Origin of the sequence: Mesorhizobium sp. M0815, assembly GCF_040319995.1 — a bacterium.
Lineage (GTDB): Bacteria > Pseudomonadota > Alphaproteobacteria > Rhizobiales > Rhizobiaceae > Mesorhizobium.
In genome coordinates, this window is the sequence record NZ_JAMYOU010000017.1 from 1 (window position 1) to 114,368 (window position 114,368).

General features: G+C 60.3%; 106 protein-coding genes and 3 pseudogenes (1 of these 109 running past the window's edge). 81 read left to right on the top strand and 28 right to left on the bottom strand.

Going from position 1 to position 114,368, the window contains the following annotated elements:
* The first annotated feature begins 298 nt into the window (after positions 1-298).
* The 3 genes from NKI01_RS19150 to NKI01_RS19165 all read left to right on the top strand — a co-directional run bounded on the left by NKI01_RS19150 (position 299) and on the right by NKI01_RS19165 (position 3,236).
* The gene (locus NKI01_RS19150) at positions 299-718 is read left to right on the top strand and encodes an aquaporin (RefSeq protein WP_352515656.1); all 420 of its coding nucleotides are present in this window, start codon (positions 299-301) and stop codon (positions 716-718) included.
* An 812-nt stretch (positions 719-1,530) separates the two neighbouring features.
* Positions 1,531-2,037, top strand: a complete 507-nt coding sequence (locus tag NKI01_RS19160; protein WP_352494532.1) for a recombinase family protein — start codon at positions 1,531-1,533, stop codon at positions 2,035-2,037.
* Positions 2,038-2,045: 8 nt separating this feature from the next.
* Entirely contained in the window at positions 2,046-3,236 is a 1,191-nt protein-coding gene (locus tag NKI01_RS19165; RefSeq protein ID WP_352964337.1) for a recombinase family protein, read from the top strand.
* A 604-nt stretch (positions 3,237-3,840) separates the two neighbouring features.
* On the opposite strand, the gene NKI01_RS19170 is transcribed toward NKI01_RS19165, so the two are convergent.
* The 6 genes from NKI01_RS19170 to ltnD all read right to left on the bottom strand — a co-directional run bounded on the left by NKI01_RS19170 (position 3,841) and on the right by ltnD (position 8,116).
* Positions 3,841-4,047 carry an SDR family oxidoreductase gene (locus NKI01_RS19170; protein ID WP_084642602.1) on the bottom strand — a complete coding sequence of 69 codons (207 nt, stop codon included), beginning with the start codon at positions 4,045-4,047 and terminating at the stop codon, positions 3,841-3,843.
* On the bottom strand, positions 3,972-4,220 hold the full coding sequence (locus tag NKI01_RS19175) for an SDR family oxidoreductase (RefSeq protein WP_023718657.1): 249 nt from the start codon (positions 4,218-4,220) through the stop codon (positions 3,972-3,974). Before NKI01_RS19175 ends, NKI01_RS19170 begins: the two co-directional genes overlap by 76 nt.
* Positions 4,210-4,965, bottom strand: a complete 756-nt coding sequence (locus tag NKI01_RS19180) for an SDR family NAD(P)-dependent oxidoreductase (protein WP_352494531.1) — start codon at positions 4,963-4,965, stop codon at positions 4,210-4,212. The genes NKI01_RS19175 and NKI01_RS19180 overlap by 11 nt, the downstream gene beginning before the upstream one ends.
* Positions 4,966-5,125: 160 nt before the next feature.
* On the bottom strand, positions 5,126-6,394 hold the full coding sequence (otnK, locus tag NKI01_RS19185) for a 3-oxo-tetronate kinase (protein WP_352964246.1): 1,269 nt from the start codon (positions 6,392-6,394) through the stop codon (positions 5,126-5,128).
* Entirely contained in the window at positions 6,391-7,173 is a 783-nt protein-coding gene (otnI, locus tag NKI01_RS19190; RefSeq protein WP_023718654.1) for a 2-oxo-tetronate isomerase, read from the bottom strand. The genes otnK and otnI overlap by 4 nt, the downstream gene beginning before the upstream one ends.
* 13 nt (positions 7,174-7,186) lie before the next feature.
* On the bottom strand, positions 7,187-8,116 hold the full coding sequence (gene ltnD, locus NKI01_RS19195; RefSeq protein ID WP_023718653.1) for an L-threonate dehydrogenase: 930 nt from the start codon (positions 8,114-8,116) through the stop codon (positions 7,187-7,189).
* Between the two features lie 154 nt (positions 8,117-8,270).
* On the opposite strand from ltnD, the gene otnC reads away from it, so the two are divergent.
* The 14 genes from otnC (at position 8,271) to NKI01_RS19265 (ending at position 20,368) form a co-directional block, all read left to right on the top strand.
* A complete protein-coding gene (gene otnC / locus NKI01_RS19200) occupies positions 8,271-8,936 on the top strand; it encodes a 3-oxo-tetronate 4-phosphate decarboxylase (protein WP_023718652.1) in 666 nt (221 codons plus the stop codon).
* 95 nt (positions 8,937-9,031) lie between these two features.
* Positions 9,032-9,541 carry a flavin reductase family protein gene (locus NKI01_RS19205; RefSeq protein WP_023718651.1) on the top strand — a complete coding sequence of 170 codons (510 nt, stop codon included), beginning with the start codon at positions 9,032-9,034 and terminating at the stop codon, positions 9,539-9,541.
* Positions 9,542-9,593: 52 nt separating this feature from the next.
* Positions 9,594-10,685, top strand: coding sequence for an LLM class flavin-dependent oxidoreductase (locus tag NKI01_RS19210; protein WP_023718650.1), 1,092 nt, complete (start codon positions 9,594-9,596; stop codon positions 10,683-10,685).
* Positions 10,686-10,745: 60 nt separating this feature from the next.
* Entirely contained in the window at positions 10,746-11,570 is an 825-nt protein-coding gene (locus NKI01_RS19215; RefSeq protein WP_352790422.1) for an ABC transporter substrate-binding protein, read from the top strand.
* A 56-nt stretch (positions 11,571-11,626) separates the two neighbouring features.
* Entirely contained in the window at positions 11,627-12,289 is a 663-nt protein-coding gene (locus NKI01_RS19220) for an amino acid ABC transporter permease (RefSeq protein ID WP_352494528.1), read from the top strand.
* A gap of 2 nt (positions 12,290-12,291) precedes the next feature.
* Positions 12,292-12,948: an amino acid ABC transporter permease gene (locus tag NKI01_RS19225; RefSeq protein ID WP_023718647.1), complete on the top strand. Its 657-nt coding sequence runs from the start codon at positions 12,292-12,294 to the stop codon at positions 12,946-12,948.
* Positions 12,945-13,703 (top strand): amino acid ABC transporter ATP-binding protein, encoded by a 759-nt coding sequence (locus NKI01_RS19230; protein ID WP_023718646.1) that lies wholly within the window; start codon positions 12,945-12,947, stop codon positions 13,701-13,703. Before NKI01_RS19225 ends, NKI01_RS19230 begins: the two co-directional genes overlap by 4 nt.
* A 36-nt stretch (positions 13,704-13,739) precedes the next feature.
* Positions 13,740-14,501, top strand: a complete 762-nt coding sequence (locus NKI01_RS19235) for an SDR family NAD(P)-dependent oxidoreductase (protein WP_023718645.1) — start codon at positions 13,740-13,742, stop codon at positions 14,499-14,501.
* 104 nt (positions 14,502-14,605) lie between these two features.
* Complete coding sequence (locus NKI01_RS19240) at positions 14,606-14,992, top strand: Rid family hydrolase (RefSeq protein ID WP_023718644.1); 387 nt, start codon at positions 14,606-14,608, stop codon at positions 14,990-14,992.
* 95 nt (positions 14,993-15,087) lie between these two features.
* Positions 15,088-15,837 (top strand): GntR family transcriptional regulator, encoded by a 750-nt coding sequence (locus tag NKI01_RS19245; RefSeq protein ID WP_051409654.1) that lies wholly within the window; start codon positions 15,088-15,090, stop codon positions 15,835-15,837.
* Between the two features lie 117 nt (positions 15,838-15,954).
* A complete protein-coding gene (locus NKI01_RS19250) occupies positions 15,955-16,905 on the top strand; it encodes a MurR/RpiR family transcriptional regulator (protein ID WP_352964250.1) in 951 nt (316 codons plus the stop codon).
* 306 nt (positions 16,906-17,211) lie between these two features.
* On the top strand, positions 17,212-18,249 hold the full coding sequence (locus NKI01_RS19255) for an ABC transporter substrate-binding protein (protein ID WP_352964253.1): 1,038 nt from the start codon (positions 17,212-17,214) through the stop codon (positions 18,247-18,249).
* A gap of 61 nt (positions 18,250-18,310) precedes the next feature.
* The gene (locus tag NKI01_RS19260; protein ID WP_023718640.1) at positions 18,311-19,126 is read left to right on the top strand and encodes an ATP-binding cassette domain-containing protein; all 816 of its coding nucleotides are present in this window, start codon (positions 18,311-18,313) and stop codon (positions 19,124-19,126) included.
* A 39-nt stretch (positions 19,127-19,165) separates the two neighbouring features.
* Positions 19,166-20,368 (top strand): sugar ABC transporter permease, encoded by a 1,203-nt coding sequence (locus NKI01_RS19265; RefSeq protein WP_023718639.1) that lies wholly within the window; start codon positions 19,166-19,168, stop codon positions 20,366-20,368.
* 218 nt (positions 20,369-20,586) lie between these two features.
* Here NKI01_RS19265 and NKI01_RS19270 read toward each other — a convergent pair whose 3' ends face one another.
* On the bottom strand, positions 20,587-21,621 hold the full coding sequence (locus tag NKI01_RS19270) for a LacI family DNA-binding transcriptional regulator (RefSeq protein ID WP_352494546.1): 1,035 nt from the start codon (positions 21,619-21,621) through the stop codon (positions 20,587-20,589).
* 171 nt (positions 21,622-21,792) lie between these two features.
* On the opposite strand from NKI01_RS19270, the gene NKI01_RS19275 reads away from it, so the two are divergent.
* From NKI01_RS19275 to NKI01_RS19340, 14 genes and pseudogenes are all read left to right on the top strand, one after another.
* Positions 21,793-22,839 carry a sterol desaturase family protein gene (locus NKI01_RS19275; protein ID WP_023718637.1) on the top strand — a complete coding sequence of 349 codons (1,047 nt, stop codon included), beginning with the start codon at positions 21,793-21,795 and terminating at the stop codon, positions 22,837-22,839.
* Between the two features lie 97 nt (positions 22,840-22,936).
* Entirely contained in the window at positions 22,937-23,902 is a 966-nt protein-coding gene (locus NKI01_RS19280; protein WP_352494524.1) for a sugar ABC transporter substrate-binding protein, read from the top strand.
* Between the two features lie 101 nt (positions 23,903-24,003).
* Positions 24,004-25,056, top strand: a complete 1,053-nt coding sequence (locus NKI01_RS19285) for an ABC transporter permease (RefSeq protein ID WP_352964255.1) — start codon at positions 24,004-24,006, stop codon at positions 25,054-25,056.
* Positions 25,056-26,074, top strand: a pseudogene (locus NKI01_RS19290) (ABC transporter permease). The gene NKI01_RS19285 and the pseudogene NKI01_RS19290 overlap by 1 nt, the downstream one beginning before the upstream one ends.
* Positions 26,075-26,201: 127 nt before the next feature.
* Complete coding sequence (locus NKI01_RS19295; protein ID WP_352589364.1) at positions 26,202-27,047, top strand: ATP-binding cassette domain-containing protein; 846 nt, start codon at positions 26,202-26,204, stop codon at positions 27,045-27,047.
* A gap of 86 nt (positions 27,048-27,133) precedes the next feature.
* Positions 27,134-28,138: a Gfo/Idh/MocA family oxidoreductase gene (locus NKI01_RS19300; protein WP_023718632.1), complete on the top strand. Its 1,005-nt coding sequence runs from the start codon at positions 27,134-27,136 to the stop codon at positions 28,136-28,138.
* Entirely contained in the window at positions 28,135-29,094 is a 960-nt protein-coding gene (locus NKI01_RS19305) for a sugar phosphate isomerase/epimerase family protein (RefSeq protein WP_352964259.1), read from the top strand. The genes NKI01_RS19300 and NKI01_RS19305 overlap by 4 nt, the downstream gene beginning before the upstream one ends.
* Positions 29,095-29,105: 11 nt before the next feature.
* Positions 29,106-29,414 (top strand): MocE family 2Fe-2S type ferredoxin, encoded by a 309-nt coding sequence (locus NKI01_RS19310; RefSeq protein WP_023718630.1) that lies wholly within the window; start codon positions 29,106-29,108, stop codon positions 29,412-29,414.
* Position 29,415: 1 nt separating this feature from the next.
* Entirely contained in the window at positions 29,416-30,198 is a 783-nt protein-coding gene (locus NKI01_RS19315) for a TIM barrel protein (protein ID WP_352547748.1), read from the top strand.
* Positions 30,199-30,207: 9 nt separating this feature from the next.
* Complete coding sequence (locus NKI01_RS19320; RefSeq protein WP_023718628.1) at positions 30,208-31,032, top strand: 3-methyl-2-oxobutanoate hydroxymethyltransferase; 825 nt, start codon at positions 30,208-30,210, stop codon at positions 31,030-31,032.
* Between the two features lie 127 nt (positions 31,033-31,159).
* Positions 31,160-32,161 carry an inositol 2-dehydrogenase gene (iolG, locus tag NKI01_RS19325; protein ID WP_352589369.1) on the top strand — a complete coding sequence of 334 codons (1,002 nt, stop codon included), beginning with the start codon at positions 31,160-31,162 and terminating at the stop codon, positions 32,159-32,161.
* Between the two features lie 65 nt (positions 32,162-32,226).
* Positions 32,227-33,145: pseudogene (gene folD, locus NKI01_RS19330) on the top strand (bifunctional methylenetetrahydrofolate dehydrogenase/methenyltetrahydrofolate cyclohydrolase FolD).
* A 21-nt stretch (positions 33,146-33,166) separates the two neighbouring features.
* Complete coding sequence (purU, locus tag NKI01_RS19335) at positions 33,167-34,051, top strand: formyltetrahydrofolate deformylase (protein ID WP_352589372.1); 885 nt, start codon at positions 33,167-33,169, stop codon at positions 34,049-34,051.
* Positions 34,052-34,135: 84 nt separating this feature from the next.
* The gene (locus tag NKI01_RS19340; protein ID WP_084642600.1) at positions 34,136-34,444 is read left to right on the top strand and encodes a MurR/RpiR family transcriptional regulator; all 309 of its coding nucleotides are present in this window, start codon (positions 34,136-34,138) and stop codon (positions 34,442-34,444) included.
* 414 nt (positions 34,445-34,858) lie between these two features.
* On the opposite strand, the gene NKI01_RS19345 is transcribed toward NKI01_RS19340, so the two are convergent.
* From NKI01_RS19345 to iolD, 5 genes are all read right to left on the bottom strand, one after another.
* Entirely contained in the window at positions 34,859-35,992 is a 1,134-nt protein-coding gene (locus NKI01_RS19345; protein ID WP_352964338.1) for a Gfo/Idh/MocA family protein, read from the bottom strand.
* Between the two features lie 32 nt (positions 35,993-36,024).
* Complete coding sequence (locus NKI01_RS19350; protein ID WP_352964262.1) at positions 36,025-37,095, bottom strand: sugar phosphate isomerase/epimerase family protein; 1,071 nt, start codon at positions 37,093-37,095, stop codon at positions 36,025-36,027.
* Positions 37,096-37,224: 129 nt separating this feature from the next.
* Entirely contained in the window at positions 37,225-38,040 is an 816-nt protein-coding gene (locus tag NKI01_RS19355; RefSeq protein ID WP_352964264.1) for an SDR family oxidoreductase, read from the bottom strand.
* Positions 38,037-38,942, bottom strand: a complete 906-nt coding sequence (gene iolE, locus NKI01_RS19360) for a myo-inosose-2 dehydratase (protein ID WP_352964266.1) — start codon at positions 38,940-38,942, stop codon at positions 38,037-38,039. The genes NKI01_RS19355 and iolE overlap by 4 nt, the downstream gene beginning before the upstream one ends.
* Positions 38,943-39,069: 127 nt before the next feature.
* A complete protein-coding gene (gene iolD / locus NKI01_RS19365; RefSeq protein WP_352964268.1) occupies positions 39,070-40,914 on the bottom strand; it encodes a 3D-(3,5/4)-trihydroxycyclohexane-1,2-dione acylhydrolase (decyclizing) in 1,845 nt (614 codons plus the stop codon).
* Between the two features lie 108 nt (positions 40,915-41,022).
* Here iolD and iolG (NKI01_RS19370) point away from each other — a divergent pair, with 108 nt between their 5' ends.
* From iolG (NKI01_RS19370) to NKI01_RS19395, 6 genes are all read left to right on the top strand, one after another.
* Positions 41,023-42,042 carry an inositol 2-dehydrogenase gene (gene iolG, locus NKI01_RS19370; RefSeq protein WP_352964270.1) on the top strand — a complete coding sequence of 340 codons (1,020 nt, stop codon included), beginning with the start codon at positions 41,023-41,025 and terminating at the stop codon, positions 42,040-42,042.
* Positions 42,035-43,471 (top strand): NAD-dependent succinate-semialdehyde dehydrogenase, encoded by a 1,437-nt coding sequence (locus NKI01_RS19375; protein ID WP_352964272.1) that lies wholly within the window; start codon positions 42,035-42,037, stop codon positions 43,469-43,471. Before iolG (NKI01_RS19370) ends, NKI01_RS19375 begins: the two co-directional genes overlap by 8 nt.
* Before the next feature lie 10 nt (positions 43,472-43,481).
* Complete coding sequence (locus NKI01_RS19380) at positions 43,482-44,294, top strand: HpcH/HpaI aldolase family protein (protein ID WP_352964274.1); 813 nt, start codon at positions 43,482-43,484, stop codon at positions 44,292-44,294.
* The gene (locus NKI01_RS19385; RefSeq protein ID WP_352964277.1) at positions 44,294-45,259 is read left to right on the top strand and encodes a hydroxyacid dehydrogenase; all 966 of its coding nucleotides are present in this window, start codon (positions 44,294-44,296) and stop codon (positions 45,257-45,259) included. The genes NKI01_RS19380 and NKI01_RS19385 overlap by 1 nt, the downstream gene beginning before the upstream one ends.
* A 297-nt stretch (positions 45,260-45,556) precedes the next feature.
* Entirely contained in the window at positions 45,557-46,306 is a 750-nt protein-coding gene (locus NKI01_RS19390) for an ATP-binding cassette domain-containing protein (protein WP_352964279.1), read from the top strand.
* A 55-nt stretch (positions 46,307-46,361) separates the two neighbouring features.
* Positions 46,362-47,387 carry an ABC transporter permease gene (locus NKI01_RS19395; RefSeq protein WP_502895039.1) on the top strand — a complete coding sequence of 342 codons (1,026 nt, stop codon included), beginning with the start codon at positions 46,362-46,364 and terminating at the stop codon, positions 47,385-47,387.
* 383 nt (positions 47,388-47,770) lie between these two features.
* Here NKI01_RS19395 and NKI01_RS19400 read toward each other — a convergent pair whose 3' ends face one another.
* On the bottom strand, positions 47,771-48,583 hold the full coding sequence (locus NKI01_RS19400) for a class I SAM-dependent methyltransferase (RefSeq protein WP_023718611.1): 813 nt from the start codon (positions 48,581-48,583) through the stop codon (positions 47,771-47,773).
* 143 nt (positions 48,584-48,726) lie between these two features.
* Here NKI01_RS19400 and NKI01_RS19405 point away from each other — a divergent pair, with 143 nt between their 5' ends.
* The 3 genes from NKI01_RS19405 to NKI01_RS19415 are packed head-to-tail and all read left to right on the top strand — an operon-like array spanning position 48,727 to position 51,738.
* Positions 48,727-49,836, top strand: a complete 1,110-nt coding sequence (locus NKI01_RS19405; RefSeq protein WP_352964339.1) for an ABC transporter substrate-binding protein — start codon at positions 48,727-48,729, stop codon at positions 49,834-49,836.
* Entirely contained in the window at positions 49,826-50,905 is a 1,080-nt protein-coding gene (locus tag NKI01_RS19410; protein WP_352589389.1) for a FecCD family ABC transporter permease, read from the top strand. Before NKI01_RS19405 ends, NKI01_RS19410 begins: the two co-directional genes overlap by 11 nt.
* Positions 50,899-51,738: an ABC transporter ATP-binding protein gene (locus NKI01_RS19415; protein ID WP_352964283.1), complete on the top strand. Its 840-nt coding sequence runs from the start codon at positions 50,899-50,901 to the stop codon at positions 51,736-51,738. The genes NKI01_RS19410 and NKI01_RS19415 overlap by 7 nt, the downstream gene beginning before the upstream one ends.
* Before the next feature lie 88 nt (positions 51,739-51,826).
* On the opposite strand, the gene NKI01_RS19420 is transcribed toward NKI01_RS19415, so the two are convergent.
* Positions 51,827-52,705 carry a GNAT family N-acetyltransferase gene (locus NKI01_RS19420; protein WP_023718606.1) on the bottom strand — a complete coding sequence of 293 codons (879 nt, stop codon included), beginning with the start codon at positions 52,703-52,705 and terminating at the stop codon, positions 51,827-51,829.
* A gap of 238 nt (positions 52,706-52,943) precedes the next feature.
* Here NKI01_RS19420 and argE point away from each other — a divergent pair, with 238 nt between their 5' ends.
* From argE to NKI01_RS19445, 5 genes are all read left to right on the top strand, one after another.
* A complete protein-coding gene (gene argE / locus NKI01_RS19425) occupies positions 52,944-54,068 on the top strand; it encodes an acetylornithine deacetylase (protein WP_352483201.1) in 1,125 nt (374 codons plus the stop codon).
* Between the two features lie 17 nt (positions 54,069-54,085).
* Positions 54,086-55,009 (top strand): 2-hydroxyacid dehydrogenase, encoded by a 924-nt coding sequence (locus NKI01_RS19430; RefSeq protein WP_352964286.1) that lies wholly within the window; start codon positions 54,086-54,088, stop codon positions 55,007-55,009.
* Between the two features lie 14 nt (positions 55,010-55,023).
* Positions 55,024-55,380, top strand: a complete 357-nt coding sequence (locus NKI01_RS19435) for a cupin domain-containing protein (protein ID WP_023718603.1) — start codon at positions 55,024-55,026, stop codon at positions 55,378-55,380.
* A 173-nt stretch (positions 55,381-55,553) separates the two neighbouring features.
* Entirely contained in the window at positions 55,554-56,597 is a 1,044-nt protein-coding gene (locus NKI01_RS19440; protein WP_023718602.1) for a tartrate dehydrogenase, read from the top strand.
* Positions 56,598-56,615: 18 nt separating this feature from the next.
* A complete protein-coding gene (locus NKI01_RS19445; RefSeq protein WP_352483203.1) occupies positions 56,616-58,091 on the top strand; it encodes an NAD-dependent succinate-semialdehyde dehydrogenase in 1,476 nt (491 codons plus the stop codon).
* A gap of 156 nt (positions 58,092-58,247) precedes the next feature.
* Here NKI01_RS19445 and NKI01_RS19450 read toward each other — a convergent pair whose 3' ends face one another.
* Entirely contained in the window at positions 58,248-58,937 is a 690-nt protein-coding gene (locus tag NKI01_RS19450; protein WP_352483204.1) for a haloacid dehalogenase type II, read from the bottom strand.
* Between the two features lie 322 nt (positions 58,938-59,259).
* Between NKI01_RS19450 and NKI01_RS19455 the strand changes: the two genes are divergently transcribed.
* Both NKI01_RS19455 and NKI01_RS19460 read left to right on the top strand, forming a co-directional pair.
* Positions 59,260-59,496, top strand: a complete 237-nt coding sequence (locus tag NKI01_RS19455; protein ID WP_023718599.1) for a hypothetical protein — start codon at positions 59,260-59,262, stop codon at positions 59,494-59,496.
* 96 nt (positions 59,497-59,592) lie between these two features.
* Positions 59,593-60,969, top strand: a complete 1,377-nt coding sequence (locus NKI01_RS19460) for an aspartate aminotransferase family protein (protein WP_031193879.1) — start codon at positions 59,593-59,595, stop codon at positions 60,967-60,969.
* 326 nt (positions 60,970-61,295) lie between these two features.
* Here NKI01_RS19460 and NKI01_RS19465 read toward each other — a convergent pair whose 3' ends face one another.
* The gene (locus tag NKI01_RS19465) at positions 61,296-61,772 is read right to left on the bottom strand and encodes an Lrp/AsnC family transcriptional regulator (RefSeq protein ID WP_023718597.1); all 477 of its coding nucleotides are present in this window, start codon (positions 61,770-61,772) and stop codon (positions 61,296-61,298) included.
* A gap of 10 nt (positions 61,773-61,782) precedes the next feature.
* Positions 61,783-62,856 carry a tartrate dehydrogenase gene (locus tag NKI01_RS19470; protein ID WP_023718596.1) on the bottom strand — a complete coding sequence of 358 codons (1,074 nt, stop codon included), beginning with the start codon at positions 62,854-62,856 and terminating at the stop codon, positions 61,783-61,785.
* Between the two features lie 846 nt (positions 62,857-63,702).
* Between NKI01_RS19470 and NKI01_RS19475 the strand changes: the two genes are divergently transcribed.
* From NKI01_RS19475 to NKI01_RS19495, 5 genes are all read left to right on the top strand, one after another.
* Positions 63,703-65,367, top strand: coding sequence for an ABC transporter ATP-binding protein (locus NKI01_RS19475; protein ID WP_023718595.1), 1,665 nt, complete (start codon positions 63,703-63,705; stop codon positions 65,365-65,367).
* A 23-nt stretch (positions 65,368-65,390) separates the two neighbouring features.
* Positions 65,391-67,061 (top strand): peptide ABC transporter substrate-binding protein, encoded by a 1,671-nt coding sequence (locus NKI01_RS19480; protein ID WP_031193878.1) that lies wholly within the window; start codon positions 65,391-65,393, stop codon positions 67,059-67,061.
* A gap of 78 nt (positions 67,062-67,139) precedes the next feature.
* A complete protein-coding gene (locus NKI01_RS19485) occupies positions 67,140-68,090 on the top strand; it encodes an ABC transporter permease (RefSeq protein WP_023718593.1) in 951 nt (316 codons plus the stop codon).
* Between the two features lie 32 nt (positions 68,091-68,122).
* A complete protein-coding gene (locus NKI01_RS19490; protein WP_031193877.1) occupies positions 68,123-69,001 on the top strand; it encodes an ABC transporter permease in 879 nt (292 codons plus the stop codon).
* A gap of 112 nt (positions 69,002-69,113) precedes the next feature.
* Positions 69,114-70,364, top strand: a complete 1,251-nt coding sequence (locus tag NKI01_RS19495; protein WP_502899443.1) for an NAD(P)/FAD-dependent oxidoreductase — start codon at positions 69,114-69,116, stop codon at positions 70,362-70,364.
* 140 nt (positions 70,365-70,504) lie between these two features.
* On the opposite strand, the gene NKI01_RS19500 is transcribed toward NKI01_RS19495, so the two are convergent.
* Positions 70,505-71,020, bottom strand: a complete 516-nt coding sequence (locus tag NKI01_RS19500) for an ornithine cyclodeaminase family protein (RefSeq protein WP_352589398.1) — start codon at positions 71,018-71,020, stop codon at positions 70,505-70,507.
* A 64-nt stretch (positions 71,021-71,084) separates the two neighbouring features.
* Positions 71,085-71,399: pseudogene (locus NKI01_RS19505) on the bottom strand (ornithine cyclodeaminase family protein); the annotation flags it as partial.
* Between the two features lie 121 nt (positions 71,400-71,520).
* On the opposite strand from NKI01_RS19505, the gene NKI01_RS19510 reads away from it, so the two are divergent.
* The 13 genes from NKI01_RS19510 (at position 71,521) to NKI01_RS19570 (ending at position 84,364) form a co-directional block, all read left to right on the top strand.
* Complete coding sequence (locus tag NKI01_RS19510; protein ID WP_352483210.1) at positions 71,521-72,558, top strand: GNAT family N-acetyltransferase; 1,038 nt, start codon at positions 71,521-71,523, stop codon at positions 72,556-72,558.
* A gap of 11 nt (positions 72,559-72,569) precedes the next feature.
* Positions 72,570-73,748 (top strand): alanine racemase, encoded by a 1,179-nt coding sequence (locus tag NKI01_RS19515; RefSeq protein ID WP_023718587.1) that lies wholly within the window; start codon positions 72,570-72,572, stop codon positions 73,746-73,748.
* A 56-nt stretch (positions 73,749-73,804) separates the two neighbouring features.
* A complete protein-coding gene (locus tag NKI01_RS19520; protein ID WP_352589401.1) occupies positions 73,805-75,079 on the top strand; it encodes an NAD(P)/FAD-dependent oxidoreductase in 1,275 nt (424 codons plus the stop codon).
* Positions 75,076-76,530 (top strand): aldehyde dehydrogenase family protein, encoded by a 1,455-nt coding sequence (locus NKI01_RS19525; RefSeq protein ID WP_352589404.1) that lies wholly within the window; start codon positions 75,076-75,078, stop codon positions 76,528-76,530. The genes NKI01_RS19520 and NKI01_RS19525 overlap by 4 nt, the downstream gene beginning before the upstream one ends.
* Positions 76,531-77,024: 494 nt before the next feature.
* Positions 77,025-78,347, top strand: coding sequence for an NAD(P)/FAD-dependent oxidoreductase (locus NKI01_RS19530; protein WP_352589633.1), 1,323 nt, complete (start codon positions 77,025-77,027; stop codon positions 78,345-78,347).
* Positions 78,334-78,540, top strand: a complete 207-nt coding sequence (locus NKI01_RS19535) for a hypothetical protein (protein ID WP_352589407.1) — start codon at positions 78,334-78,336, stop codon at positions 78,538-78,540. The genes NKI01_RS19530 and NKI01_RS19535 overlap by 14 nt, the downstream gene beginning before the upstream one ends.
* 297 nt (positions 78,541-78,837) lie before the next feature.
* On the top strand, positions 78,838-79,479 hold the full coding sequence (locus NKI01_RS19540; protein WP_352589410.1) for an NADPH-dependent F420 reductase: 642 nt from the start codon (positions 78,838-78,840) through the stop codon (positions 79,477-79,479).
* The gene (locus NKI01_RS19545) at positions 79,476-80,975 is read left to right on the top strand and encodes an aldehyde dehydrogenase family protein (RefSeq protein ID WP_352964293.1); all 1,500 of its coding nucleotides are present in this window, start codon (positions 79,476-79,478) and stop codon (positions 80,973-80,975) included. Before NKI01_RS19540 ends, NKI01_RS19545 begins: the two co-directional genes overlap by 4 nt.
* On the top strand, positions 80,972-81,742 hold the full coding sequence (locus NKI01_RS19550; protein WP_031193870.1) for a type 1 glutamine amidotransferase domain-containing protein: 771 nt from the start codon (positions 80,972-80,974) through the stop codon (positions 81,740-81,742). Before NKI01_RS19545 ends, NKI01_RS19550 begins: the two co-directional genes overlap by 4 nt.
* Positions 81,743-81,886: 144 nt before the next feature.
* Positions 81,887-82,231, top strand: coding sequence for a hypothetical protein (locus NKI01_RS19555; protein WP_023718579.1), 345 nt, complete (start codon positions 81,887-81,889; stop codon positions 82,229-82,231).
* 75 nt (positions 82,232-82,306) lie between these two features.
* Entirely contained in the window at positions 82,307-83,101 is a 795-nt protein-coding gene (locus NKI01_RS19560) for a helix-turn-helix domain-containing protein (protein ID WP_023718578.1), read from the top strand.
* Between the two features lie 46 nt (positions 83,102-83,147).
* The gene (locus NKI01_RS19565; protein ID WP_036244599.1) at positions 83,148-83,363 is read left to right on the top strand and encodes a YdeI/OmpD-associated family protein; all 216 of its coding nucleotides are present in this window, start codon (positions 83,148-83,150) and stop codon (positions 83,361-83,363) included.
* A 185-nt stretch (positions 83,364-83,548) separates the two neighbouring features.
* Entirely contained in the window at positions 83,549-84,364 is an 816-nt protein-coding gene (locus tag NKI01_RS19570; protein ID WP_352589416.1) for an MBL fold metallo-hydrolase, read from the top strand.
* A gap of 82 nt (positions 84,365-84,446) precedes the next feature.
* Here NKI01_RS19570 and NKI01_RS30860 read toward each other — a convergent pair whose 3' ends face one another.
* Positions 84,447-84,548, bottom strand: coding sequence for a DUF2274 domain-containing protein (locus NKI01_RS30860; protein ID WP_156948055.1), 102 nt, complete (start codon positions 84,546-84,548; stop codon positions 84,447-84,449).
* A gap of 98 nt (positions 84,549-84,646) precedes the next feature.
* Positions 84,647-85,639: a LysR family transcriptional regulator gene (locus NKI01_RS19575; RefSeq protein ID WP_352964298.1), complete on the bottom strand. Its 993-nt coding sequence runs from the start codon at positions 85,637-85,639 to the stop codon at positions 84,647-84,649.
* Positions 85,640-85,729: 90 nt separating this feature from the next.
* Between NKI01_RS19575 and NKI01_RS19580 the strand changes: the two genes are divergently transcribed.
* The gene (locus NKI01_RS19580) at positions 85,730-85,885 is read left to right on the top strand and encodes a YjiS-like domain-containing protein (protein ID WP_352589422.1); all 156 of its coding nucleotides are present in this window, start codon (positions 85,730-85,732) and stop codon (positions 85,883-85,885) included.
* Positions 85,886-85,895: 10 nt separating this feature from the next.
* Entirely contained in the window at positions 85,896-86,879 is a 984-nt protein-coding gene (locus NKI01_RS19585; protein ID WP_352589425.1) for an aldo/keto reductase, read from the top strand.
* A 168-nt stretch (positions 86,880-87,047) separates the two neighbouring features.
* On the opposite strand, the gene NKI01_RS19590 is transcribed toward NKI01_RS19585, so the two are convergent.
* From NKI01_RS19590 to NKI01_RS19600, 3 genes are all read right to left on the bottom strand, one after another.
* Complete coding sequence (locus NKI01_RS19590) at positions 87,048-89,207, bottom strand: calcium-binding protein (protein WP_352494506.1); 2,160 nt, start codon at positions 89,205-89,207, stop codon at positions 87,048-87,050.
* A gap of 381 nt (positions 89,208-89,588) precedes the next feature.
* The gene (locus NKI01_RS19595; RefSeq protein WP_352484581.1) at positions 89,589-90,698 is read right to left on the bottom strand and encodes an acyltransferase family protein; all 1,110 of its coding nucleotides are present in this window, start codon (positions 90,696-90,698) and stop codon (positions 89,589-89,591) included.
* A gap of 64 nt (positions 90,699-90,762) precedes the next feature.
* Positions 90,763-91,611, bottom strand: coding sequence for a class I SAM-dependent methyltransferase (locus NKI01_RS19600; RefSeq protein WP_352964303.1), 849 nt, complete (start codon positions 91,609-91,611; stop codon positions 90,763-90,765).
* A 428-nt stretch (positions 91,612-92,039) separates the two neighbouring features.
* On the opposite strand from NKI01_RS19600, the gene NKI01_RS19605 reads away from it, so the two are divergent.
* The 8 genes from NKI01_RS19605 (at position 92,040) to NKI01_RS19640 (ending at position 103,210) form a co-directional block, all read left to right on the top strand.
* Entirely contained in the window at positions 92,040-92,750 is a 711-nt protein-coding gene (locus NKI01_RS19605) for an AAA family ATPase (RefSeq protein ID WP_023718570.1), read from the top strand.
* 89 nt (positions 92,751-92,839) lie between these two features.
* The gene (locus NKI01_RS19610) at positions 92,840-94,120 is read left to right on the top strand and encodes a hypothetical protein (protein WP_352964306.1); all 1,281 of its coding nucleotides are present in this window, start codon (positions 92,840-92,842) and stop codon (positions 94,118-94,120) included.
* Between the two features lie 278 nt (positions 94,121-94,398).
* On the top strand, positions 94,399-94,632 hold the full coding sequence (locus tag NKI01_RS19615) for a Trm112 family protein (RefSeq protein WP_084642590.1): 234 nt from the start codon (positions 94,399-94,401) through the stop codon (positions 94,630-94,632).
* A 337-nt stretch (positions 94,633-94,969) separates the two neighbouring features.
* Positions 94,970-96,193, top strand: coding sequence for a glycosyltransferase family 4 protein (locus tag NKI01_RS19620; protein WP_352484586.1), 1,224 nt, complete (start codon positions 94,970-94,972; stop codon positions 96,191-96,193).
* On the top strand, positions 96,190-97,446 hold the full coding sequence (locus tag NKI01_RS19625; protein ID WP_352964309.1) for an O-antigen ligase family protein: 1,257 nt from the start codon (positions 96,190-96,192) through the stop codon (positions 97,444-97,446). Before NKI01_RS19620 ends, NKI01_RS19625 begins: the two co-directional genes overlap by 4 nt.
* Before the next feature lie 4 nt (positions 97,447-97,450).
* The gene (gene asnB / locus NKI01_RS19630; RefSeq protein WP_352964312.1) at positions 97,451-99,448 is read left to right on the top strand and encodes an asparagine synthase (glutamine-hydrolyzing); all 1,998 of its coding nucleotides are present in this window, start codon (positions 97,451-97,453) and stop codon (positions 99,446-99,448) included.
* A 1-nt stretch (position 99,449) separates the two neighbouring features.
* Entirely contained in the window at positions 99,450-101,672 is a 2,223-nt protein-coding gene (locus NKI01_RS19635; RefSeq protein ID WP_352494503.1) for a GumC family protein, read from the top strand.
* Positions 101,669-103,210, top strand: coding sequence for a lipopolysaccharide biosynthesis protein (locus NKI01_RS19640; RefSeq protein ID WP_352639368.1), 1,542 nt, complete (start codon positions 101,669-101,671; stop codon positions 103,208-103,210). Before NKI01_RS19635 ends, NKI01_RS19640 begins: the two co-directional genes overlap by 4 nt.
* Positions 103,211-103,392: 182 nt before the next feature.
* On the opposite strand, the gene NKI01_RS19645 is transcribed toward NKI01_RS19640, so the two are convergent.
* Positions 103,393-104,475, bottom strand: a complete 1,083-nt coding sequence (locus NKI01_RS19645; protein WP_352589636.1) for an NAD-dependent epimerase — start codon at positions 104,473-104,475, stop codon at positions 103,393-103,395.
* A gap of 305 nt (positions 104,476-104,780) precedes the next feature.
* A complete protein-coding gene (locus NKI01_RS19650) occupies positions 104,781-105,491 on the bottom strand; it encodes a helix-turn-helix transcriptional regulator (RefSeq protein ID WP_031193850.1) in 711 nt (236 codons plus the stop codon).
* A 289-nt stretch (positions 105,492-105,780) separates the two neighbouring features.
* Between NKI01_RS19650 and NKI01_RS19655 the strand changes: the two genes are divergently transcribed.
* Positions 105,781-107,520, top strand: a complete 1,740-nt coding sequence (locus NKI01_RS19655; protein ID WP_352964315.1) for a sensor histidine kinase — start codon at positions 105,781-105,783, stop codon at positions 107,518-107,520.
* A 182-nt stretch (positions 107,521-107,702) separates the two neighbouring features.
* Here NKI01_RS19655 and NKI01_RS19660 read toward each other — a convergent pair whose 3' ends face one another.
* On the bottom strand, positions 107,703-108,377 hold the full coding sequence (locus tag NKI01_RS19660) for a LuxR C-terminal-related transcriptional regulator (RefSeq protein ID WP_352484593.1): 675 nt from the start codon (positions 108,375-108,377) through the stop codon (positions 107,703-107,705).
* A 511-nt stretch (positions 108,378-108,888) separates the two neighbouring features.
* Here NKI01_RS19660 and NKI01_RS19665 point away from each other — a divergent pair.
* From NKI01_RS19665 to NKI01_RS19685, 5 genes are all read left to right on the top strand, one after another.
* The gene (locus NKI01_RS19665; protein WP_031193847.1) at positions 108,889-109,611 is read left to right on the top strand and encodes a nucleotidyltransferase family protein; all 723 of its coding nucleotides are present in this window, start codon (positions 108,889-108,891) and stop codon (positions 109,609-109,611) included.
* 47 nt (positions 109,612-109,658) lie between these two features.
* Entirely contained in the window at positions 109,659-110,795 is a 1,137-nt protein-coding gene (locus NKI01_RS19670; RefSeq protein ID WP_023718557.1) for a DegT/DnrJ/EryC1/StrS family aminotransferase, read from the top strand.
* Positions 110,792-111,466 (top strand): sugar transferase, encoded by a 675-nt coding sequence (locus NKI01_RS19675; protein ID WP_031193846.1) that lies wholly within the window; start codon positions 110,792-110,794, stop codon positions 111,464-111,466. The genes NKI01_RS19670 and NKI01_RS19675 overlap by 4 nt, the downstream gene beginning before the upstream one ends.
* Positions 111,467-111,540: 74 nt before the next feature.
* Positions 111,541-112,545, top strand: a complete 1,005-nt coding sequence (locus NKI01_RS19680; protein WP_023718555.1) for an SDR family NAD(P)-dependent oxidoreductase — start codon at positions 111,541-111,543, stop codon at positions 112,543-112,545.
* A gap of 66 nt (positions 112,546-112,611) precedes the next feature.
* The gene (locus NKI01_RS19685; RefSeq protein WP_352964319.1) at positions 112,612-113,874 is read left to right on the top strand and encodes a polysaccharide biosynthesis/export family protein; all 1,263 of its coding nucleotides are present in this window, start codon (positions 112,612-112,614) and stop codon (positions 113,872-113,874) included.
* 46 nt (positions 113,875-113,920) lie between these two features.
* On the opposite strand, the gene NKI01_RS19690 is transcribed toward NKI01_RS19685, so the two are convergent.
* Positions 113,921-114,368: the 3' portion of an HlyD family type I secretion periplasmic adaptor subunit gene (locus NKI01_RS19690; RefSeq protein WP_352589441.1), read on the bottom strand. Its footprint extends 851 nt past the window's final position; only the last 448 of its 1,299 coding nucleotides appear in the window; its start codon lies off the right edge, out of view — the gene reads right to left on this strand; it ends in the stop codon at positions 113,921-113,923.

Sequence of the window (114,368 nt, forward strand, 5' to 3'; positions counted from 1 at the left end):
GCTAAACACGGGGGCTGCGCGGCGGACACGCCGACGTCACAGCTACTGCCACGCCATTTTTGCAGAACTTGACGCACACAACTCATCTTCCGCTTACTGTCGTGGCGGACGGTTGTCCGCGCGCGCAGTGGCTACCCGCTGCGCTGCGGCAAACAAATCCGGTCCATGGCCGCAGCGGCGCACTGCATTCGGCTCCAAGTCGTGAAGAGTGAGGCCTCACAATTCCAAGGGGATATGCTCATGAAAGCGTCGCCGCCGAGCTTTTCGGCACCTTCTTGTCTTCGGCTGCGCGTCAGTGGTGACAGGCGGTTTTGGCGGGCTGCTGCCGGCTCGGTCGCTTGGCATCGGCCTCAGCTTCGGCATCGCTGTAACCGCCCTGGCTTACGCGATTGGGCCACTCTCGGGCGCGCACCTCAATCCGGCCGTCACGCCGTGGACGCCTCCCACAAGGGCCACTTTGTATCCTGTTTCCCACATCGCCGCAGTCCTCAACGAAGGTCTACAGATGGCGCATTTGGTCCTTATCGGCTGCCGCAGAGCCAATCGCTCTCGAGTGCAGGCACTCCAGTGGAGTCCAGACGTTGGATTGGACCTCGACCTCTACAAAAGCACACTGAGCTTCCGGTCGGGCTACGACGGCATTCCGAAGCGATCGCTTCGGCGAGAAGTCGTCGTTCTCAATCGGGCGACCGGGGATACATCGGCGAAGACGGCATAAGGGAGGATGGGCCAGACCGAGCCGACGGAAAGGTCGTAGCCAAGGCCTTGGGGCGCATAGCGCCTGGCCGGGAGGCCGCCGCCAGTCAGACTGACGCGACGCGTCGTTGAGCGAGGTGGAGACCCGAGCGGGCTCGACGAGGGTCCACGGCGGTCACAATGTTGTGGTGATGATCGCAGTAGACGCGATCCGGCGAAGTTGGCCCAGCACAAAAACGATAACCGCCGGGTACTGACGGGTCTTCGCTCACCGGGAAGCGGCACTGATAGAGGCCTAGCTGAATGAGGGGGACGTCTCTCGAAGTTAGTCTGATATTTTCAGGCATGATGGTTTCCTAGTTCATAGCAATTGCCGGCTGACGGCCGCAGTGCGACCCGTCGGGGCGAGCTAGGACAACGGTCGAAGCCAGTCCGTGATTTGAACCTATGGCTTCGGATCGACAATCAGCGGGTTGGCCGCATCCAGGTGGCAAGTGTCCAACAAACTCAGCAGATGATCTTGCTGGCGGCTGTCCTTTTCACACGTCGTCGCATCCGATCTGTACGACCATGCGCCTGGCCCTCTTCCTTAGCACCGCACGGCCTCACATCCTTCACTCCGATGAAACAGTCGGAGAACAAACGGAATGCTGCGGGGCCAAGTGCTTGCATGCGCCAGGCGTTGGAGCATGCGCTCGATCCCACGTTAGTTCAGTTCGTGGAAGCTCTTGCGATTGCCGACGCTAGGCGCGATCATCTCGCTGTGAGGCTATCTGCTTCGACACCTAACTTGGATGTCGTCGAAGCAATTGGCTGCAACGGCGAGGTTCGTGAATGATACGCGCAGCCATTTACGCCCGGTTCTCGACCGAGCTGCAGAACGAGAAATCCACCGATGACCAGATCGTCCTTTGTCGCGCGTATGCAGCACGGCATCAGCTTGATGTGGTTGCGGCTTACGAGGACAAAGCTCGCTCGGGAGCTTCGATGTTTGGCCGTGCCGGCCTCATGAGATTGATGGATGCGGCGCGCGAACGAAAGTTTGATGTCGTCATTGTTGAGGCACTCGATCGCCTTTCGCGCGACATGGAGGATCTCGCTGGACTGCACAAACGACTGTCATTCCTAGGGATCGAGATCCAAGCTGTTCACGACGGCACAGCTGACGCAATCTTGATCGGAATACGAGGTTTGGTGGGCGAGGATGGCGCAAAAAAGGTACGTCGAGGAATGGCCGGAGTGGTTCGCGACGGGCGCCACGCCGGCGGTCGCGCATTCGGGTATCGGGCAGTTCTTGGGCGTCCCGGTGACTGGAGATCGTTGAAGAGGAGGCTGAGGTAGTTCGCCGGATCTTTGCGGCCTACACCTCTGGCCGGCCACCACGCGAAATCGCACAAGATCTCAATCGCGAGGGGGTTTGTCCGCCTCGCGGCACTCGTTGGAACGCCTCTACCATCAACGGAAACGCACAACGCGGCGCGGGGCTGATTTTGAACGAGCTCTATTTTGGGCGCATCGTCTGGAACAAGGTTCGGATGGTTAAGGACCCAGATACCGGCAGGCGTCTGTCCCGTCCGAATAGCCGCGACCAGTGGCAGACGATTGATGTCCCACACCTGCGTATCGTTGACGAAGAGATATGGCGACGCGCGCAGGACTTGAAGACAGAAAGATCTCGTCTGAAATTGAACGTGAAACGTCGGCCACCGCATCTCCTCTCGGGCCTGTTGCGATGTGGCTGCTGCGGTTCGGGCATGTCGGTGCACGATCGCGACAAGACTGGCAAAACACGAATCCGCTGCTCGACAGTTCGTGAGAGCGGCAGCTGTCCCAATCGTCGCATAGTTTACCTGCGGAGCGTGGAGAATGCTGTATTGGATGGAATGCGTGACGAGCTGAAGGACCCGCGTCTCATTGAGATCTACGTCCGGAATTATAATGAAGAGCGTCAACGGCTAGCAGCCCGTGCGTCCAACGTTCGGGTCACCCTTGAGACAAAGATCGCACGGATTGAAGCCGAGCGACAACGCAGCATTGACCTGGTGCTCAAGGGAATTATTGGTGATGACGACGCCCGAGAGCGTATCGCCGAGTTGAAAGATCGACGCATCGAGGCGGAGGCAGAACTTGCCAGTCTTGACGAGGCGCCATCGACCCTTACTCTGCATCCGGCAGCGATAGAGAAGTATGTCAAAACGGTCGATGAGCTCGCTTCGGTCTTAGCTCATCACGCCGAGGCGGATGACGATCGGGGCGTGCTGGTCAAGAGCTTCCGCGCGCTCGTTCATTGTGTGACGGTTCATCCCAAAGGGCCGCGACAGGATATTGAGATCGAGGTCAAAGGCAAGCTTGCCGCCCTCATCGGCGGCAACACATTCCCCCAAGCGCGGTATGCTGGAGAACGCGCGGTGGCCGAGGAGCGCCACAGGCAAGATCCCACTATTACGTACGATAGTGGGTTTAGGGTGGTAGCGGGAGAGCGCTACCGCCTTTCCCCCCACTCATCGAACCACCAGTTCCGGCTTCGTTGCTGCGGCTGAGCGAGATAAGTCGAGCGGCGACAATGCCTTTGGTCGCCGAAGGCAGACCGTCGTCGCCGATCAGCCGCCGGACTTGTCGAGAACTGGAACTGTGCGCGATTTCGCCCGGTCGGCTTCCATCGTGACGCAAAAAATGCGGACCGCCGCGGACGGGTACAGTCGGTCCCGCGTCTCGGTCTGCGGCCGGCGCTATGCTGACGCTCCTACGGCTGTCCCGTTCACCGCCCGCGGCGGGGGCGAATTTCCTCCGTCCCGCGCGCGACAACTGTCCACTGTTGCGGACGCGCGCAGGACTGCGGGTTATACGCCATCTTTCTTAGAGCGCCGACGACCGCCGGCGCGAAGATCAACGCGGTGCGTCGTTTGGAAAGACGAATGAGGACGGCGTCATCGCTACTATTCGCTCCCGTCGATTCTCTCCTCGATGGGACGCACCGGGAGATAGGCGTTCGTCTCCAGCCATTCGCGCAATAGAGAGCCCATCCAACTACAAATTTGGGAGGCAGGGCTTGCTCTCCGAATTCTTGCATCCAAGGTCAGCGATGGGAGTGTCGTGCGCACCCGATGGTGAGGTTCACTATCGGCCGTTCCCGCTCGCATCGGGTCAACTCCCCAGGCCACCATCCACCACGTGCACCTGGCCGGTAACGTAGCTGCTCATTGAGGATGCCAGATAGAGGGCGACGCTGGCCACCTCGTCAGGGTCGGAGTGGCGCTGCAACGGAACGGCCTTGTTCACCGCCTCCGTGACATTGACGCCGCTGATCGCGCTGATGCGGTTCTCGATTTCGTGCTGGAACGTGTTGTGGATCGGACCTGGATTGAGGCATTGACGCGGATGCCGCGCGGCGCGAGCGCCCGGGCCGCCGCGCAGACCACGCCGACCTGCGCATGCTTGGCGACGGTGTAGCTGATGTTCTGCCCCGCACCTTCGCCACCACGCAGGCCGGCGAGGCTTGAGATGACAATGATGCTACCGGGCACTGTAGCCGCCGTCGGCCATCAAGATATGCCCTGTCACGAATGACGCGTTCGGACCAGCAAGATAGACAAGGGCATCGGCGATTTCACTAGGTTCGGCCCAGCGGCCAATGGGATGGGCGCTCTTGATGGCCGCCTCGCCTGCGGCTGGGTCGTCCAGGCCTTCGAGGTAGCGAGTCAGGAACGGCGTATTGATTGATCCTGCTCCAACAGCGTTCACACGGATGCCTCGGGAAGCATAATCTACGGCCATCTGTCGTACCAGTTGAAGCAGGGCGCCTTTGGCCGCGCAATAGGCTGCCTGTTCCGGCAAGCCGACGACGCTTGAAATGGATCCCGTCGCGACGATCGAACCGTGGCCACGCGCGAGCATCGAAGGCAGCGCGCGCCTCGACATCAGGAAGAAGGATTTGGCGTTCGCATTCATGACAGCGTCCCACTCATCCTCGCTGGTTTCGTGAGCGGACTTCGAAATGATGAAGCCGGCGTTGCTGACGAGCACGTCGACCGGACCGAACCGCTGTTCTGCCGTCGTGAATATTTTCTCGACGTCAGCGACCTTGGTGACATCAGCGGCAACCGCGACGACATGATCGGGCGAGTCTCGTTCCAGTTCGTCGACGGCCGGGTTGAGATCTGTTGCGCATACCTTGGCACCGTTTTCGATGAAAAGTGAAACTGCAGCCCGGCCGACACCTCCCGCCGCTCCTGACACGACGACGGTTTTGCCCTCAAAGCTACTGGTCATGATGGTTCTCCGATCGTTGATGTTGGTACTAAATTGTAAGCGGCTGGCTCGGGGGTCGCTCACAGAGAGAAAGCAACCCTGTCTATCAGGCGGCCAGAGCCGAAACCGACGGATCAGCCCGACCCACGTTCCTTTCGGCCGTCGTATCCTCTCTTCGTTTTCAATCGAGCCTCGCAAGCGCTTCCGCAAAGAAGTTTACGTCGCCGAAATTGCCGGATTTGAGTGCCATCATCAGTTCGCCTCCCGGGTATCCGATGGTGCGCAGCATCGGGACGCCGGGGGCAAGTTCATCGCCGACCTCGAACGAGCCGATCGCCAGCTTGTCCACCACGGCGCCCGAGGTCTCGCCTCCCGCCACCACGAGCCGCCGAACGCCGGCGTCGACGAGCCCGATGGCGATTTCCGCCAAGGCGTTCTCGATCGTCTGCCCGGCCTCGTGCTTGCCGTGCTGCCGCTGGAGGGCTGCAACCGCATCGGGGCTGCCGGAGGACGCGATGAGCACTGGCCCAGCCGCGAGCTGCCGTCGAGCGAATTCAAGGGCCTCTTCGACGGCGCCGCCGCCGCCGGAGACAATGCGCTGCGGATCAAGGCGTAGCACCGGCATATGTCTTTCGGCGGCATCGATCTGCTCCAGTGTCCGGGCGGAACAGCTGCCGGCAATGACCGCCGATCGGCCACCGACAGCAGCAAGGTTAGCCATTGATCCCCGGGCTGGGCGTGCGGCCAGAGCGGCCCTTGCGAGTCCGTAGCCAAGTCCGGACGCACCCGTCGAAACGGCGCCGCCGGACGCCAATTGGCCGAGGACATCGAGATCGCTGTCCCGGATGGCGTCGGCGATGATCGATTTCCGCCGGCCAGGCATTGCGGCGATCTTCGCTCTGCAGCTTTCCAGGCCAAGTGCGACCGTCTGGCAGTCGAGACTGTGAACAGCGTGCTTGGATTGCCTCGCAAGAACACGCGTAAGATTGGCGTCATGCATCGGGTTCAAAGGATGGTGCCGCAAGGCGCTTTCGTTGAGTGGGACATCGTTGACGAACAGGTGCCCCTTGTAGACGGTGCGTCCGGTTTCCGGAAACGCCGGCGTAACCACGGTCCAGTCCTGTCCAGCCCGCTCCATGAACGCATCGGTAACCGGACCGATATTGCCCGCATCGGTCGAATCGAAGGTCGAGCAAATCTTGTACATGACGTGGCGGGCGCCGATCCGCCGGAGCAATTCCTCGGCGGCGAGCGCACTTGCGACCGCATCGACAGCCGGCACGGCACGGATCTTCAGCGAGACCACAAGCGCATCAATCGTTTCGAACAGACGGCTATCGACCGGGACTCCTATGGTCTGGACGGTTCGAAGGCCGCATTTGCGCCAGGTGTTCGCAAGATCTGAGGCCCCGGTGTAGTCGTCGGCTATGGCTGCGAGAATGACCGTCACTGCCTGCGCCCCCTATACGGCGCAAACCAGCCAAGGCCAGCTTTCGTCTCGCCAGCGGGCTGATACTCGCAGCCGACGAAACCGGAATAATTGCTCGTCTCAAGCTGTTCGAAGAAGTGCCGATAGTTGACCTCGCCGGTATCCGGCTCGTGCCGTGCAGGCACCCCAGCTATCTGGACGTGCCCGATGAGCGGCTGCAGATGCCGGAAGCTCTCGGTGATGTCACCATGCATGATCTGTCGATGGAACACGTCGAACTGAAGCCTGACGTTCGGGTGATCGAGTTCCTCAATAAATGCTGCGGCACGCGCAAAGTCGTTCAGGAAATAACCGGGCATGCTGCGGCCGTTGATCGGTTCCAACAGAAGGTTCAGGCCTTGGGCGGCCAGCTTCGATCCGGCGAAGTCCACGGCACGCCTGTAGCTTCTCAACGCTTCTGCGTCTGACGGGTCCGCAAGGCCGGCCATCATGTGGAGGGAGCGCACGCCAGTCGCCGGGGCGTAGTCCAGCGCCTTGTCGACGCCTGACTGGAACTCTTCGAAGCGATGCGGCAGGGCAGCGATGCCGCGTTCGCCCGCAGCCCAGTCTCCGGGAGGAAGATTAAACAACGCCAGTTCGAGTTCGCATGCCCTCAGTCGGCTGCCTACGGTTTCGGGTGCGAATTCATAGGGGAACAGGAATTCCACGGCTCCGAAGCCGGCTTCCGCGGCAGCCTCGAAGCGGTCAAGGAACGACCATTCCGTGAACATCATGGTGAGGTTGGCGGCGAAGCGTATCATGCGGCGAGATCGATCATGATGCCGCCTTGGCTGTTGGCAGCGATGCGCCGGACAACTTGGCATAGGTGCGTGCAACCGACGCGTCGTCGTCATGTCCCATGCCTGCGCCCGAGGTCGCGAGATACATCTGGAGGGCCGCCGCTGCGAGCGGCACGGGATATCGTTCGGCCCGAGCCATGTCCTGGAGAATGCCCAGATCCTTGACGAATATTTCAACCGAACTCAGCGGCCTGTAGTCGCCATCGAGGATATGCGGGACACGGTTCTCGAACATCCAGGAGTTTCCCGCGGACGCGGTTATGACCTCGTAGACAGTGGAGAGGTCCAAGCCGAGCTTGGATGCGAGCACCATGGCCTCGCATGCGGCCGCGATATGGATTCCTGCCAGATGCTGGTTGATCATTTTCACCGAAGCGCCGATGCCGGGTTCGTCGCCCAGGCGATAGACCTTCGCCGCGACCGCATCCAGGACATGCCGCGCCCGTGCGAAGGCATTCGGGCTGCCCGACGCCATGATCGTCAGGGCGCCGTTCGCGGCTTTCGCTGCGCCGCCCGAGATCGGGGCGTCGAGATAGAGGATTTCGCGCTCCGCGAGGCGCGAGGACAGGCGTTTTGCCTCCGACGGCGCCATGGTCGCTGACGAAATGAATACCGAGCCCGGTGGCATCACCGGGAACACGCCGCCGTCGCCGAAAAGCACCGCGTCGGTCTGCGCGCTGTTCACGACGACGCAGAGGACGACGCTCGCATTGGCAACAGCTTCGCTCGGTGATTCCGCTATCCGCGCGCCGCTTGCAACCAGCCTTTCCGCAGCGGTCGCGGAGGGATCGTAGCCGACGACCGCGTGTCCGCGTCGCACAAGCGAACTCGCCATGCCAAACCCCATCGAGCCCAACCCGATGACGGCGACGTTTGATTTTTCCGCGCTTTTGCCAGCAGACATGCGTATCCAACCTCTTGCTTTCAATCCAATCATAATGCAGATTATCTACAATCTGCAACGGGCTGTCGCCGCACTTTTGAGATTTTCAGGTTGGCGTCCGTGGGTAAGCTCAGTGCGTTTGGCTTCGTGCCATGCGCCTAGAATCTCGGGTGATATGGATCAGACGAAACTCTGTGAACAGATTGTCCGCTTCGGCAGGTCGCTGTTCGATCGCGGACTCACCCCCGGTTCCTCGGGAAACATCTCTGTTCAGCTCGACGAAGGCGGCTGGCTTGTGACCCCGACAAACGCGTCGCTCGGATTTCTGGATCCAGCGTCCATTTCCCGCCTTGACGCAAAGGGCAATCTTGTCTCGGGCGACAAGCCGACGAAGGAGATCCCCCTGCATTCCGCGCTCTACGACACAGTCAAAGGATCTCGGGCTGTGGTGCATCTGCATTCGACGCATTCGGTCGCCGTCACGATGCTTCCCGAGATCGATCCGAAGTCGGTGCTGCCGCCGATGACGCCGTACTATCTCATGCGCGCTGGCCGAACGGCGCTGGTGCCGTATTTCAGGCCGGGCGATCCGGCGGTCGCCGGGGCCATCAAGGGATTGGCCGGCAAATATACGTCGGTCCTGCTGGCCAACCATGGGCCGGTCGTGACCGGCAAGGACCTTGAGGGCGCCGTCTTTGCGATCGAGGAACTCGAGGAAACAGCAAAGCTGTACCTTCTGCTGCGCGGTCTCAACCCGCGATATCTATCTGCGGAGCAAGTCGAGGATCTGGCCAGGCAATTCCCGCTCCCGGGCCCTGACGGAGCGCACGACCACCATTAAACAAGGCAGTTTCGTCTGGAGCGGGGTGGTCCAAAAACACATTGACAGATTGTAGACAATCTGCAATTTTGAAGATGGGAACAAGGAAGCAAATAATGCTCTCGCAGGACCTGAGTACCGAGCATTTCCGGCAATCGATGCGGCGCGTGGCGTCGACGGTCTGCGTGATCTCGTGCAGGCACGACGGGCGCCGATATGGCATTACCGTCACGTCGGTCACGCCGCTCAGCTTCGCTCCCATTTCGATCCTTGCGTGCGTCAACCGCAACTCGTCGATCAATGTGCCGCTCAAGGAAGAGGGGCAATACTGCATCAACGTGCTTCGGGCCTCGCAGGCTGACATATCCAACTCTTTCAGTGGCGGACGGCCGTCCGAGAGGCGTTTCGACATTGGCGAGTGGACCGAAAAGGACGGCATCCCCTACCTGGCAAGCGCGCAGGCGAACCTGTTCTGCGAGATGGATCAGGCGATCTCCTATGCCACGCACGACATCATCATCGGGCGGGTCGCAGGGGTGGCATTTGCCTCCGATGTCGACCCGCTGATCTACCATAACGGCGCCTACGCGCTGACTTCACCCATGGTCCTGCAGAAGGCTGGATAGGACTGTTTACCAACGTCGACAGCCGTCGCCGAGGGATCTTAGGAGCAAATGAATGCAGCTTGGCCTTTTTAACCTGATGACGCTTCGCGATCATCCCGACGGTGCCCAGGGCGTGATGCGCGATACCCGCAAAATGGTGGAGACCGCCGATGAGCTCGGCTTCGATGTCGCGTGGTTCGCCGAACACCATTTCGCCAACTATTCGAGTTCGCCGTCGCCGCTGATGATGTGTTCCTACGCGGCCGGATGGACCAAGCGGATCAAGCTAGGCCCGGGCGTTATCGTGCTGCCGCTCTACAATCCGCTTCGTGTCGCCCAGGAGATCGCGGTCGCCGACACACAGACCGAGGGCCGCCTCGTCATCGGCCTGGGTACCGGCTATCAGCGCTATGAGTTTGATCGCTACAACATCGTGCTGGACGACAGGGTCGACGTTTTCCTTGAGTATTGGGACGTCATCGAAAGAGCGCTCGTCGATGGCGAGGTCGAGTACAAGGGAAAGTACATTTCCCTCCCCAAGACCAGCTTCGCGATCAGCACCCAGCAGAAGCCTCTTCCCCCGATTTTTGTGACCTCCTCCCACCCGAAGCTTCTCGATCGCTTCAAGAAGTGGAAGGCGGTCCCGTTCCTTGCAGCCAGCACGCTCGGATCGCCCGTGCTCTACAAGATGGTCGACGGGCTCAACGACGCCTGGACATCCATCGGCGAGCAGCCTTCGACCAAGCCCTTGGCGATCATGCAGTACCTGGCCATAACCGACAGCCGCAGCGAGGCATTGGTCGTGGCGGAGCGGGCCCGGTACGTGGGGCGTATGGCGCATTATCTGCGCCAAGCCTCGCCGCCGCTGGACGACAACAGCTACATCAGCAACCAGACGTTCGAAGGCGAGTACACGCTCGACCAATATGCGGACAACATGGTGGTAGGCGATCCGCACGCCGTTGCCGAGAAGATGGTCGCGGACATCAAACGTCTCAATCCAAGCAACTACACCTGCAACTTCTCCTTCGGCTGCATGCCAATCGAGTTGGCGCATCGCTCGCTCGTTCGATTCAAGAACGAAGTCGTGCCCCTGATCGAGAAGGAAGTGGGACCTATCGAAGCTCTCGGCGTGACACCCAGGCTGGCGAGAAAGGCGAGTTGAGCGGTCTCAATTGCTCAGCCAACAAACTACTTGGTCTGCAACAAAGAAAAGGGGAATGAAATGAAAATGGTTATGAGGGCTCTGCTGGCTACGGCGGTCGCCACATTCACGCTGGCTGGTCAGGCGCATGCCGACTCCGCGCTCGACACGATCATCAAGAACAAAAAGCTGCGTTGTGGCATCATGCTGGACAGTCCGCCTGCCGGCTTCCGCGACTCGAACAACGAGCCCGACGGGTATGACGTGACGTACTGCAAGGACATGGCAAAGGCGCTTGGCGCAGAGCCGGAAATCATCGAGACGCCTTCGCCGGATCGTATCCCGGCGCTGGTTTCGAACCGCATCGACGTCCTTATCGCCTCGACTACGCCGACCCCGGCACGTGCGCTGACCGTGGCGTTCACCCAGCCATACACCAACAACGTCATGGCAGTCGTGACCCGCAAGGACACCGGCATCGCCAAATACTCTGACCTGGCATCCAAGAAGCTTGGTGGTGTCGTTGGCACCACGCCTGAGCAACTCTTCAAGGATGAGCTGGGCAAGGGCTGGGAGGGTACGGGTGCGACCTACACCGGCTTTGCGAGCGATGCGGAAACCTTCCTGGCTCTGCAGCAGGGCAAGATCGACGCCATCGTGATCAATGTCGCCGTCTTCAACTCGCTATCGCAAAGTGGTCAGTTCCCAGAGTTCGTGATGGCCGGACTTGCCCCTCTCGCCGACTTCGGATCGATTGCCCTCAAACGTGACGACCAACAATTCCTGAACTGGGCGCGGGTTTTCGTGTTCACTCAGGTTTCGAACGGGCGTTGGGCCGAGGTGTACCACAAGTACTACGGCAATGGTCCGCTGCCGCCGCTGACAGCTGAAGGCATTAACTTCTAAGCATAGAGCTTATGCCGGCAGGAAAACCCTGCCGGCATGAGCATGGGATGATTGGCATGAACGGCTATCAGTTCTACTGGTCCATAGTCTGGGATTCACTGCCCCTGCTGCTGGCCGGAGCCTGGGTGACGATCCAGATCACCATTCTCGCCTTCATTATCGGCACGCTCATTGCGATGCCCATGGCTGTCGCGCGCCAGCAGGGCGAGGGATGGGCCTACCGGTTTTCGACCTGGTGGGTGGAGCTGTCGCGCAACACGCCTGCTGTCTTTCAGCTCTATCTATTTTATTTCGGGCTGGGCGCCTTCCACATCAACATCCCCAGCTACGCCGCCGTCCTCATCTCCGTTTCCTTCAACAACGCCGGATACATGACAGAAATCTTCAGGGGTGGTCTCAACGCCATCCCGCGACAGCAGCTGTCGGCTTCGCGCTCACTCGGCATGACCAGCCCGCAGAGCTTCATCCATGTGATCTTTCCACAGATGTTCAAGGTGATCTTCCTCGCCTATGTCACTCAAGGCATCTGGGGAATGCTGAACACCTCGCTTGGCATGCTGGTCGGACTGCAGGAGCTCTCGGGCGCCACGCAGTACGCGCAGTCCGCATCCTTCCGGACATTCGAGTTCTTTCTGGTCACGGCGCTGATCTATTACCTCATCGCCAAAGGGCTGCAGTTCTCGTCCCACCTGGCCTTCCGCCTCATATACAGGAGCTAGGCGTGCAGTTTCAGTTCGCAAACCAAGGCCTCGCCTGGTCGGATGCTTATTTCCTGGCTCAGGGGCTGCTCAACACCGTCAGGCTGGCCGCCGCAGCAACCCTTGTCGGCACCCTTGCCGGGATCGTCCTTGGCTGGTTGCGCACCGTGTCAATGACCGTGAGGATCGCCACGGCCCCCTTCATCGACATCCTGCGCAGCGTGCCGATGATCATCCAGCTGATACTCGCCAACAGCCTTCTATCGATCCTGGGCTTCGGCACTTCACCCTTTTGGTTCGGTACCGTCGCACTTGGTGCCTGGATGTCGGCAGTAACTGCCGAGGTGGTCCGGGCGAGCCTGCTCTCAGTCCCGGTTCAATACCGCAAGAGCGCTCGCTCGCTCGGCATGAACGGCTACCAGGAGCTCTTGTACATATCCATGCCCCTGGCATTCAGGACGGGTCTGGCTCCGTGGATCGGGCTCGTCCTCAGCCTGATCAAGGACAGCGCTCTCGCAGGCGTGGTCGGCTACATCGAATATATGCGTTCCACCCAGATACTCATCACCAGGACACATGAGACCTGGCTGCTGCTGATGGGTGCGGGGCTTTTCTATTTCCTTATCTGCTATCCTGTTTCCCGGTACAGCCGGCACCTCGAAAGAAAGGTCCGCGTATGATCCGCATCAGCAACGTCCAGAAGGCCTTCGGATCGGTGATCGTGCTCAAGGGCATCGATCTCACGGTCGAAAAGGGCGAACTCGTCTGCCTCATTGGCGCGAGCGGGTCGGGAAAATCTACGCTCCTGCAATGCATCAACGGGCTCGAACCGATCCAGGGTGGCGAGATCCTCGTAGACGGCATCAGCGTCCACGATCCGAAGACGGATATCAACAAGCTGCGCAGCAAGCTGGGCATCGTCTTCCAGCAGTACAACGCCTTCCCGCACCTCACGGCGCTGGAAAATGTCGCGCTGGCACCCCGGGTGGTCTCAAAGCGAAGCCGCGCTGTGGCGCGCGCACTTGCGCAGAAGCACCTCGAGCATGTGGGGCTGGGCGACAAGGGCGACAGCTTGCCGTCTCAGCTCTCAGGCGGCCAGCAGCAGCGTCTCGCCATCGCCCGAGCGCTTGCAATGGAGCCGAGCTACATGCTCTTCGACGAGGTCACCTCCGCCCTGGATCCCGAACTTGTCGGCGAAGTGCTTGAGACCATGCGCCTCCTGAAGAGCGAAGGCATGACGATGGTGGTTGTCACGCACGACATCAATTTCGCTCGGGAATCGGCGGACCGCGTGGCCTTTCTCTGCCAGGGCGAAGTCTGCGAAATCGGCACGGCCGAAGAGGTGATCGACAATCCCCGCAAAGAACAGACACAGAAGTTCCTGCGGCGCGAGAATCGCAAGCCCCTTGAAATCGTCAGAAGCTCAGTCGCCTAGCGAATTCCATCCAAACGCAGCATCGAAGGGTAACTCATGATCTCGTTCAATCTCACGGGAAAGGCGGCGCTTGTCACCGGGGGCGCGTCGGGCATCGGCCTCGAAACCGCGCGCATGATGGCCAAGGCAGGCGCCAAGGTCGCAATCAACTATCTACCGGCCGACCAGAGGGGCGAGGCTGCTCTCGCTGGGCTCCAAAGAGAGGGGCTCGACGTTATCGGTGCTCCAGGCGATGTCGGCGACGCCGGGCAGGCCAAGGCAATGGTGCTCGAGGCGGTGGCGAAGCTCGGCCGTCTCGATCTGCTTGTCAACAACGCGGGAATACCGGGCGTGAAGGTCCCGGTGCCGATCAACGACCTGGACAGCATAACGGAGGAGCTTTGGGCAAATCTGCTGAACGTCAACCTGATGAGCGTTTTCAGGTGCTCGAAGGCCGCGGCGCCTGCTCTCAAGGTGGCCAAAGGTTCGATCGTGAACACCGCTTCCATCGCCGGCTTCGGCGCCGTGGCCAGCACCATCGCCTATAGCGGCTCCAAGGCCGCGGTCATCAACCTGACGAAGAACCTGGCGCGTGCGCTCGCGCCCGATGTGCGGGTCAACGCGGTGGCGCCCGGCGTCGTCGAAAGTTCGTGGGCGATTGAATGGTCGGTGGAGCGTCGCCAGAGCACCCTCGCCAGCACACCTCTGAAGAAAGTCTGCACCACGGCGGATGTCGCGGAGCTTATCGTCTTCCTGGGTTTCGCCGGCGCGCTGATCACCGGTCAGACGGTGGCGATCGATGGCGGCATCTCGATCTGATCAGCACTGGAGAACGGCATGGAACTCGTGAAGCTAAAGTCCGGCAGCATCCTGGAAGAGAAGGAAGGCTATTCGCGGATCGTCGCCCTCGACACTGGATCTTCATGTCCCTGACCGCAGGACGCGACTACAAGACCCGTGTGATGCCTGAGACGGCCGTCGAGCAGGCAAGGCAAGCGATGAAGAACGTCGAAGGCGCGCTTGAGGCGGTCGGCAGCAGCCTTGCGGATGTTGTGCGGCGACGCATCTTCATTCCGCGCCAGGAAGACGTCCCGGAAGTCATGGCCTATATGGGCGAGAAGTTCCGGGACATCTCTCCGGCAAGCTGCGTCAGCTGTGGTCCGTTGGGCGGACCTGAGTATCTCTTCGAAATAGAGCTCACTGCGTATCGTGGTGCTGGCTCCCTTCCGGCGAAGAACCTGGTGGTCTCGCTCAAACGGCAAGTCAGGCGGGACAGAACGTTTTCCACTTATTCCGTAAGGATAGCTTAGTGGCAGGCTTCTCATTAGATTATCGCATTCGTATATAGTCTACATTCCGAATGCCTGTGCAGCCGATCTCCTGCGGTCGCCTTATGAGGATCCTGATGCGACACGCAAATGAAACAGGCGCCATTCTGGCTCCCATGACGCAGATGGAAAGCACGCAGTTCGCTGCGGAGCAAATCCGGAACGCGATCATTGCCGGGCACTTCAAGCCCGGCGACCGGCTCGTCGAGCAACAGCTTACCGACATGTTGAACGTCTCCCGGCATCCGGTCCGGGAAGCATTGCGCCTGCTTGCTCGCGAGGGGTTCGTCGAGATCAAGCGGAACAAGGGAGCATCTGTCAGGGCGGTGGACGCAGACAGCGTCATCGAAGTCTACAATATCCGGATGGCTCTAGGAAAAATTGCCCTGGACCATCTGCTCGCGGAACCAGGTCGCCTAGCTTCGGTTGACCTCAAGCGTCTCGAAAAATTGGCTGAGAATGCCGTCAAGTTTGCTAACCTCGATAGCCAGGTCGAGACCGTTCGCAACGATCTTGAGTTCCAGCAAGCGATCATTGACGCGACGGGATTGCAGCGGACCATCCGCTACTTTTCCGAGCTGACCGCAGATGTGAGGCGCTTCAACCATCAGTTGGGCGTTGTCTATACAGACCGAAAGGGCGACGCCGAGAAGTATGTCGTCAAGCTACTCGAAAGCTTGCGCGACGGAGATCTCCGCACTGCGCATGAGATCTGGCAAGCCAAGTTCTCGAAGGCTCTCGAGCGCTACCTTTCGCTGATTGCCGACAGTGAATCAGATGGGGCGAGCCGCAACAGCGTGAAGACCGGTCGACCCTCACGTCGGTAGCAAGGGACGGCCTCGCACGAAGCATCTTCGCGCGTTGATTGTCCTCCCGATTTCGGCATCTAGGTCATGATGCGGCTCGGGCTTGATCGCCAACATGCACGCGCTTTTGCTTAAACAATGTTGCACCTGATTTCACTAGCAGAATCGACGCAGACGCGTCATTGTGCAATGAATATTGCGAAAGAGTGCAACATGAAACCGACCGCTGAAGCGCCGCGTGACTATGAAGAGCTCATCCGGCTCATCCACGACCGCTACGACGAAATGAGCAAATCCTACCAGAAGATCGCGGTCTATCTCACCCAGAATCCTAACGACGTTGCTGTCAGGTCGGTGAATGCAATTGGGGATAGCAGCGGAGTGCATGCCTCAAGCTTCGTGCGCTTTGCGCAGGCGCTCGGTTATGAAGGCTTCAAGGACCTCCAGTCTCTCTTTCAGAAGCGCCTGTCGACCGCCGCGCCCGGCTTCGAGGCTCGTATCAAGGCGCTGGAAGGCGAATTGGGAGCGCGAACAGATCGTAGCGAAGTCGGATTCATGCGCGACCTCGTGGTTCGCGACATTGCCTCGCTTCAGGACATGCTGACACAGATACCACCCGAGGATCTGGCCAAGGCAGTGACCCTTCTCGAAAAGGCCGACGCGATCTACCTGATCGGGCAGTTGCGATCGACGCCTGTGGTCGAACTTCTCCGCTATATCTTGACGATGCTGGGCAAACGTTGCGTGCTGCTTGATCCCGGCGGCGGACTTGCTACGCATATGGCGCGCATGATCCGCAAGACCGATGTCTTGTTTGCCGTGTCCTTTCGCTTCTACGCCAATGAAGTGGTCAATGTCGTGGAAGAGGCCGCTCGCAGCGAAGTTCCGATAATTGCTATTTCCGACAGCACGCTGTCTCCGCTAGCCAAGAACGCCAGTGTTCTCTTCGCCGTACCGGAGCATGAATATACCTTTTCCCGTTCGCTTGCCGCCCCAATGTGCCTCGCCCAGGCGCTGACGGTTGCACTCGCGGCGCGACTGCAGAACAACGCTGTCAGTCCGCGCATACCCACCGTCACCGGGCAGTAGCGGTTCCCCGACAACAACCCGGGCGTTCCGCGTCCTTGGCATTCCGGTTGCGAACCAAGCGCGCCAGGTGCACTCGAGCCTGGATGTCGCAATAGAAATTGCGCGTTTCGCACGATGCAAAGATTTCATTGTCGCATCGTTGACACATCGTTCATTGCGGAATATTTATATCTTGCAATTTTCGTTGCAGCCTATCCTTAAACCGGTTCGGGGTGCCCCGTGCCGTCGTGAAGGGGGGGCGAACTGAGTATTCCATGGGAGGAAACTATGAAGCGACTTCTGACCGCATTTCTGACGGCAACCGCTATGGCAAGCGCCTTGGCGGCGGCACATGCTCAAGATGCCAAGAAAGTGTTCTTTTTACTGCCGAATACCACGACAATTCGCTTCACAAGCCGGGACGCGCCGTTCTTTGTCGCGGCAATGAAGGAGAAGGCGCCGAACGCTCAGGTGACCGTGCAGAATGGCGAGGGGGATCCGGCGCGGCAGCAGCGGCTGGTCGAAGACGCCATCACCCAAGGCGCCAGCGTGATCGTGCTCGCGGCGACGGACGCAAACCTCGCCGCTGGCAGTCTTAAGGCGGCAGCTGATGCGAAGGTGCCGGTGGTCCTTTATGATCACGACGCGGTCGGCGGCAAGGCCGAAGCGCACGTCGTCTTCGACTCATTGTCAGTTGGCCAAGCCCAAGGCAAGCGCGCCGCCGAGCTGATCAGCGCAATGAAGAAGTCGCCGGTCAAGGTTGCGCGCGTGAAGGGTAATGAGGGCGAATACGGTACAGGCCAGTATGAAAAGGGCCAGAACGAATTCCTTCAGCCGTTGATCGATTCCGGCAAGGTGAAGGTCGTCTGCGAGCAGTACACGCAGAACTGGGATCCGGCGCTGGCTCAATCTTTCGCCGAAGACTGCCTGACCCGCAATGGCGGTGATGTCGATGTCTTCCTCGGCATGAATGACGGTACCACCGGAGGCTCGGTTGCCGCTCTGATCAGCCAGGGGGCCAAGCCTGGCGACAGGCTGGTGACCGGCGGACAGGACGCGACCGTTGAAGCGTTGCGGTACGTCGCACAGGGATGGCAGGACAACTCCGTGCTCAAGGATCTCAAGGTTGAAGCGACCTATGCGGCGGACGTCGTGGCTTCGATCCTGGATGGCAAAGGAGTGCCAAAGGATCTGATCAACGGCAAAGTGAACAACAAGTTCATGGATGTGCCGGCTGTCTTCCTGCCGGTGAAGAACATCACCTTGGATAATCTCTCGGACGTCGTCACCGCCGGCGTCTGGACCTGGCCAGAAATCTGCAAGGGCATCGAAGACACCGAAGTCTGCAAGAAGAACAACAAATAGCGAGATCGACCGAAGGACAGCGGCGCTCGCTGTCCTTCGGTCACCTGATGGGAGGAGCCTGATGGTCAAAGCGGCAGCAACCCGCGGCGGCGCCGATGTTCGTGCGGCGCATAAATCCACGCCGCTAATTTCGATGCGCAATATCCGTAAGTCGTTCGGGTCGGTCCATGCTCTTCAGGGGGCTTCGGTGGACGTCCACGCCGGCGAGGTGGTCGCCCTGGTCGGCGACAACGGCGCCGGCAAGTCCACGCTCGTCAAGATCATGGCGGGCGTCTTCGGCTTCGACTCTGGAGAGTACACCATCGAAGGCCAACCGGCGAAAATCGGCAATCCTGCCGACGCCACTGCCCTTGGGATCCAGACCGTCTATCAGGATCTAGCGCTCTGCAACAATCTGGACGCCGTGCAGAACCTGTTTCTCGGGCGCGAGCTGACCGGTCCGACATGGTTCGGCCGACGGATCCGGCGTGCCGAGTGCGAAGTTCGTGCCCGCGAGGTGCTGACGCGCATGCGACTCGGCCAGCTGTCACTGACGCGTCCTGTCGGAGCAATGTCTGGCGGCCAGCGACAGAACATAGCCATCGCACGTTCCATTCTGTGGACGCCGAAGGTCGTCATATTCGACGAGCCGACAGCCGCACTCAGCCACTCCGCAGCCGAACAGGTCTCGGCCCTGGTCCGCACGTTGGCCGACGAAGGGCTCGGCATAGTCGTGGTTAGCCACGACATCCACAATTTCGTCGTCAACGCCACCGACCGCATAGAGGTCATGCGCCTGGGCGCGAACGTCGCGAGTTTTAAATCGAGTGAAGTGACAGGCGAGCAAGTGGTCAACGCGATGGTCGGTGGCAACGAGGCAGTCAACCTCGCTGGCTGAGCCCCGCGGGGCGAAAAGTATCAGAAGGATACGTCAAGAATGGCAAACTCGGCCGCCGCTTCCGGTGACGTCAAACGCCGCACCATCGGCGAAGTGCTCAACAGCGACATGCGTGCGCTGCCCGTCATAATCGGGCTGGTGGCGCTGTGGGTGTTCTTCGCGCTCCAGAGCAATGTCTTCCTGACACCGCAGAACCTGTCGAACCTGCTCGTCCAGAGCACGGTTGTGGGCATCATGGCGATCGGTCTGATGTTCGTGCTGCTGGTCAAGGAAATAGACTTGTCGGTCGCAGCGATCAACGGCGTGACATCGGTCCTGATGGCCAAGCTGGTTGTCGACTACGGCGTTTCGCCCTGGCTGGCGGTGACGGTCGCAATCGTAATGGGTGCTGCTATCGGCAGCTTTTCGGCGCGCTGGGTCACGTTTGTCGGCGTACCGTCCTTCGTGGTGACGCTGGGGCTCGGACTGGCTCTCAATGGCTTGCAACTCGTGCTTTTGCCTCCGACCGCCCGCTACGGTTTGATGGGAACCGGTATCGACAAGATTGCAGAGACTAAGATTTCGGGGATCACGTCATGGAGCGCGCTGGCGATTGGGCTCGTCGCGTTTGCCGCTCTGGTCCTGTCGGGCATTGCCCGCAGAAAGCGCGCCGGTCTGGAAGCTTCCCTGTTCAGCCGATTTGTGCTGCCGCTCGGCGCGGCCGCGATTTTTGGCGCCATCGTCGTGATGATCCTCAACGCACATCAGGGCATACCAGTTGTGGTTTTGATCTTTGCAATCCTGCTCGGGATAGGCGGGTATATCCTCAAGGAAACCCGGTTCGGCCTCTATCTTTATGCGGTCGGCAACAATGACGAGGCTGCGCGACGGGCCGGCGTCAAGGTTGCGCGCATCAAGATGGCGGCCTTCGCTATTGCCGGCGCTATCGCTGCGCTGGCTGGCGTACTGGGCGCGTCGCGGGCACTAGGCGTTGGCGTCTTCTCCGGTGGCGGAGTAGGGGGCGGCACGCTGCTGCTGGAATCAATTGCCGCCACCGTCATCGGCGGCGTCAGCCTGTTCGGCGGCCGCGGCTCCATTCACGCGGCCCTGTTGGGCGCGCTTGTTATCGGAACAGTCCAGAACGGGCTCAACCTGATGGGCGTCGAGAACTACGTTCGCCTCATCGTGACGGGACTGCTTCTCGTGCTGGCGGTATCGATCGACAAGCTGATCGAAAAGGCCATGGGTCAGCAGAATTTCTGATTTGCTTCAAACCCACTCTGAACGACCGAATTCGATACCTTGGCGGTCGTTCAGTTTCGAAGGTTCGATGACGCGATCTGACCCGAAGCAGACTCGCAGGTGAAGCAGGGCATAGCCGCTCCGCGCCCAAATATAGCCGTTGAGGTCCGTTTGTGCGTCACCTGAAAGCGACATCCTATCGGGTCGCAGGACGCCCGCGCCAGTAGCTGACATCTGCGTCAGATATTCTCCGGCGTGACGATTTCAAAAGGTATGGATCGCTGAAGGGTGGCAAATGGTGCTTGCGGTCCAATGACATCGATCATCGTTTGGACAAGAAGGGCCGAGGTCGATTCGAGCGGGTGGCAAAGAGCTGCAGTGATCAGGCCCTCAGACAGTCCCTTTCGAGTTTCGGGTCCAATGTCACGGCATACTACTTTGATACCCGACCGCCGCTCAGGAGACACCTCCCTCAAGGCACGAAGTACACCAGTTATTCCGCCGCCGACGATCAGAATTCCGACAAGATCGTCAGTCGATTTCAGAAGCTCAGTCACCATTCGATAGGCCTCACTGGCTTCCTCGTGGGTCGGACGGCTTTCCTCTACCGCTAGCCGTGGAGCGTGCTCGCGCAAATAGGAACGGAAACTGGCGTCTGACACATCCTGGCATTGATACCGGTGGTTGCCTATGAAAACCGCTATACGACCCGGTCCGTGAGTGGTTTGGGTAATCAGGAAGGCTGCAGTGCGCCCCAGCTTCCAGTTGTCGGTGCCTACATATGCGGCCCTTTCCGGCGCGGACTGATCCGTGATGTAGGAGACAACCGGTTTGCCCATCTCGTTCAGCGAACGGATGGCCTGGCCAATGATGGGATGATCTGCCGCGACCACCGCAACGGCGTCGCATGAATCGCCCAGCGCAATCAGACCGCTCGCGATTGTCTCCGGCGTCAGCAGATCCACGAAGTCGACTATTGGATCGATGACCTCGTCGCGACGCTCGCGACAGGCGGCAATAATCTTCTTCCCGAACAATTGGTAGAGATCACGGGTCGACTGCTGAAGCAGGAAGCCCAATCGGTAGTGTGGAGATATTTTACGAGCCCGATCATCAATGGCTCCGATTCCGTAAAACCCAATTTCCTCCGCTGCGCTTTGTACTCGTTGGACGGTCTTCGGGCGTACTGAAACGGTGCCACTTAGAATTCGATTCACGGTCGCCACCGAAACGCCTGCCGCAGTAGCGAGATCGTGGATTGTCGGTCGCCTCATGAGCTCCATCCCATCTATATCATCATGACTGATATTAAATGATACAAATGTCGCTTTGATACTATTTTCGCCTTCTAGAAATATCAAGCCTCCGATATGAATGCCACCCATTGAGGGCCGATGTTTGGACGAGCCCAGTTGGGAATAGCTCCGCAGGGAGGCGCTGTTACGATGGATGACCTTCAGTATGGAACGCGCGATAAACGCGGTAACTGGGCTCCGCATCGCCGGGCCGAGCCGGCGCCAATCTGGCATCATCCGTTCAATGCAAAGAAGGTGGTGGCGTGGATTCCTGAATTTCTCTGGCCGTGGAACGCCTTTCATATTGCCACGTCGATTATTTGGGTGAACTTCCTTATCCCAAGCTGGCAGAGCCTCGCGACCTTCTCAGTTCTCAACTACTTCTGGCTATACGGCCTAAACGCCGCCGGCATATTCCTTTTCTATGGCTTCTTCGAGCTGCGCTATTACTTCCAGCGGAAGCAACAGAACCGCTTCAAATATAATCCAAAATTCCCTTCGGACGCGCCGTCTGACGTGTTTTGGTTTCAAAGCCAGAACATCGACAATTTCACCCGCTCGTTTTTCGTCACGATACCACTATGGACAGTGGTCGAGATCGTGATGCTGTGGGTCTATGCAAACAGCTGGGCGGTCTGGCTGCCATGGACGACGAATTGGCTTTACCTCTCGTTCCTGGTGCTTATCGCGCCGGCCGTGCATGAGGTCTATTTCTTCTTCCTTCACCGGGCGATCCATTGGCCGCCGCTCTACAAATGGGTGCATTCGGTCCACCATAACTCGATCAATCCAAGTCCCTGGTCGTCGCTGTCGATGCACCCAGGCGAAGGCTTCCTCTATCATGCTGAAGCCTGGCTGCACCTGTTGATCCTTTCTAATCCGGTCTGCGCCTACTTCACGCTGCACGGAGCGGGATTTGGAGCGGTGAACGGCCACCTCGGCTTCGAGACATTCGAAATCACCGACAAGGTTAAACTCGATAGCCATTCGTACGTGCACTACCTACACCACAAGTATTTCGAGGTGAACTACGGCGGTGATGGGCTGGTACCCCTCGATAAGCTGTTCGGCACTTGGCACGACGGCAGCAAAGAAGCCGATGAGGTCATGAAGGCCCGCTTCCGCAAGAAGAAGGAAAAAATGCGTGGCCAGCAGGAAGGCCGCAGCGATCCCACGTCTGGAATGCCGGCGGAATAACGATCCAAACGCTGTTTCGACTGCGCCTGAGAGGAGTGGGCCCGGGACAGCAAGACTTTTTTGTTGAGACCCCACGGGGTAAATTGGGAGGAAGATTATGAAGCTTTTCAAGACACTCGTGTCGACAGCGGTGCTGATTGGATTCAGCGCCGGCGCGACGCTCGCTGCCAATATCTTCGTGGTTGGCGGCAAGCCGGACGATCCGTTTTGGTCGATCGTAAAGCGCGGTGCTGAAGACGCTGGCAAGGTCGTCGAGGCCCAAGGTGGCAAGGTCACCTGGCTCGGGCCGCAGAACTATGACAATCTGGGCGTGGACGCCGCCGAATTGATCCGTCAGGCCATCGATCAGAAGGCCGACGCCATCGTCGGCCCGGACTGGGTGCCGGAAGCGATGGACCCGGCGTTCAAGGCAGTGAGGGATGCTGGCATTCCCCTGATCATCTACAACGCCGGCGGGCTGAAAGCGGCCGATCGTCTTGGCGCCATGAACTATGTCGGCTCAGACGACTACAAAGGCGGTGTCGCGGCTGGCGAGTACCTCACCAAGGCCGGCAACAAGAAGGGCGTCTGCATCAACACGCTGCCCGGCGCCGCCAATATTGAGGCCTTCTGCGGCGGCTTCAAGGAGGGGATGAAGAACGGCGGTGGCGAAGCCGACGTCCTGCCATTGCCCGCTACATCCTTCGGCTCGGCAACGGCCGTCGCCCAGGCGGTCAAAGCCTATCTGCTGCAGCACCAGGACGTGAATGCCGTCTTTACCATCGGCAACGTTGACGCCAACTCGGCCATGAACGGCCTTACCCAGGCCGGCAAGGTTGGGAAAGTGCAACTCTGCGGCATGAACTTTGACGAAACCATCCTGAACAACATCAAGGATGGCAAGCAAGCCTGCGCGATCGACCAGCAAGGCTACCTGCAGGGATACCTAGCTGTAGCGATCCTGAACGGCCACGTCAATTACGGCTTGGCGGTGCCCACCCGCGAAATCCTTACGGGACCAGGCATCATCGACAAGACAAACGTCGACGCCACCATCGCCGGTGTGAAAGCAGGGGCGCGATAATCCTCCCGCCTGGGCCGCCCTCGCTTTACAGCGGGCGGCCCTTTTTCCCTCTCTCTGCGGCGGCCACATCGCGGCCGGCCGCGTGATCGCGGATTACCCTAATGGCACATCCCGTGACGTCCACATTAACCCCGGCGCCTCACCGCACGCGGTCCGGACTAGCCCTCGGCCGGCTGGCGCGTCGACCAGAGGCGGGCTCGTTCCTCGGGCTGGTCGCAGTTCTGCTTTTCTTTGGCCTGTTCGGCGGAAGTGCCTTCACGTCGGCAGCCGGCACGGCCAGCTGGTTGAACATCGCGTCTGAGATCGGGATCATCGCGCTGCCGATAGGGTTGCTGATGATCGCCGGGGAACTCGACATCTCGGTCGGTGCCGTGATCCCCGCGGCGTCTCTCACCGCTGCCATCGTCTCGGGTCACTATGGGTTGCCCGACTGGCTTGGCATAACGGCCGCGCTTGGTCTCGGCCTCGCTGTCGGCTTTCTCAACGGGCTGTTCGTGACGAGAACCACCATCCCGTCGCTCACAATAACCATTGGCACCATGTTCCTCACGATGGGTCTGACGCTAGGTCTCACCGTCAAGATCGCCGGCAGCACCGGCGTCTCGCTCGTGCCGGACCCGCTCACCAAGGTAATCTTCGGCGACTATCTCGGCGGCATGTTTCAAGTCACGATCCTATGGTGGGTGGTGTTCGTGATTGGCTTGTTCTGGCTATTGCACATCTCCCCGATAGGCAACTGGATCTATGCACTCGGCGGTGACAAGGAGAGCGCGCGTAATGTCGGCATTCCGACCAAACGGCTGACCATTGGTCTGTTCATGCTGTCCGGCTTCAGCGCCGCTTTCGTTGGGGTCAGCGAGGTGATGGTTTACCAGAGTGCGCAGGTTCTGGCCGGTCAGTCCTTCATCTTCAATTCCATCATGTGTGTGGTCATTGGGGGCGTTCTGCTCACGGGCGGCTTCGGCTCGATCGTTGGCATCGTGTTTGGCACGATTACCTTCTCGATCGTGAACCAGGGCATCTACTTCACGAGCATGGATCCCAACATCGGTAGCGTCATAATTGGCGCGCTTCTTTTGATCGCGGTGCTGACCAACGACACCTTCCGGCAGCTGGCGCTCAGCTATTCGTCGAAGAAGGGGCCGCAGTCATGATGGACGCAATCAAATCGGTGCTGCGCCGTCCCGAAGCCGGCTCGATCCTCAGTCTTATCGGCGTCGTGCTGTTCTTCGTTCTGTTCGGCGGCGCCAGTTTGGGCACGCTCGTTGGTGCAGCGAGTTGGGTCAATTTCGCGGCCAATCTGGGCATTGTCGCCATTCCAGTCGGGCTGCTGATGATCTCAGGCGAACTCGACATCTCCATCGGCGCTTTGATCCCCGCGGGTTCCATGACAACCGCCATACTCACCGGCTATTACGGACTGCCCATTGGGGTGGGAATTGCTGGGGCGCTGACAGTCGGCGTGGCGGTCGGCCTGGTCAACGGCCTGCTGACGATCCGCACCTCCGTGCCCTCGCTAATCATTACTCTGGCCACGCTGGTCGCCATGCAGGGGGTGGTGCTCAGTGCTTCGGTGCTTCTGACCGGGACTGCCAGCGTTGCCCTGACCGCGCCGGGCTGGGCCAAATTCCTGTTCGGCCAGTTGATCGGTGGCAGTCACCAGGTCATCATCATCTGGTGGATCGCATTCGCCGTGATCATCGGCTTCGTTCTGCACAAGACCCGTTACGGCAACTGGCTGTTTGCAATGGGCGGCGATCGTGTCAGCGCCCGCAACGCCGGAATTCCGACAGACCGCATGACCATTGCGCTGTTGTGTTGTCCGCAGTCAGCGCCACCTTTGTTGGCATCTGCCAGGCGATCCTGTTCAATTCCGCCCAAGTCTCCGGCGGCATGAACTTCATCTTCAACGCCATCGTGTCCGTGGTGGTGGGCGGCGTATTGCTGACCGGCGGTTTCGGGTCGGTTGTTGGTATCTTCGTCGGCACCATCACCTTCGCCATAGTCAGCCAGGGCATCTACTTCACCCAGATCGACCGAAACTGGTCGAACCTGATCATCGGTGTGATGCTCTTGGTGGCCGTGCTGATGAACCAGTCGTTCCGCGATTTGGCTTTGTACTTCAGACCGCGGGGTAAGCGAAGCCTGCCGCGGGAGCCAGCAAACCCATGAGAAACGAGTTGTTACAGCAGCCGGGCCCTGAACTCGTTTCCGTCAACGGGCATCGAGCTTCGATGAATACCCTGGCCGATCAACCGCATCAGCCAAGCCGGTTCGCAGATGAAGAGGTGCGCACGCCATGAACGACAAACCTGCCATTCTCGAGCTGAAAAGCCTCAACAAATCCTTCGGGCCGATCGATGTCCTGCACGATATTTCGCTGAGGGTGCGCGCCGGCGAAGTGCTTTGCCTTCTCGGCGACAATGGCGCCGGCAAGTCCACCCTCATCAAAACCCTGGCCGGGGTCCACAAACCAACCAGCGGCCAGATACTGATGGATGGTCAGCCGGTGACCTTTACTGGGCCGAGTGATGCGCAGGGACGGGGCATCGCCACGGTGCACCAGTTCGGCGGCACGTTTCCGCTGATGAGCATCGGGCGGTCCTTTTTCGTCGGCGTCGAGCCGACCAAAGGTTGGGGACCGTTCAAGATCTACGACCGCAAGCGCGCCAACGAGATCGCGGTGAAAGCGGTCCGGGATTTCGGAATTACCCGCATTGATGACGGTGACCGCCTAGTCGGCGGCCTGTCGGGCGGAGAGCGCCAGTCGCTTGCCATTGCCCGCGCTGTGTATTTTGGAGCGCGCGTGCTGATCCTGGATGAGCCGACCGCGGCGCTCGGCGTCAAGCAGGCCTCCCACGTGCTGCGTATCGTCAATGAGTCCAAGAAGCGTGGCTTGGCGGTGGTCTTCATCACCCATCAGGTCATGCACGCCATGACTGTCGGCGACCATTTCGCGGTGCTGATCCGCGGCGCCATCGCCGATGATTTCCGCAAGGGCCAAAGGTCCCGCGAGGAGATCACGGATCTGATGGCTGGCGGCGAGACCATGGCCGGCCTGGAAGCCCAGGTCGAAGGTTACATGGCCGAGCATGAAGGCCATCCGCCGTCCTTCCAGGTGCTGGAGGGATCAGCCGCTCCGTAGACCCTTCCCTGGAGCCCCGGCAAGTCGGCTGCGCATCACGGCGCGCCGCTGCCCGGTAAATTAGAAACGCAAAGAATAGGACTAAGATGACAATCCGCATTGCGGTGATCGGCGCCGGCCTGATGGGCGCAGATCATGCCAAGATAGTCGCCGAGGAGCTTCCAGGCGCAAAGCTCCAATTGATCTGCGACATGGATCAGCAGCGCGCTCGCCTGGTCGCCGATGCATGTGGTGCCGTCGACATTGCCACCGACCCCAACGGCGCCATCGCGCGGCACGACGTGGACGCCGTGATCATTGCGAGCCCCGATTTCACGCATGCACCTCTCTCGATGGCCTGTATTGCCATGGGCAAGCGCGTTCTGTGCGAAAAGCCCCTTTCACAATCGTCCGCTGACTGCATCGCCGTGATGGAAACCGAACAGAAGGCAGGGGCGAAATTCGTCCAGCTCGGCTTCATGCGGCGTTACGACCGCTCCTATCAGGAAATGAAGCAAGCGCTCGATAATGGTCATCTCGGCCGGGCGCTGATGATGCACAATTTTCACCGCAATGTTGAGACACCTGCGGCCGATTTTACCGGCGCTATGGCCATCACGAATTCGGCACCGCACGAATTCGACGTCGTGCGTTACGTGCTCGGGACAGAATATGCCTCTATTTCCGCGTTCCAGCCGCGCCGCTCGGACGCGCGTGTCGCACCTGTCGTCATGGTGCTGGAGACGGTGGACGGGCAGCTCGTCAATATCGAGATCAACAACAACGCCGCCTACGGCTATGACGTCCGCGCCGAACTGATCGGCGAGCGCGGAGCGGTGGCGACGAACAACATTGCCTACACCCACAGGGAGTCGGCGCTTGCCCAAAGCACAAGCTACGACGCCGACTGGCGGACCAGGTACTATGATGCCTATCGCCGCCAGAACCGCGACTTCCTTCGCTTTGTCATGACCGGTGAGTTCCCCACGACCGCCTCGGATTGCTGGGACGGCTATTGCGCCGCAATCGTTGCCGAGGCTGGCGTGAGTGCGTTGAAGGAAGCCCGTCGTACGCCTGTGCAGATGATTGCAAAGCCGGAGTTCTACGCGTGAAGCTGGGTTTCGTTTCAGACAGTCTCGGCAATCTGCCGTTCGACGCGGTGCTTAATCATGCCCAGCGCATGGGGGTATCCGGCATCGAAGTAAACGCCTGCGGCTGGTCGACCGCCCCGCATTTCCGGCTTTCGTCCATGCTGGGTAACAGGGAAGCGCAGAAGCGGTTTGCTGCAGCCTTCGAGGAACGCGGCCTGGAGATCATCAGCCTCAACGCAAACGGCAATCCGCTGCACCCGACCGATCCGGCCCAAGGCCAAGGATTGAAAGACACGATCCGCGTCGCCGGAGAGATGGGCATTCGCACCGTCTGCACCATGAGCGGTCTGCCGGCTGGCAGCGCTGGCGACAGCATGCCGAACTGGGTCGTCTCGTCTTGGCCGCCGGAAACGCAGACCATCCTTAGATATCAATGGGAAGATAAGCTGATACCCTTCTGGACCGAGATCGCGGCGCTGGCGAAGGAAAACGGTGTCGATCGCATCGCGCTCGAACTCCACGGCAATCAGTGCGTATACAACGTGCCCTCGCTCCTGAAACTGCGGGAAGCGGTCGGACCTGTCCTAGGCGCCAATCTCGACCCCTCGCACCTGTTCTGGATGGGCGCTGATCCTCTCGCTGCCGCCGACGCGCTAGGCGAGGCCGTCTATCACGTTCACGCCAAGGATACGATGCTCAACCGGCCGATTCAGGCAACGACCTCGCTGCTTGAGAATGGGAGCCTGATGAACATTCCGGCACGGTCCTGGAGCTACATTACACTTGGGTTCGGGCACGGCGAGGAGTGGTGGCGGCAGTTCTGCTACCGACTCAAGATGGCTGGCTATGACGGCTGGCTTTCCATCGAGCACGAAGACGTCCTTCTGAATTCGCTGGAGGGACTCGAGAAGTCCGTCGCGCTGCTCCAGGGCGTGATGCCGTCCGCTCCCGCAGACTTCAAACCGCAAGATATCTGAGGAGAGAATCAATGCCCTGGGTTGACGCTTGTGCCGCTGATGAAATCGAAGCCGAGGAAGCTAAACGCTTCGAGAATGGCGACCGTACCTTCGCAATCTTCCGCAACGACGCGGACGAATTCTATTGTACAGACGGGCTTTGCACGCATGAGAAGATCCACCTTGCCGACGGTCTTGTCATGGGGAATACGGTGGAGTGCCCCAAGCATGCTTCCGTTTTCGACTTCACGACCGGCGAAGTAGAGACGCCACCGGCGTGCGAGAACCTCAAGACTTACAAGACAAAGGTCGAGGACGGCCGCGTGTATATCGAGGTCTGACATGTCCGATACCTTTACGCTTGCGGCATGCGCCGAGATGCTCTGGCGCGACCGGCCGATGGAATGGCGCGTCAAGCGCCTCACCGAAATAGGCTTCCAGGTCGGCCTCTGGAACTGGCCCGATCACGACCTCGCAATGCTGGAGAAATCCGGCGCGATCTTCTCGATCATGAACGGCTATCTGCGCGGCAGGCTTGCCGACGACGAGGGTGCCGCCGAACTGTTGAAGACAGCAAAGGAGACGGCGGCGGTTGGCAAGCGCCTCGGCGTCGCGCGGCTCAATTTGCACGGCACCGGGCTCGGCGATGGCGGCATGCCGGTCACGCCTTGCGAAACGATAACCGGCGCGATGTGGCTGAAGGCGCGCGAGACGCTGAACCGTATCGCGGATCTAGCCGAGGCCGAGGGAGTGACCTTCACGCTGGAGAATCTGAACCTTCCGGTCGACCATCCCGGCGTGCCGTTTGGGCGCGCCGAAGACACACTTGCGCTGGTGTCGAGCGTCAACCGACCGGGCCTGCGCCTCAATCTCGATCTCTACCATGCGCAGATCGGCAAAGGGAATCTGATCGCGCTCTGTCGCGCCTGTCTGCCTTGGATCGGCGAGGTCCAGGTGGCCGACGTTCCCGGACGCATGGAGCCCGGCACCGGCGAGATCAATTACCGGGGCATCGCCCGCGCGCTTAAAGACATGGGCTACCGCGGGCCGGTTGGGATGGAGGCGTTTGCCTCCGGTGATCCCGAGGCGGCGCTACTAGCCTTCCGCGAAGCTTTCACCGTCTGAGGAACAAGAATGGTCACCAAGAACACCCGGCCCACCGTCGCAGACATTCGCGCCATGAAGGCGCGCGGCGAGAAGATCTCGATGCTTTATGTCACCACGGAAGAAGAGGCCGCGGCCGCGAACGCGGCGGGGATCCAGATGCTGTCGATCGAGGGGCGCTTTTTCAGTCCTCAAATGCGTGAGGCGGCTGGGCGCTGCTTCGTCCAGGTCGGTCTGCCGTATGGTGGCTGGGGAACCTTTGAGGGCCGACCTCTCGCAACTGCCGAGGACTATCTGCGAGCAGCTTTCCACTTCGCAGCGATGGGAGGTGACTGCTTCTATTGCGCTGCCTCCTATGACATCCAGAAGACATTATGCGATAATCACGTGCCAATCGTCGCACATGTCGGCCTCATTCCTTCCTACATCACCTGGACAGGCTTTCGGGCGGTGGGCAAGACCGGGCAGGAAGCCCTGAAAGTCTGGCAGCAGGTGAAGCAGCTTGAGGCCATCGGCTGCTTCGGCGCCGAGCTTGAAGTTGTCCCTGACAAAGTCGGTGCATTCATCTCGAAGAACACTTCGATGATCATGCTCGGCATGGGGGCCGGGCCGGGAGCCGATGCGCAATATCTGTTCGCCGAGGACGTGCTTGGCCATACCGATGGCCATAAGCCGCGCCATGCCAAGACCTATCGCAATTTCGCGGCCGAGTATGCGCGGCTCCAACAGGAGCGGATTGCGGCGTTCAAGGAATTCGTCGCCGACGTCGGTTCGGGAGCCTACCCGCAGCCGCAGCACAATGTTGCGATCGCGGAGGCGGAATACCGCCAATTCCTGGAGCAGGCGAAAGCCTAAACCAGATCCAGAGACATCCTTCAAATGGGGAGGGACGGGCTCGTCCCCCATCAGCGGGCAAGCGCGTTCAAAACTTTCTCGCTGATCTAAAGATCAACCAGACACACAGCAAAGCTAGAGGACAACTATGCTCAAAGTCGGCCTTCTCGGTGCCGGACGTATCGCCGGCGTTCACGCGACGGCTATCTCGTCGCATCCCGACAGCACGCTCGTCGCGGTGTCGGACATCAATGCCGCAGCCGCGGAAAAGCTCGCTTCCCAGTATGATGCCGAGGCTCGGACCACTGACGCCATACTCAACGATGTCTCGATCGACGCGGTGCTAATCGCAACTTCGACCGATACTCACTCCGACCTGATCGAGCGGGCGACTGTCGCCGGCAAGGCCGTGCTTTGCGAGAAGCCTGTGGATCTGAGCCTTGCCCGCGCACACGCTTGCCAGAAAGTTGCCGCCGGAACTGGCCGCCCGGTGATGATAGGATTCAACCGCCGCTTCGATCCGAACTTTGCATCTCTGAAGGCGGCCGCTGACAGAGGTGAGATCGGCAAGTCCGAACTCCTGTCGATTACGTCCTTCGACCCGGCGCCGCCTCCGGTTGCCTACATCAAGGTATCTGGTGGCCTGTTCCGGGACATGATGATCCACGATTTCGACATGGCGAATTTCATCATGGGAACTGCTCCCGTAGCGGTCACGTCGGTGGCATCCTCTATCGTCGATCCGGAGATCGGGGCAGCCGGAGACGTCGACACGGCTGTCGTCACGTTGACCTACGCGGACGGCCGGATCGCGGTCATCAAAAACTCCCGCCGCGCTGTCTACGGCTATGATCAGCGCGTGGAACTTCTGGGGTCCGAAGGGCTACTGCAGGCGCAGAACATGCTGGAAAACACGGTGGTGAAGTCCACCACCTCTGGCGTGACGGGGGCCAAGCCGACCTACTTCTTCCTGGAGCGCTACATGCCGTCCTATGCCGCCGAATGGGCCGGTTTTGTCGAGGCAGTCAATGGTGGCAAGGCGGTTCCCGTCACCCTAGACGACGGCATTGCCGCGCTGGCGATGGCAGAGGCAGCAACGGTGTCGGCGAAGACCGGTGCCCCCGTCAGTCTAGCGAGCGTTCTGGGCTGAGCCGGCGGATCACCAAACGTCGGGACTCTTGCCGGATCAGAAAGCATGGGCCCTCCGGCTTCGTCATTCGGAACCGGTGCAGGCAGTATCTAGCGTTTTGGAAAACAGGATTTGCCATGGAAAGTCCACGTCCTGAAATGATCATCGACGGGAAGGCCGCTGCGGCCGTTCTGGCGGGCAAGGTCACCGCTGATGTTGCGACACTCAGAGCGAAGACCGGCCTGGTGCCTGGTCTGGCGGCCGTACTGGTGGGTGACGATCCGGCCAGCGCCGTCTATGTCTCCTCAAAGCATCGCCAGACTGTTGCCGCGGGGATGGCTTCCTTCGAGCACCGGCTGCCCGTGCGGACCACCGAAGATGACCTCCTCGGGTTGATTGAGAAGCTGAACGGCGATCCCGCAGTGCACGGCATCCTCGTGCAACTCCCGTTGCCGCCGCAGATCGATGCAAGCGCCGTGCTCAATGCCATTGTGCCGAGCAAGGACGTTGATGGATTTCATATCCAAAATGCCGGCAGCTTGGCGACCGGCCAGGAGGCGCTGGTGCCGTGCACACCACTTGGTTGCCTGATGCTCCTGAAGGAAAGGCTCGGCGACCTGTCCGGACTGCATGCCATCATCATCGGCCGCAGCAACATCGTCGGCAAGCCGATGGCCCAGTTGCTGCTGTCCGAAAACTGCACCGTCACCATCGCGCACTCGCATACCCGCGATCTGGCGCCGGTCAGCCGACATCCTGGTGGCAGCAGTGGGAAGGGCAGAGATGATCCGAGGCGATTGGATCAAGCCAGGTGCGGTCGTGATCGATGTCGGCATCAACCGCGTGACGCGAGACGGTAAGCCGCAGCTCGTGGGCGATGTCGCATTCGCAGAGGCGGCCCACGCCGGCGCCATAACGCCGGTCCCTGGCGGCGTCGGCCCCATGACGATCGCCTGCCTGCTTTCCAATACGCTGACGGCGTTCCGCCGCAGCCTTCAGGCGTAAGTCCGCCCAGGAAGAGAGCCAATGTTGAACTTTGCACTTCGCGTCAAATGCCGCTCGACCAGGGGGATTGTCGCGGCGATCTCGACGTTCCTCGCCGACCAAACCTGCAACATTACTGACAGCGCGCAGTTCGACGACGCCGACACCGGCAACTTCTTCATGCGGGTGAGCTTCCGCTCCGAAGGCGGATGGGGGCTGGAAGAACTCCGTTCGGGCTTCAAAGCAATCGCCTCGCAGTTCGGCATGGAGTGGGAATTCTTCGACGAGAGCGTCAAGCGCAGGGTCATCATAATGGTCTCGCGGTTTGGCCATTGCCTCAACGACCTTCTGTATCGCTGGCGTATCGGAGCGCTTCCGATTGACATCGTCGGAGTGATCTCCAATCACATGGACTACCAGAAGGTCGTCGTGAACCACGACATCCCGTTTCACCTCATCAAGGTAACGAAAGAGAACAAGGCCGAGGCAGAGGCACATCAGATGCGCGTGGTCGAGGACGCGGGCGCCGAGTTGGTCGTCCTGGCGCGGTACATGCAGGTTCTCTCGGACGAGATGTGCCAGAAAATGTCTGGCCGGATCATCAACATCCACCATTCCTTCCTGCCCTCGTTCAAAGGCGCCAATCCGTACAAACAGGCCCACGACCGAGGTGTGAAGCTGATCGGGGCTACGTCGCATTACGTGACGGCTGACCTGGACGAAGGACCCATCATCGAGCAGGACACGATCCGCGTGACGCATGCGCAGTCCAGCGAGGACTATGTCAGCCTCGGCCGCGACGTCGAGGCACAGGTGCTCGCCCGGGCAATCCACGCCCATATCCATCGTCGGGTTTTCCTCAACGGGAACAAGACCGTCGTATTCCCCGCGTCGCCTGGATCGTTTGCTTCAGAGCGATTGGGCTGACGTGGCTCGTGAACGCCTTGCCGTCATGGGCTGGATTTCAGGGCTAGCTGGCTACCGATTCTTCGAAGGTCTGGAGGGTTTCGGATGAAATCGCCTGTACTTGCACACAGACCCAAATGTCTTGATGAGATCAAAACTGCGATCGCGAAGCGCGAGCTTCGATTGACCCCCGCTCTCGAGAAGGTAGCTCGGCAAGCACTTGAAAAGCCGGAGATCATTGCATTTGAAAGCGCGGCCGCGATTGCCCGCCGCTGTGGCGTGGGCACTACTGCGCCGACAAGGCTTGCCCGCTGTTTTGGATTCTCCGCTTTTCGCGAGATGAAGAAGTTCTTTCAGGATAGTATGCGCGTTCGGGGCGGGCGTCCTTTGCCGCCAAGCCACGAACGTGGTTGACCAGCCTGAAAATCTTCGACACGCGTGCAGAGCTAGCGTTGGTCGTCAGATTGCTATGCCGACTAATCAAATCGCATTGAGTAGCGCCGGCGGCATGATCGCGTTCCGTTTACGCCGCAGACCGGCTGGAACTCAATGCTAGAAAAGGTCAGGTGGTGACGACGTCCACCCCACCTACGGTCCGCTCTCTAAGGTCAGTAGCACGAGAGCTGCCATTCCGCGTCCAGCCCCAATGAAGTCATTCCGGAACATGCCTCCGAACGGCCGCCATTGGCGCTAACTTCTCGTTCCGGCAGCGGGCAACTCCCCTTCCATCCTGACCACTTGGGTAGCCAGCTACTTGAGTTTTGACCCAGACTCCCCGGAAGGATTGAGGGCCCGCCGACCTTGCGTCGGCGCACCCCCGATGGCCTGTCAGACGGCGTGAGGTTTCAGCCATGGCTGCCCTTCGGCTTCGGCGCTATCGACGACTGCATCGACGAATGCCACACCCTTCAGCCCGTCATAAGCGGTCGGCACGTTCAACCCTATTGCCGCTGCCTTGCGCCCCTCGCGACGGGCGTGGATGGCTTCGGCAAAGCCGCGATAGAGATTGGCGAAGGCCTCCAGATAGCCCTCGGGATGGCCGGGCGGTGTGCGGGTTCGCACCTTCGCTGCCTCACTCAGATCGTCAGTACCCCGCTTGATGGTCTCGGTGCGACCGAACAGCGGTGAGAAAATCAGCTCGTTCGGTTGCTCCTGGAACCAGGTTAACCCGCCCTTTTCGCCGAAGACACGCAGCCGGATCCCGTTCGAGCAGCCGAGTGCGACCTGTGACGACCAAAGCAGCCCTCGCGCGCCCCCTTCGTAGCGCAGCAGCACATGGGCGTTGTCGTCAAGCACGCGTCCCTCGACGAAGGAAGCGAGGTCTGCTGTCAGGGACTCCAGCTTCAGCCCGGTCACGAAGCCAGCCAGATGATAGGCGTGCGTGCCGATGTCGCCGATCGAGCCGCCACGCCCCGATCGCTTCGGGTCGGTGCGCCAGGCGGCCTGGACATTGCCGGCGGTCTCGATGGCCGTCGCCATCCATTCCAGGGGATACTCCACCTGCACGATGCGGATCGCGCCAAGCTTGCCTGCTGCCACGATCTCGCGCGCCTCATGCACCATCGGATACCCCGAATAGGTATAGGTCACGCCCATGAAGCGTCCGGTCTCGCGCACCAGCTGCTCGAGCGCGATCGCGTCTTCGAGTGTGTTAGTCAGCGGCTTTTCGCAGATCACCTCGTAGCCGGCCTCGAGAAAAGCCTTGGCGATCGGAAAATGGGTGTGGTTTGGCGTGCAGATCGCCACCACGTCGATGCGATCCTCGCGATCGTTTTCCGCGGCGATCATGGCCTTGAAGTCGTCATAGGATCGGGCGGGATCGATACCTTGCGTTGCCGCGAAGCGGTGGCCGCGCGCTGCATCCGCGTCGAACGCGCCGGCTACAAGCTGGAAGGCGCCATCGAACCGGGCGGAGATGCGATGGATGTTGCCGATATAGGCGCCTTCGCCGCCGCCGACCATGCCGAGCCGAAGCGGTCGCTGAAAATCAGCAGTCACGAGCGTGCCCCCCTGTCGATACCTAAAATGGCATCGTTGATCGTGCGGTCCGCACTGGCCTTGACGAAGTCGTCGAAGGCGCGTTCGGAAACGCGGATGATGTGATCGGCGATGAAGCGGGCTCCCTCAGCCGCGCCGTCCTCTGAATTCTTGAGGCAGCATTCCCACTCGAGCACCGCCCAGCCGTCGAAGTCGTAGCCGGAGAGTTTCGAGAAAATCGCCTTGAAGTCGATCTGTCCGTCGCCTGGGGAGCGGAAGCGGCCGGCGCGCCGGATCCAGGGCTGGAAGCCGCCATAGGCGCCGGTCTTACCGTCCGGCCGGAACTCGGCATCCTTGACGTGGAACATTTTGATGCGCTCGTGATAGTGGTCGATGTAGGCGAGATAATCGATCGCCTGCAGCACGAGATGGCTGGGGTCGTACATGATGTTGCAGCGCGGATGGTTGCCGACGCGCTCCAGGAACATCTCGAAGGTCAGCCCGTCATGCAGGTCTTCGGCAGGATGGATTTCGTAGCACAGGTCCACGCCACTCTCGTCGAAGGCATCAAGGATTGGCCGCCAGCGCCGAGCCTGCTCATCGAAACCGTCGTCGATCAGCCCATCCGTCCATTGCGGATAGGGATAGAGGAACGGCCACAGCAGCGAACCTGAGAAGGTGACATGGCGGTCTATGCCGAAACGCCTCGACGCCTTGGCGGCGAGATGAAGCTGCGCGACTGCCCATGCTTGCCGTGCGGCCGGATTGCCCCGCACCTCGGGTGCCGCGAAGGAATCCGCCGGATGATCGTAGGCGGGATGCAGGGCCACGAGCTGGCCCTGCAGATGCGACGCCAGTTCGGTGACAACCAGGCCATGTTCGGCGAGCTTGCCGGCATAGTCGTCGCAATAGGTCTGGCTTTCAGCCGCTTGCTTCAAATCGATGACGCGCTTGTCCCAGGTCGGAATCTGCACGCCCTTGAAGCCCTTGGCCGACGCCCAGCCAGCCAATCCCTCTATGCTGTTGAACGGCGCTTCGTCGCCCGCGAACTGAGCCAGAAACACAGCTGGCCCCTTTATGGTCCGCATCTTGCTCTCCTTCTGGCGGCAGCGCCGCCGGTTCATCCGTTATCGAAACAGTAGCCGCCTCGAAGAGTGACGCGGTTCCTCAAGGCAGCCGCTTTTCTTTTCCGTCTCCGGTCGGCGGTTCCGATGGCTTCAGAGCGCCATCGCCTTCTCAGGCACAGCCATGGGGCCGGGTGCGGCGCCAAGCACGGTCTGGTCGTAATCCACCACCGCACCCGTCATGAGCCCGGCATCGTCCGAAACGAGGAAGTTCACCGCCCGTGCGGCTTCGCGGGGATCGATCAGTCGCCCGAACGGCAGGTTTGCAACGGCTTTCGCCTCCCAGTCGGGATCGCCCTTCTCGCTCGCCTGCAATTCCCGCTCGTGATCGGACGCCATCCAGCCGATATCCAGTTGGTTAACACGGATGCGGTTCTTCATGACGGAAAACGCCGTGTTGCGGGTTAGCGTCGCCAGTGCCGCCTTGGTGGCGCAGTAGACGTTGATGAAAGGCTGGCCGGCCTGCTGCGAGATCGAGCCGATGTTGCAGATCGCACCCTCGATGCCGTTGCGGATCATGTGCCGGATGGCCTCCTGCATGAGGAAATAAGGTCCGCGCACATTCACGGCGAACAGGGCGTCGAACAATTCTGGCGACGTGTCGAGGATCGTGCCCCGGTCCGTCCGGGCACCTGCATTGACCAGCACGTCGATCCTTCCGAAAACGCGCTCCGCTTCGGCGATCACGCGGCGGCAATCCTCGACATTTCCAAGATCGGCGCTGACATAATGCACGGGCACGCCCGTGGCGTGCGAAATGTCGGCGGCCACCGCGCGGCCCTTGGTTTCGTTGCGGCCAAGCGTGACAAGGCCAGCCGCACCGGCTTGCGCGAGCTGGCGCGCGATAGCCGCGCCCAGTCCCTGCGTCGATCCGGTGACGACGCAGATCTTACCATCCATCCGGTTCATGCCTTGTCCTCCACTGTGTAGCCAGCCGCGGCCATGACGCGCAGCAATTCCTTGTGACCTATCTTCGCCATTTCGAGCGGCGGGCTTTTGACGGGATCCTGCTCGGCTTCAACGACGAACCAGCCTTCGTAGCCGTAGCTCGCCAGGCGCTTGACGATCGCCTCGAAGTCGAGCGATCCGTCACCCGGTACGGTGAAGGCTCCCTTGACCACCGCGTCGAGAAAACTTTCCTGGGTGCGGTCTAGCCCGTCTACGACTGCCTGGCGGATATCCTTGGTGTGGACATGCGAAATGCGGGCGTGGTGCTTGTCGACCACCCGCTGCACATCGCCGCCGGCAAAGGCCATGTGGCCGGCATCGTAGAGCAGGGCCAGAGCCTCGCCGGAATGCTTCATCAGCAAGTCGAGCTCTTCCTCGGTCTCGATCGGCGCGGCCATGTGGTGGTGGTAGGAGATCGGCATGCCCTCGTCCGAACACCATTCGGCGAAGGCAGTCATCTTGCGACCATAGATTTTGATCTCGTCTTCCGAGAGCCGCCGCTTGGTGGAAAGCGGCGCGGAGCGGTCGCCTTGTATGGTGCCCGCAGTCTCGCCGTAGACGATGCAGGGGGCGTCGACGGCCTTGAAGAGCTGCATCTGCTGGGCGATGCGGTCTTTCTCCGCTTCGATATCGCCGTCAAGCAGCAGGCCGGAGAACCAGCCGCCGCAAACGCTCATGCCATGCTGCCTCAGAATGGGCTCGAGCACCGCCGCGTCCATCGGGAAGCGGCGGCCAGTCTCCATGCCGCTGAAGCCGGCCTCACGGGCCTGCCGCAGACACTCCTCCAGCGAAACGTCGTCGCTCAGTTCGGCGAGGTCATCGTTCCACCAGGCGATAGGCGCGATGCCAAGCTTGGCCCTCATCTTGATCTCCATCATCATTCCAGCCGCCGCCACCCACTTTTGGCGCCGCGAAAAAAACTGCCGGAACAATGCTCAGGGAGTGTGGCATCGTTCCGGCAGAGGACGCCCCGCGGGGCGTCCGAAAAACCTAGACTCCTATGCGCTGCCGTTTGCGGCCTTCGGCTTGCGCGGAATGGGCCTCGCGCACCTCGGCCCGCTCGCTGACCTGCGGCACGCCGACGTCCCACCACGCGTCACCGGGTGTCCAGGTGTAGCCATCGGAGACGATGGTGATGACCGTGGTGCGATCCGTCCCTTTGGCCCACTCCACAGCCTGGCCGAGATCCGCAAGGCTTTCGACGCGCCGCGTGAGAGCGCCCATGGCCTCGGCGTGCTTGGCAAAGTCGACCGAAAACGGCTCCTTGACCCGGCAATCCTTGATCATGTTGTTGAAGGACGCGCCGCCCTTGGCATTCTGGAGTCGGTTGATCACCGCATAGCCGCCATTGTCACAGACGATCAGGATCATCTTGTGGCCGGCGAGAACCGATGAGTAGACGTCGGAGTTCATCATCATGTAGGTGCCGTCGCCGATCATCACGATCGGCGTCCGGGTTGGATCCGCCATTGCAGCGCCCCAACCGGCGGCGATCTCATACCCCATGCAGGAAAATCCGAACTCGCAGTCGAACGTGTTCGGCTCTTTCACGCGCCAGTTCTTCATGACTTCCCCGGGAAGCCCGCCCGCGGCGGTGATCAGCAGATCCCGCTCGCCGGCCTTCGCGTTGACCACACCGACGACCTGCGCGTAAGTCGGAACCGGGTCATTCGTTGGTTTCTGGAATCCGTCGAGCGCGATGTTCCATTTGGCAAACTCGACCTTGCCCTTTTCGGTCCAACGGCTGTCGGCCTTCCAGTCACCAAGCGCGGCCCCGACCTCGTTGATGGTTTCCAGCGCATCGCCGACTACGGGAAGAGCCCGGTGCTTCGTGGCGTCCCACCGTGCGGCGTTGATCGAGACGAATTTGGCGTCGGGGCTGAACGCGCTCCACGATCCCGTCGTGAAGTCCATGAGCCGCGTGCCGACGGCCAGGATCACATCGGCTTCGCCCGCAAGCGCGTTCGCCGATGTCGAACCGACAATGCCGATAGGCCCTACATGGGCAGGATGGTCGTGCGTCACCGTCCCCTTGCCGGCGATGGTTTCAGCGAGCGGAATACCGCGCGCTTCGGCGAATTTCGCAAGAGCAGCCTCCGCACCGGAGTAACGCACGCCGCCGCCCGAAATGATTAGCGGACGCTTGGCCGTCTTGAGAAGACGTACCGCCTCTTCGAGGCGCGCGCGATCCGGCCGGGGACGCGGAATCGCATGGACCGTGGGTTCGAAGAAGGATTCGGGATAATCCCAGGCGACTTCCTGCACGTCTTGGGGGAGAGCGATGAAGGCCGGCCCGCAGTCGGCCGGGTCCAGCAGAACGGCGACCGCCTGGGGCAGTGAAGAGATGATCTGTTCGGGATGGACAATGCGGTCCCAGTAGCGGGTTACCGCCTTGAACGCGTCGTTGACGTTGATTGAGGGGTCGCCGAAGTGCTCGACCTGCTGCATGACCGGATCGGGCCGGCGACTGACAAAGGTGTCGCCTGCAAGCATCAGTACCGGAAGTCGATTTGAATGGGCGACGCCTGCGGCGGTCACCATGTTCAGAGCGCCCGGGCCGATAGAGGTGGCGGCGATCATGATCTGGCGCCGGCGCTTCGCCTTTGCAAATCCGATCGCGGCCAGTGCCATGGACTGCTCGTTCTGGCCGCGCCATGTGGGAAGGACGTCCTGCGCGGCCTCCAAGGCTTCGGACAGGCAGGTGACATTGCCGTGACCGAAAATGGCGAACACGCCCGCAAACAGCGGAACCTTGCTGCCGTCGATGACGGTGAATTGATTGCTTAAATAGCGCACAAGCGCCTGCGTCATGGTCAGACGAATGGTCTTCGTCATCGCTTCCTCCCTGGCGAATTTCCGTTGTTCATACTTTTACGGAATACCCATTGACAAATCAACCTATTTGCAACGATCATTGCAGAAATATTGTTGCGGAGGAATTCTATGCTCAGAATTGGCGTGCTCGGTTGCGGGCGCATCGGGCGCATGCACGCGGCCAACATCGCTGCACACCCACGAACGAAACTGGCGGCGGTCTATGACGTCAATCGCGCCGCGGCCGATGAAGTGGCAGCCATGCTCTCCGTCCCCGCGTTGGATTCGGCCGACGCCATGTTTGATACGAACGATATAGACGCCGTGTTGATCGCCACCGCGACCGATACCCATGTCGACTACATCGAGCGGGCAGTCGCGGCCGGAAAGCCGGTGCTGTGCGAGAAGCCCATCGACCTTCACCTGAAGCGTGTCGATCGCTGTGCGGCCAATATCCGTGGAAGCAAACTGCCTATCATGATTGGCTTCGTCCGCCGCTTCGACCCTGGGCACGCCGCCGTGAGAGCAGCAATCGAAGGTGGTGAGATCGGCGAACTCCACCAGGTGATCATCACGTCGCGGGATCCTGGCATGGCGCCGGCTGCCTACATACGCGTCTCCGGCGGCATATTTCGCGACATGACAATCCACGATTTTGACATGGCTCGCTTCATGCTCGGTGAAGAGCCTGTTGAGGTCTTTGCGACCGGCAGCCGGCTGGTCGACCCCGACCTGATGGCCGAGACGAATGACTGGGATACGGTGACCGTGGTTTTGAGCACCGCCAGCGGCAAGCAGTGCATCATCAACAACTCACGACGGGCGGTCTATGGATACGATCAGCGCGTCGAGGCGTTCGGATCCGCCGGCATGGCGATTTCCGAGAACCGCCGCGCGCATGAAGCGCGTATTTATGCCGATGGGCTGAGCGATCGGGCGCAGCCCTACCTTCATTTCTTTATCGAGCGATACAGGGAAGCATTCAACGCTGAAATCGACGACTTCGTCGACGCCATCGAAAATGGACGCCAGCCGTCGGTCGTTTTCGAGGACGGACGCCTTGCGCTGGTTCTCGCCGAAGCCGCGATCAAATCTGTCGCCGAGCGTCGCGTCGTCCGCACCAGCGAGATCGGTGGCGGCAATGTATGACAAATATGGACTTTTCATCGACGGTGAATGGCGCGCCGCTTCCGACGGAAGCACGGCGACGGTAGCCAGTCCCGTCACCGAACGCTCACTGGGCGACACTCCAACCGCGACGCTGGACGATGCGCAATCTGCCTTGGCGGCGGCCGAACGTGGCCTTTGCGCGTGGCGGGCAAAGAGCGCGTTCGAGCGCGCCGACGCGCTTCACGCCATCGCCGACGAAATGGGCCGGCGGCATGACGAAGCCGCCCGCATGATTACGTTGGAGACCGGCAAGCCCATCGCGCAATCCGGACGCGAGTGGGTTTTGGCGACCGATCAGTTCCGGTGGTACGCCGAAGAGGCTCGGCGTGTTTATGGCCGTATCATCGACAGCCGTGTTCCCGGAGGCCGCTTCGAAGTGCTGCATGAGCCGATCGGGGTCGTGGCGGCCTTTACGGCATGGAATTTTCCGGCAGCGCTCGTCGCCCGCAAGATCGCCCCAGCGCTTGCCGCCGGGTGTTCGGCCATCCTTCGGCCTTCTAGCCAGACGCCAGGCGTCGCGATGGTCATGATCGACTGCCTGCGTGCAGGCAGGCTCCCCCCAGGCACGATCGGCCTTCTCGTCGGGTCGACGGCCACGACCTACGTGCCGCTGATGGCATCGGCGCTTGTGCGCAAGGTGTCGCTGACCGGGTCCACACGGGTCGGGCAGCAAATGCTGCGCGACGCAGCCGATACAGTGAAAAAGGTGTCGATGGAGCTTGGCGGCAACGCGCCCCTCATCGTCTTCGACGACGCGGATATCGAAAGCGCACTCAACGTATCCGTGCCCACGAAATTCGCCAATGCCGGGCAGGTTTGCGTCACACCAGACCGCTTCTTCATCCACGAAAAGGTCCACGATGCTTTCGTCGAGGGTTTCGTCGCGCGAGCGAAAGCCCTGAAGCTGGGCGATGGTCTCGATCCGACGGTGCAGATGGGTCCCCTGATCAATGCCAGGAGAATCGACGAAATCGAAAACATCGTCGCCGACGCCGAAAAGGCCGGTGCCAGGATTGCCGCCGGCGGCCGTCGCTCGCCAGCCTTCAATTCCGGCCATTTCTTTGAGCCGACGGTCCTTACAGATGTCGCAGACGACATGACCGTTTTTGCCGAGGAAAATTTTGGCCCGGTCGCCGCCATCACCCGCTTTTCGTCCGAGGAGGAGGTTCTGGCTCGGGCAAACGCCTCGAAGATGGGGCTTTCCGCCTATGCCTTCACCCGGGATGCGGGGCGCGCTCGCAGAGTTGTCGCGACGCTCAAGGCTGGAATGGTCGGCATCAACAGCTTTGCGCTCGCCGCTTCCGAGGCGCCGTTCGGCGGGACCAACCATTCCGGCATGGGCCGGGAAGGCGGCGCGGAAGGTATCCGGGACTATCTCGATACCAAGCTGGCTCAAATCGTATTCTAAGAGGCGTTTCATGATCAAGAACAGGCTCAAGCAGCTCTGGGCGGAAGGGAAGCCGACCATCAATGGCTGGCTTTCAATCGGCAACAGTTTCACTGCCGAGATCATGGCGGCGCAAGGTTACGACAGCATCGGCGTCGACCTCCAACATGGAGCGCTCGACTACAACGGCCTGTTGCCAATGCTCCAGGCGATGCGGGCCTCCGCCACGGTGCCGCTCGTCAGGGTGCCTTGGCTGGAGCCAGGCATCATCATGAAAGTGCTCGACGCGGGTGCTTATGGCGTCATCTGTCCGATGGTGAATACCGCCGAACAGGCGGCCGAGTTTGTCAGCTACGTTCGTTATCCGCCGCTGGGCAGCCGAAGCTTTGGCCCGACACGTGTGAATTTCGCGGCCGGTGCCAACTATGCGTCGGAAGCGAATGCCGAGATACTTGCGTTTGCCATGGTCGAGACCGCCGAGGCGATGGACAACCTCGACGCGATCGCTTCCATCTCAGGGCTTGACGGGATCTACGTTGGCCCGGCTGACCTGACCCTCGGCATGACCCAGGGCCGGCTGCCGCCCGCCTTCGACCGCGAGGAGCCGGAGATAATCGAGGCCATCCAGCGCATCGCGACGGCCTGCAAAAGAACCGGCATAGCCGCGGCATTGCACTGTGGAACGCCGGCCTACGCCGCGCGTGCGATCGGGTGGGGCTACAACATGACCACCGTCTCCAACGACGTACGCATGCTGGCCGGTGCGGCGGAAGCGAACGTCAAAAAGTTCAGGGAACTCACGGGCGGATCAAGCGTCAGCGCCGGTTCCAAGGGAGGGTACTGATGCCGCATGTTCTGGTTGCCGGGAAGCTCCATCCGGCTGGCATAGCGTTGCTCGATCAGGCCGCCGGCATTACCTACGACTACGTCGAGGAGGTCTCGGAGCCAAGCTATGCCCACCTGATCGACAAGGCCGATGGATTGGTGATCCGCACGCAGCCTCTCTCGGCTCCGACCGTCGAGAAGGCTGGTAGACTTCGGATCGTGTCCCGCCACGGTGTCGGCTACGACTCTGTCGATTTGCCGTCCCTCAACAAGCGTGGGATCACGCTCGCCGTCGTCGGAGACGTCAATTCCATATCTGTCGCCGAGCACGCGATGATGATGCTCCTTGCCTGCGCCAAGCATGCTGTGCGCGGCGACCGGTCAGTTCGCGAGGGTGTGTGGAATTGGCGCAACCGGCTGGAAGCTTCGGAACTGGCCGGCAAGCGCCTGCTGATTCTTGGCTACGGCCGCATCGGCCGGCATCTCGCGAAGATGGCGGCTGCCTTTTCCATGGAAGTCGCCGCCTACGATCCGTATCTCGAAAAAATCGGATGGCCGGAAGGCCCTGCTAAAGCCGTCTCCGATCTGGCGTCGGCCCTTCAATGGGCGGATGCGATTTCCGTCCATGCTCCCAAGGGCGATGCTCCTGTGATCGGCGAGCGCGAGTTCGCCCTTCTGAAGCCGGGAGCCTGGCTCGTGAACACCGCGCGCGGCGGCGTCGTCGACGAAAAGGCACTTCTTGCAGCCCTTGCGTCTGGCAAGGTGGCGGCCGCTGGCCTCGACGTGTTCGACGAGGAACCCCCCGCCGCCGACAATCCGCTTCTGTCCTGCGATCAGGTGATCCTGTCGCCGCATATTGCCGGCCTCACCGCCGAATGCGGTGAACGGATGGCCGTGTCAGCTGTGCGCAATGTGCTCGATTTCTTCGAGAGCAGGATCGACCCGATGCTCGTGGTCAACGGCAAAGAGCTGAACGGCCATTGATAGCATCGCAGCCGCTAAGCAACCACCGGAAGCCGCTACCCAAGGTCTGTCAGTCCGGTGCAACAGGAAACCGTTGCAACAAAGCAGATGCCGCAATTGGGCAATCGCTTGAAAGCGATTCCGCATGAAGTCGCGCAAAAACATATCATATTAAAAACAGTTAGTTAATTGACATCAAAATAGTTGTTGCAAATTATAAAACTCTGCAATAAGCATTGTTGCACAAGAACTTCATATGCAATTTCCGTTGCAAAATGAGGCGAGGCGAGACTCCAAGAGCCGCCGGTCCACGGGAGGATGAACCAGGTGTCTTTGCTTGAAGTGCAGGGCGTCGGCAAAAGCTTCGGAGCAATCCGCGCGCTGTCCGACGTCAGCTTTTCGATCGAACCCGGTGAAGTGGCCGGCCTGATGGGGGACAACGGCGCCGGCAAGTCGACAATGGTCAAACTGATTTCGGGAAATTTTCCCCCGACCGAAGGGCAGATCAGAGTCGGCGGCAAGGCCTGCCACTTCCATAAGCCGCTCGATGCTCGCGCCGAGGGGATCGAGGTCGTGTATCAGGATCTCGCGCTGGCGGACAATCTAACCGCCGCGCAGAACGTGTTTCTAGGCCGAGAACTCAAAAAGGGCATCTGGCCTTTCCGAATACTCGATAAGCAGGCGATGATCGATCGCTCCGCGGAGCTGTTCAGCGAACTGAAGTCAGAAACGCGGCCACGCGATCTCGTAAAAAAAATGTCGGGCGGTCAGCGCCAGGCAATTGCGATTTCACGGACCCGTTTGTCCAACGCCAGACTCGTCATTATGGACGAACCGACCGCTGCGATTTCCGTGCGCCAAGTTGCTGAGGTCCTGGAATTGATCCGGCGCATGAAAGCGCGCGGTGTCGCGGTGATCCTGATTAGCCACCGCATGCCAGACGTTTTTGCCGTGTGCGATCGCATCGTCGTTCTACGGCGCGGAACGAAGGTTGCCGACAAACCCACCCTTCAGACATCTCCGGAAGAAATCACCGGACTAATCACGGGAGCGATCCGTGCAGCCTAGTCAACCCGAAGCGATCCAGGAAAGCCACGCCTCGATTGCCGACGTCGTCGGCATCATGGAACAAACTGCGCTTCAGAAGTTGAGAAGTAGCCAGGCCTTCTGGGTCTCGGTCGCGCTCTTCGTCCTTGTCGCGTTTATGGCAGTGTTGGAACCGAGCTTCGGCACAGCCGAAAACGCAACCAACATCACCCGGAATTTCGCGCTGATCGCCATCATGGGCCTGGGCATGACCGTGGTGTTGATTACGGGCGGGATCGATCTTTCCGTTGGGTCAGTCATGGGCCTCGTGGCCATCGTGGCCGGTCTTCTACTGACCTGGCATTATCCTTGGTACGTGGCGTTCGCCTCCGGCCTTCTCGCTGGAGTTGCCTGCGGCGCGTTCAACGGCTTTTTCGTCGCCTATATCGGCATGCCGTCCTTCGTGGTCACACTCGGCATGTTGTCGATCGCTCGTTCCCTTGCCGTGGTGCTGTCAGGCAACCAGATGCTCTACCAATTCGGACCTGACGCGCCGATCGTGAAAGCGATCGGCCAAGCGAAGTGGCCGGTGCACTCGCTGGAGGGATGGGCTCCTTACTGGATACCGCAGTTCTCGTCCCATTTCTGGGTGATGGTGATCATGGCGCTAGCCCTCGGCTGGGTATTCATCTTCACCGCGTGGGCCCGCCATCTGTTCGCGATCGGCGGTAACGAGAATGCGGCACGCATGACGGGCGTGCCCGTCGATCGGATCAAGTTCCAGGCGTATGTTTTCTCGTCCTTCTGCGCCTCGATCGCATCCCTGCTGCTGCTTGGCTATAGCGGTTCGGCGATCAACGCCGTCGGCACCGGGTATGAATTGCGCGTCATCGCCGGCACAGTTATCGGCGGCGCAAACCTGATGGGGGGCTACGGCACAGCCTTCGGCGCGGTCATCGGGTCGGCCTTCCTCGAGGTCATCCGCAACGCCCTATTGATGGCAGGCATCGATTCCAACTGGCAGGGTGCCTTTGTCGGCATCTTCATAATTCTCGCTGTGCTTCTGGGTCTGGGTACTTCCGGCAAATCGCTGAAGTCCTTCTTCACCATCAAGCGTGGCTAGAGCTCTGCCGGCTTATGCCGGTGGAATATCCTGAGGTGAACACAACAAACGGAGGAACATCGATGAAGAAATATCTGTTGGCGGTGTCGGTCGGCCATATTGGGGCCTCTCGATGGAATCAAGTTAGCATGTCCTTTAGCCGATAATAGGTGCCTACCATCGGCAGGAATCACGCCCTGCCGGTATGCAGCGGGACTGCATTCCAGTGCATGCCATCGATTGGATTGGTATCCGTGCGGCCCATTGCAATGTCTGCTAAAACACTTCCGATCAGCGTCAATAATTGCGCGCCATGCCCCGAATAGCCCATGCCGTAGATCAGGCGGCACCGAGTAGCTGGGGGCTGGCGCCACCGGCCTCCGGAGCACGATGCCCGATGCTGGTCAGCGTGTCGGCGAACCCATGCGCAAGGCCGGCTTCGTCACGCAGATCGCGTAGCGATGTTGCATCGACCGTTCCAGGACCTTGAGGAAGTTCATGTGCCGCGCCTGCGCGCGATGAATCGCGCCGAGCCGGGTGTCGACCACAGGTATTTCGAAGCCAGCCTCGACGAGAAGCACGCAGACCTCGTCCGCTTTGGCGCCGTGCGAAAAGTGGAGCCGTGACAGGATGCTGCGATGGCGGCCCACCATCGCCTGATCCACTCCGTGGACTGGCCCGACTGTCCGGCCAACAGCCCTTTCCAGGACTTGTCGCAGAGGGGTTACCCAGGTCCTACTGACGAAATCACCATCAATGATCAGCAGCCGTCCGCCAGGCTTGAGCAGCGAGAACCATTCGGCGAACGCCGCTCGCGGATCCACCAACGTCCAGACGAGATGACGGGTGACGAGGACGTCGTAGCTTTCTCCTTTTTCAAGGGTGCGCTCGGCGTCGCCGATCAGAAACCGGATGCCGCTTTCCCTCTGCGTCGCCTTTGCACGCGCGCGGGCAAGCATGGCCTCTGACCAATCGAGCCCGGTCACGGCATAACCCAGGTCGTGCATGAGATGGGATACAACCCCGGTGCCGCAAGCGAGGTCGAGCGCGCGACGCCCATCCCCGGGGCCCAAGTGCTTGAGCATCAGCCTGTGCCAGGCCATGCGTTCCCGCTGTGAGAAGATTTCATGCCCCACCGAAAGGTCGAATGTTTCGGCGCGCGTCGACCAATAGTCGCGTATCTCGTCCCGCAGCGAATAATTGGGCTCGCCCGCCATTCCAGACCCCTTGTCGTCGTACCAGTCTGGAATTGCTCTAAAAGATATTTCTTGAGAATTGAAGTCATCTTTTATAAGGCACCTCTGGCTAATCCACTTCAAGAGAGGGCGCGATGAATTTCGGAAAGGTCCCAGCAGGGACGATGGCGGCCGCTATCGTCGCCCTGTCGATGACGCTGGCCGCCAGGGCCGAAATGGTTGCAGTGACTGACATCACGGGCCGCCAGGTCGAGGTGAACGTCCCGGCCGAGAGGGTAATCCTAGGTGAGGGCCGGCAGGTCTATCTCGTCGCGGCGCTCGACACCGAGGACCCGTTCAAGCGCATCGCTGGCTGGCGCGAGGATTTTAGCCAAGCGGATCCGGACAACTACGCCGCCTATCTCGAAAAATTCCCCAGGATGGCGGAGATCCCCACCTTCGGCGGTTTCAAGGACGGCACTTTCGACGTCGAGCAGGCGGTGTCGCTCAAGCCCGACGTCATCCTGATGAACATCGAGTCGAAGCAGGCCACGGAAGACGCCAAATATATCGAGAAGCTCGCCGCCGCCGGCATTCCGTTGGTCTATGTCGATTTCCGCGAGCGTCCCTTTACCAACACCGAACCCAGCATGCGCCTGTTCGGCAAGCTGTTCGGCAAGGAGGAGCGCGCCGAGGAATTCATCACCTGGCGCGCCGCCGAGATCGCGCGCGTTACCGACGTCATCGAGAAGGCCAAGCCGGAAAGGCCCAAGGTCTTCATCGAACGCGCCGGCGGCTATTCGGACGATTGCTGCATGAGCTTCGGCGACGACAATTTCGGCAAGTTCGTCGAGATGGCGGGCGGCGACAACATCGCCAATGACATCATCCCCGGCACGTTCGGCACACTCAATCCCGAACAGATCATCGCCTCCGACCCGGATCAGATCATCGTCACCGGCGGCTCGTGGGAAGCCTATGTGCCGGGCGGTGCCTGGGTCGGCGTCGGCCCCGGCCGTGATGAGGCAGAGGCGCTGCGCAAGCTGAAGGCGCTGACCGAGCGGCCGGCGCTGACCGGCGTGAAGGCCGTCGAGGACGGCGCCGTGCATGCCATCTGGCATCAGTTCTACAACAGCCCCTATCAGTTCGTCGCCATCCAGCAGATGGCGAAGTGGCTGCATCCGGATCTTTTCGCCGATCTCGATCCCGAGGCGACCTTCAGGGAGTTGCACGAGAAATTCCTGCCCGTCGCATACAGGCCCGGCCACTGGGTCTCGCTGACCGATGTCGATTGAATCGACGGCCATCAGCACCGCGCTCGACAGCACCGATGGACGAGGGCGTTACCGCGCTCTCGTCTGGCGGCGGCAGTTGATCCTTGCCGGCCTCGGCGCTGCCCTGCTCTTCAGCCTGTGCGTCGACCTTGCGGTCGGTCCCGCCCGCTACGGACTTGCCGAGGTCGTGCGGGCGCTTGTGTTTCCCGACACGGTGCCGCAGCAGGTGCGCGTGGTGCTCTGGGACATCCGCATGCCGGTAGCCCTGATGGCCATCGTCGTCGGGGCGGCGCTCGCCGTGGCCGGCGCACAGATGCAGACCATCCTCAACAACCCGCTGGCGAGCCCCTTCACGCTCGGCATATCCGCCGCCGCGAGCTTCGGCGCCGCGCTTGCACTTGCCTTCGGGGTGAGGCTTATCCCCGCCGCAGTCGAATATGTAGTGCCGATTAACGCCTTTGTGATGGCGATGCTGGCGGCCTTCCTCATTCACGTGCTGAGCGTAAAGCGCGGCGTCAGCGCGGAGACCATCGTGCTGCTCGGCATCGCGCTGGTTTTCACCTTCAATGCGCTGCTCGCGCTCGTCCAGTTTTTCGCGTCGGCGGAAGCGCTGGCGGCGGTCGTCTTCTGGACAATGGGCAGCCTCACCAAGGCCACCTGGCCCAAGCTTGCAGTCACCACATTCATTCTCCTCGCAGTCTTACCCATTTTCGCCCGGCGCACCTGGGCGCTGACGGCGTTGAGGCTTGGTGAGGACAAGGCGGCCAGCTTCGGCGTCAAGGTCGGCCGCCTGCGGCTTGAGACGCTGATTCTGGTGAGCCTTCTCGCCGCCATCCCCGTTGCCTTCGTCGGCACCATAGGCTTTATCGGACTTGTGGGCCCGCACATCGCGCGCATGGTCATCGGCGAGGACCAACGCTTCTTCCTGCCCGCCTCGGCCCTGTCGGGTGCGCTCATCCTGTCGGCCAGTTCGGTCGTCAGCAAGTCGCTTATCCCGGGGACGGTCTTCCCGATCGGCATCGTCACCTCACTCATTGGCATCCCGTTCTTCATCTCGCTCATCCTGTCTAGCACGAGGCGCTCATGGTGACGATCCGGCTCGAGGCGCTCGGCGCGCGCTACGGCACGAGCCTCCGGCTTCGGGATGTGACGACGCCAGCGTTCGAGGGCGGAGACATCGTGGCGGTGATCGGTCCGAATGCCGCCGGGAAGTCGACGCTCTTCAGGCGCATCGCCGGCCTCCTGCACGGACCGGGAGCAATGCATGTCGAGGGGGCCATTCGCGGGAAGAGCGGCATCTGCTACATGCCACAGGAAACGTCCGCCAACGCGGTGCTCACCGTCTATGAGTCAGTGTTGCTCGCCCGCAAGCAGGGTATGGGCTGGTCTGTGAGCGACGATGATCTGGCTCGCATCGACGAGACCCTGGCGGCGCTCGGCATCGCCGATATCGCTTTCCGCAACATCGGCGAGCTTTCCGGCGGCCAGCGGCAACTCGCCAGCCTGGCACAAACGCTTGTGCGTGAGCCCGAGGTCCTGCTGATGGACGAACCGACATCAGCACTCGATCTGTCGCGGCAGGTGGAAGTGCTCGGTCTCATGCGGGAACTTGCTCAGGCGCGAGGCATGGTCGTGCTGATCGCCCTGCACGACCTCAATCACGCCCTGCGCTTCAGCGATCAGACAATGGTCATCGCGGACGGCCGGCTGGTCGCATGCGGGTCATCGCCGGGCGTCATCACATCCGATCTGCTGCGGGACATTTATCACCTCAGCGCGCGCATTGAGCCCTGCTCGCGCGGCATCGGCCATGTCATCGTGGATGGCGTGGCGGATGGGCGTCGGACGGTCATAATGCCGGCAGCGGAAACCGAATCCGGGATTAGGAGCAGATTCGAAGCGGCAGCCATTCCGGCCGCGTGACGGCAACCGAATTATGCCGGTTGATCGACGCGCGCACTGATCGACCTGATCCTCTGGCCGCTGGTTGAAGGCGACAGTGTGCTTGCATTCAACTCAAGGCGTGGCCGGCCAATCCATAGACCCAAGGCCCATTGTCTTCCCGGTTCAGAAAGCGGTGCCCTTTGGACATGGTCGTAACGGTCTCGGCGATGCCGAGGCCGCACTGCTGGAGAAACGCGGCAAACACGCCATCCTTCTCGCGCGTATCGACGCGGGCGAACCGTCCTGCCAGTTCCTTCAGATGCACGGCTGTGAGATGGACCGCGTCTAGATCGTTGCGCGCGACCATGGGGCCGATCACGTGGCCACGCCCGAACTCGCGACACATGGAATAGCCGACGATCTCGCCGCCACGGCTCAAAGTGCAGATTGAGGCATCGGCCGCGAGCAACGCGAGCAGCCTCTCGCGGTTTGTCCCAAACGCGCGCGTATCCAACGCCGTGATCTCCTTCAGCCTGTCGCTCGATAGCGCCTGCAATTGACCGTCCAGGGCCGGCATTGTTGGGGGTGTCTGTGGGACCTCCCCCTGGCGCATGTATACGATCGCCTCGGTCGTGAAACCGAGTGAGACATAAAGAGGATAGGCAGCATGGGTAGCATTGAGTGCCAAGTTGCGATCGCCGCATTGCTCGAGCACCAAGTCCATGAGCCATCGGCCGCCTCCTTGCGCTTGCGTGCGCGGCGTTGTGATCACTACGCCGATGGTGGCGAAATCGTCCCCGTGGGGAAACCACATCGCGCTCCCGAAAACGCGTCCAATACCATCAACGGCAACAATGCCGCGGCCGGCGCGGCGCAGAAAGTCCCAATCCTTCGGCCGATGAGGCCAGCGGACTGAGATCGACAGCGCGTGCAGTAGCTTGACGTCGACATCATCAATGTCCCGCGCGACCAGTTCGAAGGATTTCAGGCGTACTGATCTCTGCATCTCAGTCGATCCGGTCCTTCAACGAATGCGCAAGGCACGCGGTGCTAAGGCTCCGATTGCCATGTTTGCGACAGGCCTCTTTTGCAGCATCTTTACAGGGGAAAGCCAGCAGGTTTCGCTGGTTTGAGGTGCTTTTTCGCAATCTTCGGCCAAAGCACGGCGCGATTCGGCAGGGAACACTTCTCCATACGGGTAGGCTGGTCGCGACCGGTGATAGTGTGCAAGCAGAGCGACCGCCATGAACGTGGAAGAAATCCTCGCGACTCTGGTTGCATTTCCCTCTGTTGTGGGCACGCCAAACAGCGCGATCGTCGATTGGATCCGCGACTACTGTCAGGCGGCAGGAGCCGAGGTGACAGTTCTCCCCGGACCCGAGGGTGACCGGTCCAACCTCTTCGTCACGATCGGCCCGCGCCAGGCTCGGGGCTATATCATCTCTGGACATATGGATGTCGTGCCGGCCGGCGAGCCGGAATGGAGCTCGGATCCGTTTGTCCTGCGCCGCGAGGGCGGCAGGCTTTACGGCCGCGGCACCACCGACATGAAGGGCTTTCTCGCCTGCGCATTGGCCGTGCTTCCCGAACTTTTGGCGATGAATCTGCGACAGCCAGTTCATCTCGCGTTCTCCTATGACGAAGAGGCGGGTTGCCGTGGCGTGCCGCACCTCTTAGCGGCGTTGCCGAGCTTATGCGAGAAGCCGCTTGGCGCGATTATCGGCGAGCCGAGCCGGATGCAGCCTGTGCGCGCGCACAAGGGGAAGGCGGCCGCACGGCTCGAGGTGATCGGGCGATCCGGCCATTCGTCACGCCCCGATCTCGGACTCAATGCGGTGCACGCCATGGCCGGTGTCATCACGCACGTCGTGGCCTATGGCCAATCCCTCGCCGACGGGCCGTTCGATGATAATTTCGAGCCCCCATATTCTTCCTTGCAGGTGGGCGTCATCGCCGGTGGACAAGCCGTCAACATCATCCCCGACCGTTGCACCGCTGACGTCGAGGTGCGTGCCGTGCCCGGCGTTTCTCCATCCTCCCTGCTTGAGCCGGTCAAGGCCCGGCTTTTCGATCTGCGCGACAGTGGCTTCGATGTGGCGTGGCACGAGTTGAGTTCCTATCCCGCCCTTGCGCCCGCGAATGGGAGGGATCTAGCGGCCGTTATGACGGAGCTGACGGGGCAGGAGCCGCTGACAGCCGTCAGCTTCGGTACGGAGGCCGGGCTTTATCAGCAGGCCGGAATCGATGCGGTCATTTGCGGCCCCGGCGATATCGGCCGTGCCCATCGTGCCGACGAATATATCGAGATCGGTGAACTCGCCGCTTGCCGGAAGATGATCGAGGGGCTCGGCGCGCTTCTTGCGGCCTGAAGGAAGGGGCGGTCACCATGGCGTTTCTTTTCAATTCCGATGCCGCGCGTGCCGCGGTCTTCCGCGAGATATTTGCGCGCCAGATCCCGGATCTGGAATTCCTCCATTCCGGCGATGAAATGGAGCCAGAGAAGGTGCGCTATCTCATTACCTGGACGGTGCCGGACGAGATTTCGCGCTACCGCAATCTGGAAGTGCTGTTTTCCACCGGCGCGGGCGTCGACCAGTTCAAGCAGGACGTGGTGCCAAGCCATGTGAAGCTGGTGCGCATGGTCGAGGATGGCATCATACGCATGATGCAGGAATACGTCGCGCTCGGCGTGTTGGCGCTCCACCGGCAGATGCCCGCCTATCTCGAGCAGCAGACAAGGTGCCTCTGGCAACCGATTGCCGGTCGACAGGCGGCCGAACGCCGGGTTGGCTTCCTCGGCCTTGGCATGCTGGCCCGCGCGGCTATCGAGCGCTTGAAGCCGTTCCAGTTTCCGCTTGCCGGGTGGAGCCGCAGCGAAAAGCGGATAGAGGACGTCGCCTGTTTTCACGGCAGGGACCAACTCGCGGGCTTTCTGAAGCAAACGGATATTCTCGTCTGCCTGCTCCCGCTCACGGAACAAACGCACGGCATGCTCGATGCAGAGTTCTTCGACTTACTGCCCGTCGGGGCGCAGCTGCTGCATGTCGGCAGAGGTCCGCAACTAGACCAGGCCGCGCTGATCAACGCGCTCGACATCGGTCATGTATCTGCGGCGATGCTTGATGTCACTGATCCAGAACCGCTCCCGGAAGACCATCCGCTCTGGTCGCATCCGAAGGTGATGATAACGCCGCATATCGCCTCGGTGACGCAACCGCATACGGCGGCACAATCCGTCGTGGACAATATCCGGCGCCACCGCGCCGGAGAAGAACTGATCGGCCTCGTCGATCGGACACTCGGCTACTAACCAGGAAACATCACATGTCACTTCTGATCACGATCGACACAGTTCCAGACTTCGCGCCGAAGGAGGCATTACCGGCTCCGGAGCGGCTCATTTCCGGCACTCCATCCTTCAAGACCTGGGCGCAGGATGCCTCAAAAGGTGAGAAAGTTCTGACCGGCGTCTGGGAAGCGACGCCCGGCGAGACGCATTCGATCAAGGGAACTATCTACGAGTTCTGCCACATCGTTTCGGGTCTCGTCGAAATCGAGGAGAAGGGCGGTGAGACCAAGACCTACCGCGCCGGCGACAGTTTCGTGATGAAGCCGGGTTTCGTCGGCGTCTGGCGCACGATCGAGACCGTACGCAAGATCTACGTCAGCGTTTATGACTGAGTTCAGTGCTCAAGGTCCGGCCGAATAGAGCGCGCGGCGGTTCCAGAACAATCGGCTTTCCAAGTTCCGCCTGACGCGATTCGACGCCGTCGGGCGGCTCATCCTCGACCGAAAATGCGGCGGGCGATCCACTATTGTTCCGATGACGCTAGTGCGAACGAGGACCTCCATCAATGAAGACCTACAAGATAGCGCTCATCCCCGGCGACGGCATCGGCAAGAACGTGACGCAGGCGGCATGGCAGGTGCTGCAGGCGGCGGCTAAGCGGGGCGGTTTCGCCCTTGCTGACACAAGATTCCCATGGTCGTGCGCCTACTACCTGGAGACCGGTGCAATGATGCCGTCAGACGGCATCGAGACACTTCGAAAATTCGATGCGATCTATCTCGGCGCTGTGGGCTGGTCCGCAGAAGTGCCCGACTCAGTATCGCTTCACGGATTGCTCCTGCCGATCCGCAAAGGGTTCACGCAGTACGCCAACATACGACCGCACCGGCTGTTGCCGGGCGTTCAGGGGCCCCTCCGCTCCGATGGTTTCGACATCCTGTGCATCCGCGAGAATACGGAAGGCGAATATTCCGGCGCCGGCGGGCGCGTCCATTCCGGCACAGCCAATGAGGTCGCGATTGAGACAGCAATCTTCACGCGTGCGGGTGTCGAACGGATCATGCGTTTCGGTTTCGAACAGGCGCGGGCGCGCCGCAAGAAGCTGGCATCTGTCACCAAATCCAACGCGCAGAAACATTCCATGGTTTTCTGGGATGAGGTCACGCGCGAGATAGCGAAAGACTATTCCGATGTAGAGGTCTCGCACTACCACATCGACGCCATGGCTGCCCGCATGGTGCTGGCGCCGGAAAGCCTCGACGTAATCGTCGCCTCGAACCTGTTTGGCGACATCCTCACTGATATTGGAGCGGCCATCCAGGGCGGGCTGGGTTATGCCGCCTCTGCCAATATCAATCCCGATCGCAGCGCGCCTTCCATGTTCGAGCCGGTCCATGGTTCGGCGCCCGACATCGCGCATCTCGGCGTCGCCAATCCGATCGCCGCGATCTGGTCCGGTGCGATGATGCTCGGGCATCTGGGTGAGGGGCAGGCTGCGGCAGAAGTGATGTCGGCGATCGAGTCCGCAACCGCGCGGGGGATTGGCACGATCGCAGGCAAGGACAGGACTGAAACAATCACGCAGGCCGTGCTGGCAGGATTAACCTGAAAGAGCAGAGGAAAGACCATGAATGCGATGACGAAGATTGGTATGTTCAACGATTCCGACCTTTTCCGCCAGCAGGCGCTGATTGGCGGTGTCTGGTGGGATGCGGAAACGAAGGGCGTGGTCGATGTCATTGACCCTGCCAGCCAAAGTGTTCTCGGCACCGTTCCCGAAATGGCGGAGAACGAGACGAGAGCCGCAATCGACGCTGCGGCTGAGGCCTTCAAAGGCTGGAAGAAAAGGACCCATGCCGAGCGTGCAGGATTTCTGGAGCGCTGGCACGACCTCATCCGCCAGCACGAACAGGATCTCGCGCTCCTGCTGACGCTGGAACAAGGCAAGCCGCTTGCCGAGGCGTTGGCGGAAATCCGCTACGGCGCATCTTTTGTGAAATGGTTTGCGGAGGAGGCGCGCCGGATCGGTGGCTCGACCATTCCGTCACCCACGGCCGATCGCCGCATTCTGGTGCTGAAAGAACCCGTCGGCGTCTGCGCCATCATCACGCCGTGGAATTTCCCCAACGCGATGATCACGCGCAAAGTAGCACCGGCGCTGGCCGCAGGCTGCACGGTTGTCATCAAGCCGTCGGAATTTACGCCATTCTCGGCGCTCGCGCTCGGCGTCCTGGCGGACCGAGCCGGCATCCCGGCAGGCGTTATCAACATCGTAACCGGCATGCCGGCGGAGATCGGCAAAGAGCTGATGGCCAACGAGACGGTGCGCAAGATCTCGTTCACCGGTTCGACCCGCGTCGGTGCGCTGCTCATGCGTGGCGCGGCCGATAGCATCAAGCGGCTGAGCCTGGAGCTTGGCGGCAACGCGCCCTTCATCGTCTTTGACGACGCCGATCTGGATAAGGCAATTGAAGGGGTGATCGCATCCAAGTTCCGCAATGGCGGTCAAACCTGCGTTTGCGCGAACCGGATTCTCGTGCAGGAAGGCGTTTACGCCGCTTTCGCCGAAAAGCTGAGCCAGCGCGTCACGCGGATGAGGGTTGGCGCAGGGACCGACGAGGGCACTGAGATCGGCCCGATGATCAACGCGGCCGCGATCGACAAGATCGAGCGTCACATCGCGGATGCACAGGCGAAAGGTGCGCAGATCATCGCCCAGAGCGAGACGGTGCCGGAGGGCAAGCAATATGCACGGCCCGTCGTGCTGGGAGAGGCTACTACCGAGATGCTCCTGGCATCGGAAGAGACGTTCGGTCCGGTGGCGCCGCTTTTTCGCTTCGAGACGGAGGAAGAGGCCATCGCCATCGCGAACGGTACGCCGTTCGGCCTTGCCGCCTACTTCTACACCGACAACCTCCAACGGTCATGGCGTGTTGCCGAGGCGCTGGAGTTCGGTATGGTCGGGCTCAACACAGGCATGATCTCGACCGAGGTTGCGCCTTTCGGCGGTGTCAAGCAGTCAGGAGTGGGGCGCGAAGGATCGCAGCTCGGCATCGAGGAATATCTCGAGGTCAAGACGCTTCATGTTGGCGGGCTTAACTAGTTATCTTGCAAGCAGGTGGAAACACTTGCAGCCCCTAAAGCGTTGGAACAACAAAGAAAGGGGCGGTGAAAACCGCCCCTTTCTCTATTGCGACCAGTGATTATTAACGTTTTGGGAGCACCTCAGTCTGGCGCGACTGCGCCAGCAAACAGACGTTCAGGCGAATTCCCGAACGGGCTCCAGTCCGATGGCGCCGGCCAGACCGCCGATATCCTTGATTTCGGTATATTCGTAGAAGGGGTTTGCAGGCTCGTGGCCGCGGTTCACCCAGACCTTGCTCTTGATACCGAGATCATAGGCGGTCATGAGATCATAGCGAAATGAGGACGACACGTGCGTAATGTCCTCCGGGCCGCAGCCGAGCTTCTCGAACATATATTCGAAGCCCTTCATCAAAGGCTTGTAGGCGCCGGTCTCCTCGGCCGTGATGACCATGTGGAACGGCGCGCCGAGTTTTTCCACGTTCGACATGATCAGGCTCTTCATGGAGTTCGACAGGATCACCAGCGGGATTTCCTTGGCGACCTTGGCCAGGCCCGCCGGGACATCCGGGTGCGGACCCCATGTCGGCACTTCCGCATAGATGCGCTGGGCATCCTCGGGCCGGAATGCGACGCCGTTGCGTTTGCAGGTCCGTTCCACAGAATTGTGCACGACCTCGCTGTACGGCTTCCAGGCGCCAAGAACCTCATCGAGGCGATAGGCCGAGAAATCCCTGATGAACTGCGCCATCCCAGCTGGAGAGAGCTGCGCGCCGTATACGCGTCTCGCCGCGCCCGCCATGTCGAAGTTGGTCAGTGTACCGTAGCAGTCGAAGGTGATGTATTTCGGTCTGAACTGGGTCATGAGCGTCGATCCTTCCAATCCTGTCGGCACAGCGTGCCTTTAACAGCAAGGATCATAGTGAGAACCGAGAAGACTAGTCGCCGCATTCGATGTGCCCTGAAGCAGATTGTTTTGTATTGCGTGAGAGCTTTGGCAGAGAGTTGCGCCTGAGTTCGTTTCGAGCTTCGGCGGGAGCGCGACCTTTCAGCCGTGCGTCGGCATAAGATACGGCGCCAGCGGCAAAGGAAAGTCAAAACGCCTATCGCTCAGGTTCTGGTCGGGAGGAACTGCTGTCCGCGGCAGCCTATCTTGGGCCTAGGAGAATTCAGGCCCGGAATGAACCATGACCGCGCAGCAGATCACGCTGGAAACGATGACAATGGCGCATCTGAGCGGTGTTGTCGAACTGTCGCGGCAGGTTGGTGGGCCGGTGGTGGCGAGAAGCAATTCCGAAGCACCGAACCTGATCGACTTCCTGCTGGCCGACAGTGCGGGCGAGTTTGTCCGTATCGACACCGAATCTACAGATATCGGCGAATGGCTCACCCGTCCTGCCTGGCTCACGTCGTCGGTGGCATAATGATGCGACGAACCGCAGATGAGCTGAAGGACGAAACCACACCACACCGGACTTATGCTCTCGTCAGTCAGGCACTACGCTGAATCGGAGGAAGAAATGCTGGCAAACTCACTGATCGAACTCGATCGCGCACATCTGGTTCACCCGTTTTCATGCTATCGGAGCCACGAGGAGACGGGCGTGCGGGTGCTCAAATCCGCCAAGGGCGCAACAGTGACCGATGCAAGCGGGAAAACCCTGCTGGACGGATTCGCCGGTCTATGGTGTGTAAACATCGGATACGGCCAGGAAAGCGTCGTTGAAGCAGCCGCAAAGCAGCTAAGAGAGCTTCCCTATGCGACGGGATATTTCGGGCTGGGATCCGAGCCTGCCATTCGCCTTGCTGCCAGGCTTGCCGAACTGGCGCCCGGCGATTTGAACCATGTCTATTTCACGCTTGGCGGCTCCGACGCGATAGACAGTACGATCCGCTTCATTCGCTATTACTACCATGCCACGGGTACGCCGCAAAAGGACCAGTTCATCTCGGTCGAGTATGGCTACCATGGATCCTCGACGGCAGGGTCAGGTCTGACCGCGATCCCGGCTTTCCATGCGGGTTTCGGCGTGCCATACGACTGGCAGCACAAAATTCCTTCGCACTACGCCTATCGCAATCCCGTCGGTTCCGACCCGCAGGCGATCATCGATGCATCGGTCGCGGCCCTGCGGGCCAAAATCGCGGAACTCGGCGCGGGCCGCGTTGCGGCCTTCTACGCCGAACCCATCCAGGGTTCGGGCGGTGTCCTCGTTCCACCAACGGGTTGGCTGAAGGCTCTGCACGCCGTGTGCAAGGAACACGACATTCTGTTCGTTGTCGACGAAGTTATCACTGCCTTTGGCCGTACCGGCCCCCTCTTCGCCTGTGAGGAAGACGAGGTCGTGCCGGATTTCATAACCACGGCGAAGGGACTGACCTCGGGCTACGTGCCGATGGGCGCCGTCTTCATGTCGGACCACGTCTACAATACCATCGCGGACGGAGCCGGCAAAGCGGCTGTCGGCCATGGCTATACTTATTCGGCCCATCCCGTGAGCGCGGCGGTCGGGCTCGAATGCCTCCGTCTCTATGAAGACAGCTTGCTCGAGAATGGGCGCAAGGCCGGGAAGCGCCTGATGGACGGCCTTCGCTCGCTCACCAACCACCCGCTGGTTGGCGACATCCGCGGTCGCGGCATGCTGGCAGCAATTGAGTTGGTCACCGACAAGGAGCGCAAAACGCCGCTGCCGGCGGCGGCCGATCCGGGGCGCCGCATCTTCGAGCGCGCGTGGGCGAACGGCCTTGTCATCCGCTCCTTCAACAGCGGCATCCTCGGCTTTGCGCCGCCGCTCTGCTGCACCGAGGACGATATTGATGGAATCCTCGAACGTACCCGAATGACGCTGGATCAAACCCTCGAAGACAAGGACGTTCGGTCAGCGATGAAGGGATGATCATTGCCATCGCCGAAGCGACCTCGGTCACTGCGGTAGACGCCTAATGCATGTCGCGCAAAAGTGTGCAGCGGTTTTGCGATAACGACATGCATCAAAACAAGAACCTAAAGAAAACAAGAACCTAAAGCGCGTCGCACGAGGCCGGTCGAACGCGACGCGCGTTAGCGGCCCCAAAGCAAATCCTCAGGTGATGCCGCCGTCTGCCAAGTGCAAAGCAATTTGCCGGTATGTGGATTCTCTTGCCGTTGCACAAGCGCAGCGAAAACAGCAACAGGGAGCGCTGGCGCGCGGCTCTCCAGGTCCAAGACTGCGGAGCAGCTTTCTCATTTGTCGAAAATGATGTCGAGAGGCAAATGGGATTTCACGATTGGGGACTTCAGCACGACGAAGCTGAAATATTTGTCGATTCCGATATCCAATTCGATCATGCGCTCCATGATCGTCTGGTACTCGCTGATGCCCGCTGTGACAAACTTCACTAGGTAGTCGTAACCGCCTGAAACCAGATGGCATTCGATGACAGAATCGACTTTCTGAATTGCGGTGAGAAATCTCGCGAAGTCGTTCTGTTGATGGTGCTTGAGCGTGACTTCGGTGAAGATCGTTAGAGTCTGTCCGAGCTTGGACACGTCGATCTGGGCGGAATAGCCGGTGATGAAGCCTTCCGCCTGAAGCTTCTTCACCCGCATCAGGCAAGGGCTCGGCGAAAGGTTGACCAGGTCGGCTAGCTCGACATTCGTGACCCGCCCGTTCTTTTGCAATTGGGATAAGATCTTGATGTCGATCTTGTCGAGCTTCATTGGAAATCTGTCACACGTTCGAACCGCGGATCGTCCGGCAGACGGCGTCCGTCACTTCCTGCGTGGTCGCTGTCCCTCCCACGTCGGGCGTCAGCACCCCTTCACTCGTCGCCGTTTCCACAGCGCTCATCAACCGGACGGCCGCTGCGCTCTCGCCCAGATGTTCGAGCATCTGGGCAGCGGTCCAGAAGGTGGCGACCGGGTTGGCGATACCCTTGCCGGCGATGTCGAATGCCGAGCCGTGAATTGGCTCGAACATCGAGGGATAGCGCCGCTCGGGATCAATGTTGGCGGTCGGTGCAACGCCGAGACTGCCCGCGAGCGCGCCTGCAAGGTCCGACAATATGTCGGCGTGAAGATTGGTGGCGACGATCGTATCTAGGCTCCGAGGTTTCAACGTCATACGCACTGTCATAGCATCGACTAGCATCTTGTCCCACTCGACGTCGGGGAATTCCCGCGCCACCTCGGCTGCGATTTCGTCCCACATTACCATGCCGTGACGCTGCGCGTTGGATTTCGTAACAACAGTCAGGAGCTTTCGCGGCCGTGACTGCGCCAGCCGGAATGCATAGCGCATGATGCGGGTGACGCCGACGCGCGTGAAGATCGCGACCTCGGTTCCGACCTCCTCGGGGAGGCCGCGATGGGCGCGGCCGCCGTGGCCCGAATACTCGCCCTCGGAATTCTCACGCACGATCACCCAATCCAGATCGCCAGGGCCAACGCCCGCCAGCGGCGAAACAATCCCGGGCAATATCCTGGTCGGCCGCACGTTGGCGTACTGATCAAAGCCTTGGCAGATCGGCAGCCGGAGGCCCCAGAGCGTGATGTCGTCGGGCAGATCGGGAGCGCCTACCGCGCCAAAGAAGATGGCGTCGAAGCGCTTCAGTTGCGCCACTCCATCTTCGGGCATCATCCGACCATGGGCCTTGTAATAGTCTGAGCCCCAGTCGAAGTGCTGGACGCGCAGCTTGAAGTCGCCGCAGCGCTGCTGCAGCACCTCAAGCGCCTGGAGACCTGCGGCAATCACCTCCGGGCCGATCCCGTCGGCAGGAATGGCGGCAATCTCATATTCGCGCATCGTTACTTCCCTGTTTTTGGTGCTGGCCGCCTCGTGACCTCAATCTCGTGCGCGACCGATTGTACCTTGGCAAGACGGTCTTCTCAGAATTCAGTGACCTGGCCCCACGCCACGGTCTTCAGGCGCTTCGGTCAACTAGGACGCGGATCGACACTGGTCTCGCTGCCCAAGCGCAGCCTAGCGTATGGGCCTCAGCCGTAAGCCGTGAACTTTGTACGAGGGCGGAACATCCTGCCGTTTGAGGGATGAAAGACGGGCAATTGTTGCGACGAATGACCGGTTGGGTCGCACCTCACCTGCGGAGTCGATCATACACTCATTGCATCGGATCGACCCCGGATGAGTATGAGGGTGACACGGTAATGAAGTTTGCTTCCTACTGGCACGATACTTCGGTTCCATTGGCGGATCCGTGGCCGATCCGGTCTCGGGGGATTTCGAGGTGGCCGTGATTCACACCGGCAAGCCATGGTTTCCTCCCATGCCTCCCACGGTAGGCACATACTATCGTCTGAAGGATGCGGTCGCGTGACCCGGGCGGCGGAAAACGCGCAGAGTGAAATGCCAAATTTGGCCTCCTTTGCAGAAGTTCCTGCTGCCTGCGTGCTAAGTTTCAACGACTCTGCCGGCCAGAAGGGGTCACACTCATTGTCGACTAAGGTCCGTTACTCCCCGGACATCCGCCAAGAGGCAGGCAGGCTCCGCAGGGCCACGACAGGGAGGCTTGAAAGTGAGCCGGAGAGCTCACGATAGGGAACAGTTTGACCGATTGATCGCCACGAGGCGGAGATCGAAAACGCAATCCGCAGCGGGCTAAAGAGCGCGGCTGAGAAGGGAGAGGTCTCGATGATCGCCAGCATCCAAGCTGTAGCTCCTCATGAAGTTGCGCTTTCGGTGCGCGACCTGACCGTAAGCCTGCCGGCCGGCATGGAGCGGGTCCATGCGGTCGAGAATATCTCGTTTGATCTGAAACGCGGCCAGATCCTCTGCATCATAGGCGAGTCCGGATCGGGTAAGTCGGTCACGGCGAACGCGATCATGGGGCTTCTGCCAAAGGTGATCCGCCTCTCATCGGGTGTCATCCAGCTGGAGGGGATGAACATCATCGGCATGTCGCCAGACAAGCTGCGCAACCTGCGTGGACGGGTCGTATCGATGATCTTTCAGGATCCGCTCTCAGCGCTCAATCCCCTGATGACGGTGGGCGCGCAGATTGACGAGGTCATGGCCGCGCATGGCTTCGGTACGCCACAAACCTGCCGCAACCGCGCCGTTGAGCTGCTCACTGAAGTGGGCCTACCAGATCCCCAACTCATGTATCACCAGTATCCTTTCCGGCTTTCGGGCGGGCAACGGCAGCGCGTCATGATTGCCATGGCCTTGGCGCTCGAGCCGACGGTGCTGATCGCCGATGAGCCAACCACCGCCCTCGACGTCACCACCCAGGCACAGATCCTGCAACTGATCAGCGACATTCAGCGGCGCAAGGGCATGAGCGTGATGTTCATCACCCATGATTTCGGTGTGGTGGCAGAGATCGCCGACAGCGTCGTGGTGATGGAAAAGGGCCACATCGTCGAACAGGGTAGCGCCGAGCAGGTGTTGAAGTCGCCCAAGCATCCTTATACCCGGCGCCTGATCGCGGCCGTACCGCATTTGACCGGCGAAGATCGCCCTCGTCTGGAGTCGGCCAGCAAGGAGCCGATCCTGAAGGTTGAGGGTCTGGTGAAGACCTATCGTGGTGGCAGCGCGCTGTTCGGCGCGCAGCGGACTGTGACAGCGGTGAACGAGGTCTCGTTCGAACTCGCGCCCGGCCGCACGCTGGGGGTCGTAGGCGAGAGCGGTTCGGGAAAGTCGTCGCTGGGCCGGCTGTTGATCAAACTGCTGGACAGCGACGGCGGCGGGATTTTGTTCGAGGGATCTGACATAGCCAAGCTTTCCGAAGCGAAGTTCCGCCCTCTTCGACCGCGGATCCAGATGATCTTCCAGGATCCCTTCGCGTCGCTGAACCCACGCTCAACGGTTGGCCACATCATGACGGTAGGGCCGGTGGCACACGGGATGCCTTATGCCCAAGCGCGCGAGGAAGCGCGTGCGCTCCTGGCTCATGTCGGTCTCGATGCCGGCGCCTTTGGCCGCTATCCGCACGAGTTCTCGGGTGGGCAACGCCAGCGCATCGGCATCGCTCGTGCGCTGATGTTCAAGCCGAAGCTGCTCATTGCCGACGAGGCGGTCTCCGCACTCGACGTCTCGATCCAGGCGCAGATCCTGCAGCTTCTGGACCAGATCCAGCGCGAGACCGGCGTGTCGATGGTTTTCATCACACACGACCTGCGCGTCGCCAGCCAGATCTGCGACGAAATCGCTGTGATGCAGAAGGGCCGGATCGTCGAGCGCGGACCGCCCTCGCAGATATTCCTGAACCCGCAAGCAGCCTACACGCGCCAACTCGTAGCGGCAATTCCAGGAGAGCGGCCGGGCAATGCCCGTCCAGTTGCAGCAAACGCATAAGAAATAACAAGAGAGGAACTACCATGACCAGAAATTCATCGACTACGTCCAACTACTCGAGGCGCGAAGCGCTGCGACTGATGGCGATAGGTGGGGCTGCAGGCCTCATCGCGCCCAACCTGCTGGGCAAGCCCGCCTTCGCCAAGACCCCTCCTGCGGGCCCGGCCGGTCGCGTCGTCGTCGGCCTCTCGCAAGAGCCGACCGTGTTCAATCCGTTGATGGCGCATATCGAAGTCGATGACGCGGTCCATTTCTCGGTTTTCGACGCGCTGGTCCGCATGGATCCCCAAGGTGGCCTACATCCAAACCTCGCAGCCGAGGTGCCAAGCCAGAAGAATGGCGGCATTTCGGAGGACGGTCTCAACTGGCGCATCCGGTTGCGTGACAATGCCCGCTGGCACGATGGTGAGCCCTTCACGGCCGAGGACGTGAAATTCACCCTTGAGCTCATCACGAACCCGAAGTTTCGCGCTTGGCGCACGAGCGGCCATTCGCTCGTGCAGGACATCACAGTGGTTTCGCCCACCGAGATCACTTGGCGGATGAAGGAGGCTTTTGCGCCCTATCTTTCGTTCTTGGCCGAAACCTTCATCGTGCCCAAGCACATTCTGGAGAAAGAGGCCGATCCGAATACAGCCGCGTTCAACCAGGCGCCAGTCGGCACCGGCGCATTCAAATGGAGCCAGCGCGTCGCGGGCGATCATATCGAGCTCGTCGCCAATCCTGAGTACGCGGGCGAGGGCCCCTATATCGAGCAGCTCATCTTCAAATACATCCCCGATATGACGGTGCTCTACACGCAGTTCAAGAGCGGCGACGTGGACCTGGTCGATCAGTCGTTCATCACCGCCGACCATTATACTGAAGCCCGCGAACTACCAGACCGCGTGGTGACACTGGAGACAGGGGCATCCTTGGAGTCGATCTACCTCAATTTGGGCCGCCCGCAGTTCAAGGAGTTGGCAGTGCGCCAGGCGCTCTACGCCGCGTTGGACAGGAAGGCGATCGTCGACACGATCTATTACGGCGTGGGCACTCTCACCGAGACCTTCATGCCGAAGGAGTCCTATTACTACGACCCGAACCTGCCGGTTCAGGAGTTCAATCTGGACCGGGCGCGCCAAATCCTGGATGAGGCCGGCTGGGCGCCGGGGCCGGATGGAATCCGCGCCAAGGATGGGGTGCGACTGTCCTTCTCCAACTCAACAACTTCTGGCAACAACCTCCGCGAGCAGACGCAGCAGTTCCTGCAGCAGACGTTTGCCGAGATCGGCGTCGAGATGACGATCTCGAATTTGCCGGCTGCAGTCATGTGGGGCGAGTTCTGGCTGAAGTCGCAATTTGACACCGCCATGGTGGGCGTCACCTATCTGATTGCCGCGGACCCCGACGCCACAAACCGGCTCCATACGAAGGCAATCGCCGCTCAAGGCGGACACGGTTCGAACACCGGGCAATATTCCAACCCTGAAGTCGATGCCCTGCTCGAAAAGGGTGCTCGCAGCTTCGATCCGGAAGAACGGCGCGGGATCTATAATCGCGTGCAGGAAGTGGTGCGCCATGATCTGCCCTTCCTGCCGCTGTTCGCGTACACAATCGTCCTTGGGCGCAAGAAAGGGTTGGACGGCTTCGAGCCCAACGCCAACACCCGCACCGCGTCGTGGGATGCCGCGGCCTGGCAGTGGAAGGCCTAATCCACGCAGTTGCCGCCGCCCGATCCACTGCGGCGGCGGCAACACACTAAGATCATCAACCCACAATGGAGGACTCGGATGCGCGGCTTCCTGCTCAATCGCCTCTCGCAGAGCCTGGTGCTGCTTGTGATCGTCTCGATCATCGGCTTCGGCATTCTGAACCTCCTCCCCGGCGGCCCCCTGGCACAATTCGGACTCGATCCCGGAATGACCCAGCAGGATATCGAGCGCCTCAAGGGGCTGCTGGGCCTTGATCGCCCTATATGGATCCAATATCTGGACTGGGCATGGCGGCTGGTGCGGGGCGACTGGGGTCACTCCTTCCGCGACGGAGCGCCGGTATTGGAGATCATTGGCAGCCATCTGTTCGCCACGCTGCTGCTGATGGGGTCCTCAACCGCGATTGCGATCTCCATTGGCGCCTGGATTGGAATTCGGGGCGCCACGCGCCGCTACTCACTATTCGACTATCTCGCAACCGTTGGCGCCATGGTCGCATTGTCGGTCCCTACCTTCTGGTTCGGCCTCGTAGGCATCTACATCTTTTCCTTGAAGTTAGGCTGGCTGCCCGCGGGCAATATGTCCGAGATCGGCGATAGCTCGATCCTGGGCTATCTCCACCATCTGATCCTGCCAAGTGTCGTATTGTCGCTGGTCCATGTCGCGATCTGGAGCCGCTACATGCGGACGGCGACACTCGACGCCATTAGCCAGGACTTCGTTAAAACGGCTCGGGCCAAGGGGTTGAGTGAACGCCGGATTCTGATGAAGCATGTCGTTGGCAACGCGCTTTTGCCGATGATTACCTTGGCCGGGATGCAGCTTCCCAGCATTCTGACCGGCGCGCTGGTGACCGAAACCGTCTTTACCTGGCCGGGAATGGGACGGTTGTTCCTCGATAGCCTTGGTTACAGCGACTATCCGGTTGTGATGGGGCTACTGATGTTCTCCGCCATCCTCGTTCTGCTTGGAAACCTGATCGCCGACATTGTCGTCGCTATTGTCGATCCGCGCATTCGTCTGGCCTGAGCGCGCAACTTCCCCGACAGGAGACAGCCGATATGACCGCTCTCACCGCAAATGCAGCTCCAAGCCGATGGAGAAACAACCGCGCGGCACTTCGTTTCATGCGGCATCGCTTGGCGCTGCTCGGGTTGGCGATGATCATCTTCCTGAGCCTCGCTTGCGTCCTCGGCCCCCATCTCCTGCCTTATGACTCCCTGTACATCGATCTGCGGGCCCGCTTTGCCCCGCCGCTGACGGGTTATCACTTTCTAGGTACCGATCCGCTCGGCCGTGACCTTGCGGCAAGACTCTTGATGGCGGGACGAATCTCGCTGCTGGTGGGTTTCTTCGCCATGGTGTTGTCGACGCTCATCGGCACGCTGGTCGGCGTGATTGCAGGCTATCGCGGCGGCTGGGTTGGGGCGGCGCTGATGCGCACCGTCGATGGATTCCTGTCGTTCCCATCGATCTTTCTGCTGCTGGCGCTGGCTGCGGCACTGAAGCCCAGTCCTGTGATGATCACCATCATTATTGCCCTCACCAGTTGGATGGAGGTTGCCCGCATCGTCGAAGCGGAGGTCCGCTCGTTACGCGAACGCGAGTTCGTCCTGGCTGGCCGAATGCTGGGGCTGAGCGGCACGCACATCATGTTCCGCGAGATACTGCCCAACGCAATGGGCCCGATTATCGTCGCTTCCACCTTGACGGTCGCGCGCGCCATTCTCATGGAAGCCTACATCAGCTTCCTCGGCTACGGGATCCAGCCGCCACTGCCCAGCTGGGGCAACATGCTCAATGGCGCCCAGCAATATCTGGGCAGCGCACCTTGGCTGGCAATCATTCCCGGAGCTGCAATCACCATCGCGGTAACCAGTTTCAATTTCATTGGTGACGGACTGCGCGACGCGCTGGACGTACGAGATGACCATATTTGAGGTACCGCGACCGATCGCTTTCTTAATCCCTGGAACATCAAGAGAAGTCAGTCACGTGCACGAGCCCAAAATCGAGAAGAACACGCCCTATTGGTGGGAAGCGGCGCCCGTCATGCCGCTGCCGCGGAAGCCCCTCGCAAAAAAGCTTGACGTGGCAATTGTCGGCGCCGGTTATGCCGGGCTTTCGGCCGGGCTTGTGCTGGTGCGCGAAGGACGCTCGGTCGCAGCCTTTGATACGATGAATCCGGGCGAGGGTGCTTCTACACGCAACGGCGGAATTACCAGCGGAAGCATCCGGCCGGACTATGCCACGATCACCCGGCGCTTCGGTGAAGAGAAGGCCATGGCGATCGAGGCCGAGGGCAAGATCGCGCGCGAATTCCTCTACGACTTCATCAGGACCGAAGGGCTGGACTGCGACTTCCGACTGGTTGGCCAGTTCAAGGGCGCTTTTGGATATCAACAGTATGAGAAGATGGCGCGCGGCGCCGAGACGCTGGCGAAGAAACTGGGGATCGAGTCCTTCGCCGTTCCGCATGCTGAGCAGCGAAATTATATCGGAACCGATTTCTACCGCGGCGGAACCGTTCGGATGGACATTGGCGCGCTGCACCCCGCAAAATTCCACGCTGAACTCCTGCGGGTGGCGCTCGCATCCGGGTTGACGGTCCATTCGCATACAGTGGTCAAGTCGATCGAGAGGAATGGTTCGGGGTTCCGCGTCGCGACTTCGGCAGGGACGGTGGATGCACGGCAGGTTCTGGTCTGTACCAACGGCTATACCGACGGCGCCGCTCCCTTCCTTCGGCGCCGCCTGGTTCCGGTCCGCAGCCGGATCATCGTGACCGAGGAACTTGCGCCCGATGTCATGGCGCGACTGATGCCGAAGCTGATGACGATCACCGAGAACCGGCAACTCGGTTTCTATTATCGTCCCTCGCCCGACGGAAAACGCATTCTGCTGGGGGGACGTGACAGTTCTCGCGTCGGCGACCCGGCGGCGCCGAAACTTCTCCTACGCAAGGGCCTCGTGAACCTTTTCCCGGAGTTGGAGAACGTGCGCCTTTCGCATTGCTGGTTCGGCAATGTGGCGATGAACCGAGACATGCTGCCCCGCATCTTCGAAAAGGACGGTATGGTCTATGCAACCGGCTTCTGCGGTTCGGGCGTGGTCTGGGCGCCATGGATCGGTATGCGTGCGGCGCACAAGCTGATGGGGCATGGCGAGCAGTCGCGCACGGCGTTCGACTTTCGACCGCCTTCGGCCGTCCCGCTCTATCGTGGCAATCCGTGGTTCATGCCGGCGATTATCCAGGGCTATCGGTTGCAGGACCGTCTCGCCTTCTGGCGCGCCAGACGCTAGTCGCCGACATCGGGGGCGATCCGTGGTTCATGCGGGCACCCTTTGGCGCGCCCGCCGCTGACACGACTGCGGGATCGCGCGGGGTCACCTTGTTGCCGTGTCGAAAAATCCGTCGGGACTGGGGCCTGGTGCGAAACTGATCAGCGGTGGGACGCCTTTGCGCGGATCAGCGCGTCGGCCATGTAGAGGTCCTGCAGGGAGATGCCGGAACTGTCGAAGACGGTGATCTCATTGTCGAAGCAGCGTCCGAGCGCACGCCTTTCAATAACGTCGCCGATTGGTGTTACCGCAAGCACGCCGACGTCGATCTCGTCGCGCACGTATTGGAACTCGCCGATCTGGACGGACTGGGAAAGCAGATCACAAAACAGACGTGCCTTGGGAAACAATTCGCTCGGCAATTCGCGTTTGCCTGGAGCATCCGACCCGATGCTGACGATATGGGTTCCGGGTCCCACCCAAGCGGCATCGAACAGCGGTTCGCGTGCGGGTGTCGCCGTCACCACGATGTCGGCCGTGCGCACGGCATCTTCCGGCAAGGCAGCGCGCGCCTTCAGTCCCCTTTCGCCGATCTGATCGACAAAAGCGTCGCGCCGCGGCGAAGGCCGGGCCACGACCAGCACGGTTTCGATTGGGCGGCTGCGTGCCAGCGCCATCCACTTCGAAGCTCGCCTGGTTGCCGGCCCCGAAGATCGCCAGAACCTTGGCTTGCTTGCGCGCAAGAAGATCGGCCGCAACCGCGTCGGCGGCGGCCGTCCTGTAGGCGTTGACCTTCCCGGCCTCGACTACGGCGCCGAGCCGACCTGTATGCTGATCGAGCAGCACGATGGTCGAGTTGTGGCGGGGAAGGCCACGTGCCGGGTTGCCCGACCAGAAGGAGCCAATTTTCACGCCGGTCAGTTCGTCCGACGAACCGGATTTGATTGAGAAAGTATTGGTCGCATCATGCGTGCGCCCGAGAACAGCAGGAAAGACCCAATTCTGCCGCGATGCTGAGACGAGGGCGGCTGACTCCTCTTCGCTGATGTAGATCATCCAAAATTCCTCCTGAGCATCAAGCGTTTCATCGCCGGGGAGTGTTGCGGCTATGCCATTGCCATTGGGGATCGTGCGGACGTGACGCCGATCACGGGCAACCACAAAGCGGCGATTCAAAGTGCCAGGTATTCCTCGCCTGATTTGCGCGATTTGGCATGCCGAGGAACTGCTTAAAACGAACAATCCCGCTGATTTGAAGGGGCAAAACAGCAGCGAAATCTGTCCGCCGGGCGCGACTCTAAGGTCCGACTTCAATCCGACTCTGGATCAAGTGACAGCGTTGCACCTTATGACCGTTGAGCATGACAGAGATATCGTCAGCGCCCCGACCGAGCTGATGAAATTGGAAACCCGCCATTTGCCGGGCGCGCTGAAGCTGTCGCAGGAGATGGCCTGGCCCTACCGCCAGGAGGATTGGGAATTTGCCCTGATGGTCGGCAATGGCCTGGTCCTCGAGAGGGCAGGACAGGTGATTGGCACGGCCATGTCCTGGAATTACGGACATTCCTATGCCACGGTCGGGATGATCATAGTTACTGGCTCCGCGCAAGGCGGTGGCAACGGCGCCCGGCTCTTTGATGGGTTGCTTGAGGCGACACACGGCCGCAACGTGCTGCTCAACTCAACCGAAGAGGGGCTGGCGCTCTACAAGCGACGCGGCTTCACTGCCTGGGGCACGGTGCTTCAGCACCAGGGCTCGCTGACTGTCCCCGTGACGCGGAGTACCGGCGACGACATCCGTCAAGCGACAGCCTCCGACCTCACGCCGATCCAGGCCTTCGACGAATCGGCCACGGGCATGCCCCGGCTGGCGATGGTGGCTGCGCTCGCCGATGTGGGCAACGCACTGCTCATTGAGCGCAGGGGACGGATTGCAGGCTACGCTATCGCGAGGAGGTTTGGCCGCGGCTATGTGGTCGGCCCTTGTGCAGCCGAGAGCGACCAAGACGCGCGGCTTCTGATCCTGGCCCAGCTTTCGAAGCTTCACGATCAATTCGTTCGCATCGACGTCTATGCCGAGGATGGATTGGGTGACTGGCTTGAGAGCCTTGGCCTTCAGCGGTCCGGCAGTGCGACCGCCATGGTCAAAGGGCAACGGCCCGCCGTCGAGGGGCCAGCCCATATATATGCATTGGCAAACCAGTCGTTCACTTAGGAAATGAGATTATGAACAAGGTGGCGGCAAACCTGGCAGTGAGCGAGACGGCTAGGACGATCGACGCCTTGGTCACCCCGGCGCTGCTTCTGGACCGTGGCCGGCTCGAGCAAAACATCCAGGGTCTGGCTGGGCGCGCCAAGAAGCTTGGCGTGGTGCTGCGCCCGCATATGAAGACGGCCAAAAGCATCGACGTCGCCCGATACGCGTTCCACCGCGAACCCGGTCCGATCACGGTTTCGACCATCGCCGAGGCGGAGTATTTTGCGGGCCATGGCTTTCGAGACATGACCTATGCGGTCGGCATCTCGCCGGCCTCGGCCATGCGTGCCATGGAGCTTTGTCGCCGAACCGGCGCTGATGTGAAGCTGTTGCTCGATTCCGTGGAGCAGGCCGACGCCCTGGCCGGCGTGCGCGAAGCCACCGGCATGACGCCATCTGTTTTCATCGAACTGGACTGCGATGACCATCGCGGTGGCTTGAAGCCGGACGACCCGAAGTTGCTCGACGTGGCCAGCAGGGTCGTCGCTGCCGGTGCCAACCTCGCCGGCGTCCTCGCCCATGCAGGCGAGTCCTATGGCTTGAACACGCCCGATGCGCTGGTCAAGGCAGGCGAGAACGAGCGTTCAGCCACCGTTCGCGCCGCTGAAATCCTGCGCGCCCATGGCCATGCCTGCCCGATCGTCAGCGTCGGCTCGACGCCGACAGCGCATTTCGCCGACAATCTTGATGGAGTCACCGAGCTGCGCGCTGGAGTCTACATGTTCTTCGACCTCGTCCAGCACGGGGTTGGGGTCTGCAACCGCGACGATATCGCCATTTCCGTATTGGCCACGGTGATCGGCTCCAAGCCGGAAAAGGGATGGGTGCTGGTTGACGCCGGGTGGATGGCGCTTTCGCGCGACCGGGGAACCGCAAACCAGCAGATCGACCAGGGTTACGGGGTGGTCTGCGACGAAAAGGGACGGGTGCTTGAAGATGTGATCGTGGCCCAGGCCAGCCAGGAACACGGTATCCTCGCTATTCGTGCCGGTTCTGGAAAGTCCATGCCCGAGTTGCCGCTCGGGTCTCGGGTCCGGATTCTGCCCAATCATGCGTGTGCGATGGCCGCCCAGCATGATTTCTACAGCGTCGTCAACGGAGCCAGCCCCAAGATTGAAGCGCGTTGGGAGCGGATGCGCGGCTGGTAGGCGCGCAACTTCGCTCGGACGTCGCCCTACTCAAATCAACACTGGTGGTCAAGAAAATGAAGTTTACCTCTTATTGGCTGGATACGTCTCAGCGGTTCAATGAAGGGTCGTCCAAACCGCTCGAAGGCCACTATGACGTGGCGATTGTGGGCGGCGGCCTGACCGGCTCCTCGGCCGCGCTGGCCCTTGCCAAAAAGGGCGCCAGGGTTGCCCTGTTGGAGGCCGAAACGATCGGCAACGCCGCGTCCGGCCGCAATGGCGGGATGTGCAACAACGGCTTTGCCCAGAATTATGCAATCATGGCTGGCAAGCACGGCAAGCCCGCCGCAAATGCGCTCTACAAGGCTTTCGACGCTGGCGTCGATATGGTTGAGCGGTTGGTGCAGGAAGAAAAGATCGACTGCAGCTTCTCCCGCGTCGGCAAGCTCAAGCTTGCCGCCAAGCCCGAGCATTACGACATGCTGGCGCGCAGCCAGGAACTGCTGGCGGCCAATGTCGATCCCGAAACGAGGATGATCGCGCGCGACGACCTGCGAACCGAAGTCGGCACCAACCGCTACCATGGCGGGCTGCTCTTTCCCAAGAGCGCGGGCATGCATGTCGGCCGGTTCGTCCGGGGCATCGCGACCGCCGCTGCCCGGCGTGGCGCAGACGTCCATGAACGCTCGCCCGTAATGGCGATGCGCAAGGTTTCAGGCGAGCATGAGGTAACGACGCCAAAGGGCAAGATCGTCGCGCGGCAGGTCCTGTTGGCGAGCGGCATTTCCCAGGTTGGTCCGCTCGGCTGGATCCGCCGGCGCATGATCCCGGTCGGCGCATTTCTGATCGTGACCGAGCCGCTATCGCCCGACCACCTTAAGCGCCTCATGCCGACCGGGCGCATGGTCGTCGACACGCGCAATCTCGTTGTCTACTGGCGGCTCACGCCGGACAATCGCCTTCTGTTCGGCGGGAGGGCGCGCTTTGCCGTGTCCAATCCTCAATCCGACGAAAAAAGCGGCCGGATACTGAAGGCGGCGATGGTCGAGGTTTTTCCGGAACTGGCCGGCACCCGGATCGATTACTGCTGGGGCGGCATGGTCGATATGACCCGCGACCGCCTGCCGCGCGCCGGAGAGCGCGATGGCATCTATTACTCAATGGGCTATAGCGGACACGGGACCCAGATGTCGACGTTGATGGGCACCATCATGGCCGACGTCATGGACGGGCACCCCGAGCTCAATCCCTGGAAGAATTTCGACTGGCCAGCGATCCCCGGTTATTTCGGGCGTCCCTGGTTCCTGCCGATTCTCGGCGCCTATTACCGCATGAAGGACCTTGTAGGGTGATGACGCCCCTCGAACACCTGTCCCGCAACGGCCACCTGGACAGGTTTTTCATCGACGGTCAATGGGTCGAGCCGAGCGGCACCGCGACGGGCGTCGTCGTCAATCCCGCCACAGAAGAGGTCGTGAGCCAGTTTCCGCTTGGCAATGGCGAGGACGTGGACGCGGCCGTTGCAGCGGCTCGCAGGGCATTCGCCACCTGGAGTCGGACCACGCCAGAAGATCGCGCGGGTCTGCTCGATCGCCTGCAAGCGCTGCTTGAGGTGCGCGGCGAACTGCTGGCTCAATGCCTGAGCCTCGAAATGGGCGCGGCGATCGGCTATGCGCGCAGCGCGCAGGTGCCGCTGGCGATCACGCATGTTAAGGTCGCTCGCGATGTGCTGACAGCCTTTCCCTTCGTCAAGCAGCGGGGTCAAACCGCCGTCACTCACGAACCGATCGGTGTCTGCGCCTTGATCACTCCGTGGAACTGGCCACTTTACCAGATCACCGCCAAGGTTTCGCCGGCGCTCGCGGCAGGCTGCACGATCGTGCTGAAGCCGAGTGAGCTTTCTCCCTTGGACGCCCTGCTGTTCGCCGAGTCGATCGAGGAAGCCGGCTTCCCTGCCGGGGTTTTCAACCTCGTGCAAGGTGACGGTCCAGGCGTGGGTATGGGTCTCGCCTCCCATCCAGATGTCGACATGATCTCCATTACCGGGTCCACCCGCGCGGGCATTGCTGTGGCCCAGGCGGCAGCGCCAACGGTCAAGCGTGTCGCGCAGGAACTCGGCGGCAAGTCGCCGAACGTGATCCTGCCGGACGCCGATCTCGATCGCGCCGTTTCTCTGGGCGTAGTCGCCGCCTTCCGCAATCTCGGCCAGTCATGCAGCGCCCCGACGCGCATGATTGTGCCACGCGTGCTGCTCTCCGAGATCGAGGAAATCGCCAAGGGGGCCGCGGCCCAGATCGTCGTCGGCGATCCTCTTTCGGAAGCCACAACTCATGGTGCAATCGCCAACCGCGCCCAATTCGATCGCATCCAAACCATGATCGGCGTCGGCATTTCTGAGGGCGCCAGGCTCCTCACCGGAGGACCGGGTCGTGCGCATGATCTGAACGTCGGGTTCTATGTGAAGCCGACCATTTTTTCCGACGTGCGTACGAGCATGCGCATTGCCCAGGAAGAGGTCTTCGGGCCAGTTCTCTGCATCATCCCCTACGCCACAATCGAGGAGGCCGTCACCATCGCCAACGACACGGTGTACGGCCTGGGGGGCCATGTGCAGGGCGAAGATGTGAACGCCGTCAGGGACGTGGCCTCACGGATTCGCTCCGGTCAGGTGCATCTCAACTACCCGGCCTGGGATCCGCACGCCCCGTTTGGCGGTTTCAAGCAGTCCGGAAACGGACGCGAATATGGCATCGAGGGCATGTTGGAGTATCTCGAGGTCAAATCCATCCTCGGCTATTTCTAGGCGACATCTTCACCCAGCGCAGACGGCGGGATGCCGAGCAACATGGGCAATCCGGGCTCAACCCGGCGATGTATCGGCTCAGGAACCGGATCGGACGACCAGTCTGGCTCTGTCGTCGGGACCACATCCGTGTGACCGGACAAAATGCAGCCGGCGACGTCAGGCGGGCCTACCGTTGCGAAAAGGTCGCTACCGTCGCGCTGCCGGGCCGGGGCAACACAATCGCGGCAGCGCCGCAGCTGGCGGCATCTTGCTGGAGTCCACGATTTCCCCATTGAGCCTGCCAAGGACCGTGGGAAAGACACGAGGCGCAGCGATTTTTCGGCAGTCCACGGAGCACCAGGACAGTTCGAGTGGGAAAACTGACACTACGAAAGAAGCGCGCGTTCCGTGTCACGATATTCGGCGAAAAATACCGAAAATCGGCGCCAGTTGGAGCATTTCTGCGGCACCAATCGCCGATACTGCTAGCTCCATTGATCGCCGAGGCCGCCATGTCCCCTGTTATCCACCAAATCAGTAGCGATAAAGCGCTACCCGAGTCAGGAGACGTCGTGGTGGTCGGCGGCGGGATTGTCGGCGCCAGCGCAGCCTATTTCCTGGCGCGGCGCGGCCTGTCGGTGGCGCTTGTCGAAAAGGGGTATGTCGGCTGCGAACAGTCGAGCCGGAACTGGGGCTGGTGCCGTCGGCAGAACCGCGATGCACGTGAGTTGCCGCTTGCCAATCTGTCGATGCGCCTGTGGGAAGAGCTCACCAAAGAGATTGGGCACGACCTTGGCTTCCGCCGTTGCGGGCTCACCTATGCGACAAACGATCCGAAGCGGCTCGCCGAATGGGACAAGTGGCGCGAGGTTGCGCGGCGGTTCGACGTCAATACGCGGATGCTTACCGCCGCCGAGGCTGCTGCCGCCGTTCCAGCGGCGGGCGGCAAATGGCTGGGCGGCGTCTACGCAGCAGACGATGGCAAGGCCGAACCCTGGCTTGCCGCCCCTCGGATCGCCGAGGGCGCGCGCAAGCATGGCGCGACTATTCATCAGAACTGCGCGGCACGCGGCCTGGATATCACCAATGGGCAAGTGAGCGGCGTCGTCACCGAGAAAGGCCTTATCCGCACCAGCGCGGTGCTATGTGCCGCCGGCGCCTGGGCTTCTGCTTTCCTGCGCATGCATGCGGTTTCGCTGCCGCAGGCCAGCGTCCGTCAGACCGCCTTACGGACCGCTCCTGCACCGGATTTTGGCGAGGCTGTCTATACTTCCGACTTTGCCATGACGCGCCGGCTCGATGGCAGCTACACGATCGCGGTCAGCGGCAGGGCGACCCTCGAGATCACGCCGCAGGGGATCCGCTATGTCCGCCCGTTTCTGCCGATGTTCATGAAACGGCTGAAGGCCGTCGAGATCGGCATAGGCCGCTCGTTCTTCCAGGGCCCGGAAACACTCCGTCGCTGGCATCTCGACAGGCCGACCCCCTTTGAGCGAATCCGCGTCCTCGATCCTGCGCCGGACAAGCGAATGGTGGCAACCATCATGACGCGGGTAAAAGCCCTGTTCCCCACCGTTGCCGATGCCGGCGTCGTGTCCTCCTGGGGTGGATATATCGACTCCACACCGGACGCCGTACCCGTGATTTCACCGGTGGACAGCATCGGTGGAGTGTTCGTCGCCGCAGGCTGTTCCGGACACGGCTTCGGCGTCGGCCCTGGAATTGGCCATCTGGCGGCGGATCTGGTCGCAGGTGACGCGGCAAGCGTCGACCCGACTCCATTCCGCCTGTCGCGCTTCACGGACAGATCGAAAATTGAAGTTGGCGACTTCTGATGCAATTTTGCCGCGTAGCGGCAGCAAAGAGCGCTGGGTCTGGCCGCATATCTACGGGCTCAAGCGCGATCTGGACCGTTTCGTGACCGCTATGGCCGATGCGGTCGCACAGGTGCATCGCAGGGAACTCGCACTGCAGGAGCTGACGGTCGCGGATACGTGCGGCCAGGCGATCAGAAGATGGGCGAGATGATCCGTGATCTTCCTGGCAACTATGCCGCGGTCTTCTGGCAAATCATGGCTCGGTATTGCAACCCAAGACCTGGAGAGCGCCGTCGACGGAGCCGATGAACTGGAAGAAACCGCCAACGTCTGCTGCAAGGCGCCGGAAGAGGATTCTCGCGCGAGACCAGGTTGATGAACTGGTCCAAACATCCGGTTCCGCCGCCGATCCATGTGACGAGTGCGCCCGATCGTGCAAGGGCAATTCGTGAAATAAGCGCGACTGCAATGGTGCTAGGCAAGCCCGACCGCGTGTCGGGAGGCAGTTGTGAAAGTTGCGATCATCGGACCAGGCTCGCTCGGCAAGGCCTTGGCGAAATGTCTTGGCCTCGCCGGGCACGAAATTCGCCTCAGCTTCAGTCGTGACGAAGGCAAGTTGCGCGCAATCGCGGCAACCCTCCGTGTTGACTTCGGTGCCCCTGACGAAGTGGCGAGATGGGCCGACGTAATTGCCCTGGCGACGCCATGGCCGGCTCTCGAGTTGGCAATGGACGCGCTTGGCGATTTGTCGGGCAAGATCGTCTGGGACAATACCAATGCAGTCGCGCCTGATCTTTCCACGATGCTGGTCGGCACTACGACGTCGGTAGGCGAGGAGGTTCAGAGGCTCGCGCCGGGCGCGCTTGTCGTCAAGTGCATTCCGACCTTTGCCGAATTGCTTGACAGGGATGATCCGCGTCTCAACGGCGATCCGGTAACGAGCTATGTCGCCGGCAATGACGCAGATGCCAAGGCGGCGATTTGCCGGCTTCTCGCCGATCTACCGACAATGCCGGTCGATGTCGGCGATCTCACGGCCTCGCGCCTGATCGAGCCGATGATGCTGCTATTGGTCCAACTCGCCTATCGGCGCGGGATGGGGCCGAGAATTTCCTTCAATCTCATTCGACAGGACGGGACCGGTTCATGACTGATTATCTACCCGCGCGGCGCAAGGCGATTCCAGGAGGACGTCTGCTGATCGATGGCCAATGGCGCGATGCTGTCAGTGGCGAGACGTCGACGACTTTTGATCCGACCACGGAGGCGGCGATCACCAATATTGCGAAGGCTGGCGTCACCGACACAAGCGATGCCGACGCGGCCGCGCGGCGGGCTTTCGAGCAAGGACCCTGGGCGCGGATGCATCATGAGGAGCGCGCGAAGGTCCTGTTCCGCATCGCCGATCTGTTGGACGAGCGCGCCGAGGATTTCGCTGTGCGCGAGGCGATGGACATGGGTATGCCCTATCGCGATTTCCGCGATATCATCATGCCGCACTGCTCGGGACTGTTCCGCTTTCATGGCGGGCTCGCCATGAGCGCAATGGACGGCGCCTATCGTACCAGCTACGAACCAAATATCAGGATCCTGACGCGGCGTGAGCCGCTCGGCGTGGTCGCTGCGATCACCCCGTTCAATTTTCCCCTCGCGCTGTCCTGTTCGAAGATCGCGCCGGCACTCGCGGCGGGTAACACGGTCGTTCACAAGCCTGCGACCGACACGCCCCTGACGGCCCTCGCCTTGGCGCAAGTCATCCTCGACGCAGGCGTGCCGCCAGGCGTCTACAATCTCGTCACCGGCCCAGGCGGCACCATCGGCGACGCGCTGGTCAACGATGCCCGCGTCGACAAGATCGCCTTCACCGGGTCGACCGCCGTTGGCCAGGGCATCATGCGCAACGGTGCCGGGACGATGAAACACCTGACCATGGAGCTCGGCGGCAAGAGTCCCAATATCGTTTTCGCCGATGCCGATATCGATGCCGCGATACAGGCAGCCTTCTGGGGCATCTTCTGGAACAAGGGCGAAGTCTGCGTGGCCGGATCGCGCCTGCTGGTCGAACGCGCCTGCTATGACGAGGTCGTCGAGAAGCTGAGCGCCATGGCGAAGTCGGCGACGCTCGGCGATCCGCTGGACCCTGCGCCGATGATCGGGCCGATCGCGTCGCGCGGCGAGTATGACAAGGTCTTGAGCTATATCGAAGAGGGCAAGCGCACCGCGCGACTGACCGCGGGCGGCGGCACCCGCCAGGTCAACGGCAAGGGCCTTTTCGTCGAGCCGACTATCTTCGCCGATGCGACCAACGACCTAAGGATATCGCGCGAAGAGATTTTCGGCCCCGTCCTGCCGGTGATTCCATTCGACAGCGAGGAGGACGCGATCCGGATCGCAAACGACACGAGCTACGGGCTCGCCTCGGGCATCCAGACCAGCGATCTCGGCCGCGCCTTGCGGCTCGCCGACCGGATCAAGGCAGGCACGGTCTGGCTGAACTGCTGGCACAAGTACCATACTAATGCGCCGTTCGGAGGCTTCAAGATGAGCGGCTATGGCCGCGAGCAGGGCCGCGAGGCGTGGGAAAGCTACACCCAATACAAGACGATTTGGGCGAATCTTGGCGAACCAGTCGAGATGGCGCGATGAGCGTGCGTGATCCCAACCCACTCGACCCGCTGCATCCAAAGCGGGTCGCGATGGTCCTTTCAAACCCGGCTGTATCAACCACCACAGGCTGGCCGGTCGGGTTTTGGTGGAGCGAGTTAACTCATCCCTGGCTCGCCTTCACGGAGCGCGGATACGAAGTCGCGATCTTCTCGCCTGAGGGCGGCAAATGCGAGGCGGATGTGTTGAGCGACCCGCGTGATCCGTCCGGCTATTCGGATACGGATCTGATCTCGCTCGGTTTCCTGTCGACGCCGAAACTGGCGGCGCTGGTGGAGACGACCCGGCCCATCGCAGAGCTGTCGTTCGACGCGTTCGACGCGATCGTCGTCGCTGGCGGCCAGGCGCCGATGTTCACCTTCCAAGGCGCGACTGAGTTGCAGCGGCTGTTCGTCGCCTTTCTTGCGGCCGGCAAGGTCGCGGCCGCCTTGTGTCATGGCGTCGCGCTGCTGCGCTACGCGCGCCTCTCAACCGGCGAGCTGCTGGCCAAAGGGCGCACTGTCACAGGTTTCGCCAATGTCGAGGAAGACTTCGCCGATAATGCCGTCTGGGAGATGGGCGCGCTGCCGCACGGTACGCATCTGATGCCATGGCGGATCGAGGATGAGATGCGTGCGCTCGGCGCGAACTATATTCAGGCCGGGCTGTGGCGCGATTTTGCCGTGCGCGACGGCAATTTGATCACCGGCCAGCAGAACTTCTCCGGAGCTGCGACCGCCCGTCTTGTCATCGAGGCGCTCGGTGGCTGAGGACCAAAGGCCGCTCCTGTGGGTGAACTTCGGGAGTCAAACTCGCGGTCAGGACAGCGATGCCAAACGACATCGGCCCAATAGATTCGGGGCCCGTCCAAGAACTCCACTTCAAACAACCATTATCAGCAGCGAGGATGAACCATGGCCGTAGTGACGACACTTGATATTGCCGGCCTGACGGCCGAAGATTATAGCCGCATCCTCGATCGGATCGGCGTGGAGAAACGGCCCGCTGGCGGCATCTACCAGCACATCGCGCATGCCACCGACGATGGCTATCGCATCATCGAGATATGGGACGACAAGGCAGGCCTGGAACTCTTCTTGCAGGACACATTGTTTCCCGCCGCACAGGAACTGCAAATTCAGCGTGAAATGACCATTATGACCCAGACACTGCACAACATCTTTGTGCCCCGGATCGGTGACCTGACTGCCCTGGCAAATGATGCCCCTGGTGGACCAGTCAAACGGGCAAAAGTGTAGGCGTCAAGGATCGAGGATGCGGCGATCGATCATCGAAGTCCTGGAGGAACTTGCGTCCGGACGCCCGGTACAACGATGGTGACCGCGGCAAGTGCAAAGAGGTTGTTCTTTCCTGCCGGCGACTATCGCCATGCACCGGCCGGAGTCGTTCAGCTGCGTGTGATTCGCAGCGGTTCATCCTATGCAGAGATCGATCTTGGCCGCGGGCTGCGGCGCGTCTTCACGCGCCCCGGTGATCTGCTGCTCAGTCTTCCCGAGCGGGCCACGCGGTTCAAGATCGAGGAGCCGCGAGAGCTGACGATGATCACCGTTGACTCCGCGCTGGCGTCAAGGCTCCTGGTATCCGCAGCCGGGACCCTTGAGGACCTGGTGATCCTGACCGATCGACCGATACGCGATTCGCTGGTGGCCGAGTTGTGCCGACGCCTCGAAGGCGACCCGCCAGCCAATGCCATCGTCCGTGAATGGACGCTGGGCCTGATTTTCGTGAACCTGCTCCGTCTCGGGCATGCACGCCAGCGGCGGCAGAAATCTCCGCTCCTGACCTCGCAGCGGTTCGACCGGGTCCTCGCTGCGATTGACGGCGATCTGGAAAAGGGGATCTCGATCGACCATCTTGCCGGAATCTCGGGAATGCCACGACGCGTCTTCACCGCCGCCTTTCGCGAGGCGACGCAATTGCCGGTACATCAATTCATTTTACGCCGCCGCGTTGATCGCGCGGTCGAGCTTTTGGAAAATAGCGATCTGCCGCTGGCCGAGATTGCTCAACATGCGGGTTTCACTCACCAGGCCCATATGAATCGCGTCGTGACCCGATTGAAAGGGCTGTCGCCAGGCCGGCTGCGGTCTCGCAGGCGCGAGGGCTGACTTGTGATCTATTCCATCATCAGAATTCGAATAGCGGAGACGTGATTTGCTGAAACGTCCGTTGGCTAAAATGCCCGACAGTTTGCGTGCAGAGCTCGAGGCCGCAAATCTGATGCCTGCTTTCAAGCAACGGCCTCCCTATCAGCGCAATGATTACTTGCACTGGATCGCGCGCGCCCGTCACCCGGAAACACGCCGAAAGCGCATAAATCAGATGATTGAAGAGCTTACGAAGGGAGGAATCTACATGGGCATGCAATAAGAGCTGGCATCGCCACGAAGCTAGCAGGTCGGTCAACGATCATTTTCCAATCCGTCGCTTATCGAGATCTGATGCTTTCCGGATTGATCTTCACCGGTTTCCCCACGAATTTGCGTAGAGGGTGCAGAGAGCCAATAGTGACAATCGAACCTATCCTCCATTTTCGTTTGCGGCAGGTGGCCTTAATGATCGTGACATCGCAAAGCAGCAACGTGCTTGGCAGCACGTCGGGAAGGTGGCGCGTCTGGTCGCTCTCGGACGGTTACATCGAGATGCCGGCGGACCTTCTGCGGGATCCGCAGGATAATCCGGTGCCGCAAGCTGCGCAGGCAGGGGCGCTTCGCCTGTCTGTCAATTGCTTCGCCCTTGCAGGTCCAGGCGTTGACGGCGTTCTTATCGACAGCGGAGGAGGGGGCTGGGCCCCGACAGTGGGGCGTCTTGAGCAGGCCATGGCGGAAGCCAGGATTGACCCGGCTTCGATCACGGTCTTGGCGCTCACCCACGCCCATCAGGATCATGTGCACGGACTTTTGACCCCCGACGGCCGAGCGCTCTTTCCAAACTTGAAGGCGATCGTAATTCCCGAGGCGGCTGTGGAGAGCTTTTTCGCTTACGCGCACCTTGCGCAGTTCCGGCCCCTGCTGAAGCCCGTCCAGAATGGCGACCAGGTGGGTGAGCGATTGAGGGCGGTCGCCCTGCCCGGTCATGCTGCCGGCCATACCGGCTACGCGTTCGACGCGGACGAGGACCGTTTCCTATTCTTCGGGGACATCGTTCATGTGCCGGCCTTGCAGTTCGGCAATCCCGCGTTCAGTTGGGGCTATGACGACGATCAGCTGACCGCGCGCGCAACCCGCCTAAAGGTTTTCAGTGACGCGGCCGAGGCGGGGACGTGGATCGCCGGCGCGCACCTTGGCTGGCCGGGCATCGGTCGCGTGGCGCGTAAGGGCGAAGCATACGGCTATGAGCCGGCTCGAGCGATGCCGCCGCGTTCAAAGTGATACCGCATCTTTCCCGTCGCGCTGTGCCTTGGCTAAACCTCGATCCCTGGCCATGAAATGCTCTATCACGAAGGAATGCGCTTTATGGGACGGGAGACGTGTTTGCCTGGCTCCAGCGCAGGACTTCAGCATAAGTGACCAACGCCCGATGCACCGCCGCCGAAAGCTCTTGCGTCACCTTCATTTTGGCACACGAAAAGATCAATTAAATCAACGGCAGCGGCATCTCGTCCGGCCCACCAAAGTATTCTTGATCCACTGCGGCCGATCGACACCTGAGGCTTACCGGAACGGCGTCTCGCCACGAAACAGCGGCTGGTGCGCCCGCATCAAGGCGACAATCCGGTCGGCGACTTTTCGTACCGGCGGCGAGTGACGTTCCTCGTGATGGGTGACGATCCATTGGTCGGTTTCGAGTTCGGGGATAGGCTGAGCGACGCGAACCAGCCGCGGATCACTGTCACCGACGAAGCACGGAAAGATCGAAAGGCCGGCGCCGGCGGCTACCAGTTCGCGCACCGAATGGGTGTTGTTGCCGCGAACGGCGATGCGGTCGCCGTGGTGGGCTTGCAGCCAGCGCGCCGAGGCAATGTTTGCCCCTTCGCCGGTGACGCCGACGAACAATCCGGCGGCGATGCCGTTGATCAGGTGGCGTCCGGAATAAATGGCGTGGGCGACCTTGCCGCTCAGACGGCCGGCCAGCCACTGCTCGGTCGGGCGCTCGCTGCGGATGCCGATGTCGGCGGCGCGGCGGCCGATGTCGACCCGGTCGGTGGTGGTGACGAGTTCCACCCTTATGCCATCATCGACCGTCCAGATCTCGCCGATATGGGCGGAAACGAAGGCCGAGGTCCATGGCCCAGCCGAGACGCGGACAATGCGGTCGGGCAGGTTTCCCTCGCGCCAGCGGGTCAGCGACTGCATTGCTGCCTCGACGTCTTCGGCGCGCCGCAGCAGTTCTTCCCCGACCGGGGTCAGCCGGTAGCCGGTCTGCTGGCGCACGAACAGCGGTTCGCCAATCTGGTTTTCGAGCGCGGTGACGCGTCGTCCAAGGGTGGCTGCGCTGAGGCGCGTGGTTCCCGTCGCTGCGCTCAAGCCACCCAGCCGCGCAACGTCGAGAAACAACCTCAGATCGTCCCAGCCAATATCCATTTTGCAGAAATGAAAAACTCCTTGCGACCGTGGCTGTAGCGCGAAGCGGGCATCGCGCGCAAGTATGCAGGAATTGGAGGCGTTGGATATAAGCGCCTCGGCTGGCCAAGAAGCGAGCGCCATCTTTTCGATCGAGCATGCGATTCGCGCAGATGCTTTGCGCTTTCGATCAACCCAGGCGCGCGGGCATTCTGCGCGCCAAAGGAGACGACCATGTTGTATGAACTTCGATACCGTTTCACCCGCTGGATTGCCTATCGCCAGACGCTTGCGAGCTTGAGGCAGGCCCCGGACAGCACACTGGTGGATGCTGGCATTTCCCGCGATGAGATCCGCGAGCGTGCCCGCCATGCCAGCCTGCGTCATTGAGGAAACGGGCATGGAGATGATGGAGCTTTGGGATGGCCGATCGGTGCCGCGCATCGGGATCGGCACCTGGGCAGCGGGGGGTGCCGCGCGCTGGCGCGACACGGCGACAATCTATGGCGAGGTCGACGATATCAGGTCGCAAGCCGCGCTGGCGATGGCCTATGACATCGGCGCGCGGGTGTTCGACACGGCTGCCGCCTATGGCGCCGGCAATGCCGAACTAATCCTCGGGCGGGCGTTGAAGGGTAAGGACGAAGCCGTCATCGTCACCAAGGTCGGCTATTTCGGCGATCCCGAAACGCGCAAGATCGCTCCCGAGGATGCCTCTGCCGCGGCGATCCGGACATCGATCGACAATTCGCGGCAGCGCCTGCAGCGCGATTTTGTCGACGTCGTGCTGCTATACATCAACGAATATCCGATCGAACGCGCCGGCGAGGTGTTCGATACGCTCGGCCTGTTGCGCCAGGAGGGCAAGATAGGCGGCTTCGGCTGGAGCACCGATCACTGCGAACGGCTTGCGGCCTACGCGCCGCGCGAGGGTTTCGTCGCCGTAGAGAACGACTTCAATGTGTTTACCCCGGCGAACGAGCTGATGGCCGTTGCGGCGCGCGAGCACCTCGTCTCGTTCAGCCGGCTGCCGCTGGCAATGGGACTGCTCACCGGCAAATACACGCCGGCCATGAGGCTGCCCACCGATGACGTGCGCGGCGGGAATGCCGATTGGATGGTGTTTTTGAGGGATGGCGCCGCCAACCCGCAGTATCTGTCAAGGCTCTCGGCAATCCGCGACCTGCTCACCTCGGGCGGACGCACGCTTGCGCAGGGTGCGCTCGGCTGGATCCTCGCCAAGTCGGCAATCGCCTTGCCGGTTCCCGGCTTCACGCGGCCCGAGCAGGTCGCGGACAATCTCGGTGCGCTGGAAAGAGGGCCGCTGCCGGCAGCGGTGATGGCCGAGATCGACGCCGTGCTGAAAATTGCCGAGACCGCTTAGTGTTGCGAATCCGAAATTCGCATTTGGTGATGATGCCGACCAACTTCGATCTCTCCGATGTCCGCCGGTATCTTATCTTCCCTTGGCCAAGCTTCCGTGGCGCAATTGAACAAAGACGGAGCGGCGGACCCGACTCCATTTGAAGGTCCGCCACTCCGGGTTTTCAGATCACAAAGACTGATGCTGCCACGGGAAATGGGTAGCGAGCTGCGCTTGAGCTGCGCCGCCGACTTCATCGCTGTCGATAGAGAGCGATCCGGTTGTACTGTCAAAGATGATGTGGTGGGAACCATCATCGGCGGCCGTATCAGCAGAGGAAGCATGCAATGAAAGCCCGCCCGACTTAAGCTCGGTAAGAGCGGGTTGATCGAGGTGGAGCTTGTCCTGGAGCTTGCTGAAGTCGAAGGCGTCGTTGCCTCCGTGGCCGGACATGATCTCGGCGGCGCCATTTTTTGCCTGGGCGCCGACATTTTCATCGGGCTGGACGGTCTGCGCGAACCCGTGGCGAACCAGGCTGGTTGCCGTTGTGTCGGACGGGTCGTTGGTCGGGAGAAGCTCCGAGCCGGCCGAAAGAGAATGGTTCAACGCAGCCAATATGCGGTCAACGCTGCTGCCCTCGCTTACCTTGTCGCCGGCATTATCGTGGGTGGTGTCAGTCGAACTGCCGTCGCTGGCAAGGAGGTGCGAAAGCGCGGTCTTGCTATCACTGCCATCGCTTGTGGTGGCGCCGGAAGCGGCGGTATCAGTCGAACTGCCATTGCCAGCGAGGAGGTGCGAGAGCGCGGTCTTGCCATGACTGCTATCGCTGATGGTGGCGCCGGAAGCGGTGGTATCAGTCGAACTGCCATTGCCGGCGAGGAGGTGCGAAAGCGCGGTCTTGCCATGACTGCCATCGCTGGTGGTGGTGCCCGAAGCGGCGGTAGCAGTCGAACTGCCGTCGCTGGCGAGGAAGGGCGAAAGCGCGGTCTTGCCATGACTGCCATCGCTTGTGGTGGCGCTGGAAGCGGCGGTATCAGTCGAACGGCCATTGCCGGCGAGGAGATGCGAAAGCGCGGTCTTGCTATCACTACCATCGCTTGTGGAGGCGGCGGTGTCGGTCGAACTGCTATTGCCAGCGAGGAGGTGCGAAAGCGCGGTCTTGCTATGATTGCTATCGCCGGTAGTGGTCTCGGCAGGGGCAGTCGCAGTCGAGCTGCTATCGCCGGTGATGGCCCCGGAAGGGGCGGTGGCAGTCGAGGTGCTGTCGCTGGGGGTGGCCCCGGACGGGGCCGTGGCAGTCGAGGTGCTGTCGCTGGGGGTAGCCTCGGACGGGGCCGTGGCAGTCGGGGTGCCATCGCCGGTGGTGGCCTCGGCAGGGGCAGTCGAGGCGCTATCGCCGGTGGTGGCCTCGGACGGGGCCGTGGCAGTCGAGGCGCTATCGCTGGGGGTGGCCTCGGACGGGGCGGTGGCAGTCGAGGCGCTATCGTTGGGGGTGGCCTCGGACGGAGCCGTGGCAGTCGAGGCGCTATCGCCGGTGGTGGCTTCGGAAGGGATGCTCGCCGTAGAACTGGGATCAGTAGCCGCGGCTTCGGAAGGAGCAGTCCCTCCAGTGTTGAGATTGTGTTCCCGGAAAACGGCCTGCAGTTCCGAAGAGCTCTCCAACGCTGTGTCGCCTCGCTGCGAACCCCAGGCGTATGCGTAGTCGAAGGCGGGTGACGGAACCAGCTTGGCCCAGTGGTCCATCATGGTTTCCATCTGGGTGGCGGTGGGCACGACATATTTGCCACCCATGTCGGTGTTATAGTCGCCACCTCCAAACGTCTGGTAGCCTGGAATGATCTGGCTCGTCGGGATGCCCGATGCCTGAGCGGCGGCGACGAATTTGTCGATCATGTTGTAGTCGACCGCGCCATCCGTGCGGACAGGATAGACATCCACGCCGTAGTAATCGATACCCGTACTGGCGGGATTGTAGGTGTTCGAAAAATCTGGATTCGCCGACGTCCCCAGGCTCATCATCGTGATATAGGTCTTGGCATCCGGCACATTGGAATGAATCCAGTCGGATTCTGCCTTCAGATTTGCGGCAGAGGCGTAGGTACCCCATTGGCCGGTGGGATCCGGCTCGTCAACCAGGAAGAATCCGAACAGCTTTGGATTACCGATGAAGGGCGTGACCTTGTCGACAAAGGAGGAGGTTACTCCGTCGGTTTCGTTCAGATAGACCATGCCTTTCATACCGTCCGGCAGCGCATTGAGTTGGTCAACGGATGAAACGTCAGCCAGATTGAATCCGGCTTGAGCAATTTCCGTGCCCGATCCACCTGACGTGTAATGCAGAGTTGTCATCCAATATTCCTTTTTCTGTTTCGACAGCGCCCTACCTACAGACTGCGTATATTAGCGCCAAATCACATACCGGCACCCCGTGAGAGAAACTTTGATCGTAAGTTGATACACACAGTGCGACCTTCTCCCCGATAAGCCCTTCGATGCGGTGCCAGGTCGCAAGAGAGTCTTGCGCCATGTGCCGGACCTGGCGTGCGCTATTTGGAGTGCGCTTCGCTGCTCTTGAAGCCTCGTCATGCGGGGTGCTGGGGAATCGGCTGAGCCGTCAATGAAACCGGAAGCGGGACACATCCAGTGTGCCGTACAGCGTGCCAAGCCCGGATACCCCGGTGTTTCGCGATTAACGCGAATCTTTCTGGGACACCCGCCGAGCGCCTCTGATCACGATGTTCGTGCGGACGAGGTTGGCCGGATTGGCTGCGAGGCTGGTGCAAGGCGATATATCCCAGACACCAGAGCGCGAACGAGCGGCTTGCGTACCGGCGTCTCGATGAAGCGCCAGACGAGAAAAGAGGCAAGAAGAATCCCGGCAAATACAACGAAGAATGCGGCGTTCTTTCCGACATGCGGCGCCAGCGCGTTAAGCGAGATGTAGCCAATATACTGATGCAAAAGATATAGCGGATAAGTCAATCCTCCGAGCATCATGACAACCTTGGATGGAGCAATCACGGAGCGGAGCAGTATCGCGCCAGAGAAGACTCCGTAGACCACTATATTGGCAGCGAGGAGAGCAGGATACGAAATGGCAGCGCCAAAGTGCTCATGCATCCAGTTGTGAGAGAAGATTATGGTCTGGCAAGACACCAGGAATGCGACGGCAAGAAGCAGGAACGCAGCCGGCGAACGGCCCCTTGCAACGATGTCTTCCGCGAGGATGCCGGCGGCAAACAAAGGCGCATAGTTTGTAATAAAGAGAATGCGTATCACCGCGTTCTCAAAGAAGAACTCGTTGCTTGCCGAAATTGCGAGCCAGATGGCAGCGATAGGTATTTTCCAGCGCTGAAAGGCACCCGCAAAGATCAGCACTGCAACCCAGCCGTAGAACAGGATCTCGAGCATGATCGACCAGTAGGCCCCATCCATGGATGGTCTGCCGAAGAGGCGGGCGAACATAGAGAGATTGGCTACATAGGTCGCAATATCGGTCGGAAAACGCTGGTCTTTGGCGACGACGAGAACAACAAAAGTTGCGGTCATGCAGACGAGGAATCCGGGATAAAGCCGGGCGAAGCGGGCGACCGCGAATTCCTGCCAGGTTCGACCTTCGGCCGACCACGCGATGACGAAACCGCTGATCAGGAAAAACAGATTGACGCCGAGATAGCCATAGATGGCGTAAGGTGCTGCGGCAGGATATTCCACATCGAGACTTCCGGCGATCGCGCCGCCAAAAAGATAATGATAGAGCACGACCGCGAGGGCTGCGGCCAAGCGCAGCAGGTCGAGTGATGCCATGCGCGCCGGAATGGCCTTGCCTGCCGGTTCCACAGCCACCTCCCGTCGCCGTTTCAGCTTTTGACACCCATCAGCGGCTTGATCCGCAATGCCAGTGCTAACGCAAAGGCTGCAAACCGGCGGCAGGCCACGCCTTTACCTTCTCAAGTACGAACAGCTGCTCGCAGGACAGGAACCGGAGGACGCTGAAAGAGCGTACCAGTTCGAGCCCCGCCTCTGCGAAATCCTGTCGTGCAACGTTAAGATTGACGGGATGAGGCGCCGACAGCCTTCCGGTGATTATCTTCCGCAGCCTTAGTCGCATTCTCTGGAGGCGGGTGCCAACGCCGTAGGATACGATCAGACGGCGGCTGGCAACGCGCGCGAGCTCCATGACAATGTCGCGCCTGAGATGTGGCGGGATAAGATGGATGAGGCGAAGACAGACCACCGTGTCAAAGCTTTCGTCGGCGAACGGCAGTTGCGTCACGTCACATCGGATGAATCCCCGAAATCCGGGCTGACCTTCATATGCTGACTTAGCCAGGGCCATCATTTCCATTGAAATGTCTGCAGCCAGCACCTGACAATCATGCCGGCCCAGCACGCCAGCCAGCTTCCCGGTTCCGCATGGGATATCGAGCACCTGGGATGGAGGCGGGCTGCACCTCTCCAGCGCCTTGGCGATGCAGCGCTGCTCCCGTCGCGCAATGACGTAGGATGCAATTGTAGACAGCTTCAAGCGGCCTGCATATCCGTCCAGGTACCAGCTCGCAAAGCTCGGATCCTGATATCTCTGCTTTGTTGGGAGATCATAGGCCGCGGCCGCGACTTCGGCGTCGTAACTAGTAGGCATAGCGGCTGTAGCCCCTGCTGACGGATATGACTTGAGGTCCTCGCTCATCTGCCCGCTTTCATACGATTTCTCCTGAGATGGAATCGAAGATTTTTTGTCCAACCTATTCATTGGATGCCCCACCAAGCTGTTCTATTGGCGATAGAGGCGGCAAAAGATCAGTTCTGGGTGGGGCCATCGCAGAGGTAAGGTTTCCAGATGGCTGGGTATCTCGCATCCCCCGAACGGATGAGACATGCCGAACTTATGACTACTGAGCCCCGTGGAGGTGCGCTGGGACATTGGGCTACTGCACAGCCCTGTCGGGGACGGAACGGCAAACGGATGGAAGGCAATCGGGAAGGATAGTGACCGAAACGCACTCCTTCCGTTCACGATTATGGCCTTCGTCGATATCCTAACGTGACCACACCGTCATTCATACGGATGGCGCGAATTCCTGGCTCGTCGGCTAGACATCCCGGGAAGAGATGGGCGTTCGCTTCAGCAAATGGACATAACATCACTGCCGGAAGGCTTCCCTCAGTCTGGATTGAAAGATGATCTTGGAGCTATTTGGGCCGTCCGGTGCTGGTAAGACGACGTTGGCGTGCGAGCTGGTGCACGTTCTGCGAGCTCAGGGCTACTCTGTTGTTTTGCAGACCGGCGACCGTCGACACCCGGTTAGAAGAGCCGCCTTCAAACTAGTCTCCGGCTTGCATTCAAAGTGGATTGGACAGCGTTCTCTCGGTGCAGAAGTGCTTAAGATCCTTCCACCCAAGAATGAGCTGTGGGCCGCTCGTCTGAACTGGCATCTTGAAGCTCTTCTACAAGCCTGGCGCGCGGCAATAGCGTCCAAGGACACGATCTCAATTTTTGACCAGGGTATGGTGCAATTCGTGTGCTCGCTGGTTTTGTTCAGCGGCATAACGGATCGTGAAAGGGTGTCGTGCGCCCTCGAGCTTCTACCCAAACCGGACCTGCTTGTCCGATTGCAGGCGCCACGAGAGATTCTAGAGGCGCGGTTGAGGGAACGCCGGCGGAATCTCGGCATCATTCAGAAGTTCCTCGAAGTTGATCTGCAGAGCAGTCTTGATCATATCGACCACGTTAATCTTATCGAGGAACAACTTGGATCGTTCCCGGTACCGACAACTTGCGTTGAAAGCTTAGATTCAGACGGGCTCGCTGCCGCCACCGAAATAATAGCGCGTGGAGTAATTGACAAGTTTGGCGCGGCGCGGGCGAAATTTAAAAGGGTTGAAGCTTAGAGAGATACGGTTTTGAAGCGTCGAGAAGAAGGTATCCAATAAAAACGGAAATCGAACTATTGAGACGGAACCGCGTGAGTTGACACGACATGCGCTTTTTTCGCTACCAAATTGTCTTGGCGTTGACGCTAGCTGCCAGCGCGACATCCATAGATCTGCGCGGAGCGGTGAGTGAAGAGGATGTGGCATCGACAAAGTTCGTCGCGCCGGTGGCCATGGACCTGCCTGATTACCTGCACCCGGCGAAGGATGCGGCATTTGGCACAACTTTCACGCGAATAACCAAACCCGGAATCCTCGGCGCCGGCGTCGCATGCGGGAGCAAATATTGCAGCCACCGCTATTCGAGCGCTCAGGCCTGGAATTCGGATCAGAGCCTTCTTGTCATCAGCAACGGCTGCGGCGGCTTATGCTTCCTGGATGGGCGCACCTACGCTCCGCTTTTTCGCCGTGTTCGATCGATCGAATGCGAATGGCACCCTCGCGATCCCGACCTGATGATCTGCGTCGGTGGTCGGAAAATCTCGACGTGGGCGCCACGCACCAATCATGAGGAGGTCCTGTTTGTTTCGACTGACAGTAGCGATCTCCAGTTCGGCCCTTATAAAGGGAATCCGAGCCGTGACGGCAGCCGTATAGCCGTGCGCGCGGTTCGCGGGGACGGCAAAGCGGTCGTCTTTGCCTACGATCTCAAACAGCGGCGGAAGTTTCCGGAAATCGATCTCGCACAGCTTGTCGGGACCAACAGCGCCTGCTCAATCTCGCCGCTAGGCGTCAACATCTTATGCATTCAGTACCTAAAAGACGAAACTGAACAGACGTTCATCTTTTCGGTTGACGGCGTTCTGCGCCAAAAATGGACCGAGCATCATCGGCCTGGCCATGGGGACATGACGGTCGATGCCGACGGCAGCGAAATCTATGTGGGGATCAGTAAATCCGATCCGGACATATTCCAGGTGGTCAAGCGAAGGCTGTCAGATGGGAAAGTCACCTCGCTGATGAGATATGGCGAAGCACAGCATGCATCGCTCAGGTCACTGGACAGGCCGGGTTGGGTGTTCCTTAGCTATTCCGGCGACCCGGACGAAGTATCGAAATATCCGAATTGGGCGCCGTATGCGCGGGAAGTCATCGCGCTGCGCATCGACGGCAGCGGAGAGGTTCGACGTATTGTGCAGACGAAGAACGCTCCATTCGACTACTGGAGTGAGACCCACGCCTCGCCGTCCCCAGACGGTTCACAGGTGGTCTGGTCAAGCAATTGGGGAGTACCCGGCGGTCCGGTTTACGATTTCGTCGCCCGTATTGACTGGCCGGAACGGTCAAACACTGGCTCGAGAGCATTAACCGCGAGCGGTCTTCAATAACGAAACCTTCCGGTCACCTATCACGGTTGTCTCCGATCGTGCTTACCCATTGTGCGTTCAACACCTCACCTCCAACTTCGCCGCCACGCAGCTCCGTTCAATGTCAATTCATTCAAACAGACGACGACAGGTGGCCAAGCCTGCACCTACCGTGAAAGTGCAGTTTGCAAGGCTTATGACACTTGCCGGAACTCTACGATTTACAGAAATGACTCGAACGTCGGGTGATGGCTTTTGTGCGAAAGACGCTCGCGTCGGAGCCGAGAAAGGAATAGCAGATGGATGCGGATAGGCGAGCCGAAGAGAATGCCTCTTTCAATCCTGAGTTGTTGAAACGGTTAGTATGCCCAGTGACCAAAGGCTCACTTGCCTGGGATGGGGATCGCGACGAACTCGTATCGAAGAGCGCAGGACTTGCCTACCCGGTACGCGACGGCATTCCGATCCTGCTAGCATCGGAGGCACGGGCGATCATCTCCCGCGTGGTCAAACTTCGCGCATCCAGAGGATGAGCTAGCCGCGCAAATTAGGCGGCATTCCGACGGCAACCAGCACCAAGACAGGAAAGTGCCGCGGAGCGCGAGCCGTTTGTCAACGGACCACTCCGTGCTCGGGCATCTGGGCAGTGCCGACCTTTTTGATGCAACGCGCGGCTACCTGAACCGGCTGGGCACGGCGATCCGTTTCCGGGACACGGTGTGTGTCATTCAAACAGACGAGGACAGTGGCAAGGCCTGCCCCTACCGTGATCTTGGGCGTGATGGGTAACGAAACCAACACTATGAAAGCAAATTCAACGGCCGGCCACTTCGCGCGATCGGGCTACGGCGAACGGTCAGGAGACGCAGGATGAATCCGCACCTCGTGTGTGTTGGAGGCGAGGATCACGCCCTGCGAATCCCCTTCCTGATGTCGCTGCGAGAGAAGGGATTCCAGGTTACTGCGGTTTCGAGCGGCGGTGAAGCCGCATTCCTGCGGCATGGCATTCCGCATCGCAGCTACGGTTTCGACCGCTTTTCCAGCAGCAGCGGGGAATGGGCCGCCATCAAAACCATTCGAAAGCTGATGGCGGAACTCCGGCCGGATATTATCCAAAGCTTCGACACCAAGCCCAACCTGGTGACGCCACTTGCGGTGCGCGGGAGCGTTCCAGTCGTGCGCACAATCAACGGTCTGGGCTGGACGTTCTCGTCCCTGGAACCGCGCGCCCTGGCCCTGCGCCCAATCTTTTGCGGACTGCAATGGCTTTCGTCCTTATGGACGGCCGCTACGGTGTTCCAAAATCGGGACGATCAGTCATTCTTTGAACGCTACCGACTGATCATACGTGGCAGCGGACGAGTGATCCGCAGTTCTGGAATCGACGTCGATGCGTTCGCCATGGCAAGGCATCTTGCCCCGTCGGCGATGAAAATGCGCGAGGAGCTTGGGCTCCAATCCGCCGAGATCGTAATTTTTGTCGGCCGGCTAACTCGCCAGAAAGGCATCCCGACACTCCTCAAGGCAGTCCCTCGCATTTTGGCTGAAAGGCCCGATGCCCGTTTCGTGCTTGTCGGGCCATTGGAATCCGAGGGCCCATTTGCGGTGGACAAGGCGGAGATTGATCGACATGCGCCCCATGTCATCGCCTTGGGCCCACGACGCGACGTTCCTGCCCTGCTTGGCATGGCCGATCTGTTCGCCTTTCCGACACAATATCGCGAAGGGATTCCGCGCGTCCTGCTGGAGGCAGGGCTTGCAGGATTGCCTATCGTCGCCTCAAGGATGCCTGGCTGCAATGAGGTGGTCGAAGACGGATGGAACGGCCATCTCGTCCCACCGCACGATCCGAACAGCCTTGCATCTCGAATTATAGACCTCTTGTCCGACCGCCGGAAAGGAAGGACCATGGGCGCTCGCTCTGTCGAGCTGGTCCGGACGCAGTTCTCGCTGCCCTGGGTGGTCGAGCAATATTGCGATCTCTACGACAATGTCCTTAGCGCCAAATCCCATGGCGGCTTCGCTCGACCGGCGTCGCCCGCGTTGCTTGAAGAGGCTGCTGCAAACCGCGCATTGGGTGGAGCGCGCCGATGATCCGCGACGCGTTGCTGGCCTGCGGCGTTGCGATGTCCTATGCGGCGCAGCTCACCATTCCGGGAGTGCCACTCGGCTATGGCGAGCTGTTTCTCGCGCTTTGGATCATGCTGTCGATCGGCCGGGTGCTCGCCGGCGGTCATTTGGTATTCAGGCCCGCCCTGATCCGTGTCGCGGGCTTCTGGCTGATCATGACGCTTGCTCTGGGGATTGGCACCATCGTCGGCTATCTGACCACGGTGCTGTACCTGTCGGTGGTGATGCACGATATGATAGCCTACCTGCTGCTGATCTGCGTCACCTGCCTAGCCGCCGCGGAGCCCGAGGCTGATCGTCATCTGCGCAGTACTGCCTGGTGGGTGGTCGCGATCGCGAATGCAGGCTTTATTGTTCAGCTGGCACTTGGATGGGGTTGGATCCACCAATCCGGCGTCGATCCGTGGTACTGGGATCGCTTCCGCGGCTGGTCCGAGAACCCGAACCAGCTCGCGCTCTATTGTGCACTCTTTGGCCCATTCGCCTTGCATCTTGCGACGACCACAAGCAATCCGTGGGCGAGATTGGCCGGGCTCAGCAGCCTTATCCTGACCATCTATATCGGAAGGCTGACGAAGAGTGATACCTATCTGTACACGACGGTCCTGGCCTGCTTGATATTTCTTGGGCTGCGGGTTCGGACATGGCTCGCAACCGGTGACGGCAAGGCCAGCTTTTCCCGGCAAGTTACCCTCCTGTTGATGATTGGCTTCCTTCCGTTGGCCTTGTCGATGACGCCCTACATTCTCACGGAAGCGGGCAGCGTCGAACAGTTCGCCTTAAGTCTCACCAAGGACAAGGGCGGCGACGCAACCGCCGAAACCGCCGCACTTCGCCTCCATCTCTGGGGAGATGCATTGGGCAAGGGCCTGACGTCAGGATCCCTGGGCCTTGGTCCTGGGCCGCATCTGGAGCGCCCGCCCATTTCCTACAGCCAGTTTCTGCCCCGGCCTTTCGAGGCTCACAACACGATTCTCGATCTATACACTCAAGGTGGTTTGATTGCGGTCCTAGCCCTGGCCTGGATTGTCGGCGCGGCGGCTTTATGCGCATGGCGTGCAAAGCTCGATGCCCTGTTCGTGCTCGTCGTGTCGATCGTTATCTTCGGGATGCCACATCTGATCATCCGCCATCCAATCGTGTGGTTTGCGCTGACCATTTGCCTTGTTGCCGGAACGCCGCAAACGGTTTCGGCAACCTCGAGCGACCGGAGGTGATGGCATGTGTGGGATTGCCGGAATTCTCCTTGCACCCGATGCAGCCAGTGCCAGGCCGCTCACGGCCATAGGGCAGATGACGACGGGCCTTCGTCATCGCGGGCCTGATGGTGAAGGCTTCTGGGTCAACCGTGAAGCCGGCATCGCCTTCGGCCACAGGCGTTTGGCTATCGTCGATCTATCGGAGGCGGGACGCCAACCAATGCATTCGGCAAGTGGCCGATATGCCATTACGTTCAACGGCGAGATCTACAATTTCCGCGATCTGCGCCGCGAACTTGAAGGCGCTGGCCATCGGTTCCGTGGCGCCAGCGATACCGAAGTCATGCTGTGCGCAATCGAGAGTTGGGGTCTCGACACCGCACTGACGCGCCTCGCTGGCATGTTCGCATTTGGATTGTGGGATCTGAAGACCAGGACCCTCCATCTCGCCCGCGACCGAATGGGCAAAAAGCCGCTCTATGTTGCTGCAACACGCGATGCGCTTGTTTTTGCCTCCGAGTTGAAGGCGATCAATCGTTTTCCAGGGTTCTGTCAGGAGCTCGATCTCGACGCGGCTGCGACGATGCTTTCGAAGGGATGGGTGCCGGGTAACAGTTGCATCTGGCAAGGCGTATTCAAGTTACCTCCTGGCTCGGTTCTGTCTGTGACGGCGGCAGATTTTGCCGAGGCGCGCAGTGCCGCATCCCTTTCGCAACGCGTCCGACACTGGTGGTCGCTGCCTGAAGTCGCCGCGAACGGTCGACTGAATCCAATCGCCGGCACCGACGAAGAACTGACCGACGAACTCGACGACCTGCTGCGACTTGCCGTTCGGGAACGCATGGTAGCCGATGTGCCGCTGGGTGCCTTTCTGTCTGGTGGCATCGACAGCTCCGCCGTTGTGGCGCTGATGCAGGCTCAGTCGCCGAAGCCGGTGCGCACATTCACGATTGCTTTCGGAGAAGGCGGGTTTGATGAGGCACCCCACGCCGCGGAGGTTGCGCGGCATCTGGGCACCAATCATACTGAACTACACCTTTCGGCCGCCGCTGCGCGCGAGGTCATTCCAGAATTGCCGCAGATCTGGGACGAGCCGTTCGCCGACGAATCGCAGATACCAACTTTGCTGGTGGCGCGGCTCGCCCGCCAGCATGTTACCGTGGCCCTGTCAGGCGACGGTGGCGATGAATGCTTCGCCGGTTACGCCCGCCACTTCATGGCGGCGCGGTTGAAACGACAGCATGCGCTGCCGTCGCCGCTGCGTCACACGCTTGCTGCAGGGGTCGAATTGCTGGCCCGTGCGGCGCGCTACGATCTCGTCAGCAAGCTGCCGCTTTCGGCGAGTGCACGGCTCGCGCTGCGGAGCGATCGGCTGCACCGCCTCGCTCGGCTGCTCGCCGCAGCAGATGAGGACGAATTGTATCAACGGCTGACCGGAGTATCGACCGAGAGCCTCACACTCCACAAGGCGCCCACATCAATTCAAGAGTCACCCCGGCTTGATGGCCTGCTGTCCCGTCTCTTGTACGACGACATGGCCGGCTACCTGCCCGACGATATACTGGTGAAGTTGGACCGTGCCAGCATGGCCAACAGCCTCGAGGGCCGGTGCCCGCTTCTCGACCATCGGGTTGTCGAATTCGCTTGGCGGCTGCCCGCACATGCGAAGGTTCGCAATGGCAAAGGCAAGTGGATACTTCGTCAGTTGCTGAGCCGCTATCTTCCGCAACGGCTGATCGACCGGCCGAAGCAGGGTTTCGATGTTCCCATAGCGGTCTGGCTGAGAGGCCCGTTGCGCGACTGGGCCAGCGATCTGGTCGCCGATATGCGCCTCTCCGGAGATGGGATCTTCGACTTTGCGAAGGTCGCGATGTGCTGGCGCGACCACCTTGACGGAAGACAGGACCATTCTCGTGATTTGTGGCCCGCATTGATGTTCCAGGCCTGGCGCAACGAGGCCGGGCGGCCCCCAGGGCCGGCAACGGGCATGTCTACAGTGCTCGAACTGACAGGAGTATAAGATGGAAGGTTCCATAGTCAGCCGCATTCACCTTCCGCGCGCCACTGAAATGCACGTGCCGACGCGCGAGATCAACCCGCGCATGAGGCCATTCCTGCGCGAACAGATCGACGCGCAGACCCCCTTCCATCAACTCCTTATTACCGTCGCGAGGAGAAAATGGTTCCTGCTTGCAATGGTGATTTTGGGCGGTGTGTTGGCTGGGCTTGCGGGTTTTGCGCGTCCCGTCCTGTTCGAGTCGACCGCACAGGTGATTGTCGATGCTCCTGGCAGGAATGCGGCTCCCGGAGGCGCAGATTCTGCGCAGGAGATGCTGGATGCGAGCATTGATGACCACTTAACCATGCTCTCTTCGCAGGGGCATCTGCGTCGCGTGGTGGCAGCCCTGCGCAAGACGGAGGTTGGTAACATTGCTGAGCAAGGGGATGTCGTAACCGGAAATTCACGCCCCGCTCCGGCCGGCGGCGACTTGCAGAACATACGCACCTTCGCAGCCGGTCTGCTGGAAAGCATTTGGCCGCAGGGCAAGCCGGCGGCCGCCGATGAAGACGAACTCAAGGCATTACGGAAGGGCATGAGGGTTGGACAGGAACTGCGATCAAGAGTGATCACGGTCGGCTTTACCGACAACGATCCGGCGCGAGCCGCCCTTGTGGCCAATACGTTCGTCCAAGTATACATCGACGATCTCGCACAGAAGCGCAGGGCGTCAGACAGACTGGAACTCGCCTCGATCGTCGCTAGCCTACCGGTCGTACAAAGCGACTTGGCGAAAGCAACCGACCGCCTGGAAAAGTATCGGCTGAGCCATGGCGCGGTCGATCAAGGTGCGGCGGACAACGCTGCCAAGGAGACAGCCGAGCTCAGCCAGCAGATATCTTTGTCGAAGGCGGATCTCTCCGCAACGGAATCTCGCCTTCAACACATCGAGGCTTTGCGAAAGGAAGGAGCATCGGTCGCGGCGCTCGCCGAAGCGATCGGGTCACCGGTACTGGCCGACATGGCGGCTCGCCAAGCCAACGACAATGCGGATGCGGGCCTGAGTACTGCAATCAACCGCGAGATCGAACAAGGCACTGCTCGCATTGCTGCGGAGGCGAACATCTACCGTGCCCAGATTGCGGCTCTGGAGGGGCGCAAGAATGTGCTTGATGCGGTGGTGGCCGACACAGCCGGCCGGCTTTCCGGCTTGCGTGCGCTCGAGCCGCAGGTCAGCATCTTGACGCAGCGATACAACCAGCTACTCACGCAACAACAGGATCTGGTGCAGCGTATCGCAACTCCCTTGCCCGGAGTCTCGATCCTTTCAGCGGCGTGGCCGCCGACGAATCCAAAAACCCTGCCGCCCATCTTCCTTATTCCGCCCGGCATGATCGTGTTTGGTCTCATTGGCGGGATCTTCGTGATGGTCCGCAGCCGCCTCAATCAGACCTTGTGCGGCGAGGCCGAAGCTGAAGCCGCGCTCAGGGTCCCATGCCTGGGGCTGATACCGGAAGCGCCCACAATACACGCGAAACGACTACAGCAGCTGGTTCTTGGCCAACGACAGTCCAGCTACAGCCGAGCCATCACTTCCCTCCTCGTCACCGTGACACTCAACAAGGCGAGGGGCCGCGCTTCGCACGTCATCCTCGTAACGTCCAGTATCCGGCATGATGGCAAGACCGAGCTTGCATGGAGCCTGGCGTTGGCAGCTACCCGACTTGGGGGACGAGTGCTTTTTCTCGATCTTGACAGCACGGGCGCCCGCCTCACGAACGAGTTCCTGAACGAATTCGGCGCGCTCCGGCCGCATAAATCCTTTGGAGACTATATGAACGACCGTTGTCCCCTGCACGACGCGGTCACGGGAATGCCTGAAATTGGAATCGACTTCATGGCGCTGGCACCATCAGAGGATCTGCTGCCGCAGCTGTCGATGATCGACGGATCCCTGGTCACAGATGAGCTGCGCTCAATCTACAGCGTCGTCATTATAAATGGACCGCTGGGACTTGGAGGACCTGAGGCCAGGCTACTGACGGGCTGGGCTGACGTGGTTCTGTTCGCCGTTCGCTGGGGCAGGACGCGTCGCAGCATCGCGCGCGGTGTTCTGCAGCTGCTGACGGAGGACGAGACGGCTCAGGTCCCCGTAGGCAGCGTTCTCACGCACGTCAATCTACAGAAACACGCTGGCTATCGGTTTGGGGACAGCGCAGATCTCTTGCTCGAGAGAACATCATGAGTGTCACATGCGGGCTTCCGCGTAACGACCGTCGCGGCAGTCAGTCTGTCGAGCGGAAGATAATATCGAAGAGTTCGCAGACCGGAGCTGGGCCCGCCGGCGCAAGAGACATCGACGATTGCAGCGATCCGAAGCTCGCCCGCTTCCCTGCGGCCTCCGTTGCTCCAGCAAATATGGTTTTGCCGCACGAGGAGGACACGGGCCGGGGTCTCGGCTATGCCAGCATCTTCGCTCTTTTGGTCTATATCGGGGGTGCGGGCTTGACCAGCTTGGCGCAGTTATTGATTGCGCGCATCGTTGGCTCCACCAGCTATGGCATCTACTCCTATGTTCTGGCCTGGACCTCGGTGCTTGCCTATCTTGCAACGCTTGGGTTCCATGTATCCTTGCTGCGTTTCGTCTCCGCCTACAGTGCCAAAGGGCGGCTTGACCTGGTACACGGGGTAATCAGGTTTGCTCTGCAAAGGTCGCTGGCGGCAGCGACACTATTCGGCATCATTGGCGCCGCCTTGGTCTTGTTCTTTTCGGATTCTTCTCACAAGGAGCTTCAAACCAGCCAGCTGCTAGGCATGGCAGCAGTGCCTTTGGTCACCGCCTACGCGTTGGGCGCAACACTTGTTCGTGCTTTCGGCGGCGGTGTCTCGGCCCTCATGCCGGAACGCATCGTGCGCGACGGCCTATTGTTGACGTTGCTGGGAATGGCGGTCTTATCCGGATCATGGACCCCCAACGCACCCCTGGTGATGCAGGCGGTGCTGGCAAGTTCAGCCATCACGGTCGGCCTGGTGTTCATCATGGCGGCAAAATTTCAGCCGCCCGGCTTGCGGCAGGTTCAGCCAGGCGACGAGTCGCGGGAATGGTGGTCCGCGGTTCCGCCAATGATGCTCATGGCCGGGCTCGATGTTTTCATCAGCCGGGCCGGGGTCATGGTGCTGGGCTGGACGCATCACATTCGCGAAGCGGGCATTTTCGCCTTGGGATTGAACGTCGCATTGCTTGTGAGCCTTTCCCTGGTCGCTGTCTCGACGATGTTTGCGCCGACAGCGGCCGCCCTTCATGCCCGAGGCGATCGGATGGCTCTGCAGCAGCTGTTTTCACGGGCCGCCCTACTTTCCTCTGGCGGCGCCATAGCGATGGCCATCCCGATGCTTGCGATTATTGAACCTCTGTTGAGCTGGTTCGGCGGAGATTTCAGTACAGCGGCACCCGTCGCGCGGATACTCATTCTCGGATATGTCTTTGTCGCGCTATGCGGACCCCAGATGCTCCTCTTGATGATGACTGGAAACGAATGGGCGGCAGCCGCAACCATGATCGCCGGCGCCGCGGCCAGCATCATGGGCTGTGCCGCAGGAATTGCGCTCTACGGCGCGCCGGGCGCCGCAGTGGGCCTCGCGCTTGCGTTGGCGATTTGGAATGTGGCGATGTCGATTTATATCAGCAAACGGCTGAAAATTATCCCTGGGCTGATCTTTGCGCTGGCGTCGCTCAGAACGCGCGCAGTCGAAGGCCAGCCGCCTCATTGGTTCCTGCGCTGATCTGATGTTATCGCGCCCGATACTCGACGGCATCAGCGTTCAGGAATTTCGAGTCCAAGATTGTGTCGGATAGAGGCTGGCGGGGGCGGCTTTGGGGCCGACACTCGCTTTATTCTCTGTCCGAAAAAAATGCGAAATCTCAAATTTGCCGAGTGGCAGATCGTTGCCCGACAAGGCGCGGCCTACACTGTGGCCTCATCATTCACCGACGTTTGTTGCCGTATGCTGACCGCGTCATCCGTTCCATGAAAGTCCCGGTACCATTCGACAAAGCGTTGCACTCCGTCCTCAAGCGGTGTCGCCGGGGCGAAGCCGACGGCCTTGCGGAGATCGCTGACGTCGGCGCGCGTCTCCAGAACGTCGCCAGGCGGCAACGGCACATCCACGCGAAGCGCCCGGCTGTCAAGGGCGGTCTCGATGATCGAAATCAGTCGGTTGATTTCCTCGGGCCGGTCGTTGCCGATATTGTAGACGCGACACGGCGCGGAACTTGTAGCAGGGTCGGCGGTGCAAGGGTCCCAATTCGGATCGGGCCGCGGCGGTGCAGCGAGTGCCCGAACCACGCCCTCAGCGATATCGTCGATATAGGTGAAGTCTCGCCAGACGCGGCCGGCATTGGCTACTTCGATTGGCTTGCCCTCGATGATCGCGCGCGTGAACAAATAGACTGCCATGTCGGGCCTGCCCCAGGGGCCATAAACGGTAAAGAAGCGCAGTCCCGTCACGGGCAGGTCGAACAAATGGCTGTAGGAATGCGCCATGAATTCATTCGAACGCTTGGTGGCGGCGTAGAAGCTGACGGGATGATCGGCGCCGTGGTGCTCGGAAAACGGTATGGTTCGATTTAAGCCGTAGACGGAGCTCGAGGAGGCGTAGACGAGATGACTGACGCCGTAATGCCGGCAGCCCTCAAGGACGTTTAGAAACCCCACTATGTTCGATTGCACGTAGGCGTGCGGGTCAACAATTGAATGACGCACGCCGGCCTGAGCCGCGAGATGGACAAAGTGTGAGGGGCGAACGTTTGAAAACAGCAACTGAACGCGCGCGGCATCCGCCAGATCCATTCGTATCGGCGTGAACTCCGCCTCGCTACAGAGGCGTGCAAACCGCGCTTCCTTGAGCCGCAGATCGTAATAGGGTGTGAAATTGTCGACGCCCACGACTTTGACACCCAGACGCAAAAGCCGCGAGGCCACGTGAAAACCAATGAAACCTGCTGCGCCGGTGACGACGATCGGTCCTGTCCGTGCAAGTCTCTTCACCGCTTGATCCGAACGCGATCGGGCGATTTCCACCTTCTCCGTTGCGGCAAGGACAGACTCGCTGCATAGATCGTTGTCCAACTTGTCGCCTTTCGAATTCCGTTCGACAGTACCGAATTGCCGGTCCGAGATTCCAGCTTCCGATATTTACCTCAGCGCATCGAACCTGGTGGAGTTCAGGCGACGTCGGTGCCACGAACCGCGCAACGCGATGCACGACCTGCCAAATCATGACACTCCAAATTGCGTCGTCTGGATCCCGGGCGGACGCCGACGTCCGGCGATTGCATTTAAGTGGCCGGCCCTTATGGCAGGACCGAAATACGCCCAAGAAGGGCCACCAGTTCCGCCTGGCGTTTCGTTTCGGTCTTGGCGAACAGCGAGGCAAGCTGGGAACGGATCGTGGTGCGGCTGAGACGCCAGCTGCGAGCGATCTCCAAAGGTGCGTCGCCCTGAGCCAAACGCAAGGCGAGGTGCGTTTCTGCGCTCGTCAAGCCAAACATTCTTTGCAACGTGCGAGGATTTGGCCCCGACCTGTTGTCCCGGTCCAGCAACGCCACGATGCTCGTTCCGTCGGGAGCAATAACTCCGTTCTCGTTCAATATCACCGGCCGGTCGCCCCTGCTGCGGATTACCACCCAGGATAACGAGCCCGGCAGGAATTGGCCCGGAACATTCGCGATCAGCCGCCTTAGTGCGGCCGTAAGCCCGCTCGCCGTGTCAGCCGCTTCGCCCTGGCGCTCAAGCGTGGTTTGGGCGGCTGCGTTCCACTCGACTACTTTTCTTTCGCGATTCAGCACGAGATAGCCACAGCCAATGCGATCAAGCACGCCGGTTATGGATTCCAGACTGCGGCCTTTTGGTTCCCCAAGCCGTGCGTCCAATGGATCCGATGCGCGATCGGGAAGGTGACCAGAAGAGGGTCGCGTATTCCGCGCGTCAAAATCGTACTTGGTCCTCGTAGCAATGTACCTACCGCCCGAAGAAGCATCAACATGTCTATCGATCAGGTTCATTTTCTACCCCTAACCCAAAGTTTCACACACGCCCGAAAATAAGTATTCGGGATTCGGATAGTCTTTTATGTTTAGATGGATTCTAGTCTTCTATGCGCTGACGGATAACGTGTTCATCACCACCTTGAAAACTCAATATGATCTGACAGTTCTAAGGCAGCTCATAGCCCCTGCTGCATCCGATAAAATGCGCGCTATGATAGCGGTATGGCAATCCGGCAGTGGTACTAAGCTGTACGTTTTTTGCTCTAGTCTCGACGGGCTAGTCAGAAGGTTGTAGTCTGTGTCCATGAGCTCGCAGTCGCGCAGGTCGAATTCGAAACCGTCGGGCAGATTGCTAACTCATATTGCCTCTGCATCCGTACTAGCTGCCACACTGATATTTGAAATAAAATCGTCAGCCTATATTGGGCAAGGCGCCAGTTTTCTGGAATTTGTTCCGGCTATTATTATTATCGCTTATCTCGAAGATCGTGTGCCTGCGCTCGCTGCGACCATTCTGATGGTGGCGGTCGGCCTTTGGGCGCGAGGATACGATCAGATTTCAAATGGCGATTGGGCACGCGCAATCCTGCTTCTGGTTTCGGGTGGGGTGATTGCCATGACGTTCCATCGCCTGCGGCAGGACTTGCGTGAGCTGCTGGAAGTCGCGGAGGCCAGGCTCGCTGCCGTCGAGGCGACCGAAAGCCGCTATCGTTGGGCCTTCGAACGTGCTGCCATGGGATTCGCGAACACCAACGAGAAAGGTGAGTTGCTGCAATCCAACAGACGCCTTTGTGAGATGACCGGGTACAAGGAGGAGGAGCTTGCCCAATTGCAGCTCGATACGCTCGCCCACCCGAACGACCGGGACACCTTGGCGCAATTGTTGGCGGGCCTAGGCAACGACATTGCTTCGTTCGTTTCGGAGGTCCGTCTTTTAAGAAAGGACGGTACGGCATTCTGGGCCAGGCTAACGCTTTCTTCGTCCGTGCCCGAGGGGGGACTCTCGGAGAGCATCTTCGTGGTGGTCGACGATATTTCGGAACGACGAGCTGTTCACGAAGCGCTTCGGGCTCAGAAGGAATGGCTAGACCTCGCTCTGTCTGCTGGACGCTTGGCCACGTGGCGGATCGACCTTAAAGACGGGACAGTCACAGGCTCGGACACGTTCTGGGACGTTCTCGGCTTGGCCCAGGCCAATAGCCGCAGTTTGGAGGAACTATCAGCTGTCGTTCATCCGGCGGACTGGCCAAAGCTGGCGGCATCGAGAAAGCCCGCATCATCGGTCATGAATTACGATGTTGAGATACGCGTCCGTCGACCGGACGGGCATATCCGCTGGGTTGCCCTGCGCGGAAGGGAGGAAAGACAGGGTGATGGAGGACAGCGGCTTGGAGTGGCTGCCGACCTGAGCGAGAGACGACAAACCACGCTGCTGCGCGCCGCGGCAAAGAAGCGGGAGCGCATTATGCTCGAACAACGCCACAGGTTCGGCAACGTTTTCGCGGTGATCACGGCGCTCGTGAAAATGGTCGATGTTCCTGGAAACAATGTTGCCAAATACAAGGAAATGCTGATCGACCGGATACGCGCGCTCGAGGCAACCCATCTGCTTCTTTCACGCAACGGCAGCGTATCGGGGGCGCTAAACGATCTCGTTGCTCAAGAGTTGCAACCATATATGGGAACACGCGCCATATCGGTCAGCGGTCCTTCCGTGGTGATGTCGGGAGGCGCCGCCGAGAGTTTTGCAATGATCGTCCACGAGCTTGCCACCAATTCCATGAAATATGGAGCGCTTGGCGATCCAAAAGGCCGGATCGACGTAAGCTGGACATTTGCACCTGAAGACACAGGCAGTGAGATCGTGTTCGAGTGGGTGGAATCGGGACGGCGGCGGACCTCGAGCGTAGTCCGTCATGGCTTCGGTTCCATGATAATCGGAGTAGATGGAGCGCCGCTTGTCGGTCACTCTCCCAAACTGGAAATAACTGACCACGGGTTGCGGTATTCGCTGCGGCTGTCACGCAAGGAAATCGGATCCTAGTGCAGTGCTCCGATCGAAAAGCAGATACCTAAAAGACGCGTCGCGCTGAATGGCCTTGGAGATGCGCTTAGGTTCTTTTCCAGGGATGTCGTTGGCCAAAGGCCGCAGCGCAGTTTCGGTATATGCAGTATATGCATGAAAGCTTGGGCGCCGTTTGCATGTCCAAAAGGACGCGCGGCGCCCTAGCTGGCATGTCTCGAAAGCCATGTCTTCAGCATAACCGCAGCTTCTGTCCGATTGCGTACCCCCAACTCACGCAGGACCGCAGCAGCGTGGATTTTCGTGGTCGCCTCTGCGATTTCCAGGTCGCGAGCAATTTCCTTGTTTGAATAGCCTTCCGCCATCAGCTTGAGGACTTCCTTTTGCCTCGAGGTCAGCCTGCCAAGGTTGAGGCCTGTGGTACGTCGCTGTGGGCCTTTCTCGGAGTGTGTATGCGCGTGGGTTGTTTGCGTTGCACCCGGGCGTGACAGAAGTGCAGGAACATAGATGCGGCCGGAGAGGATTTCATTGACAGCCAAAACGACCTCTTCGTCCGTCTGCGACTTTACGATGTAGCCGTGAAGCCCGATCGAAAGAGCCGTGAGTATTTCCGAGCGTGAATCGTTTCCGGAAACGATCGCAAATCGCGTGTCCGGATAGGCGGACAGGATCCCGCCGAGCACCTCCTGATTGAACAGGCCCGGCATATTCAGGTCCAGGATCGCAAGATCCACGAACGATTGCTCTGCCAGCAAACTGAGCACCGCGTCGAAACAAGACGCTTCAAATATCTCCACACCTGGAATGCCTGCGGTCAGTGCCAATCGCAAGCCACGACGATACAAGCCGTGATCGTCGGCGATGACGATTCGATACATTGAACTACCCCAACGCGTATCTGAATGGATTGAACGGTGATGGGCCTGAAAGTCGTAGCCATTCACTCGTCGATTCATCCAGCCGACGCCGCGGCACCCCAACGCCGCAAACGCCAGATTTCTAATATAATCTTAAATGACGGGAAACGCTCCTCTTTTTTTGCCCCTTGTGAGCGAAACCCGCCGAACGTCGTCGAACATGTGTTCTGACCTCTTGGAAAGCTGACAGACCGGCTGGTCGTTCAGCACTGCCATAGGTCTGTAGGTATAGAACAGCAAAACGGCTGAATTGTTACCATTCGAATGCACGACGACATCCACCCCGACGGCCACATACCATCCAGATGCAATGTCCGGATCAGGGATCGGTGGGGAAATCTCACCGGTCTTCTACGGGAAATCTCACCGGTTCTTCTGAGGGGACAAGAACGCGTTTCCCGGGTGCTGACCAGGGTAGGATAACCGGCCCGTGACGATGGCGTTCAGGCCGAATGAACAAGGGAGGACCAGGATGAAAGCGGTGATTCAATGTGGTGGAATGGGAACACGCCTCCGCCCCTTCACTTCGATCTTGCCGAAGCCGCTCATGCCGATTGGTGCACGGCCGGTTCTCGAGATGCTTCTGAAATGGTTGCGACGCAACGGTATTCAGGAAGTCTATATTACAACCGGGTATCTCGGCCACTTGATCCGCACCGTGTGTGGAGATGGCTCGCAGTGGAACCTGAAAATTCGATACACGCAGGAGATGGAGCCGCTGGGCACCATCGGGCCATTGTCTTTGATCAGGGACGAACTGACGGAGCCATTCATCGTTCTCAATGGCGATGTCCTTACGGATCTAAGCCTCAGTCGATTTGTAGCAGCGCACCGTAAGCACACCGATCCAGTGACGATCGCAACAGCCTGTCGCCTGATCAAGATGGATTTCGGCGTCATCGACGAAGTCGACAATACCGTGCAGACCTTTCGCGAGAAACCGACGCTGTCGCATCTGGTCAGCATGGGGATTTACTGCATGAATCCAGACGTTCTGCAGTTCATCCCGTCCGGCATACCCTTTGGGTTCGACGACCTGATGCTCCAGATGATGCAGAACGGCACAACCGTGCACGTGTACAAGCATGAAGGTCTCTGGCTCGATATCGGGCGCGTCGACGACTTTCAGAACGCACAGACCATTTCCTGGGAAGACCAGTCGGCCTCGATCGAGGTCACTGCGACGGCTGCATGATGAAGTCACCAGCGCGGTTCCCACAGTTATCAGTCTAGGAGGTTGTGATGCTCTTGGTCAGTGCCCCGATCTTGGGTGTGCCGGAGAAGACTGCTTTGACCAAGGTCATCGACAGCGGCTGGCTGACCATGGGGGAGCAGGTACGAGCCTTCGAACAAGCCTTTGCCGACGTGCATGGTGCGGAGGATTGCGTCGCGGTCAGTTCTTGTACCGCAGCGCTTCATCTCATTTTGCACGCACTTGGTATCGGCCCGGGCGACGAGGTGCTGGTCCCATCCTTGACTTTCGTGGCGACCGCAAATGCGGTCCTCTATGTTGGTGCGACCCCCGTTTTCGTCGACATCGAGTCGGTCGATGTGCCGCTGATGTCCATCGCGGAAGCCGAAGCGAAATGCACGGCCCGCACCAAGGCAGTCATTCTCGTCCATTTCGCCGGCTACCTCGCCGATCGGGAACAATGGCAGAAGTTCGCCCGTGCCCGTGGGCTGCATATCGTCGAGGACGCGGCGCATGCGCCCGGCCTGAAGGAGGTGGGGACATTTGGTGCCGCGGCCGCCTTCAGCTTCTACGGCAACAAGAACATGACCACGGCGGAAGGCGGGGCGGTGATTGCCAGGGATGCCGGTCTGCTCGAGACGATCCGCCAGGCGCGTGGACATGGGATGACCACCGGGACACGTCAAAGGCTGAACAGCCGCACCCCGCAGTATGATGTCACCATGCTCGGATTCAATTATCGCATGGATGAATTGCGGGCTGCGATCGGATTGGTCCAGCTGCAAAATCTGCAGGAGTGGAATGAGATCAGGCGTATCCTGGTGATGCTGTATCGCCGTCTCATCGCGAAGCATTGCCCGGCCGTGACCATCCCGTTCCACGAGCCGCGGACGTCGGCCTACCACATCATGCCTATCCTTTTGCCGCGTTACGCCGACAGGCAAGACGTCATCGACGCACTGCGCGCGCAAGGGATACAAACCACTATCCACTACCCGCCGGTGCACCAGATGACGCTCTATCGTGAGCTCATTCCCGGTACTCATTTACCGCGCACGGAAGATTTCGCCCAGCGCGAACTCACTGTACCGCTGCATCCGCAGATCACCGCACCTTTGGTCGAAACGGTAGTGGTCGCTCTTGCCGCGGCGGTCAATAACTGCGCTCAGACAGGAACAGCCGCATGAATGCCCTGGACCTAGCCATTCACCGGCCTAACGTCTCGAGCGCCGCCCATGGGGCTGTGAGACGAGCAATCGATCTCGTCATTGCTGCAGCTGCGGCGATCGTCTTCGCTCCGCTGATGCTGCTGATTGCCCTGGCGCTGCTGCTGGAAGGCGGTCGGCCAATCTTCTTTACGCAGACCCGCGTCGGGGCCGGTGCTCGCCCATTCCGCATGTACAAATTCCGCAAATTCAGAGTGCGATGCGATCCCGGTGGCCTGGCGCTGACCATGGCCGATGACAGCCGCATGACGCCAATCGGGCGGTTCCTCGCCGCCACCAAATTCGACGAGCTGCCGCAGCTATGGAATGTCTTCAGAGGCGAGATGGCAATCATCGGTCCACGCCCGGAGAGCCTTGCCTTTGCCGATTGTTTTCGTGGGGGCTTTGAGGACATTTTACAATACAAGCCAGGCTTGTTGGGTCCGGCCCAGGTTCTCTTCCGGAATGAAGCGCATTTTTATCCGCGATCCGTGGACCCGCTATTGTTCTACCGCCAGGTTCTGTTTCCTGCCAAGGCCAGGCTCGACCTTTCCTATTATCCGCAGCGCACGATCGTCTCTGATGTCGTCTGGATGGTGCGCGGCTTGCTGGCGGTGCTTGGCGTCGTTTCGCCGCCGCCGATCGGAACTTGAGAGCAGGTGGAATACCCGCGCTCTCGTGGATTTGCAAAGTCAGTGCCTCACGTCATAGGGGGAACGCTTGGGTCATGGCATACAAGGGCAGGAAAGTTCTGGTTACCGGTGCCGATGGGTTCATCGGGTCGCATCTCACCGAAGCACTCGTCCGTAGCGGCGCGGACGTCACTGCGCTGGCTCTCTACAATTCGTTCGACAGCCACGGCTGGCTGGACGATTTGCCGGACACCATTCGAAGCCAGCTGAACCTCATCCGCGGTGATGTTCGTGACAGCGCATTTCTTAACCGGATCGTGCGTGGCCAGGCGGTGGTGTTTCATCTCGCCGCACTGATCGCGATCCCATATTCGTATGCCGCGGCCCAGTCCTATGTAGAAACCAACATCCTGGGCACGGTCAACGTCCTCGAAGCGGCGCGCCAATGGGAGACGGAGCGTGTGGTGCACACCTCGACAAGCGAGGTTTATGGCACCGCGCTGACAATGCCCATCAGCGAATCACACCCGTTGCAGGGACAGTCACCATATTCGGCATCCAAGATCGGTGCGGACATGATGGCGGAGTCGTACGCCAGATCGTTCGACGTCCCCGTGGTCATCATGCGGCCCTTCAATACGTATGGCCCACGCCAGAGCGAGCGAGCCATCGTACCGACCATCATACGTCAGGCTCTCGACAAGAAATGCTCGGCGATCATGGTGGGAGACACCAGCCCGATCCGCGATCTTACTTTCGTGGAAGACACTGCGGCGGCGTTTTTGACCGCAGGTTCGGCCGAGCTCGAATTTGGCCATGCCTACAATGCCGGAAGCCAGCGCGCCGTGACGATCTCGGACATATTGGATCTGGTGGTCGAGTTGAGTGGCTGCAAGAAACCAATTCACCGCGACGAGCGCCGCCTGCGGCCGCAGAATTCAGAGGTGCGTGCCTTGCTGGCTGATTCTTCGCTCCTCGAAAGCAAGACTGGATGGCGCGCCCAGACCAGCCTGCGCGAAGGGTTGGAGCGGACCATCGGATGGTGGCAGGGACGCCTCAGCGAAGGCCGGGTGCGCCATGAGATGGGTTACATGACATGAGCTTTCGCCTGGGTGGATTGGCTCCGCAGTTGTCGCTGGATTCGAACCAGAAGGAGATTGTCACCAATGGTCCTTGTTAACCGAATCCTTCTTGTCGTGCTCGGCATGCTGGCTGCCATGGATACGGCCGCTGCAGCGGAAGCGCAGGTCGCCTATCGACTTTCCGCCGGCGACACCGTCGAGATAGGAATTGCCTCCATCCCGGAGCGAACGCAACGTGCCGTGGTCCAGATGGACGGCACGATCGCGTTTCCCGAAGTCGGGATGGTTTCGGTGGGCGGCCTAAGCCCGGCCGAACTGCAAACACGCATGCAGACGATCCTGCCAACCAAGATATTCCACCATCGTCTGCCTGACGGGCGGGAGCAAATGATCGTCATCAAGCCGACAGACGTGACCGCCGTGGTCGCAGAATATCGGCCGATCTATGTGACAGGGGATGTGCTCACTCCCGGACAGCAGGCCTACCGGCCGCTGATGACCGTGCGGCAGGCGATTGCCGTGTCAGGTGGTTTCAGCCTTTTGCGGTCCCGGGCAAACCAGGTTGGCCCCGATCCGGTGGATCTGCGGCGCGATTACGAATCGCTTTGGGGGGAATACACGAGAGACTACTATCACAGCGCCCGCATTCGCGCCGAACTTCAGGGCAAATCGAGCTTCGACATGCAGCCACCACAAGGATCGCCCTTGCCGGCAGTTTTTGCATCGGCGATCGCCCAGGCCGAAGCAGAAGGGCTGAAGCTCTCGTTGGACAACTTCCAGCAAGAGCAGAGCTTTCTCGATAAAAGTGGCAAGGATGCCGCTGCACAAACCGAGACCTTGCTCAAACGCGAGCAGGCCGAAGCGGATGGCGTGAAGGCGGACGAAGACGAGCTGGCGCGCGTAAGGAAGGCGTTTGAGTCCGGAAATCTCACCAATAACCGGCTCGCCGACGTCCGGCGCGCTTTGGTACTCTCTTCCAGCCGGGCACTCGAAACGTCGGTTGAACTTATGAGAGCACGACGTCAGCAGGCTGATTTTGCCAGACAGCACGAACGCAATGACAACCAAAGAAGGATAGGTCTGCTGACTGAGTTGAAAGATACCAATGTGCGTCTTGCCGACATCAATGCAAGACTTCGCGCCGCCAGCCAGAAGTTGCAGCCCACGGGAGCTGCCGCCCTGCCGTTGCCGGTTGCCGGTGAGACGATCCAAGCCGAGGTCACGATCGTTCGCAGGGTGGGCGAAGAATGGCGGAAACAGCCGGCCCAAGAAGACACCGAGGTCATGCCGGGAGACACGATCGAGGTAAGGTTCAGCAGCGCTCTCGAGAGCGCGGCGATCCGATAGATCGGCTGCGCTCGAGCCAAGCGGCCGCCACTGGGTTGGCAGCCGCTTACTGCCTGAAAGCTCTGGAAAATTGGTCGGTAAGAGGTTTCATCAAGTAGGACCAGACACTGCGCTCGTCGGTTCTTATATGGACTTCGGCGGGCATGCCCGGTTTGAGGATTTTCTCTCCTGTCAGGCAGGTCGCTTCGTTCTCGACATCGATGCGCGCCGAAAAATAGGAAAGCTGACGTTGCTGATCCTTGATCAGATCTGCGGAGACGCGGTTGACCGAGCCTTCGCAAGCCGGTGTAGTGCCGGCGTCGAACGCCGGAAAGCGGATCGACACCTGCTGTCCGGGATGGATCTCATCAATGCGCGACGGAGGAATGGAAGCGTCTACGACAAGGTTGTCGGAATCGGGCACAATCATCATGAGCACCTCTCCGGCGCCAATCACGCCTCCGACGGTGTGGACCGAGGATTCTTGTACCGTGCCTGATTGCGGGGCGCGAATG

What these genes read in the sequence shown, in the direction of transcription:
- NKI01_RS19665 (WP_031193847.1), top strand. Translation starts at nt 108,889, where the DNA reads ATGAAAGCGGTGATTCAATGTGGTGGAATGGGAACACGCCTCCGCCCC.
- NKI01_RS19230 (WP_023718646.1), top strand. Translation starts at nt 12,945, where the DNA reads ATGATCCGCATCAGCAACGTCCAGAAGGCCTTCGGATCGGTGATCGTG.
- NKI01_RS19405 (WP_352964339.1), top strand. Translation starts at nt 48,727, where the DNA reads ATGGCGGCCGCTATCGTCGCCCTGTCGATGACGCTGGCCGCCAGGGCC.
- NKI01_RS19605 (WP_023718570.1), top strand. Translation starts at nt 92,040, where the DNA reads ATGATCTTGGAGCTATTTGGGCCGTCCGGTGCTGGTAAGACGACGTTG.
- NKI01_RS19600 (WP_352964303.1), bottom strand. Translation starts at nt 91,611, where the DNA reads ATGAATAGGTTGGACAAAAAATCTTCGATTCCATCTCAGGAGAAATCG.
- asnB (WP_352964312.1), top strand. Translation starts at nt 97,451, where the DNA reads ATGTGTGGGATTGCCGGAATTCTCCTTGCACCCGATGCAGCCAGTGCC.
- NKI01_RS19395 (WP_502895039.1), top strand. Translation starts at nt 46,362, where the DNA reads ATGGAACAAACTGCGCTTCAGAAGTTGAGAAGTAGCCAGGCCTTCTGG.
- NKI01_RS19450 (WP_352483204.1), bottom strand. Translation starts at nt 58,937, where the DNA reads ATGACCCAGTTCAGACCGAAATACATCACCTTCGACTGCTACGGTACA.
- NKI01_RS19455 (WP_023718599.1), top strand. Translation starts at nt 59,260, where the DNA reads ATGACCGCGCAGCAGATCACGCTGGAAACGATGACAATGGCGCATCTG.
- NKI01_RS30860 (WP_156948055.1), bottom strand. Translation starts at nt 84,548, where the DNA reads ATGAAGGTGACGCAAGAGCTTTCGGCGGCGGTGCATCGGGCGTTGGTC.
- NKI01_RS19205 (WP_023718651.1), top strand. Translation starts at nt 9,032, where the DNA reads ATGCTCTCGCAGGACCTGAGTACCGAGCATTTCCGGCAATCGATGCGG.
- NKI01_RS19550 (WP_031193870.1), top strand. Translation starts at nt 80,972, where the DNA reads ATGAGCGTGCGTGATCCCAACCCACTCGACCCGCTGCATCCAAAGCGG.
- NKI01_RS19625 (WP_352964309.1), top strand. Translation starts at nt 96,190, where the DNA reads ATGATCCGCGACGCGTTGCTGGCCTGCGGCGTTGCGATGTCCTATGCG.
- NKI01_RS19410 (WP_352589389.1), top strand. Translation starts at nt 49,826, where the DNA reads ATGTCGATTGAATCGACGGCCATCAGCACCGCGCTCGACAGCACCGAT.
- iolD (WP_352964268.1), bottom strand. Translation starts at nt 40,914, where the DNA reads ATGACGAAGACCATTCGTCTGACCATGACGCAGGCGCTTGTGCGCTAT.
- NKI01_RS19350 (WP_352964262.1), bottom strand. Translation starts at nt 37,095, where the DNA reads ATGCGGACCATAAAGGGGCCAGCTGTGTTTCTGGCTCAGTTCGCGGGC.
- NKI01_RS19420 (WP_023718606.1), bottom strand. Translation starts at nt 52,705, where the DNA reads ATGCAGAGATCAGTACGCCTGAAATCCTTCGAACTGGTCGCGCGGGAC.
- NKI01_RS19260 (WP_023718640.1), top strand. Translation starts at nt 18,311, where the DNA reads ATGGTCAAAGCGGCAGCAACCCGCGGCGGCGCCGATGTTCGTGCGGCG.
- NKI01_RS19520 (WP_352589401.1), top strand. Translation starts at nt 73,805, where the DNA reads ATGAAGTTTACCTCTTATTGGCTGGATACGTCTCAGCGGTTCAATGAA.
- NKI01_RS19380 (WP_352964274.1), top strand. Translation starts at nt 43,482, where the DNA reads ATGATCAAGAACAGGCTCAAGCAGCTCTGGGCGGAAGGGAAGCCGACC.
- NKI01_RS19180 (WP_352494531.1), bottom strand. Translation starts at nt 4,965, where the DNA reads ATGACCAGTAGCTTTGAGGGCAAAACCGTCGTCGTGTCAGGAGCGGCG.
- NKI01_RS19500 (WP_352589398.1), bottom strand. Translation starts at nt 71,020, where the DNA reads ATGGCGCTGGCACGCAGCCGCCCAATCGAAACCGTGCTGGTCGTGGCC.
- NKI01_RS19465 (WP_023718597.1), bottom strand. Translation starts at nt 61,772, where the DNA reads ATGAAGCTCGACAAGATCGACATCAAGATCTTATCCCAATTGCAAAAG.
- NKI01_RS19340 (WP_084642600.1), top strand. Translation starts at nt 34,136, where the DNA reads ATGAAATCGCCTGTACTTGCACACAGACCCAAATGTCTTGATGAGATC.
- otnC (WP_023718652.1), top strand. Translation starts at nt 8,271, where the DNA reads ATGGATCAGACGAAACTCTGTGAACAGATTGTCCGCTTCGGCAGGTCG.
- NKI01_RS19295 (WP_352589364.1), top strand. Translation starts at nt 26,202, where the DNA reads ATGAACGACAAACCTGCCATTCTCGAGCTGAAAAGCCTCAACAAATCC.
- NKI01_RS19580 (WP_352589422.1), top strand. Translation starts at nt 85,730, where the DNA reads ATGTTGTATGAACTTCGATACCGTTTCACCCGCTGGATTGCCTATCGC.
- NKI01_RS19270 (WP_352494546.1), bottom strand. Translation starts at nt 21,621, where the DNA reads ATGAGGCGACCGACAATCCACGATCTCGCTACTGCGGCAGGCGTTTCG.
- NKI01_RS19675 (WP_031193846.1), top strand. Translation starts at nt 110,792, where the DNA reads ATGAATGCCCTGGACCTAGCCATTCACCGGCCTAACGTCTCGAGCGCC.
- NKI01_RS19285 (WP_352964255.1), top strand. Translation starts at nt 24,004, where the DNA reads ATGGCACATCCCGTGACGTCCACATTAACCCCGGCGCCTCACCGCACG.
- NKI01_RS19430 (WP_352964286.1), top strand. Translation starts at nt 54,086, where the DNA reads ATGGCGTTTCTTTTCAATTCCGATGCCGCGCGTGCCGCGGTCTTCCGC.
- NKI01_RS19610 (WP_352964306.1), top strand. Translation starts at nt 92,840, where the DNA reads ATGCGCTTTTTTCGCTACCAAATTGTCTTGGCGTTGACGCTAGCTGCC.
- NKI01_RS19570 (WP_352589416.1), top strand. Translation starts at nt 83,549, where the DNA reads ATGATCGTGACATCGCAAAGCAGCAACGTGCTTGGCAGCACGTCGGGA.
- NKI01_RS19415 (WP_352964283.1), top strand. Translation starts at nt 50,899, where the DNA reads ATGGTGACGATCCGGCTCGAGGCGCTCGGCGCGCGCTACGGCACGAGC.
- NKI01_RS19375 (WP_352964272.1), top strand. Translation starts at nt 42,035, where the DNA reads ATGTATGACAAATATGGACTTTTCATCGACGGTGAATGGCGCGCCGCT.
- NKI01_RS19575 (WP_352964298.1), bottom strand. Translation starts at nt 85,639, where the DNA reads ATGGCGCTCGCTTCTTGGCCAGCCGAGGCGCTTATATCCAACGCCTCC.
- NKI01_RS19620 (WP_352484586.1), top strand. Translation starts at nt 94,970, where the DNA reads ATGAATCCGCACCTCGTGTGTGTTGGAGGCGAGGATCACGCCCTGCGA.
- NKI01_RS19400 (WP_023718611.1), bottom strand. Translation starts at nt 48,583, where the DNA reads ATGGCGGGCGAGCCCAATTATTCGCTGCGGGACGAGATACGCGACTAT.
- NKI01_RS19235 (WP_023718645.1), top strand. Translation starts at nt 13,740, where the DNA reads ATGATCTCGTTCAATCTCACGGGAAAGGCGGCGCTTGTCACCGGGGGC.
- NKI01_RS19485 (WP_023718593.1), top strand. Translation starts at nt 67,140, where the DNA reads ATGCGCGGCTTCCTGCTCAATCGCCTCTCGCAGAGCCTGGTGCTGCTT.
- NKI01_RS19470 (WP_023718596.1), bottom strand. Translation starts at nt 62,856, where the DNA reads ATGCGCGAATATGAGATTGCCGCCATTCCTGCCGACGGGATCGGCCCG.
- NKI01_RS19300 (WP_023718632.1), top strand. Translation starts at nt 27,134, where the DNA reads ATGACAATCCGCATTGCGGTGATCGGCGCCGGCCTGATGGGCGCAGAT.
- NKI01_RS19320 (WP_023718628.1), top strand. Translation starts at nt 30,208, where the DNA reads ATGGTCACCAAGAACACCCGGCCCACCGTCGCAGACATTCGCGCCATG.
- NKI01_RS19515 (WP_023718587.1), top strand. Translation starts at nt 72,570, where the DNA reads ATGAACAAGGTGGCGGCAAACCTGGCAGTGAGCGAGACGGCTAGGACG.
- NKI01_RS19310 (WP_023718630.1), top strand. Translation starts at nt 29,106, where the DNA reads ATGCCCTGGGTTGACGCTTGTGCCGCTGATGAAATCGAAGCCGAGGAA.
- NKI01_RS19210 (WP_023718650.1), top strand. Translation starts at nt 9,594, where the DNA reads ATGCAGCTTGGCCTTTTTAACCTGATGACGCTTCGCGATCATCCCGAC.
- NKI01_RS19385 (WP_352964277.1), top strand. Translation starts at nt 44,294, where the DNA reads ATGCCGCATGTTCTGGTTGCCGGGAAGCTCCATCCGGCTGGCATAGCG.
- NKI01_RS19460 (WP_031193879.1), top strand. Translation starts at nt 59,593, where the DNA reads ATGCTGGCAAACTCACTGATCGAACTCGATCGCGCACATCTGGTTCAC.
- NKI01_RS19240 (WP_023718644.1), top strand. Translation starts at nt 14,606, where the DNA reads ATGTCCCTGACCGCAGGACGCGACTACAAGACCCGTGTGATGCCTGAG.
- NKI01_RS19255 (WP_352964253.1), top strand. Translation starts at nt 17,212, where the DNA reads ATGGCAAGCGCCTTGGCGGCGGCACATGCTCAAGATGCCAAGAAAGTG.
- NKI01_RS19355 (WP_352964264.1), bottom strand. Translation starts at nt 38,040, where the DNA reads ATGAACCGGATGGATGGTAAGATCTGCGTCGTCACCGGATCGACGCAG.
- NKI01_RS19490 (WP_031193877.1), top strand. Translation starts at nt 68,123, where the DNA reads ATGACCGCTCTCACCGCAAATGCAGCTCCAAGCCGATGGAGAAACAAC.
- NKI01_RS19215 (WP_352790422.1), top strand. Translation starts at nt 10,746, where the DNA reads ATGAAAATGGTTATGAGGGCTCTGCTGGCTACGGCGGTCGCCACATTC.
- NKI01_RS19590 (WP_352494506.1), bottom strand. Translation starts at nt 89,207, where the DNA reads ATGACAACTCTGCATTACACGTCAGGTGGATCGGGCACGGAAATTGCT.
- NKI01_RS19660 (WP_352484593.1), bottom strand. Translation starts at nt 108,377, where the DNA reads ATGTATCGAATCGTCATCGCCGACGATCACGGCTTGTATCGTCGTGGC.
- NKI01_RS19250 (WP_352964250.1), top strand. Translation starts at nt 15,955, where the DNA reads ATGTTGCACCTGATTTCACTAGCAGAATCGACGCAGACGCGTCATTGT.
- NKI01_RS19265 (WP_023718639.1), top strand. Translation starts at nt 19,166, where the DNA reads ATGGCAAACTCGGCCGCCGCTTCCGGTGACGTCAAACGCCGCACCATC.
- NKI01_RS19585 (WP_352589425.1), top strand. Translation starts at nt 85,896, where the DNA reads ATGGAGATGATGGAGCTTTGGGATGGCCGATCGGTGCCGCGCATCGGG.
- NKI01_RS19440 (WP_023718602.1), top strand. Translation starts at nt 55,554, where the DNA reads ATGAAGACCTACAAGATAGCGCTCATCCCCGGCGACGGCATCGGCAAG.
- NKI01_RS19315 (WP_352547748.1), top strand. Translation starts at nt 29,416, where the DNA reads ATGTCCGATACCTTTACGCTTGCGGCATGCGCCGAGATGCTCTGGCGC.
- NKI01_RS19555 (WP_023718579.1), top strand. Translation starts at nt 81,887, where the DNA reads ATGGCCGTAGTGACGACACTTGATATTGCCGGCCTGACGGCCGAAGAT.
- NKI01_RS19615 (WP_084642590.1), top strand. Translation starts at nt 94,399, where the DNA reads ATGGATGCGGATAGGCGAGCCGAAGAGAATGCCTCTTTCAATCCTGAG.
- otnI (WP_023718654.1), bottom strand. Translation starts at nt 7,173, where the DNA reads ATGATACGCTTCGCCGCCAACCTCACCATGATGTTCACGGAATGGTCG.
- NKI01_RS19280 (WP_352494524.1), top strand. Translation starts at nt 22,937, where the DNA reads ATGAAGCTTTTCAAGACACTCGTGTCGACAGCGGTGCTGATTGGATTC.
- iolE (WP_352964266.1), bottom strand. Translation starts at nt 38,942, where the DNA reads ATGAGGGCCAAGCTTGGCATCGCGCCTATCGCCTGGTGGAACGATGAC.
- NKI01_RS19560 (WP_023718578.1), top strand. Translation starts at nt 82,307, where the DNA reads ATGGTGACCGCGGCAAGTGCAAAGAGGTTGTTCTTTCCTGCCGGCGAC.
- NKI01_RS19445 (WP_352483203.1), top strand. Translation starts at nt 56,616, where the DNA reads ATGAATGCGATGACGAAGATTGGTATGTTCAACGATTCCGACCTTTTC.
- argE (WP_352483201.1), top strand. Translation starts at nt 52,944, where the DNA reads ATGAACGTGGAAGAAATCCTCGCGACTCTGGTTGCATTTCCCTCTGTT.
- ltnD (WP_023718653.1), bottom strand. Translation starts at nt 8,116, where the DNA reads ATGTCTGCTGGCAAAAGCGCGGAAAAATCAAACGTCGCCGTCATCGGG.
- NKI01_RS19495 (WP_502899443.1), top strand. Translation starts at nt 69,114, where the DNA reads ATGCCGCTGCCGCGGAAGCCCCTCGCAAAAAAGCTTGACGTGGCAATT.
- NKI01_RS19650 (WP_031193850.1), bottom strand. Translation starts at nt 105,491, where the DNA reads ATGAACCTGATCGATAGACATGTTGATGCTTCTTCGGGCGGTAGGTAC.
- NKI01_RS19345 (WP_352964338.1), bottom strand. Translation starts at nt 35,992, where the DNA reads ATGGTCGGCGGCGGCGAAGGCGCCTATATCGGCAACATCCATCGCATC.
- NKI01_RS19670 (WP_023718557.1), top strand. Translation starts at nt 109,659, where the DNA reads ATGCTCTTGGTCAGTGCCCCGATCTTGGGTGTGCCGGAGAAGACTGCT.
- NKI01_RS19635 (WP_352494503.1), top strand. Translation starts at nt 99,450, where the DNA reads ATGGAAGGTTCCATAGTCAGCCGCATTCACCTTCCGCGCGCCACTGAA.
- NKI01_RS19685 (WP_352964319.1), top strand. Translation starts at nt 112,612, where the DNA reads ATGGTCCTTGTTAACCGAATCCTTCTTGTCGTGCTCGGCATGCTGGCT.
- NKI01_RS19390 (WP_352964279.1), top strand. Translation starts at nt 45,557, where the DNA reads ATGAACCAGGTGTCTTTGCTTGAAGTGCAGGGCGTCGGCAAAAGCTTC.
- NKI01_RS19160 (WP_352494532.1), top strand. Translation starts at nt 1,531, where the DNA reads ATGATACGCGCAGCCATTTACGCCCGGTTCTCGACCGAGCTGCAGAAC.
- iolG (WP_352589369.1), top strand. Translation starts at nt 31,160, where the DNA reads ATGCTCAAAGTCGGCCTTCTCGGTGCCGGACGTATCGCCGGCGTTCAC.
- NKI01_RS19530 (WP_352589633.1), top strand. Translation starts at nt 77,025, where the DNA reads ATGTCCCCTGTTATCCACCAAATCAGTAGCGATAAAGCGCTACCCGAG.
- NKI01_RS19480 (WP_031193878.1), top strand. Translation starts at nt 65,391, where the DNA reads ATGACCAGAAATTCATCGACTACGTCCAACTACTCGAGGCGCGAAGCG.
- NKI01_RS19475 (WP_023718595.1), top strand. Translation starts at nt 63,703, where the DNA reads ATGATCGCCAGCATCCAAGCTGTAGCTCCTCATGAAGTTGCGCTTTCG.
- NKI01_RS19545 (WP_352964293.1), top strand. Translation starts at nt 79,476, where the DNA reads ATGACTGATTATCTACCCGCGCGGCGCAAGGCGATTCCAGGAGGACGT.
- NKI01_RS19220 (WP_352494528.1), top strand. Translation starts at nt 11,627, where the DNA reads ATGAACGGCTATCAGTTCTACTGGTCCATAGTCTGGGATTCACTGCCC.
- NKI01_RS19655 (WP_352964315.1), top strand. Translation starts at nt 105,781, where the DNA reads ATGAGCTCGCAGTCGCGCAGGTCGAATTCGAAACCGTCGGGCAGATTG.
- NKI01_RS19245 (WP_051409654.1), top strand. Translation starts at nt 15,088, where the DNA reads ATGCGACACGCAAATGAAACAGGCGCCATTCTGGCTCCCATGACGCAG.
- iolG (WP_352964270.1), top strand. Translation starts at nt 41,023, where the DNA reads ATGCTCAGAATTGGCGTGCTCGGTTGCGGGCGCATCGGGCGCATGCAC.
- NKI01_RS19435 (WP_023718603.1), top strand. Translation starts at nt 55,024, where the DNA reads ATGTCACTTCTGATCACGATCGACACAGTTCCAGACTTCGCGCCGAAG.
- NKI01_RS19640 (WP_352639368.1), top strand. Translation starts at nt 101,669, where the DNA reads ATGAGTGTCACATGCGGGCTTCCGCGTAACGACCGTCGCGGCAGTCAG.
- NKI01_RS19680 (WP_023718555.1), top strand. Translation starts at nt 111,541, where the DNA reads ATGGCATACAAGGGCAGGAAAGTTCTGGTTACCGGTGCCGATGGGTTC.
- purU (WP_352589372.1), top strand. Translation starts at nt 33,167, where the DNA reads ATGTTGAACTTTGCACTTCGCGTCAAATGCCGCTCGACCAGGGGGATT.
- NKI01_RS19275 (WP_023718637.1), top strand. Translation starts at nt 21,793, where the DNA reads ATGGATGACCTTCAGTATGGAACGCGCGATAAACGCGGTAACTGGGCT.